At 40.2% G+C, this 115343-nt stretch carries 91 protein-coding genes and 1 pseudogene (1 of these 92 only partly in view); 16 read left to right on the top strand and 76 right to left on the bottom strand.

Annotated elements, in window-relative coordinates; genetic code table 11:
* Nucleotides 1–261: 261 nt before the first annotated feature.
* Nucleotides 262–1668: an alanine/glycine:cation symporter family protein gene (locus BIV16_RS08415; protein ID WP_075681680.1), complete on the top strand. Its 1407-nt coding sequence runs from the start codon at nt 262–264 to the stop codon at nt 1666–1668.
* A 99-nt stretch (nt 1669–1767) separates the two neighbouring features.
* On the opposite strand, the gene radA is transcribed toward BIV16_RS08415, so the two are convergent.
* The 7 genes from radA to BIV16_RS08450 form a co-directional block, all read right to left on the bottom strand.
* Nucleotides 1768–3132 carry a DNA repair protein RadA gene (gene radA / locus BIV16_RS08420; protein WP_075681869.1) on the bottom strand — a complete coding sequence of 455 codons (1365 nt, stop codon included), beginning with the start codon at nt 3130–3132 and terminating at the stop codon, nt 1768–1770.
* Between the two features lie 120 nt (nt 3133–3252).
* On the bottom strand, nt 3253–3669 hold the full coding sequence (locus BIV16_RS08425) for an endosialidase (RefSeq protein ID WP_075681682.1): 417 nt from the start codon (nt 3667–3669) through the stop codon (nt 3253–3255).
* A gap of 106 nt (nt 3670–3775) precedes the next feature.
* Nucleotides 3776–6232, bottom strand: a complete 2457-nt coding sequence (locus tag BIV16_RS08430; RefSeq protein ID WP_075681684.1) for an ATP-dependent Clp protease ATP-binding subunit — start codon at nt 6230–6232, stop codon at nt 3776–3778.
* Between the two features lie 32 nt (nt 6233–6264).
* Nucleotides 6265–8097 (bottom strand): cadherin-like beta sandwich domain-containing protein, encoded by a 1833-nt coding sequence (locus BIV16_RS08435; protein ID WP_075681686.1) that lies wholly within the window; start codon nt 8095–8097, stop codon nt 6265–6267.
* Between the two features lie 576 nt (nt 8098–8673).
* Nucleotides 8674–8880, bottom strand: a complete 207-nt coding sequence (locus BIV16_RS08440; protein WP_075681688.1) for a hypothetical protein — start codon at nt 8878–8880, stop codon at nt 8674–8676.
* Nucleotides 8877–9227: a hypothetical protein gene (locus tag BIV16_RS08445; protein WP_075681690.1), complete on the bottom strand. Its 351-nt coding sequence runs from the start codon at nt 9225–9227 to the stop codon at nt 8877–8879. The genes BIV16_RS08440 and BIV16_RS08445 overlap by 4 nt, the downstream gene beginning before the upstream one ends.
* 277 nt (nt 9228–9504) lie before the next feature.
* The gene (locus BIV16_RS08450) at nt 9505–10401 is read right to left on the bottom strand and encodes a radical SAM protein (protein WP_075681692.1); all 897 of its coding nucleotides are present in this window, start codon (nt 10399–10401) and stop codon (nt 9505–9507) included.
* A 160-nt stretch (nt 10402–10561) separates the two neighbouring features.
* Here BIV16_RS08450 and BIV16_RS08455 point away from each other — a divergent pair, with 160 nt between their 5' ends.
* Nucleotides 10562–11803: a 6-phosphofructokinase gene (locus BIV16_RS08455; protein ID WP_075681694.1), complete on the top strand. Its 1242-nt coding sequence runs from the start codon at nt 10562–10564 to the stop codon at nt 11801–11803.
* Here the strand turns inward: BIV16_RS08455 and BIV16_RS08460 are convergent.
* From BIV16_RS08460 to BIV16_RS08470, 3 genes are read right to left on the bottom strand one after another with little or no spacing between them, the layout of a single operon-like run.
* Nucleotides 11778–12698, bottom strand: a complete 921-nt coding sequence (locus BIV16_RS08460) for an alpha/beta hydrolase (protein WP_075681696.1) — start codon at nt 12696–12698, stop codon at nt 11778–11780. The genes BIV16_RS08455 and BIV16_RS08460 overlap by 26 nt on opposite strands.
* 17 nt (nt 12699–12715) lie before the next feature.
* Nucleotides 12716–13381: a DUF6320 domain-containing protein gene (locus BIV16_RS08465; RefSeq protein WP_075681871.1), complete on the bottom strand. Its 666-nt coding sequence runs from the start codon at nt 13379–13381 to the stop codon at nt 12716–12718.
* The gene (locus BIV16_RS08470) at nt 13374–14732 is read right to left on the bottom strand and encodes a hypothetical protein (RefSeq protein WP_075681698.1); all 1359 of its coding nucleotides are present in this window, start codon (nt 14730–14732) and stop codon (nt 13374–13376) included. The genes BIV16_RS08465 and BIV16_RS08470 overlap by 8 nt, the downstream gene beginning before the upstream one ends.
* A 217-nt stretch (nt 14733–14949) precedes the next feature.
* On the opposite strand from BIV16_RS08470, the gene BIV16_RS08475 reads away from it, so the two are divergent.
* On the top strand, nt 14950–15660 hold the full coding sequence (locus BIV16_RS08475; RefSeq protein WP_075681700.1) for a FadR/GntR family transcriptional regulator: 711 nt from the start codon (nt 14950–14952) through the stop codon (nt 15658–15660).
* Here BIV16_RS08475 and BIV16_RS08480 read toward each other — a convergent pair.
* The 3 genes from BIV16_RS08480 to BIV16_RS08490 form a co-directional block, all read right to left on the bottom strand.
* A complete protein-coding gene (locus tag BIV16_RS08480; RefSeq protein ID WP_075681702.1) occupies nt 15653–17395 on the bottom strand; it encodes an ABC transporter ATP-binding protein in 1743 nt (580 codons plus the stop codon). The genes BIV16_RS08475 and BIV16_RS08480 overlap by 8 nt on opposite strands.
* Nucleotides 17396–19150, bottom strand: coding sequence for an ABC transporter ATP-binding protein (locus tag BIV16_RS08485; protein ID WP_075681704.1), 1755 nt, complete (start codon nt 19148–19150; stop codon nt 17396–17398).
* Between the two features lie 156 nt (nt 19151–19306).
* Nucleotides 19307–21265 (bottom strand): ATP-binding cassette domain-containing protein, encoded by a 1959-nt coding sequence (locus BIV16_RS08490; protein WP_075681706.1) that lies wholly within the window; start codon nt 21263–21265, stop codon nt 19307–19309.
* Nucleotides 21266–21454: 189 nt separating this feature from the next.
* Between BIV16_RS08490 and BIV16_RS08495 the strand changes: the two genes are divergently transcribed.
* Nucleotides 21455–21613: a hypothetical protein gene (locus BIV16_RS08495; RefSeq protein WP_159435955.1), complete on the top strand. Its 159-nt coding sequence runs from the start codon at nt 21455–21457 to the stop codon at nt 21611–21613.
* Nucleotides 21614–21616: 3 nt separating this feature from the next.
* Here the strand turns inward: BIV16_RS08495 and BIV16_RS08500 are convergent, their stop codons facing one another.
* The 3 genes from BIV16_RS08500 to BIV16_RS08510 form a co-directional block, all read right to left on the bottom strand.
* The gene (locus BIV16_RS08500) at nt 21617–21742 is read right to left on the bottom strand and encodes a hypothetical protein (protein WP_278335611.1); all 126 of its coding nucleotides are present in this window, start codon (nt 21740–21742) and stop codon (nt 21617–21619) included.
* Nucleotides 21743–22118: 376 nt separating this feature from the next.
* Complete coding sequence (lnu(C), locus tag BIV16_RS08505; protein ID WP_075681710.1) at nt 22119–22613, bottom strand: lincosamide nucleotidyltransferase Lnu(C); 495 nt, start codon at nt 22611–22613, stop codon at nt 22119–22121.
* 193 nt (nt 22614–22806) lie between these two features.
* Nucleotides 22807–23781: a hypothetical protein gene (locus tag BIV16_RS08510; protein WP_075681712.1), complete on the bottom strand. Its 975-nt coding sequence runs from the start codon at nt 23779–23781 to the stop codon at nt 22807–22809.
* Nucleotides 23782–24167: 386 nt separating this feature from the next.
* Here BIV16_RS08510 and BIV16_RS08515 point away from each other — a divergent pair, with 386 nt between their 5' ends.
* From BIV16_RS08515 to tnpC, 3 genes are all read left to right on the top strand, one after another.
* The gene (locus tag BIV16_RS08515) at nt 24168–24557 is read left to right on the top strand and encodes a hypothetical protein (protein ID WP_075680043.1); all 390 of its coding nucleotides are present in this window, start codon (nt 24168–24170) and stop codon (nt 24555–24557) included.
* Entirely contained in the window at nt 24547–24909 is a 363-nt protein-coding gene (tnpB, locus tag BIV16_RS08520; protein WP_075680044.1) for an IS66 family insertion sequence element accessory protein TnpB, read from the top strand. The genes BIV16_RS08515 and tnpB overlap by 11 nt, the downstream gene beginning before the upstream one ends.
* A gap of 279 nt (nt 24910–25188) precedes the next feature.
* The gene (gene tnpC / locus BIV16_RS08525; protein WP_075680494.1) at nt 25189–26790 is read left to right on the top strand and encodes an IS66 family transposase; all 1602 of its coding nucleotides are present in this window, start codon (nt 25189–25191) and stop codon (nt 26788–26790) included.
* Between the two features lie 224 nt (nt 26791–27014).
* On the opposite strand, the gene BIV16_RS08530 is transcribed toward tnpC, so the two are convergent.
* The 28 genes from BIV16_RS08530 to BIV16_RS08665 all read right to left on the bottom strand — a co-directional run bounded on the left by BIV16_RS08530 (nt 27015) and on the right by BIV16_RS08665 (nt 57756).
* Nucleotides 27015–28253 carry a hypothetical protein gene (locus BIV16_RS08530; protein ID WP_075681714.1) on the bottom strand — a complete coding sequence of 413 codons (1239 nt, stop codon included), beginning with the start codon at nt 28251–28253 and terminating at the stop codon, nt 27015–27017.
* Between the two features lie 324 nt (nt 28254–28577).
* Nucleotides 28578–29801, bottom strand: coding sequence for a tyrosine-type recombinase/integrase (locus BIV16_RS08535; protein WP_075681716.1), 1224 nt, complete (start codon nt 29799–29801; stop codon nt 28578–28580).
* Nucleotides 29802–29945: 144 nt separating this feature from the next.
* Entirely contained in the window at nt 29946–31070 is a 1125-nt protein-coding gene (locus BIV16_RS08540) for a helix-turn-helix domain-containing protein (RefSeq protein ID WP_143524776.1), read from the bottom strand.
* Nucleotides 31071–31139: 69 nt separating this feature from the next.
* Entirely contained in the window at nt 31140–31511 is a 372-nt protein-coding gene (locus BIV16_RS08545; protein WP_075681720.1) for a helix-turn-helix transcriptional regulator, read from the bottom strand.
* A gap of 72 nt (nt 31512–31583) precedes the next feature.
* Nucleotides 31584–32351, bottom strand: coding sequence for a tryptophan synthase subunit alpha (trpA, locus tag BIV16_RS08550; protein WP_075681722.1), 768 nt, complete (start codon nt 32349–32351; stop codon nt 31584–31586).
* Nucleotides 32344–33534 carry a tryptophan synthase subunit beta gene (gene trpB, locus BIV16_RS08555; protein WP_075681724.1) on the bottom strand — a complete coding sequence of 397 codons (1191 nt, stop codon included), beginning with the start codon at nt 33532–33534 and terminating at the stop codon, nt 32344–32346. The genes trpA and trpB overlap by 8 nt, the downstream gene beginning before the upstream one ends.
* Nucleotides 33531–34145: a phosphoribosylanthranilate isomerase gene (locus tag BIV16_RS08560; RefSeq protein WP_075681726.1), complete on the bottom strand. Its 615-nt coding sequence runs from the start codon at nt 34143–34145 to the stop codon at nt 33531–33533. Before BIV16_RS08560 ends, trpB begins: the two co-directional genes overlap by 4 nt.
* A 40-nt stretch (nt 34146–34185) precedes the next feature.
* Complete coding sequence (gene trpC / locus BIV16_RS08565) at nt 34186–34962, bottom strand: indole-3-glycerol phosphate synthase TrpC (protein ID WP_075681728.1); 777 nt, start codon at nt 34960–34962, stop codon at nt 34186–34188.
* Nucleotides 34959–35990 (bottom strand): anthranilate phosphoribosyltransferase, encoded by a 1032-nt coding sequence (trpD, locus tag BIV16_RS08570; RefSeq protein ID WP_075681730.1) that lies wholly within the window; start codon nt 35988–35990, stop codon nt 34959–34961. Before trpD ends, trpC begins: the two co-directional genes overlap by 4 nt.
* Nucleotides 35983–36564 carry an anthranilate synthase component II gene (locus tag BIV16_RS08575; RefSeq protein ID WP_075681732.1) on the bottom strand — a complete coding sequence of 194 codons (582 nt, stop codon included), beginning with the start codon at nt 36562–36564 and terminating at the stop codon, nt 35983–35985. The genes trpD and BIV16_RS08575 overlap by 8 nt, the downstream gene beginning before the upstream one ends.
* Nucleotides 36561–38027 (bottom strand): anthranilate synthase component I, encoded by a 1467-nt coding sequence (trpE, locus tag BIV16_RS08580; RefSeq protein ID WP_075681734.1) that lies wholly within the window; start codon nt 38025–38027, stop codon nt 36561–36563. The genes BIV16_RS08575 and trpE overlap by 4 nt, the downstream gene beginning before the upstream one ends.
* A gap of 425 nt (nt 38028–38452) precedes the next feature.
* Nucleotides 38453–39310, bottom strand: coding sequence for an EamA family transporter (locus BIV16_RS08585; protein WP_075681736.1), 858 nt, complete (start codon nt 39308–39310; stop codon nt 38453–38455).
* Between the two features lie 111 nt (nt 39311–39421).
* Nucleotides 39422–40966 (bottom strand): ATP-binding cassette domain-containing protein, encoded by a 1545-nt coding sequence (locus tag BIV16_RS08590; protein ID WP_075681738.1) that lies wholly within the window; start codon nt 40964–40966, stop codon nt 39422–39424.
* Nucleotides 40967–41472: 506 nt separating this feature from the next.
* The gene (locus BIV16_RS08595; protein ID WP_242940409.1) at nt 41473–43191 is read right to left on the bottom strand and encodes a DUF3732 domain-containing protein; all 1719 of its coding nucleotides are present in this window, start codon (nt 43189–43191) and stop codon (nt 41473–41475) included.
* 205 nt (nt 43192–43396) lie between these two features.
* Nucleotides 43397–43885: a three component ABC system middle component gene (locus tag BIV16_RS08600; RefSeq protein WP_075681740.1), complete on the bottom strand. Its 489-nt coding sequence runs from the start codon at nt 43883–43885 to the stop codon at nt 43397–43399.
* The gene (locus tag BIV16_RS08605; RefSeq protein WP_242940410.1) at nt 43872–44567 is read right to left on the bottom strand and encodes an ABC-three component system protein; all 696 of its coding nucleotides are present in this window, start codon (nt 44565–44567) and stop codon (nt 43872–43874) included. Before BIV16_RS08605 ends, BIV16_RS08600 begins: the two co-directional genes overlap by 14 nt.
* A gap of 322 nt (nt 44568–44889) precedes the next feature.
* Nucleotides 44890–45024 (bottom strand): hypothetical protein, encoded by a 135-nt coding sequence (locus BIV16_RS08610; protein ID WP_278335612.1) that lies wholly within the window; start codon nt 45022–45024, stop codon nt 44890–44892.
* 193 nt (nt 45025–45217) lie between these two features.
* The gene (locus BIV16_RS08615) at nt 45218–46174 is read right to left on the bottom strand and encodes a PD-(D/E)XK nuclease family transposase (RefSeq protein WP_075681742.1); all 957 of its coding nucleotides are present in this window, start codon (nt 46172–46174) and stop codon (nt 45218–45220) included.
* A 91-nt stretch (nt 46175–46265) separates the two neighbouring features.
* Complete coding sequence (locus BIV16_RS08620) at nt 46266–47951, bottom strand: recombinase family protein (protein ID WP_075681744.1); 1686 nt, start codon at nt 47949–47951, stop codon at nt 46266–46268.
* Nucleotides 47952–47961: 10 nt separating this feature from the next.
* Entirely contained in the window at nt 47962–50922 is a 2961-nt protein-coding gene (locus tag BIV16_RS08625; protein ID WP_075681746.1) for a TOTE conflict system archaeo-eukaryotic primase domain-containing protein, read from the bottom strand.
* Between the two features lie 39 nt (nt 50923–50961).
* Entirely contained in the window at nt 50962–51276 is a 315-nt protein-coding gene (locus tag BIV16_RS08630) for a multidrug transporter (RefSeq protein WP_075681748.1), read from the bottom strand.
* A gap of 173 nt (nt 51277–51449) precedes the next feature.
* Nucleotides 51450–51917, bottom strand: coding sequence for a type III toxin-antitoxin system CptIN family toxin (gene cptIN / locus BIV16_RS08635; protein ID WP_075681750.1), 468 nt, complete (start codon nt 51915–51917; stop codon nt 51450–51452).
* Nucleotides 51918–52281: 364 nt separating this feature from the next.
* Nucleotides 52282–52476: a hypothetical protein gene (locus BIV16_RS08640; RefSeq protein ID WP_075681752.1), complete on the bottom strand. Its 195-nt coding sequence runs from the start codon at nt 52474–52476 to the stop codon at nt 52282–52284.
* A 1027-nt stretch (nt 52477–53503) separates the two neighbouring features.
* Nucleotides 53504–54841 (bottom strand): citrate/2-methylcitrate synthase, encoded by a 1338-nt coding sequence (locus BIV16_RS08645; RefSeq protein WP_143524778.1) that lies wholly within the window; start codon nt 54839–54841, stop codon nt 53504–53506.
* Entirely contained in the window at nt 54819–55325 is a 507-nt protein-coding gene (locus BIV16_RS08650; RefSeq protein WP_075681754.1) for a MarR family winged helix-turn-helix transcriptional regulator, read from the bottom strand. The genes BIV16_RS08645 and BIV16_RS08650 overlap by 23 nt, the downstream gene beginning before the upstream one ends.
* A gap of 73 nt (nt 55326–55398) precedes the next feature.
* Nucleotides 55399–57012 carry a chaperonin GroEL gene (groL, locus tag BIV16_RS08655; protein WP_075681756.1) on the bottom strand — a complete coding sequence of 538 codons (1614 nt, stop codon included), beginning with the start codon at nt 57010–57012 and terminating at the stop codon, nt 55399–55401.
* A gap of 46 nt (nt 57013–57058) precedes the next feature.
* Nucleotides 57059–57343: a co-chaperone GroES gene (groES, locus tag BIV16_RS08660; protein ID WP_075681758.1), complete on the bottom strand. Its 285-nt coding sequence runs from the start codon at nt 57341–57343 to the stop codon at nt 57059–57061.
* A 212-nt stretch (nt 57344–57555) separates the two neighbouring features.
* On the bottom strand, nt 57556–57756 hold the full coding sequence (locus BIV16_RS08665) for a hypothetical protein (RefSeq protein ID WP_075681760.1): 201 nt from the start codon (nt 57754–57756) through the stop codon (nt 57556–57558).
* Between BIV16_RS08665 and BIV16_RS08670 the strand changes: the two are divergent.
* Both BIV16_RS08670 and BIV16_RS08680 read left to right on the top strand, forming a co-directional pair.
* A pseudogene (locus BIV16_RS08670) lies at nt 57745–59122 on the top strand (transposase). The gene BIV16_RS08665 and the pseudogene BIV16_RS08670 sit on opposite strands and share 12 nt — an antisense overlap.
* A 252-nt stretch (nt 59123–59374) precedes the next feature.
* Nucleotides 59375–60499 carry an IS91 family transposase gene (locus BIV16_RS08680; protein ID WP_075679811.1) on the top strand — a complete coding sequence of 375 codons (1125 nt, stop codon included), beginning with the start codon at nt 59375–59377 and terminating at the stop codon, nt 60497–60499.
* Between the two features lie 215 nt (nt 60500–60714).
* On the opposite strand, the gene BIV16_RS08685 is transcribed toward BIV16_RS08680, so the two are convergent.
* The 6 genes from BIV16_RS08685 to pcrA all read right to left on the bottom strand — a co-directional run bounded on the left by BIV16_RS08685 (nt 60715) and on the right by pcrA (nt 67347).
* On the bottom strand, nt 60715–61149 hold the full coding sequence (locus tag BIV16_RS08685; protein ID WP_075681764.1) for a MarR family winged helix-turn-helix transcriptional regulator: 435 nt from the start codon (nt 61147–61149) through the stop codon (nt 60715–60717).
* A gap of 276 nt (nt 61150–61425) precedes the next feature.
* A complete protein-coding gene (locus BIV16_RS08690; RefSeq protein WP_330546269.1) occupies nt 61426–62205 on the bottom strand; it encodes a recombinase zinc beta ribbon domain-containing protein in 780 nt (259 codons plus the stop codon).
* The gene (locus BIV16_RS08695) at nt 62206–62742 is read right to left on the bottom strand and encodes a recombinase family protein (protein WP_330546270.1); all 537 of its coding nucleotides are present in this window, start codon (nt 62740–62742) and stop codon (nt 62206–62208) included. It lies immediately after the preceding gene.
* A 116-nt stretch (nt 62743–62858) separates the two neighbouring features.
* Nucleotides 62859–64580, bottom strand: coding sequence for a 23S rRNA (uracil(1939)-C(5))-methyltransferase RlmD (rlmD, locus tag BIV16_RS08700; RefSeq protein WP_075681766.1), 1722 nt, complete (start codon nt 64578–64580; stop codon nt 62859–62861).
* Between the two features lie 119 nt (nt 64581–64699).
* Entirely contained in the window at nt 64700–64987 is a 288-nt protein-coding gene (locus BIV16_RS08705) for a hypothetical protein (protein WP_075681769.1), read from the bottom strand.
* A 125-nt stretch (nt 64988–65112) separates the two neighbouring features.
* The gene (pcrA, locus tag BIV16_RS08710) at nt 65113–67347 is read right to left on the bottom strand and encodes a DNA helicase PcrA (RefSeq protein ID WP_075681771.1); all 2235 of its coding nucleotides are present in this window, start codon (nt 67345–67347) and stop codon (nt 65113–65115) included.
* Between the two features lie 169 nt (nt 67348–67516).
* On the opposite strand from pcrA, the gene BIV16_RS08715 reads away from it, so the two are divergent.
* Entirely contained in the window at nt 67517–68155 is a 639-nt protein-coding gene (locus BIV16_RS08715) for a DUF1836 domain-containing protein (protein ID WP_075681773.1), read from the top strand.
* 62 nt (nt 68156–68217) lie between these two features.
* Here BIV16_RS08715 and BIV16_RS08720 read toward each other — a convergent pair whose 3' ends face one another.
* A complete protein-coding gene (locus BIV16_RS08720; protein WP_075681775.1) occupies nt 68218–68508 on the bottom strand; it encodes a YerC/YecD family TrpR-related protein in 291 nt (96 codons plus the stop codon).
* A gap of 177 nt (nt 68509–68685) precedes the next feature.
* On the opposite strand from BIV16_RS08720, the gene BIV16_RS08725 reads away from it, so the two are divergent.
* The gene (locus BIV16_RS08725; protein WP_075681777.1) at nt 68686–69534 is read left to right on the top strand and encodes a CPBP family intramembrane glutamic endopeptidase; all 849 of its coding nucleotides are present in this window, start codon (nt 68686–68688) and stop codon (nt 69532–69534) included.
* Nucleotides 69535–69852: 318 nt separating this feature from the next.
* Here the strand turns inward: BIV16_RS08725 and BIV16_RS08730 are convergent, their stop codons facing one another.
* The 4 genes from BIV16_RS08730 to galT form a co-directional block, all read right to left on the bottom strand.
* Nucleotides 69853–70317, bottom strand: a complete 465-nt coding sequence (locus BIV16_RS08730) for a COG2426 family protein (protein ID WP_075681779.1) — start codon at nt 70315–70317, stop codon at nt 69853–69855.
* Nucleotides 70318–70388: 71 nt separating this feature from the next.
* Nucleotides 70389–71450 carry a histidinol-phosphate transaminase gene (hisC, locus tag BIV16_RS08735; RefSeq protein ID WP_075681781.1) on the bottom strand — a complete coding sequence of 354 codons (1062 nt, stop codon included), beginning with the start codon at nt 71448–71450 and terminating at the stop codon, nt 70389–70391.
* 85 nt (nt 71451–71535) lie between these two features.
* Complete coding sequence (locus BIV16_RS08740) at nt 71536–72723, bottom strand: pyridoxal phosphate-dependent aminotransferase (RefSeq protein ID WP_075681783.1); 1188 nt, start codon at nt 72721–72723, stop codon at nt 71536–71538.
* Between the two features lie 230 nt (nt 72724–72953).
* Nucleotides 72954–74483: a UDP-glucose--hexose-1-phosphate uridylyltransferase gene (gene galT, locus BIV16_RS08745; protein WP_075681875.1), complete on the bottom strand. Its 1530-nt coding sequence runs from the start codon at nt 74481–74483 to the stop codon at nt 72954–72956.
* Nucleotides 74484–74774: 291 nt separating this feature from the next.
* On the opposite strand from galT, the gene BIV16_RS08750 reads away from it, so the two are divergent.
* Nucleotides 74775–75578: a hypothetical protein gene (locus BIV16_RS08750; protein ID WP_075681785.1), complete on the top strand. Its 804-nt coding sequence runs from the start codon at nt 74775–74777 to the stop codon at nt 75576–75578.
* A gap of 799 nt (nt 75579–76377) precedes the next feature.
* On the opposite strand, the gene pulA is transcribed toward BIV16_RS08750, so the two are convergent.
* The 7 genes from pulA to BIV16_RS08785 all read right to left on the bottom strand — a co-directional run bounded on the left by pulA (nt 76378) and on the right by BIV16_RS08785 (nt 88151).
* Nucleotides 76378–79077, bottom strand: a complete 2700-nt coding sequence (gene pulA, locus BIV16_RS08755; RefSeq protein WP_075681787.1) for a type I pullulanase — start codon at nt 79075–79077, stop codon at nt 76378–76380.
* A gap of 246 nt (nt 79078–79323) precedes the next feature.
* The gene (locus tag BIV16_RS08760) at nt 79324–82380 is read right to left on the bottom strand and encodes a glycoside hydrolase family 2 TIM barrel-domain containing protein (RefSeq protein WP_075681789.1); all 3057 of its coding nucleotides are present in this window, start codon (nt 82378–82380) and stop codon (nt 79324–79326) included.
* Nucleotides 82381–82515: 135 nt separating this feature from the next.
* A complete protein-coding gene (locus tag BIV16_RS08765; RefSeq protein ID WP_242940411.1) occupies nt 82516–83349 on the bottom strand; it encodes a carbohydrate ABC transporter permease in 834 nt (277 codons plus the stop codon).
* Nucleotides 83342–84235, bottom strand: coding sequence for a carbohydrate ABC transporter permease (locus BIV16_RS08770; RefSeq protein ID WP_075681791.1), 894 nt, complete (start codon nt 84233–84235; stop codon nt 83342–83344). Before BIV16_RS08770 ends, BIV16_RS08765 begins: the two co-directional genes overlap by 8 nt.
* Before the next feature lie 79 nt (nt 84236–84314).
* Nucleotides 84315–85664 carry an ABC transporter substrate-binding protein gene (locus tag BIV16_RS08775; protein WP_075681793.1) on the bottom strand — a complete coding sequence of 450 codons (1350 nt, stop codon included), beginning with the start codon at nt 85662–85664 and terminating at the stop codon, nt 84315–84317.
* Nucleotides 85665–85905: 241 nt separating this feature from the next.
* Nucleotides 85906–86844: an AraC family transcriptional regulator gene (locus BIV16_RS08780; protein ID WP_075681795.1), complete on the bottom strand. Its 939-nt coding sequence runs from the start codon at nt 86842–86844 to the stop codon at nt 85906–85908.
* A 302-nt stretch (nt 86845–87146) separates the two neighbouring features.
* Complete coding sequence (locus tag BIV16_RS08785) at nt 87147–88151, bottom strand: LacI family DNA-binding transcriptional regulator (RefSeq protein WP_075681797.1); 1005 nt, start codon at nt 88149–88151, stop codon at nt 87147–87149.
* 327 nt (nt 88152–88478) lie between these two features.
* Here BIV16_RS08785 and BIV16_RS08790 point away from each other — a divergent pair, with 327 nt between their 5' ends.
* Nucleotides 88479–90521, top strand: a complete 2043-nt coding sequence (locus BIV16_RS08790; protein ID WP_075681799.1) for a beta-galactosidase — start codon at nt 88479–88481, stop codon at nt 90519–90521.
* Nucleotides 90522–90632: 111 nt separating this feature from the next.
* Here the strand turns inward: BIV16_RS08790 and BIV16_RS08795 are convergent, their stop codons facing one another.
* A complete protein-coding gene (locus tag BIV16_RS08795) occupies nt 90633–92561 on the bottom strand; it encodes a L,D-transpeptidase family protein (protein WP_075681801.1) in 1929 nt (642 codons plus the stop codon).
* A gap of 339 nt (nt 92562–92900) precedes the next feature.
* Here BIV16_RS08795 and BIV16_RS08800 point away from each other — a divergent pair, with 339 nt between their 5' ends.
* Complete coding sequence (locus tag BIV16_RS08800; RefSeq protein ID WP_075681803.1) at nt 92901–93587, top strand: phosphatase PAP2 family protein; 687 nt, start codon at nt 92901–92903, stop codon at nt 93585–93587.
* Nucleotides 93588–93682: 95 nt separating this feature from the next.
* Here BIV16_RS08800 and BIV16_RS08805 read toward each other — a convergent pair whose 3' ends face one another.
* The 3 genes from BIV16_RS08805 to BIV16_RS08815 are packed head-to-tail and all read right to left on the bottom strand — an operon-like array spanning nt 93683 to nt 97214.
* Nucleotides 93683–95599 (bottom strand): NAD(+) synthase, encoded by a 1917-nt coding sequence (locus BIV16_RS08805; RefSeq protein ID WP_075681805.1) that lies wholly within the window; start codon nt 95597–95599, stop codon nt 93683–93685.
* Complete coding sequence (gene hslO / locus BIV16_RS08810) at nt 95596–96465, bottom strand: Hsp33 family molecular chaperone HslO (protein WP_075681807.1); 870 nt, start codon at nt 96463–96465, stop codon at nt 95596–95598. The genes BIV16_RS08805 and hslO overlap by 4 nt, the downstream gene beginning before the upstream one ends.
* Nucleotides 96465–97214: a class I SAM-dependent DNA methyltransferase gene (locus BIV16_RS08815; protein ID WP_075681809.1), complete on the bottom strand. Its 750-nt coding sequence runs from the start codon at nt 97212–97214 to the stop codon at nt 96465–96467. The genes hslO and BIV16_RS08815 overlap by 1 nt, the downstream gene beginning before the upstream one ends.
* A gap of 217 nt (nt 97215–97431) precedes the next feature.
* On the opposite strand from BIV16_RS08815, the gene BIV16_RS08820 reads away from it, so the two are divergent.
* Nucleotides 97432–98475: a DUF6709 family protein gene (locus tag BIV16_RS08820; RefSeq protein WP_075681811.1), complete on the top strand. Its 1044-nt coding sequence runs from the start codon at nt 97432–97434 to the stop codon at nt 98473–98475.
* Nucleotides 98476–98526: 51 nt separating this feature from the next.
* On the opposite strand, the gene BIV16_RS08825 is transcribed toward BIV16_RS08820, so the two are convergent.
* From BIV16_RS08825 to BIV16_RS08860, 8 genes are all read right to left on the bottom strand, one after another.
* Complete coding sequence (locus BIV16_RS08825) at nt 98527–102648, bottom strand: beta-1,3-glucanase family protein (RefSeq protein WP_075681813.1); 4122 nt, start codon at nt 102646–102648, stop codon at nt 98527–98529.
* Between the two features lie 180 nt (nt 102649–102828).
* The gene (locus BIV16_RS08830) at nt 102829–104019 is read right to left on the bottom strand and encodes a DUF1002 domain-containing protein (RefSeq protein WP_075681879.1); all 1191 of its coding nucleotides are present in this window, start codon (nt 104017–104019) and stop codon (nt 102829–102831) included.
* 76 nt (nt 104020–104095) lie between these two features.
* Complete coding sequence (locus BIV16_RS08835) at nt 104096–105040, bottom strand: alpha/beta fold hydrolase (protein ID WP_075681815.1); 945 nt, start codon at nt 105038–105040, stop codon at nt 104096–104098.
* A 12-nt stretch (nt 105041–105052) separates the two neighbouring features.
* Nucleotides 105053–106027 (bottom strand): methyl-accepting chemotaxis protein, encoded by a 975-nt coding sequence (locus BIV16_RS08840; protein ID WP_075681817.1) that lies wholly within the window; start codon nt 106025–106027, stop codon nt 105053–105055.
* A 13-nt stretch (nt 106028–106040) separates the two neighbouring features.
* The gene (recJ, locus tag BIV16_RS08845) at nt 106041–107798 is read right to left on the bottom strand and encodes a single-stranded-DNA-specific exonuclease RecJ (RefSeq protein WP_075681819.1); all 1758 of its coding nucleotides are present in this window, start codon (nt 107796–107798) and stop codon (nt 106041–106043) included.
* Nucleotides 107799–107803: 5 nt separating this feature from the next.
* Nucleotides 107804–108553, bottom strand: a complete 750-nt coding sequence (gene truA, locus BIV16_RS08850) for a tRNA pseudouridine(38-40) synthase TruA (RefSeq protein ID WP_075681821.1) — start codon at nt 108551–108553, stop codon at nt 107804–107806.
* A 180-nt stretch (nt 108554–108733) separates the two neighbouring features.
* Nucleotides 108734–109996, bottom strand: a complete 1263-nt coding sequence (locus BIV16_RS08855; RefSeq protein WP_075681823.1) for a peptidoglycan-binding protein — start codon at nt 109994–109996, stop codon at nt 108734–108736.
* Between the two features lie 95 nt (nt 109997–110091).
* Nucleotides 110092–112206, bottom strand: a complete 2115-nt coding sequence (locus BIV16_RS08860; protein ID WP_075681825.1) for a PAS domain-containing hybrid sensor histidine kinase/response regulator — start codon at nt 112204–112206, stop codon at nt 110092–110094.
* Between the two features lie 197 nt (nt 112207–112403).
* Between BIV16_RS08860 and BIV16_RS08870 the strand changes: the two genes are divergently transcribed.
* Nucleotides 112404–113528, top strand: coding sequence for an IS91 family transposase (locus BIV16_RS08870; RefSeq protein ID WP_075679811.1), 1125 nt, complete (start codon nt 112404–112406; stop codon nt 113526–113528).
* A 233-nt stretch (nt 113529–113761) separates the two neighbouring features.
* Here BIV16_RS08870 and BIV16_RS08875 read toward each other — a convergent pair whose 3' ends face one another.
* Together BIV16_RS08875 and glmS are read right to left on the bottom strand one after the other, a co-directional pair.
* A complete protein-coding gene (locus tag BIV16_RS08875) occupies nt 113762–114142 on the bottom strand; it encodes a BlaI/MecI/CopY family transcriptional regulator (RefSeq protein ID WP_075681827.1) in 381 nt (126 codons plus the stop codon).
* A gap of 189 nt (nt 114143–114331) precedes the next feature.
* Nucleotides 114332–115343, bottom strand: partial view of a glutamine--fructose-6-phosphate transaminase (isomerizing) gene (gene glmS, locus BIV16_RS08880; RefSeq protein WP_075681829.1) — the 3' portion only. 806 nt of this gene lie beyond the right edge of the window; only the last 1012 of its 1818 coding nucleotides appear in the window; its start codon lies off the right edge, out of view — the gene reads right to left on this strand; it ends in the stop codon at nt 114332–114334.

Below are 115343 nucleotides of genomic sequence, written 5' to 3' on the forward strand. Positions count from 1 at the left end.
TTTGACACATTTTTCTTTTTTCGTCCCTTTTCTTTGATTACACCTTATTTTCATTGACTTTTAGGGAAAAGATTGTTATCGTATTTAGCAAGTTATATAAGTTGCATGAGTAATAATTCACGTCTTATAAGTTGTACTTATATTTATAATAAGTGCAATGACAGGATTATGTTCTTATATTATATTATAGAGTTCTTTTTTACAATATAAAACAATTGAATTATTGGATGCAACGCACTATTGAATATGAGGAGATTATAAATGGAAACTATCGCAAACATTCTTATACAGCTCGATAATATCGTCTGGGGCGTTCCTCTTATGATATTAATTTTAGCTGGAGGAATTTTACTTACCTTCCGTTTGGGTGTTTTACAGGTTCGTAAACTTCCACTTGCTTTGAAATGGATGATAAAAAATGAGGAACATGGTGTCGGCGAAGTAAGTTCTTTTGCTGCACTTTGCACCGCTCTTTCCGCAACCATTGGAACCGGCAACATCGTCGGGGTTGCAACTGCTGTCTGTACCGGAGGACCAGGCGCACTTTTCTGGATGGTTGTTGCCGCATTCTTTGGAATGGCAACAAAATATGCAGAAGGTCTTCTTGCAATCAAATATCGTGTTGTCACTGAGGATGGGCATTCCCTGGGTGGTCCCTTCTATTATATCGAACAGGGTATGGGTGCAAAATGGAAATGGCTCGCAAAGCTTTTCGCATTCTTTGGTGTCCTTGTCGGCCTTCTTGGAATTGGAACAATTACACAGGTAAACGGTATTGTAAACGCGCTTCGTAATTATTTTGATCCGGAAAATGCAAAACTTATCACACTTCCTGGCATCGGTCAGTATTCCATCATTGTCGTGATTGGTGCAATTGTTGTCACTTTCTTTGTTGCCCTTGTTTTGATTGGCGGCATCAAGCGTATTTCCGGGGTCGCACAGATTGTTGTACCTTTTATGGCAGTCCTTTATATTTGCATTTGTATGATTTTACTTCTTTGTAATCTTTCCTCGATTCCTGCAGCTATTGGAACTATTATAAATGGAGCTTTTCATCCACGTGCTGTTACAGGCGGTGTGGTCGGCAGTGTTTTCGTCGCAATGCAAAAAGGAGTGGCTCGCGGTATCTTTTCCAATGAAGCCGGTCTTGGCTCTGCGCCAATTGCCGCTGCAGCTGCACAGACAAAAGAACCTGTCCGCCAGGGACTTGTCTCCATGACCGGAACCTTTATCGATACTATTTTAATCTGCAGCATGACCGGACTCTCTATTGTCATCACCGGTGCATGGCAGGTCGAGGGATTAGAAGGCGTTGAAGTTACCACTTACGCTTTTCAAAATGGGCTTCCTCTCCCTGCTAAAGCAGTTTCTTTTATCATCATGCTTTGTCTGACCTTCTTTGCATTTACCACCATCCTTGGATGGGATTACTATTCCGAGCGCTGCCTGGAATATCTGGTGGGCGGTCAGAAAAAATCGATTCTTATCTACCGTTGGCTTTATATTCTGGTTGTGTTAATCGGACCATTTTTGACCGTATCTGCTGTCTGGACGATAGCAGATATTGTAAACGGGCTTATGGCATTTCCAAACATGATTGCAATCTTTTCTTTAAGTGGAATTGTGGTAAAGGAAACAAAAGATTTCTTTAAACGGCATTTGAAATAAACCTGCCTTTTCCCATAAAAATACCGACCTCCAATCGTTAGATTTTTAGGTCTAACTTTTTGGGGTCGGTATATTTTTTAACTTTTGCAGGTCATTTCCTTATTTGATAAAATCAATTGCCTCTTTTACATTCCTTACTCCGACGAGACGGATTCCATCTATCTTTTTTAATGTGTCCATACATGCCTGTGGCAAAATACAGGTATCAAATCCTAGTTTTCTTGCTTCTAACACTCTTTGTTCTGCCATGTTTACAGCTCTTACTTCGCCACTTAAACCAACCTCTCCAAAGCAAATCGTGTGTTCGTCAATTGGAATCTCTTTATAGCTTGATATCAGCGCCAGCACAATTCCCAAATCAATCGCCGGTTCATTCATCTTGATTCCGCCTGCAATGTTAATGTATGCGTCACACTCTCCCATTCTGATTCCGAGTCTTTTTTCCAAAACGGCCATCAAAAGATTCACTCTGTTATAATCGGTTCCCGCTGCAGTTCTTCGCGGCATTCCAAAGTTGCTGCGGCATACCAGCGCCTGGATTTCCAAAAGAATCGGCCTCGTTCCCTCCATCGAACAGGCTACCACAGAACCGGACGCTCCCTGCGGTCTTCCGTTTAGCATAAACTCCGACGGATTCTCGACCTCACTAAGGCCATCCTCCCGCATCTCAAAAACACCAATTTCATTGGTGGAGCCAAAACGATTTTTCACCCCTCGCAAAATACGGTAGGCAGCGTGTCTGTCTCCTTCAAAATAAAGCACTGTGTCGACCATATGTTCGAGTACTCTCGGTCCCGCAACAACACCTTCTTTTGTTACATGTCCAACAATAAAAATCGAAATATTCATGCCCTTTGCAATCTGCATGAGCGTTCCTGTGGATTCTCTTACCTGTGAAACGCTTCCCGGAGAAGAAGAAACCGCTTCCCGGTACATCGTCTGAATCGAATCAATCACTACCACCTGTGGTTTTTCTCTTTGAATCACTTCCTCAATGAGGTCTAAATTCGTCTCGCAAAGCAAGGACAGGCTATCCCGAAATGTGCCAATTCGCTCTGCTCTGATTTTAATCTGCTGAAGAGATTCCTCCCCTGAAATATATAAAACCTTTATCTGTTGCTCTGAGAGATGCTTGCACACCTGCAAGAGCAGGGTTGACTTTCCAATTCCAGGATCACCGCCCACTAACACCATGGAACCCGGAACAATTCCACCGCCAAGGACACGGTCAAGTTCCTTTATCTGTGTTGACATTCTGTCCTCTTTTGTCATTTCAATCTTAGAAAGCGGCAGCACCTGCAAATCACTTTTTCTTACCGCCCCTGCTTTGTGAGCTGATTTTTTTTCAACCATCTCCTCCACAAAGGTGTTCCATTCCTTGCAGCCCGGACACTGCCCCATCCATTTTGCAGATTCATAACCACATGACTGACAAAAAAATACTGTTGTTTTCCCTTTTGCCATCTGTCCTCCCTTTCTTTTCACCCGTAAAATATGATTCCCTGTATCGTATCTGTTTTGTGTAAAGCAAGAACCCGTACCATCTGAATGGCCGGGTTCCATCACACTCATATCCGATTTGGATTAATTCTTCTTTACCACTGCAACTTTTACCTGATCCTGATTTTCAAGTTCAACACTCAAGCTAAGCTTACCACCAAGGTTAGTTTTCATGCATCCTGCATTCACTCCATCAATGGTAATCTCATATTCTGTTTCTGCTTCTAATTCAAGTGTAATCTGTGCATCTTCTGTACCTTCTACCCCAAATGTAATCCCTGTATCCGTTACATTTAAATTACTTACGGCCGTTCCTGGTACTGACTCATAAACAAACATACCGTTACGTTCTAATTTGGTGATTTCCTGAAAGGTCTTTACTTTATAAATATCGCCTTCATGTTCAAAATTATCAAGTTTTGCCTTTGTCTGTAAAGAATAGTCCCCAAAACTAATGGTACCGTCTGCTTCTGAACGAATTAATTCACTAATAACAGCCATTTTTTCCTCCTGTGACAGTCCTTTGACTGTCGTAAAAATTTTGTAAATTAATTATATAATAATCTTTCTTTTTTTTCTAGTGGTTCCAAAAGATTTCCGTATTTTTTTACTTTTTCTCTGTCTCAAATACGATTTTCTTATTCTTGGTTGTCACAATCACCTTATCCCCTTTTCGAACCGTTCCATCGAGAATTTCTTCCGCTAACTTGTCTTCGATTTCATCCTGGATTTTGCGGCGTAATGGTCTTGCTCCATACTTTGGTTCATAGGCTTTCTCTACAATGTATTCCTTGACGCTGTCACGAATCACAAGCTGGATGTCAAGCTGACTCTCGCAGCGTTTGATTAAAGATGTCGTCATAATCGTGACAATCTTTTTCATATCACCCTTATTCAGCGAGCGGAACACAATGGTTTCATCAATACGATTTAAAAATTCCGGGCGGAAAATATGTTTTACCTCTTCCATCACGCCCTCTTTCATTCTGTCGTAATTGAACTTTTCATCATCTACCGATGCAAACCCTAACTTCTTTGGTTCTACAATAGACTGTGCCCCTGCGTTTGATGTCATAATAATAATGGTGTTCTTAAAATCAACTTTTCGCCCCTGGGAATCCGTGATATGTCCGTCATCTAATACCTGTAATAAGACGTTGAACACATCTGGATGCGCTTTTTCAATCTCATCAAACAAGATGACAGCGTAAGGATTTCTTCTGACTTTTTCACTGAGCTGTCCGCCTTCCTCATGGCCTACATATCCTGGAGGGGAGCCAATCATCTTTGACACACTGTGTTTTTCCATATATTCAGACATGTCAACCCTTATCATAGCCTGCTCATTTCCAAAAACTGCTTCCGCAAGTGCCTTGGAAATCTCCGTTTTTCCAACACCGGTAGGTCCAAGGAACAGGAAAGAACCTATCGGTCTGTTTGGATCTTTCAATCCTACCCTGCCTCGTCTGACAGCCTTTGCAACTGCAGTCACCGCATCTTCCTGACCAATTACCCTTTTGTGAAGCGTTGTCTCTAATTTTCTTAAACGCTGTGCCTCTCCCTCTGTTAATTTTTTAACAGGGATTTTTGTCCAACCGGAAACAACATCTGCAATTTCATTTTCTCCGACTGTTGGAACTTTTCTTTGCAGACTCTTCTGGTAACGTTTCTTTAATTTTTCAATATTTTGTTCGATGGACTCTTTTTCTGCCTTCGCTGCTTTGGCAGCCTCTAAATCCATATTGGAAAGGCTTGCTTCCAATTCCTCTTCCAGCTCTTTGACACGCATCTGAAGGTCAATGACTTCCTGCGTATTGCTGTAACTTCCAAGTCTAACCTTCGCAGCTGCCTCATCCATCAAGTCAATTGCCTTATCTGGCAGAAAACGGTCATTAATATAGCGCGCTGAAAGCTGTACTGCCGCTTTTACCGCTTTATCTGTAATCTTCACCTTATGATGTGTTTCGTATTTGCCACGCAAGCCCATAAGAATCTCGATTGCGCCCTCTTCTGTCGGTTCTTCTACCGTCACCGGCTGGAATCTACGCTCTAAGGCTGCATCCTTTTCAATGTATTTACGGTACTCTTCGATTGTAGTCGCACCGATAATCTGAATCTCACCACGTGCCAGGGCTGGCTTTAAAATATTAGATGCATCAATGGCACCTTCTGCACCACCCGCACCAATAATCGTGTGGACCTCGTCAATAAAAAGAAGTACATTTCCGGCCTTTGTCACTTCCTGAATAATCTTTTTAATTCGCTCTTCAAACTCTCCACGATATTTAGAGCCTGCCACAATTCCAGATAAATCTAACGCAACCAGGCGCTTATCTGCAACGGTCTGTGGCACCATGCCAGAGATAATTCTCTGGGCAATTCCTTCAATGATTGCTGTTTTTCCCACTCCAGGTTCCCCAATCAAACATGGATTGTTCTTACTTCTTCTGCTGATAATCTGGATGACTCTTGCAATCTCTTCTTCTCTTCCGACAACCGGATCTAATCCACCTTCTTTTGCAATCTGTGTCAAATCTCTGGAATACTGGTCTAATGTCGGTGTTCCTTCTGCTCTTTTTTTCTTTCCGTTTCTTCCGTTCTGGAATTCATCACGGAATTTGTTTGGGTCTTCCCCCATCGCAATAAGGGTATCCACATATAATTTTTGAATATTGACCCCTAACGTATTCAAAAGCCTTGATGCCGCACACTCGTTCTCTTTTAACATGGAAAGCAGGATATGCTCTGTTCCAACCTGCTCACTGGCAAATCGTTCTGCCTCTTTTTGTGCACATTCTAAAACTCTTCTGCTTCTCGGTGAATAGCCTTCTCTTTCAAGTAATGCGATATCTGAATTTGGTGCAATCAGCTCTTCAATAAGTTCTAAAACTTTTTCCAGATCTACACCATTCTCAGACAGAACCAAAGCAGCTACACCTGTTCCTTCTTTTAATAAGCCTATTAACAGATGTTCTGTTCCTATATAATTATGCTTTAAGGACCTGGACATTCTGTTTGCAATGTCCAACGCCTTTTTTGCTTTCACGGTATATGATTTCTGCATCCTGATGCCTCCTATACTTTGAAGTATTCCCTTTATAAATCGTTTAAGTCGATGACTTCAATCTCATCTTTTTCTTCTTTTGGCTCCGAAGGCTTCGTATTTTTCTTTGCCCCCTTCTTTACCACCGGTTCTTCTTCGAAATCATCTTGGAAATCGTCATCGAAATCATCCTCTTCTTCAAACATTTCCTCTTCCAGTTTCCGGTTCTTTCTCTTTTCTCTCCAGGATAATTTTCTTTCTTTCAGCTGTACGTCTTCTGGATTTTCATCCTCGGCAACCTCTTCCTCTATTGTTGTCTTAAATCCGTCGAGTTCGTCCTCACCTTCCTCGAAGTCTTCCTCATCATCCTCCTCAAAACGGTTGCGGCCGCCTCTTCCACGAAGCAAAAGATTCACAATTACAATCACACAAATTACACAGAGTACAATCAATGCACCAATGATTTTTCTAAAATGTGATTTTTCTTTGGAAAGCTGGTCCGAAAGTTTGTTGTACTCACTTTGCAGACGCTCTAAATCGTCACTTTGTGTGTCATCTTCCTCTAAAGTACCGTTTAATCTCTGGACGGTCTGTTCCACACTGTCATACTGGTACCATCCCTCTGCACCATCACTGTTCATGGCATAGAACACATAAAACTCCGGTATTGCACTCTCATCTTCCGCCAATTGCTGGTAAGCAGTAACGGTTCCAACTTCGTCGATTGTAAAATCAGCCTCTGTATAATTTGATGGAATTGTCACATCTAACGGTGCCTGCAATGCAATCAGGTAACGGTCTCCATAAACGATTTTAACAAATGGATAAAAAATGCCTCTGTTCTGGTCATGCACATAAAATGCTCCCTGACCCTCTCCGCTTTCCGGAACAAGGTAAAGCATCACAAGATTTCCTTTGTCAAAACTGATTCCTTTATAATCCACACCCTGATAAGACACTGTCGCAGCAGAAAAGTCTTCCGGGATTTCATCTTCAGTAAAATCTTCTGATATGATATATGCAACATCATTGATTACAATTCCACTTGTGGCAGCGGTTTCCTCCTCTGTCTCACTTTCTGACTCTTCCGTCTGTTCCTGACCACCTGCACTCTTTGTCACAACAATCGTGTAAGTTGCTGTCACACCATTTTCTGCTTTAACTACAACTTTAATTGTATTCTGACCCTCTACAATGTTTTCATTTCCAGTTATAGATTGTATCGTTGCTTTCTCATTACTTGGCTGGGCATCCACTGTAATACTTGTGACATCAGCATCAACACTTGCTGTATATTTGGTCGTATTATACTTAAATGCCGGTGACAAACTTCCCGAAGAAAGGCTTAATGATTTTAAGGAATTGTCGCTGGAAAGATTCGCAGCATTGGTATTATCTGTACCTCCTGTATTTTCGTTATTTCCAGAAGTACTTGTGGATCCAGCATTGTTTACAGCAACTGTTGCACCTGCACTCGTGTTCATGCTTATCTTTTCTGCTGTATTTGTCTTACTTGAATCTGTGACATTCGCACTAACCGTTCCATTTCCTGCACCTATGGTCTTAAATGTAATGTTCTCTGAAAATGAACCACTGTCAGTATCCATTGCCAAATTCAGCGTTCCACTTCCTCCGCTGCAATTTTTAGAACTTACGTACTGTAAAACACTCGCATCATAATTAATGGCAAGTTGATATTTCGCAGCTGTTTCTCCACTAACATTTACGGTTACCGTAACACTCTCATCCATGTTTGCATTTGATGGTGCACTCACAGATAATGATGCAGACTCCGCCTTTACCTGTATCGGATGATGAATTGCAGTGAAAAGGAAAAACCATAGAAAGAAAATCAAACAAACACTACTTTTCTTTGCTTTTTTCATTTTATCCATCCTTTCATATTCCCTTACTGTTTCCATTAAAGATAATTGAGATTATACCTTTATCTGTAACGGAAAACCTTTTTCAGTTTATTTCATAAATTTCCTCCAAGAAAGTACCATTTTCTACATACTTACTCAGTCTCATTATATGAAATTCCCTCTACACCGTCAACCTAAATATAGTGATTTTTTACCAGTAACTACTATATTTAGTCCATCCGGCAGCTTCTTTTCCGATAAAGATTCGGGTGTCAAAAGGTTGCTCACAAATTAGTTATTGGCAAATTGCATAAAGACAAGACTCTTTTAGTGACTTTGAGGCAACATTAGAAAATCTTAGTATGCCTTTCTGTCCCAAGTGATGTTCTGCCACGGACGGCAGAACAAGGCTTCACGAGCCATGGATGGCTCGTTGAATGCCGGTCACGTTACTTTGAAATAATCTTTGTCAGGCATACTTAGATTGTTCTTATGTTCGCTCATCGGAACAAAATTGGCTTGTCATTGTGTAATTTGCCAGTAAGAAAACTGTAAGCAACCTTTTGACACCCAAATCCGATAAAAAAATCAAAGCCTCTATTTCTTTCCTTCCCCTAAATTAAAAATAAGTAATGTTCCCCAGAAGATTCCACTCAGACTGCAGTAGGAGGCTGCAAGCACGGTATGGCTGCAGGTTTCAATGCGCATTCCTGTAAAAACAAGTACAACAGCCACTACACCAAGTGCTGCAACAAGTGCAATCAGTCCACACAATCCTACCAATTCTTTATCAATCGATTTCATTCCCAATTCCTCCATTCTTTTGCATTTTTCCATGGAAAGCATGCTTTATCATCCAAATACACGTCCGCAAATATTTTTCTTGCGTCCGTTCCATACTGCTCTATAATTTCTGGCAGATTCTGATTGATAGCATCAAATGTCAGTCCAAACCCTTCACACCAGTTCACTGCCTCATCTAACTGCTCTCCACACCGGCACGTCCAAAGAATCACCTGCTTTCCCTGTTCCCGAAGTCCTTTTAAAATCTGAATCAGATACAAATTAGGTGTTCCTATCTTTGGATAGCAGTCGGTACAAAGTGTTCCATCAAAATCCACCGCCACAATCTGATATTCTTTTTCCATCATATTCTCATCCTCTTTCTAAAACCTGTCCTATCTTACAAAACCAGTTCCAGCTTCCAAACGATTCGTTTCCTCTTTATCTAGTCTGGCTTATCCGGCTTTTTGATGGTTCTATCATAATTCACATTGTGTCCTATAAATCGTACACTTCTTTTTGCGCCATCAACGTTTGCGCCATCAAAAAAGAAGCAGACAATCTCTACTACGAGGCGCCACCCCATTCTTAGAGAATGCTTGCTTCTTTTCCTGTTCTTTCTATATTGAATTCCTGTTTGCCAGATTACACTCCTTCGCAGTTAAAATCCGGTATAAAACTTTCCTCTGCGGTCTCACCCTCCTGAATAAAACCATTTTCCACTCCAAGGTCAATTGCAAAATCAACCACCTCATCGTATTCGTCTCCCGTCAATTTTCGATTGAGTTCCGGGTACTTTTCCACATTTTTTAAGGGTGTGAACTGGTTCATGATACTAAGATAGATGGTATCCCCATATGTTTCATAAAGATAACGGATGATGTCCTTGGAATCCTCCATGCAGCCTGGCAAAATCAGGTGCCTTACAATCACACCGCGCTGCATCAGCTCCTGCCCCTCTTTTTCGTAAAAGGATGCCGCTCCCGTCTGCCTTACCATCTCAGCTACAACTTTTTTTGCCACCTCTCCATAATCAGGTGCATGCGAATATTTTTTGCTTAGGGAACTGCTCATATACTTAAAATCCGGAAGATAGATATCCACAATTCCTTCTAATTCCCGAATCGAATCCACATTTTCGTAGCTGCTTGTGTTATATACAATGGGAAGATTTAACCCTTGGTTTCTCGCGCGCTCAATCGCCGGCACAATCTGCGGCACAAAATGGCCTGGTGTGACCAGATTGATGTTATTGGCTCCTTTTTCCTGAAGTTCTAAAAAAATCTCGCTAAGACGCTCATTGGAAATCTCTTTTCCAACGCTTCCATTCGCAATCTCCTGATTCTGGCAGAATACACAGTGCAGGGCACAGCCACTGAAAAACACCGCCCCTGACCCTTTTTCTCCTGAGATGCACGGCTCCTCCCAAAAATGGAGGGCAGCCCTCGCCACCTTGAGCGTACTGGTCTGACCACAAATCCCTTTTTCACCTAATTTCCTATTTACAAAACAATTTCTAGGACATAATGTACATTTTTCCATACGATTACTCTTTTCTTTCTATTCAAAATGAACCTTGATTCCCATTTCTTTTTTCGCTATGATAATGGATAGTATGTCCGCTGGCAAATTTGACCCGGACGCATTCATTATACATGAAAATATTGTATTTTGAAATAGAATTGAAAGGTTGGTTATTTTCATGAGTAAGAAAAATTGTATGGTAGCACAGTCCGGAGGTCCCACAGTTGCAATTAACTCCAGTCTCGCTGGTGTGATTACAGGTGTAGTTGAATCACAGGAATATGACACCATCTATGGTTCCGTCAACGGAATCCTTGGAATTTTAAACGAGCGCTATCTGAATCTGACAGAGGAGATTGCCAAAAAAGACGGTGCCATCGACACCTTGATTACAACTCCTGCCATGTTTTTAGGTTCCTGCCGTTATAAGCTTCCAAATTATCTCGATGACGATTCTTCTTATGTTTATATTTTCAATCAGTTTGAAAAATTAAACATCGGCGCATTCTTTTACATCGGTGGAAACGATTCCATGGATACCGTATTAAAGCTTTCCGAGTATGCAAAAAGAATCGGGAGTGACGTTAAGATTCTTGGTATCCCAAAAACGATCGACAACGACCTTTGTGAGACCGACCACACCCCAGGTTTTGGTTCCGCAGCAAAATATGTCGCATCTTCTATTCTTGAGATTGCACACGATACGTTCATCTATGCCGTAAAGAGTGTTACGATTATTGAGGTTATGGGACGTGACGCCGGATGGCTGACCGCCGCATCCGCCCTTGCAAGAAATGAGTACAATGTGGCTCCACATTTGATTTATCTGCCGGAAGCTCCTTTTGATAAGGATGATTTCCTTTTGGATGTAAAAAAGATGCTTTTTACCTGCAACAATGTCATTGTCGCCGTCTCTGAGGGAATCCGTGACCGCGAAGGCAATTACATCAGTGCCTCCGAACAGTCCGTTGATACTTTCGGTCACAGCCAGTTAAGCGGTGCCGGCAAGACACTGGAATTTCTGGTAAAAGAAAAATTAGGCGTAAAAGTGCGCTCTGTCGAATTAAACGTGTTACAGCGCTGCGCTTCCCATCTTGCATCAAAAACCGACCTTGAGGAAGCATTTGCTCTTGGGAAAAAAGCCGTAGCCCTTGCAGAACAAAATATAACCGCATCCATGGTAACCATGAATCGTACTTCAAACAATCCATATACCATTGAATACGGTTATGCAGAAATTAAAAATATTGCAAACGAAGCGAAATCTGTTCCAAGAGAATGGATTAACGATGCCGGAAATGATATTGAACAACCTTTGGTGGATTACTTAACCCCGTTAATCCAAGGCGAATCCCAGGTTCAATATAAAAACGGACTTCCGGCATATCTGAACGTTAGTCATTTAGCAGAACTTCAATAAATTTTCCGATTTCAACCCATGCTTTTTTAGATTCCGGGAGAAGCAGCATCGCCATCTGAAAAATATGAAACATTCCTTCATAAATACTAAGGCGTACCCTTACTCCCTGCTCTCTTGCTTTTGCGGCAACACTCACCGAGTCACTCAAAAGCATTTCGTAAGAGCCAACCTGAATGAGCATGGGCGGAAATCCTCTGAAATCTCCATAAAGTGGTGAGATATAACTATCCATCGGATCGTGGTCTCCCACATAATCTTTGTTATAAATCAAACTATCTCTTGTATTTCCAAATAACGGATCTTTTTCAAAATTTGTCTCATAAGATTCTCCGCTTGCCAGCAAGTCTGTCCAAGGCGACATGGCAACGATTCCACAAGGAAGCGGCATCTTATGGTCATTTAGATAGTGGCAGAGCGCCATTACAAGCCCTCCGCCTGCCGAGTCCCCTGCCAGAATAATCTGATAACCAAAATATCCCTGTTCCAGCAGCCACTGGTAAGCAGCCACTGCATCCTCTAGTGCCGCCGGATATGGGTGTTCCGGTGCCACACGGTAATCGATGGTAAGTACACTCATTCCCTTGCTGACTTCGTTATACAATCCCGCAAACGTACGGTATGCATTTCGCATCGCGCCGATGTATCCGCCTCCGTGAAGCTGTAAAATAATTTTTTCCTGATTCGGATTTTCCTTCGATTCCAGCAGTTCCATCGTAAAATTCGGAAGTTCTATCTTGGTCATCGTAAAGCAATCCGGACATTTCCACGGTGGCTCTACCAGATTTTTTCTAATCTCACCATTTTTGAATTTTCTGCCAATCAGATTATCATTTGTAACGTGTGCAATCAAATCGCGCACTACTTTTCCCCTGATACTTGTCTCATGGTCTCTCATTCCATTTATACCTTTCTCTATCGAACATGAAATCTTCTTCGCAGTTCTGTTCTCGCTCTCCTGTCACCAATAATCACGGTTCCAAGGAATAAAAAGACAGAAAATGCCAGTGCAATCTGACTTAAAAGTGGAGCTGTCACAAGCCCGACTGCTGCAAAAATAACCGGAACAACACTGCATACCATCATAAAAATCTGTAGCATCATGTAACTTTGCCAATTTCTCCTGTTGATTAACATTAACAGCAAAATTCCGACATCCACTGCAATGATTCCAGATGGCAGCACATAATTTAAGGACCAGCCATGATATCCAACTACAAAATCAATTGCAACCATCATCAAAATCATAATCATCATCAATACGACAATCTTGATACGGTATCCGGTTCTTCCTAAAATTGCAAACCGAATCAGAAGATATCCGTATAGGAAGATCATTCCTGTAATCACACTCCACCACATTTTGGGTGCTGTGACATAATTGATATAAAGCAGAAGCGCTTCTGTCAAAATTGCAAGGAACAGATAAATTCTTCCAAACAACATCATTTTTCTTGCCTTTAACCTGACGTTTGGATACATATTTTCCACTTCCACGGTCTGTTCTAATACACAATTACAAAGCGGACAACGTTCTGTCTCATCTATTACTTCTATGTTACATTTGTTACATCTACTCATAATGAACACCATTGCTTTCTATCTCTATTTGAATTCCATCACTTGCAATCTGTCTGAAAAATCCTCTTTGTACCGAAGGGTCCACAAGGTCATAGCTGAAACTGAACACCAATGTGTCCTTGTACGAACAGATGGTACCTTTTAAATGCTGCCCTTTTGACATTGCAAGAAACGAGTGAAACATCTCGATATAAGGCTCATACTCCTTTGCGACCTTGATATTTCCGATGTTTGTTACCGTTGCCGTATTCGCAAGTGCAGAGGATGTATACACATACCGCATCGCCAGATTTTTCAAAAACAACGGAACCACACGCGCTAATATCTGTTTTTCGTTCGATACATTATAGGAAAACAGTTTTTCCAGGTTCTCCTTATTAATCTGTGACCTTAAACTCTCTTTTACAATTCCAACCACCTCTTCAAAGGTATAAAATTCTTTGGTTGGATGAAATTCTGCCGATACCATAACAAAAAAGTTCTTTGTCGTGACGGAATTAAAATAGGGACGCAGGTTGACAGGAACCGCCACGCGAATCGGCTTCTTCGACGGCATGGCATGAAGACATTCTGTATACACGCTCCAGATATAACAGGACACGAGATACTCATTGATGCTGACGCCATAGCGGTGGCTGACTTCTTTTAATGCAGCAACCGACATGTATCCGTGCATCACACCAAACTCTCCGGTAGACAGCTTTTCCCCTTTTATCAGATAGGCTTTCTTTCTCTGATATCCATTCGCAGAACCTTTTTTGTAATTCTTTAAAAAACTGTCCTCCCGGTTTAAAGAGGTATCTGTGTGCAGGGAATCCCCATATTTTTCCGATAATTCCGGATGTACCAGACGCAGATACTGATAGGTCAGCTCCTTCAAAAAGTTGATACCGCCCATTCCGTCTGTCAATACATGAAACACCTCAAGATTGATTCGGTATTTATAGTAAGTTACGCGAAACATATAACTGTGATTTCGATTCTGTACAATAAAACGACATGGGTAGTTGCTTTCCTCACGCACTCTTGGTGCCGCTTTCCCATTCTCTTCAAAATAATACCAGAATACGCCTCTGCAAAGCCTTAGATTAAATCCGTCAAACTTCGGAAGCACAATATCCAATGCTTTCTGCAAAAATTCTGGCTGTACCAATTCATTCAATGTTACGCTGATTCGATAAACATTGCTCATGCTTTCCCCTGCAATCACGGGGAACAAATGTGCTGTATTATCAAGCCGGTCCCATCTGATATCCCTGGTTCTGACTTTTTCTTTCTTTCTGGAATTTTTATTTTCATCCGCACCATTTTCTATGGTTGCGTTTTCCTCAGAATCCATCTTTTTTTTCATATTAATTAAATCTCCATTCTTGCGTTTTTCTTTACGCATTCATAGCTGGACTATTACAATATTATACTAAAATTACGATAAAATTTCAATTCTACAACACGTTTTAAAAAGTATTCCATTTTCCAAAAGAGTTCTTGATTTTTTCCATTTTTTCTCATAAAATAAAATCGAACTATCTGGTCTGTCCAGTAGTCCACTTGTAGAAAGGATGATACCTATGGAATTTCGAAAATTAGAAGCACCTTCTTTAAAAGAATTGTTTATCAGTGAACTTGAAAATATGATTATTTCCGGGAAATTACAGATTGGAGAACGTCTCCCAAGTGAGCGCGAACTTGCAAACTCGATGCAGGTCTCCCGTGCTGTCGTAAATTCTGGAATCGCAGAGATGGAAAAGAAAGGATTTTTAATCGTAAAACCGCGAATTGGAACCTTTGTCGAAGATTACCGCAGAAACGGAACGTTAGAAACTTTAGTGTCTGTCATTAATTATAACGGTGGAATGATGCAGCAAAGAGACATCCGCTCCTTACTTGAAGTGCGCATTATCTTCATGACACTTGCCTCAAAGCTTGCCATCGCACATGCCTCCGACGAGGAAATCAAAGGATTAAAACCATATCTGGAACGTCTTGGACAGTCTACTACCGCAGAGGACGCTGCCTGTGCCGTTTTCCAGTTCAGCCATGAATTGGCTTTTATCAGTGGAAATACCTTACTTCCGCTGTTCTTTATCTCATTCCGTGAACTGGTTACAAGCCTTTGGGTCCGCTACTGCCATAACCATGGAATCCCACAGCTTTATCAGAATACAGCCACCATTTATGAATATCTCATCAAACGTGATGCCGATGGAGTCGTAGAATTTATCACAGTCTCCACCGAAGATACCATCGATGGAGACCGTACCATCTACAAAGCTAATTAGCGAACTGGCTTTGATACAATTTTGCATAAAATCCATTCTGGGCAAGCAGTTCTTCATGCTTGCCTTTTTCTATGATGTGACCATCCTTCATCACAAGAATCACATCTGCCTCCTGAATGGTAGAAAGACGATGTGCCACAATAAAGCTGGTGCGTCCCTTCATCATCTTAGCAAATGCCTTTTGAATCTTCATCTCCGTTCTTGTGTCAATTGAGGACGTTGCCTCATCTAAAATCAGCATCGGTGGCAGACAAAGCATAACCCTTGTGATACAAAGGAGCTGTTTTTGTCCTTGCGACAGATTGCCTCCGTCCTCACCAATCACGGTATCGTAGCCATCCGGCAAACGCTTGATAAAGCTGTGCGCATGGGATGCCTTTGCTGCCTCAAGTATCTCCTCCTCGGTTGCATCCGGTTTTCCCATTACGATATTTTCACGAATCGTTCCTGCTTTTAGCCAGGTCTCCTGCAATACCATTCCGTAATTTTTACGAAGACTTTTTCTTGTCATTTCCATAATCGGAACACCCGAAACACGAATCTGACCATCGTTTACATCATAGAAACGCATTAATAAATTAATCAGGGTTGTCTTTCCGCATCCGGTCGGCCCAACAATCGCAACACGCTGTCCTGGTTTTACGGATAAGTTAAAATCTTCAATTAATTTTTGTTCCGGCACATAGGAAAAAGAAACATGCTCTAACTCGACGCTGCCATCTGCATTTTCCAGTTCAATGGCATCCGGTGCATCCGGAACTTCCGGCTCTTCCTCAATCAGTTCAAAAATTCTTGCTGCGCAGGCAATCGCATTCTGCAATTCTGTCACAACACCGGAAATCTCATTGAACGGTTTTGTATACTGATTTGCGTAACTTAAAAGGCTCGCTAGCTGTCCAACGGAAATACCGCCTGCAATCGCAAGGAACGCTCCTACCACTCCTACCACTGCGTACACAATACTGTTGACAAACCGTGTCGCCGGATTCGTAATACTGGAGAAGAAAATCGCACGCAAGGAGCACGCTCCTAGCCTGTCGTTGATTTCATCAAATTGATCCATTGCCTCTTTTTCATGGCTAAATGCCTGTACCACCTTCTGGTTTCCCACCATTTCTTCGATAAAGGCAGTCTGTTCTCCCCTTGTCTTTGACTGAAGCTGGAACATGGAATAGGTCCTTTTTGCAATAAAACTTGCTACAAACAAAGACACTGGCGTAATTACAACGACCGCAAGTGTGATTTTAATATTGATGGTAATCATAAAAACAAGTGTGATAACAATCGTTAACACGCCGGAAAAAAGCTGGGTAAATCCCATCAGAAGTCCGTCCGCAAACTGATCAACATCCGCAATCACACGGCTGACAATCTCTCCGTAAGAATGTGCATCTAAAAATTTTAACGGCAGATGTTCTAATCGCTCAAATGCATCCTTTCGGATATCCCTTACGATGTGATAGGTCATGTGGTTATTGCAGACATTCATAAGCCACTGGGCTGCTGCTGTTAAAAAAATAACAATCGCCATTTTCTTTAAAATAACTGCTATTCCAACAAAATCAACAAGTCCTTTTGCAAGAATAAAATCCACAGCCTGACCTGTTAAAATCGGAATGTAAAGCGTCAGCACTACGGTTGCAGCCGCCAGCAAAACAGACGCCCCCAGATACATCCAGTAATTTCTGATGTATGTTAAAACTTTTCGTATGGTTTTTCCTCTATAATCCTTCATCTATCGTCCCTCCTGTGCTGCACTCTTTTTCGGAAACTGGGACTCATAAATTTCCCGATAAATCTCACAGGTTTTCAATAATTCCTCATGAGTTCCCATTCCAACCAGATTTCCATCATCCATGACCAGGATTTTATCTGCATGCATGAGCGATGCAGCCCTCTGGGACACCAAAAAGACTGTGGTATTTTTCATTTCACGAATTGCCTCACGGAGTTTCGCATCGGTTGCATAATCAAGGGCAGAAGCGCTGTCATCTAAAATTAAAATCTCCGGCTTTTTCACAATCGCTCTTGCAATCGTAAGTCTTTGTCTTTGACCACCGGAAAGATTTTTTCCACCCTGCTCAATCTCATAATCAAGCCTGCCTTCCTTCGCATCTACAAATTCTTTTGCCTGGGAGATACGAAGTGCTTCCTCTAACTCTTCCTCGGTTGCATCCTTCTTTCCCCACATCAGATTCTCACGGATGGTTCCTTTAAAAAGAACCGCTTTTTGCTGCACAATCCCAACCATATCGCGGAGTACCTCAACCGGATAATCTTTTACATTCATTCCATTGATGCGGACCTCACCTCTTGTGACATCATAAAATCTTGGAATCAGATGCACCACGGAAGATTTTCCGGAACCGGTTCCTCCGATAATTCCGATTGTTTCCCCACGTCTGACCGTAAAGTTCAAATCTGACAGCGCTTCCTCACCTGCTTTTTCATATGAAAGTCCGACTCCGTCAAAAGAAAGAATTTCGTCGCTCTTTCTTCCCTCTTCCAGCGCACTCTGCCACTGCTTGGATGGTTTGCTCACAATCGACGGGCTAAGTTCCAGGATACCCTGGATACGATTTCCACATGCAATCGCTTTTGTCACTGTAATAATAAGATTAGCTAATTTTATAAGTTCTACTAATATCTGTGACATATAGTTCACAAGGGCTACTACTTCACCCTGTGTGATAATTCCCTGGTCAACCTGCACCGCTCCCGTGTAAATCAGGACGATGGTTGCGCCGTTGATGATGATGTAGGTCACCGGATTCATCAGTGCCGATATTTTTCCGACATAGAGCTGCATTCTTGTCAAAAATTCGTTGCTCTCATGAAAATGTTCCATCTCGTCCGCTTCTTTTCGGAAGGCACGAATTACCCTTGTACCGGTCAAATTCTCTCTTGTGATTCCCAAAACGTTATCTAACGCAGACTGCACCTTGCGGTATAATGGAATACTGATAATCATAATGCCAAACACCACAATCGAAAGTAACGGTATCGCCACCACAAAGACAAGCGCTGCCTTTACGTTGATGGTGAAAGCCATAATCATCGCACCAAAGACGATAAACGGTGAACGCAGAAACAAGCGCAAAACGAGGTTTACACCGGATTGCACCTGATTGATATCACTGGTCATTCTTGTAATCAGTGTTGATGTTCCGACAACATCCATCTCCGTAAAAGAGAGCGTCTCAATATGGGAAAATAAAACATGTCTTATTTTGGTTGAAAAACCAACCGCCGCTTTTGCCGCATAATACTGTGCCGTTATGGAACAGGTAAGACCGATTAAGGCAAGTGCAATCAGCACAAAACACATCTTTACCACATAATTGCCATCCTGCATTCCAATTCCATGGTCAATAATCGCCGCCATTACAAGTGGGACAATCAATTCGAATGACGCCTCTAACAGTTTAAAAAGAGGTCCTAATACACTTTCTTTTTTATAATCTTTCAGATAAATTAATAACTTTCTCACGTCAGGTTCCCCGATTCTTTTCTTTTTTTATCCTTTACATATTGCCACATTTTATGTCATTTTTCAATAAAGTTAGCCGTTTTTTCGGTTCCTTATAAAAGAAAAACAGAACGGTTCTCAAAGAAGCTTCCGTTCTGTTTTCTGTCAAAACTTAGATTAATTTTTAACACCCATCGTCTTTTTCGTATATTCCGTGTAAATTCTGTGATAGAGTCCTTCTTTTGCCATCAGTTCTTTATGTCTTCCATGTTCCGAAATCGTACCATTCTCAAGCACATAGATATCCTCTGCAAACTGTGAAATAATATTCATCTTATGTGAAATAATAATCCCTTTCATCCCAGTCGTGTACGCTTGTAATACATTCAGACATTTTCCTTCGGAAATGGCATCTAAGCCGGTAAACGGCTCATCCAAAATAAAATAATTTCCATATTCTGGAAGAAGGAAACGGGCAATTGCGATTTTGTTCTTTTCTCCTCCTGAAATCTTACAGCCTCTCTGTCCAAACTTTCTTCCCTCTAAATCTAATAATTCTAAATCCGATAACAGCCTATTATATTTTTCTTCCAAATAATAATGTCTTGCCATTTCTATCTTAGCAGTCCATTCCACAAACCATGTCTTATCTTCTGGTAATTCTTGTACAATACACTCCAGAACAGAGCTATCCTGCACTTGTGCATAATTCAGCAAAAAGAGTTCCCTTAGCAGCTCCCTTTCTGGTTTTTCCAACCGTATTTTCTCCTTTCGGTTCCATGCTTTAAGCGTATCATAGAGTTTTTGCACACAGTCCTTACATTCACTTTCTTTTTTTACATATGCCTCAGCAGAAATTCCTGCTTTTCCAAGTGTAATGTTAAACTCCAGATTTCCGTTAAACATTTCCGGTTCCTGCGGAGCATAGCGTATTGCCGTCTGAATCAGATATCTGCTGATATCTGAAGTCTGTTTTTCACCATAACAGCACACACCATCTGTCGGAAGCAGCTCACCCAGTACCATTTTTATAATCGTAGATTTTCCCTCTCCAGAAAGACCAACAACCCCAATTTTCGCACCAACCTCCATCGAGAGTCCGCTTAATGCCTTTTTCCCCGAAGCATTTTCGTATGAAAAAGAGCAATTTTTTAATGCAAGTGCTTCTCCATCTGGAATTTTAAGCCGTAATTCCGGGCACAGACTGTCTTTTATTTTGTTATAAAACATCGTAAATTGGTGTTTGTTGGAATTATACTGTTTCAAAAGCGTGATTGGAACAAAGATGGTTGAAAAATAAGAAAGCATCGCAATAAAAGACGCTATCTCCATTTTTCCTGCATTCATCTGACAGACAGAGACTATAAAAAATATGGACAGTGCCAGAATCCGGATTCCTCCCAATGCAGACACCGATGCCGAATTAATCGTATTTGCCTGTTTCATGAATCCGTCTCTTTCATCAAAAATCTGATAAATCTCTTTCATGTATCGGTTTATATCTGCAAATCCCATAACACTTAGGCGATTTTCAATGCACTCAAGCACACGCGGGTTTGCCTCATAAATCTTTTCCCGCGCCGCCTGAAACTTTTTGATAAACGCTTTATCACTGACAAAATGTAACACTATCATCACGAGATAGGACACCATAACAATTCCGACAAATGCCTTCGACCACTGTGCTGTAATAACCAAAATTACAATTGTAGAGATGCATTGGAAAAAGATATTTACAATATTCGTTTCGAGCAGATTCGAAATATGTTCCGAATCTCCAAACACGCTTACCATATAAGCTCCAGGTCCCTTGGATTCAATAATGGGATTTTTGTTTTTCAATGCAGATTCAATCAGTTCCTCCTGAAGTGCTCTCTGAAGCGTCCGCTCCAAATGGCTCAATAAAACAGACTCAGCAATGACTGCCAGTACCCCCGCCACCCCACATAAAAAATAAATACAGATGTAGGAAATCTTCAGTTGCGAATTGGTCATTCGTTCAATCATCTCTTTCTGCGAAATCGGGATGAGAACCATAGAGCAGTTATTCACGAAAGATGTGAAAAAATTCAACAAAAAACACATTTTTGCTTTACGGTTAAATCTTTTCCATGCAAATCTATAAAATTTTATCATCTTGCTGTCCCTTCTATTGATGCATCATAAGATGAATCAGTAACAAGAATAGCATCTTACAGCTACTCTTCACAGCTACATTATATCTGTATTTCAATTATTTTAAAGGGACGTTTTAGGTCTATATTTCCGACCTAAAAAGTCCCTTTACATTTATAATACTAAACAAATCTAAGGAGGTTTTTCATTATGAAATATTACAAAAAATTGGTTACATCTTTAATAATAATTCTATTTGTTTCCTATATGCCAACCGTAGCATCAATGCACAATAGCAGTCAATCCTCAACTGCAAGTTTTTCCACCATAATGCCTTATAATAATGTATTTGAAGATGACAAAGAATAATACTTATACCAAATATTTTTTTATAACAGATGCGTTGCGCTTAATATAAAACATTTCGCTGATACAGAGCGCATATTCAAAATACTTACGATACTGCTGCTTCATAAATTTATTTTTCTTTTTTGCCATCTCATCATATATCCACCCTATCTCAAACAAGAAATCATACAATTTACTTGCATCACCTGAATTAAAACAATATTCAATTCCTTTCGCAGCAATTTTCAATGCTTCATCGTAGGAGGTATCAACAATACAAATTTTCCTTTATTTTACTGTGTTTTCAGATTTTGTATTTTAGGTTTTTATACTAATTTATACGAATTTTTTACATTCAAAACGCTCCGTATATTGCTTTATAAAATTTTATAAATTATAATTTATTTAATCCCATATGGGAGAAGTAATCGCTATGCAATACTGCATGCTAAAGTATAGATACAAAAAACATCTAGCATATACTAGATGTTTTTTGTTGCCTAGAATCACAAACTGGGATTTGCAGTTATCTATACTCATTCGGAATTTCGATATGAAATGTCTCACACAATAGCTTCACATCATGCACATCATTCTCATCAAATTCGTATCCCAGATGGAACATTACTTGACTATATGGTTCAATACATGAAACCTCTATCTCCTCAATTTTTCCTTTGCCCGAAAAAGTTTCTATCGGAAAACAATCCCCCTCATAAAGAATTTCACCTTCGCCCGTATATTCAAAACAATGCAAATCAACAATTCTGTTTTTCGCATCTTCCCATACAGTATGGTTCAATGTTGTATATTCCATCTTAATCTCATAAAAGTCATTAGCTTTCATCATCTCTATAAAGTTCTGATAATCTTTCTTTTCTACAAAAATATCAATATCGTTATGGACTCTTGACGGATATCCAAGCAACGCATCTACACCCCATCCACCATCAAGAAAGACTTTAATCTCCGCATCTATCGAGAGTTGAAGAATCTGCTTTACATCTGTTATATTAACCATCTTATCATCTCCGCAAATTCAAGTTTATCTTTCTGATTATACTATAATCCTATCCACATGAAAAGCAGAAATAATCAAGGGGAATTGATAAGAAGTGCATTATCAATCCCCCCACTTAATTATATTCCATTCCTGCATATCAAGGGTTGCCCTACGGCGTATCGTGGCAAAATGCCACTTGCCCCTTGACATGCTACTGCTTCAGATAATGCGTTACTGTAACCTCTAATCTTTCATGCCCCAACGCACAAGTACAAATGTAAGCCTCATCTCTATCGAATGTCTGCTTGTTCTCACCCCTTGTCGTATATGTACCGCTTTGTATCTCGTAAGTTCTGCTTTCTCCCGTTTCCTTATCCTTTATAATTTTGTACTCATGCCTTGTCGGATATTTTGCTAATATCTTGTCTTTAAAATCTTTGTCCTGCTCTACAGCCTTGTATAATTCTCTCGCATAATCTCCTCTATACCCATGAATATCTGCCGAATGCGATATTTTGTGAAATAGCTTTGTGTTTCTATCTTTTCCTACAAGATACTTCTCTACATATTCTCGATATTTAGGGAGAATAGGTGCAATTCTATCTCTACCTCCTTTACTTTTTTCTATCTTGACCCACATCACATCATTTCTATCCGTATAGAATTTTGCAGGTGTTAACTTCTCCAAATCACATCTTCTACAGCCAGTTGCTTTCGCAAATGTCACAAGGTCTATATGTCTTTCTTCGCTAAAATGTTTGTCCTGCTCCTTTTCCCCTCGTGAGCGAACAATGTCTTTTGTATCTCGTTTTGGCATATCTATTTCAATCTTTTCTCCGTAGAGTTTTGATAATGCCGAACGCTCCATTTTTGCAGTCCACACACTCACTCTATCTACATCAAGTCTATATTGTATATACTCTTTTGCAAATTCCTTGCAATTGTTTATATCAGCCTTTCTGTTAATGTCTTTTTCTTCCTGCAACCACTTTCCAAACCTTTGGCATGCCTTTTGATATGTATCGAATGTATCATATGAATGTATTTTATCATCAGTCATTCCAAATCTATATTCAGTTCCCTTTTCTTCTCTTAATTGTTGTTTCGCTTCATGACGACTTTCTCCAAATCCTTGCTTGCCATAAAGTATATTATTTATCTGTCTTTCTATTGTGCTTCTTCCCATAATACTATTCCCCCTAAATTTTGTTAAACTGAATCGCTTACGCAATTACTTTCAACTCGTTTTTTGAAGTGTTGAGGCTCACTTTTGAACAAAATAAAGCAACCGACAAAATGCCGCTTGCTTTCAAAACTTTTCTTTTCCTTATTCAGTTCTAATTTTCCTTTTCTCCTTTTTTAATAATTGTTATATCTTACACTTAAAAATCTATACTTAAAATGTTTGTTTCAAACATATTGCCTTAACTTATACTTGTAAACGCACCATAGTGCGTATATAGATTGCGCTATGAAAATTTGAGAAAATAGACCCAACAATTAATATTCATCAAAAAAGTTTAGTCTAAAAAGTTTAGTCTAAACTTTTTTGACACAAGGAGGGCTTCTATTATGAAATCTCAAACATCTATAGCATCACGCAATTGTCGTATACAAGAATGGGCTCAAATGATTCAAGATTGTAACAATCGGCCTGTTGGAATGTCTGTCAGCGAATGGTGTCAGGAACATTCTATTACCACCGCAAACTATTATTACCGAATGACTCAGGTTCGCAAAGCCTGTTTGGATTCGCTTCCAAGCGAGGTTGTTGAACAAGCGATTGTTCCTGTTCCTACCAATCTAATGACAAATGGTAATTATTCTTTTGCAGAAACAAATCAAGAGTGCGATGAATCATTTATTGAACTTTCAGCGCATGGTGTGACTCTTCGTGTTACAGAAAACACATCATCTTCACTTTTATCAAAAGTTCTTGGGGTGCTTGCCCATGTTGAATGATGCCACTTGTTTTAAACAGATTTATATCGTTTGCGGCTACACGGATCTCCGTTTTGGCTTGGATTCATTAGCTTCTATCATCGAATCCAAAACAGGAAGTAGCCCGTACGTTCCTGATACGCTTTACCTTTTCTGTGGTCGCAAGACTGACAGAATCAAAGGATTGGTGTGGGAAAAGGACGGATTCTTGCTCTTGTATAAGCGCCTAGAGAAAGGGAACTTCGTGTGGCCAAGAAATGAATCCGAAGTACGAGCACTTACCAGTCAGCAATTTCGTTGGCTCATGGAAGGTCTAACAATTTTTCCAAAGAAAACGGTTCAAGAGATCCGACCGCCAGAACATATGGCATAATGATTGTGCAAAAGGTAGAAATTTCAGGGGCATCATTCCTGGGTTCTAATATGGTAATTACAATCATCTGTAAGTCCAGTATTCTGCATTATTAGCGTGTTATTGCGCTTTTAGGTAATTGTAATTTATATCCATTGTTTTGAAAACTCTGCATTTACAAGGTCTACAAATCCCTTGTGGGAGCTTACAGGCATAGGCAATTTGCCGAATTTTGAAACGAACAACATTCGCAATTTAAGTCCATATCCGCTATAATAGACCTTAGAAAAGAGGTACATTATGGCGATGGAATATACAGAAGAACAATTGAATAATTTTGACAAGGCTACCCTTATTCAACTGTTTTTGGCACAACAATCACAACTCAAAGATATTGATCGGAAACTGCAACTGTTGTTGGAACAGGTCGCTGTATTGAACAATAACCGTTTTGGGAAGTCATCTGAGAAACTTGATGTAGATAACCAGATCAGCTTCTTAGAGGTTGATGGCAATATCGTTTATTTTAATGAAGCAGAAGCTGTTGCAGCCCTTGAATGCTCAGAGGAAGAAGAAACATCGAAACCTCATAGTAAAAAGAAAAAGGGGAAACGCGCTGCTGACATCAAAGGTCTTCCAATCGTTCCGGTTGAACACAAGATGACGGAAGACGAGTTAATCGACGAATTCGGAGAAGATGGCTGGTATCAGCTTGAAGATGAAGTATACCATCGCTATCGTTTTACCCCAATGAAGATTGAAATCGAAGAACATCACGTTGGCGTGTATAAATCTAAAAAGGACAATCATTTCAAAAAGGCAGATCATCCTGCTTATTTACTAAGAAACAGTCTTGTTTCACCATCTTTGCTAGCAGGCATTTGGAATGCCAAATATGTTAATGCAGCACCTCTTTATCGTCAGGAACAGGAATTCCAAAGAATGGGTCTTAACATCGATCGCGCGGATATGGCTCATTGGACCATTCTATGTGCAGAGAGATATCTCTCAATCTTTTATGATTATCTGCACGAGAAAATGTATGACTATCATGTCTTACAAGCAGATGAGACTCCGGTTCTTGTTTCAAAAGAAAACAGAACTACCGGAAATAAGCATTACATGTGGGTATACCGTACAGGAAAGATGTATCTGAATAAGCAGATCATCTTGTACGAGTACCAACCATCTCGTAATGCCAGTCATCCACGAGCTTTTCTTAAAGATTTTCAAGGAATTTGTCTGACGGATGGCTATCAGGTCTACCATACGATTGAAAAAGAACGCGAAGACCTGAAAATCGCTGGGTGCTGGGCACATGCAAGACGTCGCTTCGATGAGGCTGTTAAGGCTCTACCAAAGGCAAACCAGAAAATGTCTCTTGCATATCTGGCATTGAAGCAAATCCAAGCAATCTATCGCGAGGAGAACAAGCTTGGGGACATGAATCCGGATGAACGCCTGAAACATCGTCAGTTGACTGTAAAGCCACTGGTGGATGCTTATTTTGCATGGGCAAAACAGAATCTCATGTCTGTTCCGCCGAAGAGTAAGACAGCAAATGGATTTACTTACTCCTTGAATCAGGAAAAGTATTTGAGAACATTCCTTGAAGATGGAGAAGTGCCAATCGATAACAATTCGGCAGAACAGGCAATTCGGCCATTCTGTGTAGGCAAGAAAAACTGGGTTATGATTGATACCATCGCAGGGGCAGAAGCAAGTGCAATCATTTACAGCATTGCAGAAACTGCAAAGGCTAACGATCTAAAACCTTATAATTACTTTGAATATCTTCTGACAGAGATTCCAAAGCACATGGATGACCATGATGCAAGTTTTTGTGAAGATCTGCTTCCTTGGTCAGACAAGCTACCAAAGGAATGCAGAAAGCAACTTTAAAACCAACGCCGCTCTTTGGAGCGGCTAATCAAGTATTAGTACCGACTATGGTGCGTTTACTTATACTTAAATATTGCCATAGATTTTTTGCATTTACAATGGGTGTTGCTCGTTTACTCCCACAAAAAATAAATTTTTTATAGGGAGTAACCACCAACTTATCCTAGCCAAATAACAATAGAGTGCCTCCGGCACTCTATTGTTATTACTTTACTCTATGATTCTTATGCACTTGGTGGAAGATATTCAGGGAAGTCAAATATATCCATTTGTCCCTCTAATTGTTCTTGCTTTTGTTTATTACTATTTGAAGTCACTTCATGCATTTTAGGCACAAGACAATTTTGTTTTTCATCTAACTCCCAATCGGTTATATATGTAGATTTTGGGTCTACTGCTTTTATCAGTTCCAATTTTTTCTTTATATCATAATTTGAGCAGTCAAATATATAGTCAACGATAGCATATTCTTTTATATTATCCCTATCTTCATATACAACAACCTTATGTATTCTACGGACAAATGCCACGAATGTTTCCCATTCATTTTCTTGCACATGTTTATATTGTTCCCACAAATCAACATTTGTCATAAAATACGCTTTAGTAAAACATGCTTGCTTGTTATTATAACGTGCATCAAGGTTACAAGGATATCCGTCCAATAGTTGTAGCATTGTTGATATTTTTATATCACTTCGAAATTCTTCAAAAGCAATTACATCTTGCATATTGTAATCGTCGAAAGGGTGCTCGTATGAATTCACACGATAAACATTTGCATATCCATACTTTTCCATAACTCCTCTAGTTTTTCCAGCACCAGACGCACCCCAGATATATGTAACATCCAAGTCACGCCAAGTATCTTTGAATTTATCTCTCATTATATCTTGACGTATTCTATCTATACTTCCTGCATATTTCATAAGAGTTGGTTTTGCTTCGTATATTTGTGCATTTGTATATCCCATCAATATCAACTTTTGCAATAACTCTAAATCTGTTCTTGCACCTTGTCTTTCTATCGGGCATTCTCCGATTTCAAATTGTTTACCATCTATTCGTTCTTTGACTTTTTCGTCTAATTCCCATTTTCCTTGTTTGAATAAATAGTTTTTGTTTTGCAGACAACTTCCCTTACATGCATCATAGTGCACATTCGGAAAAACTGTTTTAAACTTGCTTTTCTTAATTCCATCTTTGGCATATAAAAAAATATGAATATGTTCCATATGATTTTCTTCTAGACCAATTTCATACGAAAAGCAAGCATAGTCGAGCGTTGGAAAGTTATCTTTTATATACTCTCTTAATAAATTTTCGTCTTTCCAAAATTTAGCATACTCTTCTTTCTCTTGTGGATTGTTTATTACCAATTGCCATTTTCTACTTCCCGAAGGTTGTGATTTTTTTGCCCTACATTCGTTTGGCAGTTCGTGAGCGAAATTTGAATTTTTCATAAAAATTCCTCCTTGACTAATTTATTAGGTTTTTACACCTTTCAAAAAGGACTTTTTCGCTCACAGTATCCCTTTTGCATATAGAAGAAAAAACCTTGTTTCATCTTCTCATATTTATTATACACACGAAATTTCAAATCTACAACAAATGTGCCCTCTTTCAGAAAAAATTTTTTTCGGCACATCAAACACAGCGAGCACAAAAACAAATGTGCCGAAAAAAAGCCTTTTAATTTGAGCCTTTAGACTATGTGACACAAAAGTCCGCTAGGGAATCCTGCGATTTCTACCTCCGGTACAAATCGCTCCTAGCGGACTTTTGCCTTATAAGTTCTGCATAGCAACAAGAACTTGCAATATATCTTGTTCAAATAAATGACTATATGTTTTTATTATCGTTTCCTGCGTATCTCCACTAACCTTTTCAATGACTGGGAGTGGAACTCCCTTGGAAATCAAATTACTAATATATGTATGTCTAAATCCATGGGGGCTAATATGGTCTATTTCTATCTTCTTGCATGTTTTAGTTATAATATCAAGATATGCTCCATAATTACATGTAAACACTCTATCAGTTGTTTTTCCACCTCTAGCCAAATGTTTGGCTTTATATTTCTCAAACAAATACTCTGTATCGGGTGGAATAGGAATTTTCCTATTCTTCTTATTTTTGGGGTCTTTTATTATTTTCATGTCTGAAACATAACTTTTATTAACCTTTATTTGCATACCACGAACATGTTCCTCATTTGTTGTATCTCGTGGAACCAATCGCAAAGGAGCATTTTCTTCTGCTTCCTTACTCTTATAATAACTGAATTCAATAAAATCATCATAAGTCAGTGCTAATGCTTCTCCAACTCTCATTCCTGTATAGTAAAGCAGATTAAAGAAAAAACGAAACTCTACATATCTATCAATCCCTAAACGGACAAATTTCGTATTATGTAAGTAATTATCAATTTTCTTATATTCTTCATGCGTCAAAATTCTATAATCATCACTATTTTTTGTTTCAGTTTTTACATTTTCACTTCTATGTAATGGATTTTCTTTTATCAAACTCTTTTTGTATGCTAAATTTATCAATTTACGAAAGCATGAATTCAGACTATGTATAGTTTCTTCCGCATATCCTTTTTCCTTTATTTTGGCAAATGTTTCATAATAGACATCATCAGTAATATTTTTCAACTTTGTATCTTTTGGAATAACCTGTATAAGCATATTAAACTGTTGTTCTGTATTACGAACAGTTACCTTACTCTTATTTGTTGCAATAGCCTGTTTATTCCATAAAGCAAAAATACCCTCAAGCGTTATATCTTTATCTTCAGCCTTTAACCCCTCTGCCTGCAAAATAGCCAATTGTTTTTTTGCTTCTGCTATTGTTCCAATGTTATATATCCATTTTGCCCTATAATCGTTTTTTTGCTTTGTAGGGTTATAAACTTTGTAATTATACTTCACATCATATTTATTTGTGCTTTCATTTAAATATATATTTTTATGTTTTGTTTTTGTACGTTTTACTTTTTTAGCCATAAAAAAACCCCCCGTTTTCGTATATTGATTGATTTATACTGAATTCGCTTTAAATATACTACGAATAATATACGAATTCAACCATAAATATACGAATTTCGAAGGGTTTAACCTTTGAAAAACCTTGATTTTACTAGGTTTTATTTATCTAATGATTTCATCGTAGTGAAAAATATCTGTAAGTAAGTTTTTTTTCAATATCATCAGTAATACCGCTTCTTGCTTTCTATCTTCCATCTCAACAGCACTTTGTTCAAGTTGCTTCCACAATGCATTGACTATCTCCAATCCTTTCTCTGGCTTTCCCATCTTTCTGTTCAAAATAGCCAAATAATATACCAACATCATTTCCATTCTCGAAAAAAAATGTTTCTCAGCATCCATATAATTACCTTGAATCGTTAGTGAAATTGCCCTCCCTAATCTTTCACCATACTGTTCTACCGTAATTTTTTTATCCAAAAACAATGCAATATCCGTCATTCCCTCAATAAGTTGGTGATTTTGTACATATCTAGCTTTATTTCCTAGCATTTTTTTCAACTGTTCTAGCAATTGTAATTCATCGCCTTTCGACGCTCTTTTACTCAACATCTTTATCTTATCTACCAGTGTTATATCTATGTAGTTTTCTGTAATAATATCTGCATTATATATTCCAAGTGGTATATTCAATTCCTGGAAAAGTAAATCAAGTGTTCCTCCCTTCGCATCCCGCAATCCATTTTCCAATACCCGATATGTTTTCTCACTACAACAATTTCTGGCAACATCTTTTACTGTTTTATTCTTCTCTAATCGGTATTTTTTCAGTACCTCGTTCAAAAGAAATACTTCATACGTTGGCTTTATTTGCCAAAAAGAATCTTTATCTATCCGATATTCCTTCTTTATTGCTTGAAGTATAGATAACATAGCTTCAAAATTTTCTGGTGGCTGCTGATTGATTTTCTGATACTCTGATATAATTCCCTCTAATAACCTATCCATTCCCTCTATTTTAAAATTTCTTCTTTTTAGTTCAATTGCTTTTTTATATAGTAAAATCTTTTCGTTGATGTCTAATGTATGCATATATTTTCCATAAACGTAAACAGCTCTTCCATATATTTCCACCATTTTCTCGCCCTCGAATCGCATTTCTATATAACGAAGCAAAAATTGGATGAGTTCATATTCTTCCGTCCATTTCTCTGGAAAAAGAATACATTTTTTCTCCATAAAAAGAAGCATATAATTAATTTCCACCATGCTAAGACAATTTTTCATTGTCAATCCATTCGGGTAATTTAATACTGTATAGGAAATCGCCCGATGCATCTGTTTTAAATCGTTTTTTTAATACCCCTGCCAAAATGTACAAAATTGCAAGTGTAATTTTGCATCCATATATTTTCCCGAACTTCCTGAATAAACTACGCTATCTATCCTCTCCCCTCGAACTACCTGTGCAACGATATTACGTCCCCATAATTGATATTCGTATTCTGGTTTAGACATCATAATAATAAAATACTTTAATGACTTTCCTACTCGTTCAAAAAGCATTTGTATCATATAACTTCCCGGATAACTTTCATCATTTTCAAAGCGTGACAATTCTTTCGCAGACAATAACCCCATACTGACATCTTCCTGTGAAAAACCAGTCATCTCTCGAATGTCTTTATAAATCTTCCCTATCTTTAGTTTTTCATCTTGTTGCTGCATTTTACCTCTCCGTACCATCATTAATACAGTTTGTTATAACACAAAAATACGGCTTTTTCAATCATCCTCCCGCTACATTGCATCTTTCATGGATTTTACATATTCTCCTACATAGGTCGGAGCGTCTTTTCCATACTTTGCTATTATTTTAACAATCGCAGAACCCACGATGGCGCCGTCGGAAAGCTCTGCCATCTTCTTTGCCTGTTCCGGTGTGGAGATTCCAAACCCGATTGCGACCGGAATATCCGTATTTTCTTTGATTACCGTAACAATGGATGCTAAATCTGTCTTAATCTCACTTCTTGTTCCGGTAACGCCAAGGCTTGAGACCAGATATAAAAATCCCTCTGCCTCTTTTGCAATCATTGCGATTCTTTGGTCGGAAGTCGGTGCAATCATCGAGACGAAATCAATGTCGTACTTTTTGCAGATTGGCTGGAATTCCATCTTCTCTTCGTATGGAATATCCGGCAAAATCAGTCCGTCCATACCAATCTCTTTACAGGTTGAAAGGAAGCGTTCTGCCCCGTAAGAAAAGACTACATTTGCGTACGTCATAAACACCATTGGAACCGTTACCGTTTTGCGAAGTTCTTTCACAAATGCAAAAATTTTATCGGTTGTCACGCCACCTTTTAACGCCCGGACATTTGCCTCCTGAATGACAGGTCCCTCTGCTGTCGGGTCGGAAAATGGAATGCCTAGCTCAATCAAATCTGCTCCGTTTTCCACTGCTGCCTTTACTGCTGCCGCCGTTGTCTCTAAATCCGGGTCTCCACAGGTGAAAAATGCAATAAACGCCTTTCCATTTTCAAATGCTTTTTTAATATTACTCATGGATATCCTCCCCTCTGTAACGTGCAATCGCTGCACAGTCCTTATCTCCTCTGCCGGAAATGGTAATCACAATCACGTTATCTTTTTCCATCGTTGGCGCTAATTTCATTGCATAAGCAACTGCGTGAGCCGACTCGATGGCTGGAATAATCCCCTCCATCCTGGATAAGTACTCAAACGCATTTACCGCTTCATCATCAGTAACCGGCACATACTCGGCTCTTCCGATATCATGAAGATGTGCGTGTTCCGGTCCGATTCCCGGATAATCAAGTCCCGCTGAAATCGAATAAACCGGTGCAATCTGACCATACGCATCCTGACAGAAATATGATTTCATTCCATGGAAAATACCAAGCTTTCCGGTTGAAATCGTGGCCGCCGTCTCAAAGGTTCCGATTCCTCTTCCGGCTGCCTCACAGCCAATCAGTCTGACACCTTTATCCTCAATAAAATGATAAAAGGAGCCCATCGCATTTGAACCGCCGCCGACACACGCAATCACCGCATCCGGTAATCTACCTTCTTTTTCTAAAATCTGTTCCTTGGTCTCCTTTGAAATCACCGCCTGGAAGTCACGCACAATGGTTGGAAAAGGATGTGGTCCCATGACCGAACCAAGGCAATAATGTGTGTCATCAATCCGTGATGTCCACTCTCTCATTGCCTCTGAAACAGCATCTTTTAATGTGGCTGTACCAGATTTTACCGGAATTACCTCGGCGCCTAACAAACGCATCCGGTACACATTTAACGCCTGACGAATCGTATCCTCCTCCCCCATGAATACGACACATTCCATTCCAAGCAACGCTGCAGCCGTCGCAGTCGCAACTCCGTGCTGGCCTGCCCCGGTCTCTGCAATCAGCCTTGTTTTTCCCATCTTTTTGGCGAGGAGCGCCTGACCTAATACATTGTTGATTTTATGGGAACCTGTATGGTTTAAGTCCTCACGTTTCAAATATATCTTGGCACCGCCTAAATCCTCGGTCATTTTCTTTGCGTAATACAGTCTGGATGGTCTGCCTGCGTATTCATTTAAAAGTTCAGTCAGTTCCCGGTTGAATTCCGGGTCATTTTTATAAAAATTGTATGCCTCTTCTAATTCATTCACTGCATTCATCAGCGTTTCCGGGATATACTGCCCACCGTGAATGCCAAAACGTCCATTTGGATTTGTCATTTTCTCTCTTCCTTTCTGACTGCAGCTGCAAAAGCTGCCATTTTTTCTTTGCTTTTGACGCCATCTTCTTCAATGCCGGAACTGACATCGACGGCGTAAGGATGCAGCAATTCGATTGCTTCCCTTACATTATCCGGCGATAACCCACCGGCAAGGAAATAAGGTTTACATAATTTTTCAATCTTGTTCCAATTGAATGTGGTACCCGTTCCGGCACCGGAATCTAATAACAGGTAATCCACGCTGCATGATGGGAGTTTTGTTTCCGCATATGCGCTCTCCTCTGTAACCTGGACTGCCTTGATAATTGGCTTATCCGTCATTGTTTTTAATCTACGGATATATTCCTCATCCTCACTGCCATGAAGCTGGGCGATATCAATCGTTCCATTTTCTAAAAGTCCGGCAATCACTTCCGGTTCTTCCCCTACAAACACACCGACCGCTAAAATTTCCGGTGATAACAGATTCTTTAATTCCATTGCTTTTTGCGGTGTCACATATCGCTTACTTTTTTTTGCAAATACAAACCCGATATATTCTGGCTTGATTTCATTGACTGCCTCAATATCGCAAGGTCTCGTAAGCCCGCAAAATTTCATTTTTGTCATGCGAATCGCCCTGCCTTTCCGTAGTCTGCAAACTTTTACATTAGCCTTTTAGCTCTTTTAGTTTTGCTTTCTTATCCGGTGCGCGCATCAACGTCTCACCTACAAGGACTGCATCCGCTCCCATCTTGCGAAGTTTTGCTACATCAGCGGCACTTTTGACACCGCTTTCCGATACGAACAAAACATCTGACGGTATCTTTTCCCGGAGCCGGATGCTGTTCTTAGTATCCACAGAAAAATCTTTGAGATTCCGGTTGTTGACCCCGATGATACGTGCACCCGCATTTAATGCCCTCGTAACTTCCGCCTCATCATGTGCTTCCACCAATGCCGAAAGTCCAAGTTCATCACAGATTCTAAGATACTGCTTCATCTGATTTTCACAGAGAATCGAACAAATCAGTAAAACCGCAGATGCACCAAGCACCTTTGCCTCATAAATCATATATTCATCGACCGTAAAATCTTTTCGAAGACACGGAATGGAAACGTTTCCGGCAATTTCTTTTAAATAACTGTCATGACCAAGAAACCATTTTGGTTCCGTTAAAACTGAGATACAATCTGCCCCTGCCGCCTCATATTCTTTTGCAATCGCAAGATATGGAAAATCAGGTGCAATCAGGCCTTTGGAGGGAGACGCTTTCTTGCACTCACAGATAAAGGAAAGTTCCGGTTTCTTTAGCGCCTGTTCAAATGCAAACGTTCCGGCAGGAAGTGCGTATGCCTGCTTTTTGATTTCTTCAAGGGAAACCCGCTTTTTCGCATCGGCTACCCTTTTTTTTGCATAATCAGCAAGCTCATCTAAAATTGTCATTCCTCTACCTCCGGTCTGTTGCTGACTTCAATCAGTCCTTCTAATGTCTTTGCAGCCTTTCCGGAATCAATCAGTTCTGCTGCAAGAGCGACGCCTTCTTTGAAACTGTCCGCTTTGCCGCCAAGATAAAGTGCGGCACCTGCATTCATCAAAACTGCATTTCTCTTGTGACCTTTTTTACCATTTAAAATATCACGTGTAATCTTTGCGTTTTCTTCCGGTGTGCCTCCTTTTAAGTCCTCTTTTGTACAACGTTCAAAGCCAAATTCTTCCGGTGTAATCACATAGGATTTGAACCATCCGTCGCGGATTTCGCAAACAGTTGTCGGTGCGCTCATGGAGATTTCATCCAGTTTATCCTGACCATAAACCACCATTCCACGCTTGACGCCAAGGCTGATTAACACCTGTGCCAGTGGTACAACCAGATACTCATCATAGACACCTAGCAGCTGCATGGATGGCATTCCAGGATTCGTAAGTGGTCCTAAAATATTAAACACGGTTCGAAAACCTAGTTCTTTTCGGATAGCGCCCACATACTTCATGGAAGTATGATATTTCTGGGCGAAAAAGAAGCACATGCCCACTTCCTCTAAAAGCTCTTTGCAGCGGTTTGGGCTTTGCTGGATGTTGACACCAAGCGCCTCAAGACAATCTGCGGTTCCACACTTGGAAGATGCTGCGCGATTCCCGTGTTTTGCAACTTTCATGCCGCCGGCTGCTGCTACAAGTGCTGAAGTGGTGGAAATATTAAAACTCTGTGCATTGTCGCCACCGGTTCCTACAATCTCAAAAATATCCATACCGGTATCCACTTTTGTCGCATGATCCCGCATTGCTGCCGCACATCCTGCAATCTCATCCGTCGTCTCAGCTTTTGCACTTTTGGTAGAAAGTGCTGCAAGAAATGCTGCATTCTGGGTTGCAGACGTCTCGCCACTCATAATTTCATTCATCACGGTATAAGCTTCATCATAAGTAAGATCCTCTTTGTTTACGATTTTTACAATTGCCTCTTTAATCATGTTTTTCTATCTCCTTTATAAAATTCTTCAAGATTTGTTTTCCGTCTGGTGTCAGGATTGACTCTGGATGAAACTGCACGCCGAAAATCGGATATTCTTTGTGCTGTACTGCCATCACTTCGCCGTCCATCGTCTCTGCCGTTATCTTTAATTCCTCTGGAATCGTTTTCGCATCCGCCGCAAGAGAATGATAACGCGCTACCGGGAACTCCTTTTGGCACCCTTTAAAAATCGGGCATTCCTTATCAAATTTCACATTAGATTGTTTGCCATGCATCAATTGTTTTGCGTAGGTAACTTCTGCCCCAAACGCTGCGCAGATTGCCTGGTGCCCTAAGCATACCCCAAGAATCGGAATCTCTTTTCCAAGTGTTTTTGCAACCTCCATTGTCACACCGGCATCTTCCGGTCTTCCAGGACCCGGCGATAAAATAATCCGGTCCGGCTTTAATGCCTTTATTTTTTCCACCGTCATCTCGTCATTGCGAATCACTTTGATATCAGGTTCGATTTCGCCAATGAGCTGATATAAGTTGTAGGAAAAGCTGTCATAATTATCAATCAGTAAAATCATAATTCCTCCTCCTGCGCTAGCTGTAATGCCCTCAACGAAGATTTTGCCTTGTTGATACATTCCTGGTACTCTTTCTGCGGTACGGAATCTGCCACGATTCCTGCCCCACTTCTTACAAATACCTTTCCGTTTTTCTTGTATACAATCCGGATTGCGATACAGGTATCCATGTTCCCGGTAAAATCAATATAGCCGATTGCACCACCGTAAATGCCCCGCTTATTTCCTTCTAACTCTCCAATCAGCTGGCACGCCCGAATTTTTGGTGCCCCGGAAAGTGTTCCCGCCGGCAAGACTGCCTCAACCGCATCTAGGGCATCATGCTTTTCATCAATCTCGCCCCGGACAGTAGACCCCATATGCATCACATGGGAAAATCGCTCAATTGTGTGCAGTTTTTCCACCTGTACCGTTCCAAACTTACTGATTTTTCCAAGGTCATTTCTTCCTAAATCCACCAACATATTGTGCTCGGCTAATTCTTTTTCATCTACCAGCAGCTCGGCTTCTAACCTTTTATCCTCTTCCTCATCCTTACCTCTTGGTCTTGTTCCTGCAAGCGGGAATGTATGTAACACGCCATTTTCCAATTTTACCAAGGTCTCCGGCGATGCTCCTGCCACCTCTACATCTGTCCCGGAAAAGTAAAACATATAAGGGGACGGATTGATGGTTCGAAGCACGCGGTAGGTATGAAAAAGGCTTCCTTCAAAAGGTGCACTCAAACGATTGGAAAGCACAATCTGGAAAATGTCACCTTCGTGGATATAATGCTTTGCTTTTTCCACCATGTCACAAAACTGATTCTCCTTAAAAAGCGGGGTAACTTCACCTAATAGTTTTCCGCCCGGCTCCTCCTTTTTTTCTCCCTTATGAAGCAGATTCACAAGCTGTTTTAACTCCATCACCGCCTTGTTATATCCTGCCTCCCCTTCCGCAAGAGACATATTTACGATTAATACAATTTTCTGGCGCAGATGATCGAACGCAATCACTTTATCAAAAAGCATCAAATCCACATCCTTAAATGCTTCTGTATCCTCCACGTTACATTTTACGGATGGCTCCTTGTAGCCAAGGTAGTCATAGGAAAAATATCCAACCAGTCCTCCGGTAAATGTTGGAAGATTTGCAAGGCGCGGACTCTTGTAATCTGCAAGAATCTGTCTTAAATATTCGGATGGATTGTCTGTTTTTACTTTTAGATTTCCAATTTTCATTTCTCCATTCATGCAGGTAATCTCTAGCTTCGGATCATATCCAAGAAAGGTGTAGCGTCCCCATGTTTCCTTTTCCTGTGCAGATTCTAATAAATAGCAGTGCGTTGAGACATTTTTTAAAATCTTCATCGTCTCAATCGGTGTTGTAAAATCGGATAAAATCTCACAGCTTACCGGCAATACACGATATTTTCCGGTTGCAGCAATTTCTTTTGCTTCTTGAAGCGTTGGCTCGATTTTCATGTTCCTGTTCCTCCAAATTGTTGTCAGTTATGCCTGCCAAACGCACAAAAAAACGCCCCTGACAGACTGCTACTATCTGTCAAGGACGAATAAGATTCTAATATTATCCGCGGTGCCACCTTGCATTCACGATTCGACTCGTGCTCTTAGCAGGATACCTTCATATCCCCGGCATATGACGTCTGCCTGCAACGTCGCAGAATACTCTGTGTAAACACATTTGACTGCGCCCTCCGTGGTCCATTTGACAACTTGTTTCTTGTCTGATTCTCAGCATCTCAGACTCTCTGTATAGGCATCATTGCCGTTATCTCCACATCAACGGTTTAGCGTATTAAATTAATAAAAGTTTACCATTCTAAATTTTTATTGTCAAGCGTTTTTTGAAACTTTTTTCGATTAGGTGCCAAAAGGCGGCTTTCTCATTAGACTAATAAAAGCAACGTTCCTGCTACAATGAGCACCAGTCCGCCTCCTGATTTCAGCGTTAACTTCTCATGGAATACCACATAAGAAAAAGCGATGGTAATCAAAATACTCAGCTTATCGATTGGAACCACAATACTTGCTGGTCCCGTCTGAAGCGCCCGGTAATAGCAAAGCCACGATGCTCCTGTTGCAATTCCTGATAAAATCAAGAATAACCAGCTCTTTTTTTCAATCTGTTTGATTGTGTTTTGTTTTCCTGTCACAAACACAACAACCCATGCCATAATAAGTACAACAATGGTTCGAATCGCTGTTCCAAGATTGGAATTTACGTCCTGGATTCCAATTTTACCAAGGATGGATGTAAGGCTCGCAAACACTGCAGAACCCACTGCGTAAATTAACCACTTATTTCCGTTTGCCTTTTTGTCCGTTTCTTTTTTCTGAATCATCAGATAAGTTCCAACACCGATTGCCAGCATTGCAGCAAATTTTAAGGGTGTTATCTCTTCTTTCAGGAAAATAAAAGCAATCAGCATTGTAAGAATCGTGCTTGATTTGTCAATCGGCGTTACCTTATTCACATCACCAATCTGCAATGCCCGAAAATAACAAAGCCACGATGCTCCCGTCGCAAGTCCCGATAAAACAAGGAAAATCAAAACTTTTCCAGACAAACTATTTATTCCATCCTGTGCTCCTACGACAAACACCATCACCCATGAAAAAATCAGGACAACAATCGTCCTTAATGCTGTCGCAACATTTGAATCTGTGTTTTTGATTCCACACTTTGCCAGTATAGATGTAAGACCTGCAAAAAATGCGGAACCAAACGCAAACGCTATCCACATACCAATTCCTTCTTTCCAATTATCTTATCAGGTTATTATACACCTTATATTCCTGCAACACCATACATCTTTCATTTTCGATGGCAGCCTTATTTTCACTGGTGAACAAAATTACTTTTCCTGCAACTTAAGTCCAGCCTCACTTAAAACATATACCTTATCGCACACCTCTTCCATGTACCGCCTGTCGTGGGAAATACTGATAATCGCTCCCGGAAATTCCCGAAGCATTTTTCGGATTACAGGTCCTGACAACGGAGAAAAATTTCTTGTTGGCTCATCTAAAACCAATACATTTGCGCCACTTAAACTCATCTTTAACAGCAAGACTTTCGCTTTTTGTCCTCCCGATAATTCACGAATCGAATGTTCCATCTCATCAGTAGTATATTTCAAAGAACCTAAATATGTTCTTACTTTTGTTTGCTCCTTCTTGTCACCGGATGGTGCAAGATATTCCACCGGAGTCAGGTCAAGATTTAACTGTTCTTCGTAATTTTGCGGCATATATTCAGCATGAACATCTGTTCGATTCAGTAGTTCCTCTGCTATTTTCTTTAGTAAGGTTGTCTTGCCTGCCCCATTTGCACCGACGATACAGATTTTTTCGGAACCTCTTATTTTCAAATCAATCTTTTCGGAAAGCGTCCGCTCTCCATCCGGAGTCTGCAATTTTGAAAGATAATACTCAATCACTGTTTTTCCTGCCGGAATGCTTGCACTTTTGTCTCCAAGCTTAAAGAAAATTGCTTCCTCTTGCTCTGGCATTTCTGTCATGTTCTCATCTGCTTTTTCAAATCGCCTGCCCATGGATTTGACCGTATGCATTTTATCTTTTAAATTTTTTGCCACCGCCGGTGCCTGTCTGGAACAGCTTCCGAGCGCACTTTGCACACTCTGATACACTTTTTGGTATTTTTCGTCGCGCAGTTCCTTTTCCCTGCGATCGCTCATTGCCTTCTGTTCCTGGCGTTCCATCCGATGAAGTCTGTTTTTTACATAATCAGGGTAAGCGCATTTTTCAACCGTATATCTGGATTTTGTCTTTCTTTTGATTTGTTCTAAATGAATCACCATGTTGGCAGTGTGTTCAATCAATGTCTCATCATGGGAAATAAAAAGTACGATGTGCTTCCATTCCTGTATCAGTTTCTCCAACAATTCAAGCGTCGTGAGATCAATATCATTCGATGGCTCATCCAAAAACAGCACTGTTGCATCCTGCATGAAAAGCCGCATCAGCTGCACCTTTATCTTTTCCCCTCCCGAAAGATTTCGCATCTTTTTGCTCTCATAGAAAATATCACCCGGCATTTTAAATTTTCCCGCTAACATCGCCAAATCTTTCGGCGTCTGGTTCCAAAACTGTTCTTCCTCCGAAAAAAATTCATACACCGTCTTGCTTTTTTCTTCCTCTGGCAGCTCCTGTGGCAGATAACCAAGCCTCTCTTTTCCAAGAATCCGCTCTCCGCTTGCCTCTATATAATCCTCAACCAATTCCGGGTTGTAAATCCACTTCATCAGCGTCGACTTTCCGTTTCCCTCCTCGCCAATGATGACCGCCTTATCGCCGTCGTTTAAAACCAGGCTAAAATCTTCTAAAATTACCCGAAGGTCCTTTTTGTGTGTCAAATTTAATCCTTTTATCTGTAACATCCAAACCACCATGCCTTTCTGCCTGCGTGGCGTTTTACGTTATAAGTTGGAAGTCAAAGGAACAATTTCCAATTTATAACGTAAAACGAGCCTATTTCGCATACGCAAAATAGACTCGCAAAAAAGACCTTCTATTTATCTGACATGATAAAGAAAAAGGAAACGTTAACTGCGATAATCCAACTTAAGCGTACACAAAACCAGGCCTGTCACACAGGTCTTACTCAAACGTGTTCAACTTAAATCAAATTATCGATTACTCATTTCCTCACCTTACACATTTTGTGTTCTTTCTGTTATTTTTGTCTGTGAAGACATTTTTATGATAGCATAAGGGGGATGGGTTGACAAGATTTTTCTGGTCGTCTGTACATAGGGGGACACATAGCGTTATGGGACATGTACGACATCTGGGTTCCACTCCTGTGGCATTCCATATTTCCTGATTATTTCTAAAATTTCTTCATACTATCCATAGCCCACCCTTTCAATCCAGTACATTGTCACTATATAAGTGCTTTGCCATTTCTCCAGTTGCACCGAACATATTTATTAAACTCTCTTTTGCATTCCAAATTGTCACCATCAACATGATCAACAATAATAATTTGAGGTAATACTCCTGTATCTTTTTCAATTAAGTTAATCTCATCAAAAATTGTCTTATACATTTTATTAACAGCCTTTAAATCGGCTTGCGTTATTGCATCACTTTTATAATCACCTTGCGGAAAATATACCTGACTGGGTTGGTCAAAAAACATTGTTAGTAGCATAGGCGAATTATCTTGTCCCGCAAAATAATGGAGGAAACTCAAAAATAATGCAATATGACAAGACACCCAGTTTGCGCCACTTCCCATCTCGTATAAATGAATATTTTCATTATCCATATTGTGCTGATAAATATCAAAACTGCCATCAGTTAAACCAAAATTTAAATTAATTGGTCTGTACTCTTCTTCAAAGTCGAGTGTTAAAGAAAGACTATTCATATTGTTTGATAAAAAAGTTTCTGCTTTTGACATTTTCTTATCAATGTCAAATCCCTTGATTTTTTCCTCAAGTCTAGCTATTTTCTCTTTAAGTTCCACAATGTCTTCATCAACTGTCTCAAATATACCAAAGTCACTCATTTCTACGTATAAAGCAATTTTTGCTTTAGCGTAATTCACTTTTTCTCTCTTTGAAACAAGTGCTTGGGATGAGAGAAATTTTTGTTCAATTGTTTTTATCTGTTTCCACACTTCTTTTATTTTTTCCTCTATTTTTGAATGCTCATCTTTAAGTTTCCTGACATCTTCGGAAAAATCAGCTGTGTATTTTTCAGTAATTCTTAATTCGTTATCTAACCATTCTGTAGCCTCAATAAGTTTCGAATCATTCTCAACAATCTCTTGACATTCATGACCGCAAAGAGGACACGTATATTTGTCTGTTTCAATTTCAGCTATGCTCGTCTGTTGTTTCAAATCCTTCAACATATAAGCAAAAGAACCACCTGTATCAGAAGCATTATCTATATTCTTAATTTTTAATAGTATCTCTCGTTCTTTATTTCTGAGGCTTTCTAATTCAGTGTTTAATTCACTATAACGCTCAGTTATTTTATTTTCTCCAAAAAGTTGGGTATTATCAAACTCTGGTAAATTAGAGGCTATTTTCAACATTTTCTGTACTGAAATTTTTTCGTCAAAATCTTGTTCAAGTAATGCAAAATAATCTGCTAATAAAGGAGATAGATTTTCTTTAATATATGCAGTACTTTTTTCATTGGCCTTCTGCTTTTTGTATTTTTGTTTTAGCTGTTCTTTTAATGTATTTAATTGAATCAAATCACTATAGTACTCTTGGCTTATCATGCCTGCAAAGACGGGAAACTGGTCTATCACATCCTTCCTTTTATAAAAATCTGAGAACCGATAGAATAACGCGAACTTACTTGCCATTAAATTTTGATGTTGAAACAAGTAAGAAACCATGTTTCTTAATGAAGCCTTTTTCCCTTTTTGTTCAGCATCCGTAGCCATATTTGTCACAAACAAACCTAATGCACATTCAATCTCTCTTTTTACATCTTTATATGATAAAAGAGGCTTTTCCGCAAAATAACTTAGTTCCAATTTTTTTACATTAAAATCCTTTGCTTCTTTAGAAAAAAACATTTTTCCACCATCGTTCCAATTATAGCGAGCAATAACATAGGCATTATCACCTATCACCATTACAAGAGTATATAGATATGAAAAATCTGTTATTTTACCTTTTGGTATTGTACAACGAGTACTACACAAACAATAATCAATTATCTCAACTAATGCACTTTTTCCTGTCTTAGATTCGCCAGTGATTATATTTACTCCTTGCTTAAGTGGAACACCCTTTTTTCACCATTTTCATTAAATATAATTATGCTTTTTATATAACTTTTCATTTTGTATCAACTCCTAAAAAGAAAGATAGATGATCTTCAGTGGTTTTGGAAAATACAACTCCAAGGTAAAATGCACATTTAATCCATTCTTTGATTGTCCCCTGAAAATCTTTGTAATTAATATTCTTAATAAGCACAATCTTATGATTGCTAATAGTTATTTTTTGTTCAGAAGATAATATAATAATTGCTTCCTTACAATATGGTTTAAGTGAATTATATCTTTCTACATAGCCTGATAATCGTGTTCTTCCAGAAATCTTGTTTTCATTAATAGTTTGAGGAGATTGGAATAATGTATCTATTCGACTTCTTTTATTTGCATTCACTAATTTTTCTCGCGATTCAGCATAAAGCAAAATAGGAATTGCCATAAACGGTAATTTTATCTCACAAGGATTTTCATAACCAGAAAGAAAACTCTGCATTAGTAATGAATAAAAATGAGGATTCAGTGAAAGCCTTTTTATATTATTTATGCTCATTCTTTTCTTCACCTACCTTCCATTTAAAATTCGTTTCATCAACTATATTATGTATAACTCCTCGCTGAAAATATCCTTGATTACGAATAATAGAACCAAAATCATCCGCATCCCAACTCATTACTCCATTATATAGCTTCTTTGAAATTTTTATCTGTTCTTCCTCAGTTGCTCCCTCCGCATCTAAATCGCTATTCTCTTTGCTATATTTCATTTTTTCGGATAATTTATCTATATATAACTCTAGACTTCTTAAATACATAAGGTTGTCCTTAAAATATTTAGCAACGGTTAAATCTGCCTTCCAATAATCGGTAATTGCACTTGGTATCATTTTGTCATACTTAATCTCACGAATAGACTCAACAAATTTTTTCTGGTTAAACGTAATAATCTTGCTTTCTGGAATTACCGTTTTTGCATATTCATCTGGAAGAGGAGCAAATCCTTTTGCTCCATATGCAATTGACTGTACCTGTTGAATTTCATCAAATACAGGCTTAGTTACTTCCCATTTATGAGGAGGTTCTTTCACTTTTATTAATATTTCACCAAGCAATGCACCAATATATCCGTCTCTATTTTCCGATGGAATATGACCTATATATTTAGAAAATTCCTCAGATATACCATCTATTGAAGTTTTAGCATCCTCAATCGTAAATTTGCCTAATATGTCCAAAAGCCGACCTTCATCATAAAAAGCATTGAAAATTCTGTTATACTGTTTTCTAAACGTTTTCTCATTTTCTTTTCGGACTGTTCCTATATCTTTTATACACCTTAATTTTACCTTACTGTCCTTATTGTTCCAACCATAGAATGGGGAGTCGTCTTGAATTGTAGCTGTGTGGTATTGAGAATATAATTTGAAAATTTTTTTACACGTTCATAGTCTTCATACCAATTTGCAAGTGTTTTCCATAAATCTATATCTCTGTCTGAAATAGTTTTATTGCCAAAGTGATGTTTTACCTCTCGTTGAAAGCGACCACCACCATCATTTATAACACATCACCATTTGTCTCAATTTGTAACATATCGCCCTCATTCAACTCAAAACAATCTTTTAATGCTACCAAATATTGATAAATATCACCAGACTTATTCAATGTTGCATCATTAATTGCTTTTGTCATGGTCAGCACCTCCCTCCAAATTTAAACATTTTCCTACATTTCTTTCATATATTGTATCACAAAATTTTTTATTTTGGAAAATACTTCCCTTTCAAATGGTTAGAATAAAAACCTCCAAATCCATCATAGACTTGGAGGTTTTCTTCTAACCATTTTATTATGCAAACAACTTTTCTCTGTTAACCTAAAAGAACTATGCAAGTGCAGGTTCTTTCCCTGCAATAATCGCTTTCACTTCTTCTACGTTTTTATCTGTAGCCATAGCAATCTGCTCTACAGTAAAACCATTGTTATGCATATTAAGAATAATTTTTTCTTCTTTTCTTGCTTCTCCAATCGCAATACCATCTTCTTTTATTCCCTGACTCAAGTTACACATAACACTCACATCCTTCCTGAAGTTCTCCTCAATAGGAATATCGTATTCATTTCCAATTATATTTAGTTTTTCATCTATTGTAAGTTCCTTGGATAACAATGCTCCCAGCAGACGGTGCAGTTCATATGTCTCATCATGTTCCGGCAGATTCTTTGCCAGTCCAAGCATTATAATATTCAACAAATCAAGATTTCCTTTCCATTCATAAGAACCGATCAAATCTTCTTTTGTGAGATGCACATGGCTCATGCTGTTCTCGTCCATGTTCATACATACCCAAATTGAATATACACGCTTAATGTCATCGTAGCTGGAGTTCTCAAAATCACGTTCTTTTTGTGATGAGATTAGTCTGCTCACATAAAAGATTGCCCGGTTTAAGATTTCGTATCCCTTCGGCTCATCTTTTTGAGTTTCCACATTTATGATAATCTGTGACAATCCGTCTTTCATACGCACATAAAAAACGATATCAAATCTTACCACACCTTCATTGATTTCTTCATTTTCTGTGTTGAAACCGACCAGTCTCTCACCATTTTTTTCACTGACTGCATTTGTAAGTCCAGGCTCCACCGGTACCGTACTGATATGTGGTGTTCCCTCGATGCAGTCGACCACATCTTTGGGATTCATGCCCTTAAACTCATCAACTGTTTTTACCAGTATATGTGCCAGTATGCTTTTCTGTCCTAACAGACGCTTTGCACTCGTGTCATACTGTGCATCCTTATCTGTTGCTTTCACTGCATTTTTCAATTCTGTATTCACTGGCCTTCCCCCTTTTTGTAACAGATATAGTCATCCTCAAAAAGACATCTGACCACACCTATATTATAACTTACCCCATTCTTTTATACAATCAATTATCAAGCTTTCTCGATAAAAGACATACCGTCTCAACGGTACTTTCGTTGTCCCAATCAAGTTCATATAGTTCCTGATCATTGAAAAATACAGGAAAGCGGAACTTGAGACTTCTTAAAATCCTGCCATCCTCTTGTTCTGCCTCATAGATATTAACTTCCTCAAGGAAGCTCTTCATAAATGTCTTTTTCTCCCTATCCGTAAATCTGTCGTACAGCTTATCAAAAAATAATAAGAACTGATACACATTATCACCGGATATTTTATCCTGCCTAATATTATATAGTCTGGTCTCCACTTCTTCAATCAGAGTTTCGATTTCTTCTATTTCATCATAAAACTTGTCCAGTCTGACTTGCATATCTTCATACTTCTTATCGTAATGCTTGTCCGATACGGATAAATTATCCATCTGACTTGCCAATTTGTTCTTAGCTCCGGTTACCTGCTTTAATCGCTCCTGCAAACCTGTATGCTCTCTGTCCAGCTCCTGCGTATCAATGCTTTGTCCGATGTGCTTCTGAATCTCTGTTTTAAACTTGGGATTGTTTACCAGCTTACGAATCACTTCTTCTACAGCTGCGTTGATTTTATCTTCGCTCCACTGCTTACGGTAAGTACATTTATGACCATTCACATAAGTTCTGTGTTTGCAGGCATAATAAAAATAATCCCTGTAATAACCACCATCTGGATGCTTCTTTCGATTCACATTTCCATACATACCGCTACCGCATATCGGACATTTAATAATACCGGATAAAATATGCTCGTGATCCAGACTGTGCGTTTTCACATTTCCCACACCGGTTTCCTGTCTCTTTTTATGTGCCTGATTCCACAACTCTTCTGACACTATGGCCTCATGAATACCATCATTTAACATATAATTGTTCTGCTTTACCACATGATACTCATTCCTTGTTCCGGGAATCTTCTCATTCTTTCTTCTGCCAAAAGCAAGTTTGCCGCAGTACACAGGGTTATCCAGTACACCTTTAACAAAGGATGTGGAAAAGCCTTCAATGGTATTGTTCTGGCGAAGCTTTTTCTTGTATCCGCTGTTGTTAAGGAATGTGGCAATAGCGGCAATACCCATGGTTGTGTTGGCATACTTATCGTAAATAATTCGTATTACCTCAGCTTCATCCTCTGCAATATGCAACTCACCATTAATAAGCTGATATCCATAAGGAGCAAATCCACCATTCCACTTACCTTCTCGTGCCTTCTGTCTGCGACCTTCCATGGTCTGCACCAATATATTTTCACGCTCTATTTCAGCCACTGCGGATAACACGGAAATCATCAGCTTACCCGCGTCTTTAGAACTGTCGATACCATCTTCCACACAGATAAGATTAACACCAAAATCCTGCATTCGCTGAAGAGATGATAAAACATCCGCTGCATTTCGTCCAAATCGGGATAGCTTGAATACGAGTACGAAATCAATGTTGTCTTTACCTGTTTCAATATCCTGAAGCATCTGTTGAAATTGTGGGCGACCCTCCACGCTTTTACCGGATTTACCTTCGTCAGAGTATTCCCCAGCGATAATCATATCTTGGTAATCAGCGTATTTTTGCAATTTGTCTTTTTGCGCATCTAAACTGTAGCCATCTACCTGCATGGAAGTGGATACACGGGTGTAGATGTAGCATTTTAGTTGTTTTTTCATGAGTACCTCCTTATGAATCCGATGTAACTCCAAGTGCAATTTCCAAAAGTTCTGCAGCCACTTGATGATTTTTGATACGCATTAAATTATCCCAGACATCCACCTTACCAAGCAGATTCATGCCACCATGCCATACCAGTTCTTCATCAATAACGGCGAATCGCTCCTCTACTTCCGCTTTTGTTACTACATTAATTCCTACCTGCTGCATCTCTCTAATTAATTCATAACATACATCCGCACTGCCATATACAACTCCCTCCGGATCTGTAGTAATGACTGTTACATTTACACCTTTTTCCTGACGATCTTTAACCAGTGATAACAGTCTGTCAATCTTATTCTGTCGTATGTCCGGACTGGAAATTACAATTGATTTCTCTGCTTCCACAATATCCTGCTCGAATTTTTCCGTGTAATTACCGGAATCATATATCGCATTAATTATCTGCTTAGTCTGTTCATCTCCCGTCCATATAGAAAATCCGGTTCTCTTGTATGTCTTCAATCTTTTACCATACATTTTATTAAAGAATCTCATATGAGCATCAATATAATCATATACATAAACAGCTTCTTTACCTTCATAGTCACGATTTAATCTTCCTACATACTGTTCCAGACGCCCCTCAAAAGATACCGGTGATGCAAGCATCAACACATCAAGTCTCGGAAAATCAAAGCCTTCTCCTATTTTCTGACCGGTTGCAACCAAAATGAGAGATTCATTTTTAGGAACCTGCTTCAATCTAACTCGTATATCCGCATTTTCTTTATCCGTATTATCTCCATACAGAAGGAATACATGAGCAGCTTCTTCTTTCAGAGTGTCATATAAAAGCTTTGCATGTTCCTTAAATCTCGTCAAAATGACCGGAGTCTGCTTCATCGCAATACATGCTATCACATCATTTACAATCATCTCATTACGCACTTTACTGGCACTAATCAGACTGTATGCTTTATTGATATCATCCTTGCTGTCAGCAGTATCCACAACTCTTGTATACCTCGGAACAAAATAATGTCCTATTCCCTGCTCCTGTGCTCTTTCCAAGGCTGTAAATCTGTGCCGGAGTGGTCCAAGCAGCATATAAATAATCTTATCCAAGCTGTCTCCGCGTTTTGGTGTGGCAGAAACTCCATAAACATATTTCGCATTAATTTTCTGCAATAACTCCATGGATGTATTAGATGCCGCATGGTGACATTCGTCCATAATTACCATTCCGTATGAATTAATTAAATCATTGAATTTACCTTTACTATACATGGAACCCACCATTGCAACATCTATAATACCTGTTAATGTATTTTTACTGCCATGCAGAATCCCAATAACACTATCCCTCTTTTTCTTCCTGCCCGTTTTCGTCTCATATTCCGGTGGCTCTTCTTTGATATCCAAGAATTTATTCAGCTCATCCACCCACTGGTTAAGCAAATCCTTACTTTGTAACAAAATAAGCGTGTTTACCTTACGTTCCGCAATCAGGTAACTGCACACAACCGTTTTACCAAATGCCGTTGCCGCACTTAATACACCATCTGAATAAGTTAATAACTTCTCTGCCGCCAACTCCTGCTGTGTTCGTAAACCACCTTTAAAAGAAACTCTGATTGGTCGCCCTTTCTCCCTTTGATCAGATATATCAACAGCAATTCCGGACTTTTTGCATTCTTCAATAATTTGTTCCTTCAGTCCTCTTGGAATCTGTATGTATCCATCTACATCCTTTCCCAAATATACAGCGCTAAAATTATAGTAATTAGAATATCCCAATCTCTTATTTTTATAAAATTCCGGATTATCAAAAGCAGCCAGACTACGGATTTGGTTTTGTATTCTCGGCATAAGATTTAGCGTGTCAATATAAACACCATTACTAAGCACCATATGTAGTTTGCCAACAACATCCGCCTTAACAAACTCACACTTCTTTTTCCATGGCTTTGGCCTATTATTCATATCAGTACCAGCTAGCATCCCTCGACTTTCTGCCAGTTCTGCCTGCCATTTTGCCATATATTTTTCAATATCCTCTATACCAAGTTTTTCTGTTTTATTTAATAAAATATCCCACTGATTTGGATATGCATTCCAGTTTTCATCCACAAAAGCACTGTTACCATCTTTAAGTGCCTGCCCCTGCAAAGGCAATGCAATCAGATTACCAATACTGCTTGCCACATCCTGAGACGGATACATTCTGTCATAATAATGAAAGGATTTTAAGTTAATTGATGCAGAACCTTTATCTAATAACAGAAATCCAAAATTTCTGGCTACAGAAGCCGGTATTGCTTTCTTAAAGAAAATCCATACATGAGCACCTTTACCGGAGCGAGAACGCTCTATCAACGGCTTAATACCATTTATCTCACACATTTTTCTAAGGGCATCTACTTCCTTATGCCACTCAGTATCTGTATTGGCAAAATCTGTCGCCTCTGCACCTTTTTCATGGTTATCAAAATCAAACACAATAAATCTGCATGTCCCATTTGGCAAAAGTGGATATACACCTATTACATCTGAGCCATCTTCTTTATAGCCCAATAAATGAGCAATTATTTTCTTAACATCCAGTTTTGTCCATTTTGTATTTTCACACTCATCACAAAACATCTTTTCGCCTCGTTGTTTCGGACAAAGCCTATAACTCCAACGATTCTCACATTGCGGAAAATAGCCACCGTTCTTACCTCGCTTGGCAAAAACATCCTCGCGTCCCCAAAACATAGAAAAGAAATGTGTTGCCATATCCTCTGTTATAAATGGTGGATTGACGATACGCTCTCCCTGGTCAGGGTCGTACTCTTCCACATTATCTATAGTCTCTTCAAATGGATTGACTTCATTATATGGAATGTTTTCTTTTTTCAATTTTTCTTTTAGCATTCTGTTCTCATATTCTAGAAGTCTAACAAGTTTCCTCAAAGACTCTGCATCATATGCTTCTATATTCATAAATATCACCCACAATTCATATATGTGTATGCGCACCTTTTACCTATGCAAAAGAAAATCAACACTTTCTCTTAATTCATCACTAAAAACCTCCAAATCAGCAGCCGTTATCACACCGCTATTAATCAGTGCCACAATATCGAAAATCATATTTCCTTTGCTTAATTCAAGCATTACTCCAGGATGTTTCTTATCCTTCTTTATTCGCTCTTCCAGTTCCCAGAACTTATCTGAAGCATTTCCAGTTCCATTCAACATATCAATATATTCTTTCACTAAGCGTTCCATATAATTTTCCTGCCATTCAGCAATGCGTGCTCTGAATAATTTCCAATCGCTTTTTGAAATTTCCATGTAAACCACCTCCAATCAATGCTACTGTTTTCACAAGCTTTCCTATTGTCCCAACAAAATTATATCGCTGTTCCAACTGTAATTCAACCAAAAAATAGACAGCCATCACTCTAACTGTCTACCCGCTAATGAGATATTTGGATTTGGGCATTACCCTTGCCTCTCTACGGCCATTATTTCTCTGTTAAATTCTCAATTATTTTCATAACATCCGGCTGAGTAGGTGTAAATTTAACACCTCTCTTTAACATACCCATCACTTTTCTTGCCTTTTGTTCAATTTCCTTTACAGTGTGCTCACTGGTTAACATCAAATGATTTCCTGCAATAGTATATTTCCGTTCAATATATTCATCTGTAATCGGAAACATATCCTGAATCAAAAAAGCACTTTCTCTATCATCATCCAACTTCACAATATGTATAATATCACAAGGTTTCCCTGCTTTTTTCTTATTTTCAACAATTTTTTTGTACTTATCTATTCTGCTTGATAACGGAATCATCCAATACAAGCCGGAAACTGAATCCTCAAAGCAATAATAATGAGGTCTATTACCCTCTTTATTCCCTTTGAGATATGGCTCATCCATGTCCTCAAAAAATGAATCTTTTATAATATAAAATCCTGTTTTCTTCATGTATATCCACCCTTTGTAAAAAAATCCTCCACCATTGCTGGTGGAGGACAATACCTTCAACCCAACCATTTATATACCGCATATTGGTCAGCGGTAAACTTTCAACCCGACCATTTATATACCACCTATCGGTCAGTGGTAAACTTTCTCTATAAAAAGCTTAGCAAATCTTCCTTCAATAGTCAATAGGTTCTACACATCTTTCACCAACTTATCAAAGAAATATATTTGCTATTATAATATGCCCAACTTTCCAAAAATTCAATCGTTTTTATTTTTTTCTTTTTGCTTTTTCTTATTGAACGCTCATCCATATGTATACATCCTACTTAATCAATTGAATCTCGCAGGATGCCGGTAATCCTTATGCTGCTTTCTGAAAACTCTTCTGAAAATTCTTCACATAAGCTACATACCGCAGTCTTTTTCCGTCTGCATCATAACACCAAGTCTCTGGAGCATAGTGAAGCTCTTCAAGTATATCTTGCATAACTAATAGCCCATATTTCTCCATCATCTCAGCCAGAAATGTGCAGCAGCGTTCAAATTCCTTGTTCAAACTGCTCCTCCTTCCATAGATGTGCTTCTGCATCGTTTCTTACATATAAAATTATAATTACTTCATATACCAATGATACAACCACAACTCAGAAAAAGCAATAATTCAAGCTCTTATAAAAATTTATTTTCTTATCATCAAGTTCGTCATTTGCCACAATAATTTTCCCATGTCCATGGCAAGATACGCATTAGAGACATCTCTGCCCCTAATGCATCTTGTTAGGGGAGAAAATCCCCTAAAACCCCTGAAAATTACCATTGCTATAATTTTTTCATATCCATTTTGCCTCTGGCTATTAAAAAGTAATAGCCATTTCACGGCTGGATATGAAAAAGTCATAGCCACACTTTTGTGATATTTTCTATGGCTATGAAAATTTAATAGCCTTTTTTGCCTTGGCTATTGAAAAGTGATAGCCACTTGGCAACTGGATATAAAAAAGTCATAGCCAGTATTTCTGATGTTTTTATGGATATATGTAATGATAGCCTTTTGAATAATGGCTAGCCATATTTAATATCCACTTCGCAATTGGATATTAAAAAGTAATACCACACGCTATTTTTTCCAATAAGTATTCCCTTGCAACATATATCATTTAAATGTCAACATGATTACAAACATACATACGAATTTGAATTCATAATTTACATTATGAGAAGTTCCTGGATGGAACTATAAAATGTATTAAGGATGAGATACCTTTAAAATGTCGTAAGTGTGGTAATGAACATGAATTCAAGATATTGCCTGTCAAGGATGGCGGTAGGATGGCGATAACCTAAAACATTTGGGGCTAAACCCATAAGAAAAATGATTGACCCGAATAAACGTTTCTCCCACTGGATGTCCATATTAGTTCGTTGGGACAATAAAAATGATACAATCTTAACGATGAACCCTTTAGACAGCAAAAAGGGTGTTCAAATGAACACCCCTATGAAGTCTGCTGCTCTTTAATTTATGTATATGCTGACGCATTATTTTATTATTACACCATCTGAAATCTTGATTAGAAAGCTCTCTAACTGAGTCTTTTTTCTTCCATAACACTCATATATGCTGGTCTGATGATTTTATCCGTGCAAATCATCTCTTCTATTCTGTGTGCACTCCAACCGACGATTCTGGCTACTGCAAACATGGCTGTATAAAGTTCTACCGGTATACCCAGCATATCGTAGACAAATCCACTGTAAAAATCTACATTGGGACTGACACCTTTATAGATATGTCTTTTGTCTGCTATGATCTTTGGAGCAAGCATCTCTATATTTTCATACAATTCAAGATCTTTTTGCCTTTTCTTTTCCTCTGCCAGTTGTTTTACATAATCTTTAAATACTCTCTCCCTCGGATCAGAAATAGAATACACTGCATGTCCCATTCCATAGATTAAGCCCTTATGGTCAAATGCATCTTTATCAACAATCCTTCTTAAGTATGCTTCTATCTCATCCTGATCTGAATAATCCTTTATATGCGCCCTAATATCATCCATCATTTCCATTACCTTAATGTTGGCGCCTCCGTGTTTTGGTCCTTTTAGCGAACACATTGCTGCTGCCATCGTTGAATAAGTGTCAGACCCAGATGACGTAACGACTCTTGTGGTAAATGTAGAATTATTACCGCCTCCATGTTCCATATGCAAAATGAGTGCCGTATCTAAAACCTTTGCCTCTGTAAGGGTATATTTCCGGTCTGGTCGCAGAAGCATCAATAGATTTTCCGCGGTGGAAAGCTGTTTATCGGGATGATGAATATACATACTCTCATTTTTTTCATAATGATTGTAAGCATTATATCCATATACTGCCAACAATGGGAACTCACTGATGAGCTGGATGCACTGACGCAGCGAATTGCTGACACTTGGTTCTTTTACCTTTTTATCATAAGATGCCAGGGTAAGAATACTTCGGGTCATGGAATTCATGACATCCTCCGAAGGTGCTTTCATAATGACATCCCTTGTAAAATTGGTTGGCAATGTCCTACACTCTCCAATAATTCTATCGAAGCCTTCCTTCTCTCTTTCATCAGGCAGTTTTCCCATCAAAAGAAGATATGCTATTTTTTCAAATCCAAACTCATTTTGTCCTAAACAATGAATCAAATCTTCCACTCGATAGCCCCGGTACCACAATTCCCCATCGCAGGGAATCTTCTGATTATCAACAATTTTTGAAGACACTATTTTTGATATGTTGGTAAGTCCTGTAAGGACACCTTTCCCATTTTCATCTCTAAGCCCTTTGTTTACGCCATATTCTTCAAATAACCGCGGAGCAATGTTATCATTTTTCAGACAAACTGCTTCCAATTCTTCAAAATAATCATTCATCTGCTCCGTTGTCATCTCTATTCACCTCCAGATTCTCCACCTCACTGCTCATAATAGTTTCCAACTGCTTCATAAGCTGTAGTAACTGAATCAAATTATCCTTTCCAAACTTTTCGAACACCTTCCCGTAATACTTCTTAAGTGTTTCTTCCTGCGCCCTTAACAGGCTTCGTCCGCTTTCAGTAATTGTAACATAGGTGCCCTCACTGCCGTTACCGTCATGAGACCATAATACATATCCTACGTCTCGTAGCTTTTCTACCATTTTAGAAATCTGTCGCATCGTCATCTGAAGCTTGTCCGCTAAATCCTTCAGATAGACTCGTCCTGAATAAATGTCGGATGTCTCCTCCATTGCAATATATTGTAATGCAATGTATTCCGGGATACTCATTTTCATAAAGACATCTTTTCTATGCTCCCGGTTAAACAAGTGCCTTTGGTATATCAATTCGTTGGACAGCTTTATAATATCTGTATTTCCTATAGTTTCTGCCATATTACTCCTCCTTTATTTAAAATAAGGGAAGCAATAGACTGTCACTTCCCTTCGTAAAAGAGAATGGATTATTTTAATAGCCCATTTCCGGTTGTGCCGGCATTGCAGGTGCTGTTTCCTTAATATTTGCCACAGCAGCTTCCGTTGTTAATAAGGTTGATGACACACTAATCGCATTGGAAAGTGCACTTCTTGTAACCTTGACAGGATCAATAATTCCTGCATCGACCATATTGACGTACTGTTCAGAAATTGCATCAAAGCCTATGCCCTCATCTGACTCCTTTACCTTATTGATGATGACAGCACCCTCTAGGCCTGCATTTTCAGCAATGGCACGAAGCGGAGCCTCCAATGCCTTGGCTACAATCTCTGCTCCTGTTCTCTCATCACCCTCCATGCTTGATATCATGTCATATACTGCCTTTTGTGCGTGAACATAAGCAGATCCGCCGCCACTGATGATGCCCTCTGACACAGCAGCCCTAGTGGCATTTAATGCATCCTCTATACGATACTTAGCTTCCTTCATCTCTGTTTCAGTTGCGGCTCCAATCTTAATAACTGCAACACCACCGCCGAGCTTAGCCACCCGGTCTACCAGCTTATCCCTGTCGTACTCAGAAGCATCTGCAGCCTGTCTCTTAATCATTGCGATTCTTTCTTCAATGTCCTGTTTCTTGCCCTCGCCATCCACGATGGTTGTATGTTCCTTTGTTACTTTAACTGATTTCGTCTGTCCAAGCATATCAACTGTGATATCCTTTAATTGCATGCCAAGGTCATCGAGTACTGCCTGTCCACCTGTCAGAATTGCAATATCCTTTAATATCTCCTTACGACCATCACCATACCCCGGTGCCTTTACAGCTACGACCTTGAGTGTGCCTCTCAACCTGTTTACGATTAGTGTTGTAAGTGCTTCACCCTCTACGTCATCTGCAATAATCAGCATTTCTCTTCCCTGCTGCATTACCTGCTCCAATATAGGAAGAATATCCTTTATATTAGATATCTTTTTGTCCGTAATCAAAATGTATGGATGATTCATATTAGCTATCATCTTTTCTTTATCATCACACATGTAAGCAGATAAATAACCGTTGTCAAACTGCATTCCCTCTACAACCTCTATCTCTGTCTGCATCGTCTTTGATTCTTCTATTGTGATGACGCCATTCTCTCCAACCTTTTCCATTGCATCGGCAATCATTGTTCCGACTTCATCATTACCTGCAGATATTGCAGCAACCTTTGCAATGTGATCTTTTCCGGTTACAGGCTTGCTCATTTTAACCAGTGCTTCAATAGTTGTATCTGCTGCTTTCTTCATTCCTTTTCGCAAAATAATTGGATTTGCACCTGCTGCTATATTTTTCATACCCTCGCCTACTAGAGCCTGTGCCAAAACAGTTGCCGTTGTCGTGCCATCTCCTGCAATGTCATTCGTTTTGGTTGCGACCTCTTTCACAAGTTGTGCACCCATATTCTCATAAGGATCTTCCAGTTCAATCTCCTTTGCAATCGTAACACCATCGTTCGTAATCAAAGGAGTTCCGTAAGATTTATCCAATACAACGTTACGTCCCTTAGGTCCGATTGTCACCTTTACTGTATCTGCCAGCTTATCAACGCCTGCTTCCATCTTTTTTCTTGCATCGATATCAAACAAAATTTCCTTTGCCATGTTAATTCCTTCTTTCTACATATAAAATAACTGTATTTTTATTTTACTACTCCACAATTGCAATAATGTCGGACTGATTTACGATGATATATTCCTCATCCTCCAACTTAACATCTGTACCGGAATACTGAGAATAAATCACACGGTCGCCTTCTTTTACCTGCATTTCTGTTTTCTTTCCATTCTTTTCACTTCCAGGTCCTACTGCAATGACAACAGCTGTCTGTGGCTTTTCTTTTGCACTATCCGGTAATATAATTCCGGACTGGGTTTTTTCTTCTGCTTCCTGCTGTTTTAAAACAACACGCTCTCCTAATGGTTTTAACTGCATAATCATTACCTCTTTTCTTTATTGTTAGCACTCTCTTGTATTGAGTGCTACTTATTTTGTAAAAAATATATGCTTCATATGAAGCATATATAAACAGTTTGTTTCCAAACTGTTTGTTTAAAAAGGATTATAGCACATAAAAGACATATGTCAACCCATTTTTTCAAAAGAAATAAAAAAGTGTCTTCGACACTCTCAACTCCCCTAGCCCCTCATTCATGAGGGGTAGGGGTTTTCTTATCTCCTTCTTTATTGTAAAATTCTATAGGCGCTTGCGAAACGCCAAAAGCCGCATAAATACGGCTTTTTTTGTTGTTAAAATAAAATATCTCCTCAAGGTTTATGCTAAAATAGAGTTGTGAGAAACTATCAACCAATCCACCTAAAGGAGATATACCTACATGATAACACATAAACAGCTCTCTTTGGCAGAAGTTTTTGAAGATTGCCAAAATAAATTCGACAACGACAAATACCAGTTCCTTTCTCTTCTTGATGAAGCCATTAACCTTGATGAAATTGTTCCTGTTTCTTTTGTTACTCATTTTCATGCTTCAACCGGAAGACCTCGTAAGCACCAGCTTTATCCAATGCTTAAAGCTTTTCTGATTCAGCGTATATTCTCAATCCCGACTGATATGCTCCTAATCGTTTTCTTGAAATACTCTCAGGAATTACGTGATTTCTGTGGCTTTGATGTTGTTCCTGATGCCTCAAAATTTACCCGTTTTAAACAGGATTTCCTGATGGACTTACAATCTATGTTCGTTCACATGGTTGATATGACCGAACCGATATGCCAAAAACTTGATCCTCATCTGGCGGCTATGACCATCTTCGATACCTCTGGCATTGAAGCCTGGGTGACTGAAAATAATCCAAAATACGCAAACCGTATTATCAAGCAGTTAAAGGCTTTCAAGAAATCCCATAACCTTGATGATTCCTATGATCCTTATAAGGCTGCTTATGGTTCCATGCCTACGCATGCTGCTTCCAATCAGGCAATCCAGCAGATGTACATTAATGGACATTTCTGTTACGCCTATAAGTTTGGCATTGTAACCAACGGACTTGGTATTGTCCGTGATATCACTTTCTATAACAAAGAGTTCCTAAAGGCTCATCCGGATATCGTTGTGGAAAAGAAATCTGACTCTCCTGATGAGGATAAATCTCTTGCCGATTCAAAAGCCCTGCTTCCTGTCCTGGTTGATTTCTTTCAGAAGCATCCGCTTATCGCCCCTAAGACTTTTCTTGGTGATGCTGCTTTTGACACGATTGAAATCTACAAATCTCTTTTCGGTGAAATTGGATTTGAAAAAGCATTTATTCCTCTCCGCGTTAAACTTTCTATGGAAGATAACGGTTATACCATCAACGAAAATGGTGTTCCCTGTTGTCCTCATGATCCTTCGCTTCCTATGAAAAGAGAAGGTAGTAAATCACACTTAAAAAGCAAAATTCCCACGATGAAATTTGTCTGCCCGAAAATGAAATGGGAATACAATAAAGCAGATAAAACAAAACGCCGTGTATGCCATTGTGATAATCCCTGCACAACATCTTCCTGTGGAAGAATGATTTACGTTTATCCCGAAAAGAATCTTCGTGCCTATCCCGGAGTGGAACGGGGGTCAGACGAATGGGAAGAAACATATAAAATCCGTGTAAACGTTGAAAAATCTATTAACCACTTTAAAGACAGCTTTTGCGTAGCTAATCGTAAAACCCAGAACGAAAAAACGCTTCATGCCGATTTACTTTTGGCTGGCATAGCTCAACTTGTTACAGTAATCGTTGCTGATAAAATTCATCAACATCAATACATCCGAAGTCTTAAGCCTTTGATTGCTTAAAATTGAGATTTTATAAATTTTTCTGCTTCATACTAACTATGAAGCCTTTTTGTCATGCCCTAAATGAATGACTGCCACCTTCCATTCCAAGAATCCTGCATTGCAGGATTCTATCCTTGTTTTCAATCAAGATTGCGAACTTGTTTCGCAATTACCTATGTAAAATTCTATTATGAATATATTACAATCCATCTTTACCGATTATTATGAACACATCATTTACCAACTCCATCCTCGTCCTGCTGTCATTGAAAATGTCAACAAGATGATTCATTGTGGTGACTCTTCTCACGGTGGTGCCATGTATGGCTGTCCTCACTGCGGAAATCTTAAATTTGTTCCCTTTCGCTGTAAAAGCCGTTTTTGCCCTTCCTGTGGAAACAAATACAACCAGCTTCGTTCTTTTCAGATGTCCTGCAAGCTCGTTTCCTGTGTTCACCGCCATTGTGTTTTCACCATCCCAGAGGAACTCCGCATTTATTTTCTCAAAGACAGGTCTCTCTTAAATTGCTTATTTCATTCTGTCCGTGACGTTGTCCTTCGTATGTTTTCCAAAATGAATAAAACTGAAAACTTTACTCCCGGATTTATCTGTGTTCTTCACACCTTTGGGCGTGACTTAAAATGGAATCCCCATATCCATGCCCTCATCTCTGAAGGCGGTGCTGGCAACATCACTCCCTGGCGTCCTGTCAAACACTTTGATTACAACTTTCTTCGTAATGCCTTCCGCAAAGTGCTGCTTGAACAGCTCTCCTTCCGTATTGGTCCCACCTTTCGTAAAGTTAAAAATGAAATGTACACAAAACACTCCAATGGTTTTTATGTTCGTGCAAAGCCAAATCTCTGCACTCCTGATATTACCATTAAATACATCAGCCGATACCTCGGCAGGCCTGTTATCGCCACATCACGTATTGATTATTATGACGGCGAAAATGTAACCTTTCATTACACCAGACACGAAGACAACAAAACAGTTACTGAAACCATCCCTGCTTTGAACTTCATCCAAAAACTAATTGTACACATCCCCGAAAAACATTTCAAAATGCTTCGCTACTATGGGATATATGCCAAACATCATAAACAGGAAAAGAATCTCCGTAAATGTATTTCTGCTGAAAAACAACATTTCCTGCGTTCTATCCAGGACTGGCGGCACTCCATTCTTCTCTCTTTCGGATACGACCCTCTCTGCTGTTCCGAATGTGGCACTTCTATGTTGGTTTTAGAAGTTTACCACAAAAAAACTGCACTATTTGAACAATATCGAAAGGTTATGGGATATGGATAACTCCATGCTCATAGTAATTCTTTCTCCATAGTCAGATAGTGCAGCTGTCCTAAACCAAAACAAAAAACTTCATAAACAACGTCATGGCGAATCCACCATTCGCTCTTTTGTCATGTCATTTTTTATTTCAAGTTCATTATACACTATTTCTGACTGTTTGAGAAATTTCCTATAAAGTAAAAAAATTGCACACCGACTACTCGGTGTAACAATTCCTAGTCATTCTCCAACAATCTGTCTATATTATGACTAATCTGCTCAGACACCCGGTTAAATACCGCCAAAGAACTTTCATCAATTCCTTCCACCACCTTGGCGGTTAACTCTGCCCAGAGAATCTCCATTTCCTGACAGAGATGTTCCGACGCATCGGTCAGCTCATATTTCACATATCTACGATCTTTATCATCTCTTTTGCATACAATGTATCCTTGTTTAACAAGATTCTCTAAAGTAGTAGACATATGACCTTTATTCATCTGCGTGTACCGACATATATCCGTCAATGTTGTTATCTCATCATAATGAGATAGCAAATAAACAACTTCCAGTTCCAATCTGTTTAGGTTTGTCTTATTTTTTACATCAACCATAGCTTTTTCAAGAAGACGATTAAACTTTCCACCTCTCAAATTTTTTTCAATATTCATCAAAATTTCACTCCTATTTTGTTTTTATTCTTTTAACAAAATATCAAATTAATCCATCAAAAATTTTTTCATGGGACATCTTGTCGTTTATCATATCATATCGCCTACATTTTTTCCACATAAACCACCCCAGTATTTCACTGCCCGAGTGCCACAGATCCCATTTCTATACTCTTACTTCAAATCCGTTCTTGAATATGAATCTTATATCGTCCTTGGCTTTTACAATCACTTCCTGTACCAAGCTGCTCCAAATCCCGGCATCGAACTCGCAGGTTAAGCCGTCCTGCTTCTCCAAAGTTCGAATGAACCCTTTGAACAATTCTTGCTTTGCCTTCTTTCTATCTGCTCTGCGATGTCATCATACTTAGCTTTTGCCTTTTCATATCTTGCCGTAAGTTCGGCATAGCGTTTTTCATACTCGTCCTGGTCTAATGCCACACGGCTGTTCTCTGCAATGGCAATCTGCATCTGCTCCGAGATGATGTTAAGTTCTGCGATGCTATCCTGCAAATCCCTGTCCAGTGAATCCGTCTCACAGACCATTTCCATCATAACTTTGGTGTTTGCAAGAATCTCTTCCCTTTCAGAAAATAACTCGTTGGCCGCCTTGATGAACAATTTCTTTAACTCATCCTCGTTGATGTGTGGTGTTTTGCACTTGCAACCATCGGCATATTTGTTATTGCATCTGTAGATGACCTTTCTGTACTTATCATTGGAATGCCAAACCTTGGCACCGTACCAAGAACCACATTCTCCACACCTTATTATGGAAGAAAACAATCCCACACCACTATATTTCTGCATACCCTTTCGCCTTAAAATTTCTGCCTGAACTTGGTCGAACTGGTCGGCTGTCACAATGCCTTCATGGTGTCCTTCCACATAATACTGTGGCACCTCGCCATTGTTAACTACCAGCTTATGAGTTAAGAAGTCCTTTGTAAATGTCTTCTGCAGAAGGGCATCCCCTTTGTACTTTTCATTCTGAAGGATACTCATCACTGAACTTGGATGCCATTTATCTTTCCCGGCAGGGGTCTTCACTCCCATTTAGGTAAGTTCACAGGCAATCTTATATGTGGAATACCCCTCAAGATATCGCTTGTAAATATATCTGACGGTTACTGCCTGTTCTTCGTTGATGATAAATTCGCCATCTGTTCCTCTGTCATACCCCAGAAAGTGTTTAAATCCTATGCTCGCCCTTCCGTCTGCAAACATTTTTCTTTTTCCCCATGTGGTATTCTCTGAAATGGATCTGGATTCCTCCTGTGCAAGGGAACTCATTATCGTAATAAGAAGCTCCCCTTTTGCATCGAGCTTCCAGATATTCTCTTTCTCGAAATAAATCTCCACTCCTTTTTCCTTCAGTTCCTTGACTGTTGTTAGGGAATCAACGGTATTTCTTGCAAATCGGCTGACCGACTTTGTGATGATAAGGTCTATCTTTCCGGCAAGGGCATCCTCAATCATCTGGTTAAAGCCTTCTCTTCTTTTGGTGTTTGTAGCTGTAATACCCTCATCAGAATACATCCCGACAAAACTCCAATCATCACGGGAAGTAATGTAATTAGTATAATAATCCATCTGAGCATCATAGCTGGTGCCTGTTCTTCATGCTCCGTTGAAACTCGGGCATAGCCCGCAACTCTACGCTTGGTCTTCTCTACTATTGGTTTACATTTTCATTCTTGAAACACTTGTTATAGCATCCCAAAATGCTCCAGCGCATCCCTAATAGCTTTTTCCTTCTCCACCAGACATTGAGGCTGTCTGCTATCTTCCGATTTAGGAAGATTATAATTCTCCCCAACCTCTATTCCACATTTCCTTTTTACCTGCGAAATATACAGATTAGAAACCTTCAGCCCATGTTCTTTCAGCACATACTCCTGAATTTCCTTATAAGTCGCCTTACTCTCTGCCGAAGTCACATCCAGCTCATCCAACTCAAGTTCCACCTCAACATAATCATCCGGCTTTTGTTGGGACAAAAGAACTACAGTCTCCACATGCACCGTATTCGGAAACATATCCACACAACGGACCTTCTCCACACGATACCCTCTCGCCTGGAGCACCTCTAAGTCTCTCGCAAGACTTGTCGGCTTGCAGGAGATGTAGACCATCTGTGGTACATCGTAGCGGATGATTTTTTCGAGTGCCTTGGGATTAATTCCATCACGAGGTGGGTCAAGTACAATGTAGTCCGGTTTTTCTTCGATGGAATCGATGACTTTTAGGACATCACCGGCGATGAACTCACAGTTATGTAAACCATTTAATGCTGCATTCTCTTTTGCAGCCTCCACTGCCTCTTCGATGATTTCAACACCGATTACCTTCTTTGCAACCGGGGAGAGCATCTGTGCAATGGTTCCGGTTCCAGAATATAAATCGAATACTACTTTTCCATTGGAAGCAACATCTTCCTCTGTCTCGCTTGGAAGTGCGTCGCCAATAAATTCTCTTGCAGTCTGATATAACACTTCTGCACCAAGAGAATTGGTCTGGAAAAAGGAAAATGGTGTAATTTTAAAACGAAGTCCTAATAACTCCTCGTAGAAATAATCCTGTCCAAATAAAATATCGGTTCCTTCGTTTGTGACCGTATCTGCGACATTATCATTCCTGGTATGAAGAATCCCTGTCATTTTTCCTTTGTAAGAAGCGGTCTGCAATGCCTGGTTCCAGCCCTCTAACAATTCTTCCTCTGTTCCAGAGAACGCTGGATTCTCCTTTCCTGCCGCAAAATCAATCTGCGTCGTTGTTACAAGATCTACTAAGATTTCGCCGGTCTTAACTGCCTTTCGAACCAGAAGGTGACGGAGATATCCGGTATGACGAAGTTTATGATAGTAAGTAATCTCCTTTTCTTTAAAATAAGACAGTGTGGTAGAAAGAACTGTTCGAAAATCTTCGTCAACAATTTGACAATCCGGGACACTCACGATGTCGTAAAAGCTTCCACGTTTGTGCATTCCAAGGGAAAGCGGGCCATCTTTTACCTCATCTCCAAACGAAAACTCCATCTTATTACGATATTCTTTTTGCATCGGACTTGGTTTAATTCCAAGGAAATCATAAGCTTCTTCCGCTGAAATTACCTGATCCATCAGCTTTTTGACCTGTTCTGCTTTCATTTTTAACTGCTCTTCATATGGCAGACTTTGGTAGGTACATCCACCACATTCTCCTGCATGGATACATCCCGGCACATCGGATTCTAAATCAGACTTTTCTAATACTTCTAAAAGTCTTCCCTCGCATTTTCCCTTGCGAATCTTGTTGATGGAAAAAGAAACCTTCTGTCCTGGAATTCCATTTTTAACTACAACTGTTTTTCCTTCCTCTGTTGTCACAATGCCTTTGTTTGGAAAGTCAACGCGCTCAATGATACCTTCTAAAACCTGTCCTTTTTTCATGTTTATTCTTACCCTTCTATCATTTAAAAAGGGGCTGCCACAAAGCAGTCCCCATTCTTATTTCATTGCTATAAGTGAATCCTCTCACAGATTACACAACCTGGAAATGTCAGATACGATTATTCTTCTGTATCCTCTTTCTCTTCTGCTGATTCTTCCTTCTCGTCGTCATCTTCATCCTCAAAGAAATCGTCATCAAAGTCATCCTCGAAATCATCTTCGAAGTCCTCTAAATAATCCGGGGTGAAGAAACGATAAATTCCATAAATTGCAGCTACAACAGCAGCAACAATACCAATAATCGCAAATAACCAAACGACCTTGGAAGTCTTCTTCTCTTCAACCTGCTTCTTATTCAGTAAATCATTCACCTTCGCCATGTTCAGTAATTCTTCCATCTTGTTCATGTTACCACTCCTTTTCCTAATTTTATTCTCATTCGAAATCCATCGAAAAGTCTTACAATTCATATTATTTATTATAGCATATCTTTCCCCGTTCGCCTATAAAAAATTAACATTTTTAAAAGATTTTATAATTTTTTTAATTTTGCAAAAGAGGCAAACATTTTCTTCGTTCCCGCTGTCTCAAACTGGACGGTTACCTCGTAATCTCTTCCGCCTTCGACAATCGCCGTTACAACGCCTTCCCCGAACTTGATATGGCGGACCGTATCTCCTACTTTGTAATCTAACGTTGTCTTTGCGGTATTGGCTGAAGCAAATGCTTTTGCCTGCATAGCCTGACCGGAAGATGGTTTCTTAAGGATAGATTTTCCCGGTGCTTTTCTTTTGAATGCGTCCGTGCCGCTTTGTTCGATTTTGCTCATACTTGGCATTTCACCTTCTAGCAATTCTGCCGGAATCTCTTTTACAAAACGGGACACTTTATTGTACTGTGTCTCCCCGCGAACCATACGCTGTCTTGCACAGGTGATGGTAAGCTCCTGCATCGCTCTTGTGATACCCACATAGGCAAGACGGCGTTCTTCTTCTAATTCTTCCCTGGAATTGTCTGATGTGATGGACATGTAACTTGGGAACAGTCCGTCTTCCATTCCTGCTAAAAATACTTTCGGGAACTCCAATCCTTTTGCACTATGTAATGTCATCAATACGACATAATCGCTGTCATCCTCCAGTCCATCAATGTCAGCGACCAGCGCCACTTCCTCTAAGAATCCGCTTAATGTCGGCGTATCTTCTCCCTCTTCATATGCCACAACCTTACTGATCAACTCATCGATATTCTCGATTCTTGCCTGCGCTTCTTCGGTTCCTTCTAATTCCAACTCTCTCACATAACCGGTTTCCTCGATGACTTCTTCGACAAGCTCGGACACGCTAAGAATCGATGCCTTGGTGCGCATCATCTGGATAAAATTCACAAACGGCTTAATCTTGACTGCACTTCTTCCTAATGTGGAGATGTCATCCGCCATCTGCAGGGCGCGGTAAAAACTAATTCCCTCTACTGCTGCATAATCCGACACTTTATTCAGCGTGGTTGCTCCGATTCCTCTCTTTGGCACATTGATAATTCGTTTCACCGCAAGGTCATCTCTTGCATTATCAATCGTTTTTAAGTATGCAAGGATATCCTTTACTTCTTTTCTGGCATAGAAGTTTACGCCACCGACAATTTTGTATGGAATATTCGATACGACAAAACGTTCCTCAAACAAACGGGACTGTGCATTGGTACGATACAAAATCGCAATGTCTCCGTAATGATAAGTCCCATTTTTCACATCGCGAAGAATCGATCTTGTGATGTAATCCGCCTCATCATATCCGGTATTGAACTGCTCAAACGTAATCTTTTCGCCCTCGTCATTTGCCGTCCAGAGCTTTTTGGATTTTCTTCCGACATTGTTTGCAATCACGCCATTTGCAGCATTCAAAATGTTCTGTGTCGAACGGTAATTCTGCTCTAACTTAATGGTAACGGCATCCGGGAAATATTTTTCAAAATTCAAAATATTAAAAATATTTGCTCCACGGAACTTATAGATAGACTGGTCATCGTCACCTACCACACAAAGGTTGCGGTACTTCCCGGACAACTGGCGAATCAGTTCAAACTGTGCGGTATTCGTATCCTGATACTCATCCACCATCAGATAATGGAAACGCTCCTGATAATACTCCCGGACTTCTGCATCATTCTGAAGCAGCTCCACCGTCTTAATAATCAAATCATCAAAATCCAATGCATTATTCTTCTTCAACTGCTGCTGGTATTCCCGGTACACCTGCGCCTGCTTTTGTTTAGTGTAATCTCCTGCTGCCCGGAGTGCAAAATCTTCTGGTCCGACCAGTTCATCTTTTGCATGGGAAATTGCTGCAAGAAGACTTTTTTCTTTGTAAATCTTAGTATCAATATTCAAACGCTTGCAAATGTCCTTCATCAGCGTCTTCTGGTCATCTGCATCGTAAATTGTGAAATTGGTATCAAATCCCAGACGGTCAATATGTCTTCTTAATATGCGCACACAGGTGGAATGGAAGGTTGCCACCCAGATGCTCTCCGAGCCATAGCCAATCAGTTTGTCAATACGCTCTCTCATCTCGCCTGCAGCCTTATTCGTGAACGTAATCGCCATAATGTGATAGGGATTCACGCCTTTTTCCTCAATCAGATATGCTGTTCTGTGTGTCAACACTCTGGTCTTACCAGAGCCGGCACCTGCCAGCAAAAGGACAGGTCCTTCTGTTGTAAACACACCTTTCTGCTGTTGTTCATTTAATGTATCGTAAATACTCATCCTTATTCTCCCAAATAGAATATATGTTCTGTTTTTTCTTTTTGCATTATATCATAGAACCAGACATTTACCAACAGTAATCTTTGTAAAATATTGAAAAATTACGCACATTCTCTCTTGTCATCTAGTTTTCAATACTATATAATGTAATATAGAGGTGACAATAAATATGACAATTGATACAAAACGCTTTTTAAGCAGTATCTTAGAAAGCTTAGATGCAATAGATTATGTAAAACCAGAGGACATTCCAAATATTCCGCTTTATATGGATCAGGTTACAACCTTCATGGATTCCCAGCTTGCATCTTCCAAACGACACGAAGATGACAAAATCTTAACCAAGACCATGATTAACAATTATGCGAAAAACAACCTGCTTCCACCGCCGGAGAAGAAAAAATACACCAAAGAACATGTCCTGACTTTGATTTTTATTTACTATCTGAAAAATATTTTAAGCATCAGTGACATCCAGTCTATCTTAAATCCAATCACGGACAAGTATTTTGGAAATGAAGAAAAACTTAGCTTAAAGGATATCTATACCGAGGTATTTGGCTTAGAGCACCACGAGACGCAGAATCTGATGAAGGATCTTGCCAAGAAATTTAACACCGCTCACGAGACATTTACGGATGTCCCGGAAGAGGACAAGGAACTGTTGCAGACTTTTAGCTTTATCTGTATGTTAAGCTATGACGTCTACATTAAAAAAATGCTGATTGAAAAGACAATCGATGAATTTGAAAAGAAACATCAGCCTGCGAAGGAAACAACTGAAAAACCGCATAAAGGGAAAAAATAACTACAAGCAGTACGCAAAAAAAGAAGCAGTAAAACTCTGCTTCTTTTTTGTTCCCCATAAAATTATTCGTTTGGCATTCTGGAAAAGACCATGTCATAACCGTCATTGCCATAGTTCAAAGAACGATTCACACGGCTGATTGTTGCGGTAGACGCTCCTGTCTTTTCTGCAATATCCAGATATGTCTTCTGGTCACGAAGCATTTTAGCAACCTCAAATCTCTGTGACAATGAAAGTAATTCATTTACAGTGCAGACATCTTCGAAAAATGTGTAGCATTCTTCTCTATTCTCCAGACAAAGTATCGCATCAAAAAGATGATCCACTGCTTCTGTTCTAAGTTTCTTGCTCATTTCTCATTCTCCTTCTTTCGCTCTATACGACTCCGTACTAATATTTTACCATATTAAAGTTTTAAAGTAAATAGTATTCTTGCAATCAATCTCACGAATTGCTATAATAACATAAGTTTCACAAGGAATCTAGTCCTTTTTTTATTTTCAGAAAATTTTCGTAGGAGAACCTTTATTATGTCAAAAAAAATTGGGTACTTTTTTTATTCTTTTTTACCGTTTTTGCTTGTTTTTGCCATTGAATACGCCGCAACCTTTTTCTTATTGGGCATCCTTTGTGTCGTAGAACTTATTGCTACTTCTGGGAATTCGGCCATTGATGTCGGCTCTATTTTTGCAGATGTGATGAACCAGCAGACAAATGTACGTTTTTCTACCTATACGATGGTTCTTTACTCTTTGATTTCTATCTGCACCTTTGGCATTTGGTATGTTGTAAAGTTTCATGGCAGACTTTGCCCGGACTTTAAACAGAATTTTCATCCAAAAACAGTTCTTGGCATCGTCCTTTTAACACCGGGTGCGCAATGTATCTGCACCTACCTTGTCGCCATCCTGGCAACCTTATTTCCAAGCTGGATGGACACGTATGAAAAATTATTAGAAAATGCCGGCATGGATGACAAATTAACCTTTGGTCTTTTCCTGTACTCGGTTCTCCTCGCACCCGTCTGTGAAGAAATGCTCTGCAGAGGCGTGATTTTAAAAAGTATCAGACGCTGTCTTCCATTCTGGGCTGCAAACCTGTTCCAGGCACTCTTATTCGGTGTGCTCCACATGAATATGATTCAGGGCGTTTATGCCTTCTGCCTCGGAATTATCCTCGGACTGGTTTATGAAAAAACAGGATCGATTTTCTACTCCATCCTGCTCCATATGATGTTCAATTTATGGGGAACCGTGATTGGAACGTTACTCGACTTCTCAGGTTCCATCCCACTGTACCTTTTCTCCTCCACCATTTATATGGCTCTGTTTGTAATTGGGGCAGTGTTAGTTTTTGGACAGAAAAAGACAAGAGTTTAACGCCGGCTGATTTTAAATTTATATAAAAAGAGTTGCCTTTGGCAGATAAAAGTACTGCAGGCAGCAATTCTTTTTCTTTGGGAAAGTGTTAGATATTCTTAGAATTTCTTTCATCGTCTAGCAATTTTCAGACATGATGTCTGAAAAAGGCTTAACGGAGCCATGGATGGCGACTTTAAGCCGGTTGCGTGGCTTTATCAAAACCGTAATAGAAATTCTTAGAATATCTTACACTTGTACAACAGAAAAAAGAATGCTGCCTGCAGTGCTTTTATGTGGAAAAGGCAACTCTCTTTATATAAATTAAAAAAATCGGGGTTAAAAAATGTTAACCCCGACAAAGCTAAGTGTCATCATAATGACACCCGCAAGAAGAATTCCAAGTAACACTGCTGCTACCGTCGATTTAAAATCCATGTCTAAGATACTTGCTGCCAAGGTTCCGGTCCATGCACCTGTTCCAGGTACCGGAATTCCTACAAAAAGAAGTAATGCTAAAAACAAACCTCTTCCCGCCTTTGCCTGAAGTTTCTTTCCACCTTTTTCGCCTTTTTCCAGACAAAAAGTAAAGAATTTTCCGATAACCGGCTTATCCGCACCCCAGATTAACACTTTTCTGGCAAACAGATAAATAATCGGAATCGGTACCATATTTCCAATGATGCAAATGATAAAAGACGGAACAATCGGCAACCCAAAAATCTGCGAATATGGAATTGCTCCTCTTAATTCAATCAATGGCACCATGGAAATGAAAAAAATCATAATGTAATGCTTTAACATAAAATCTCCATTCCTGTGTGAAAACAACTGCTATGTGCACCATTTTGGCAGGAAAAATTTTCACACGAATTCTACTTTTTCTTCAAATACTTACGCAAAAAGGACAGAAATACATCCATCTGCTCATCCGTACCAATACTGATACGAAGATAGTTATCAATTCTCTCTTTTGCAAAATAACGTACAAAAATATGTTCTTTCTTTAACGCCTCGAAAAGCTCTTTTGCCGTAACTGACTCATGTGTTGCAAAAATGAAGTTGCTCATGGAATCTGCAAACGAAAATCCGAGTTCTTTTAATTCTTTCTTCACACGTTCTCTTGTTTGAACTACTTTTGTAGTTGTTTCTTCAAAATACGCTCTGTCACGAATCGCAGCAGTTCCGAGTGCCAGGGTGAGCTGATTCATTGTGTAGGAGTTGAAGGAATACTTCACATCACTTAAATAGCGAATCAGCTTTTCATTTCCCATTGCATAACCAATGCGGATTCCTGCCATGGAGCGGGATTTTGAAAATGTCTGTACCACAAGCAGGTTATCATATTTTTGAATCAAAGGCAATGCTGACTTTCCTCCAAAGTCAATATATGCTTCATCCACCACCACTATCACATCTTTATTTTTCTGCAAAATCTGCTCAATTTTGTCTGTTTCAAGCAGTACGCCGGTTGGCGCATTCGGGTTTGGGAAAATGATACCGCCATTTTCTTTTTCATAATCGGTAACATCAATCGTAAAGTCACTCTTTAACGGCTGGACTTCATACGGAATGCGAAGCATATCTGCCCATACATCATAAAAAGAGTAGGTGATGTCCGGGAAAAGAATTGGCTTTTTGCTATTAAAAAATGTCAGGAAAATCATGGCAAGTACATCATCTGAACCAACGCCGACAAACACCTCTTCCTTTTTTACCCCGTAAAACTGCGCAATTGCCTCTACAAGCTCCCCGCAGGATGGGTCTGGATACAGTCTAAGCCGATCCGTTTCAAAGGCACGATACACCTCTTTAACGCCTGGTGCCGGTGGATATGGGTTTTCATTTGTATTTAACTTAATGATGTCTTTCTCTTTTGGCTGCTCCCCTGGTGTGTATGGAACAACCTTGCGCACATAACTTTCCCAGTTACTCATTTTTCTACCAAACCTTTCTATCACCTTTTATATTGTAATTGTTGCTTTCAACTACAAATGTATTTTTATACGATATTTTTGAAACTTAAATCAAGTGATATTCTTTTGCTAATTTTTCAAATGCTGCCATGGAATTTTGAACCGTCTCATGGGAAACGCAGTAAGCAAGTCTGACATAACCAGGACATGCAAACGCACTTCCTTTTACCATCATGATATTGTATTTCTTTCCGGCATTGACAAATTCTTCCTCGTCACATGGAGCTTTTACCCACATGTAAAAGGCGCCCTCTGGTTTGATACAGGTAAATCCTAATTTTTGTAATCCCTCATATAAGGCGATACGGTTTTCATCGTAAAATGCAAGGTTTGTCTTCTCGTCTAGGCATCTTGCAACGGCCTTTTGCATCAGACCCGGTGCATTGACAAATCCAAGGGTACGGTTTGACACTTCAATTCCGTCTAAAACTGTCTTGGCATCTGTCACTTCGTCTGGAACTACAACGTAACCGATACGCTCTCCCGGAAGGGATAAAGACTTGCTAAAGGAGTATCCGACAATCGTATTGTGATAATATTTGGTTAAGAAATCTTCCTTATTGCCATCGTAGACAAGTTCTCGGTATGGTTCGTCGGAAATCAGATAGATTTCTTTTCCAAGTTCTTTTTCTTTTGCTGTCAAAATCTCACCCATTTTTCGCATGGTATCTTCGTGATAAATGACACCGGTCGGATTGTTTGGGGTATTGACAATCACGGCTTTTGTTTTTTTGTTAATTTTCGCTGCAAACTCTTCCAAGTTTGGCTGGAATGTCTGAAAGTCCGGCGCAACCTCTACCACTTTTGCATCAAAATTTGCCGCGTAACTTCTATATTCACCAAAATATGGAGCAAAGACAATCACTTCATCTTCCGGGTCTAAAATCGTCTTAAAGATGATATTTAGGCCGCCTGCAGCTCCTACTGTCATGACAATATTATGAAAATCAAAGTTTGTTCCAAAACGTTTGTTTAAATTCTTTGCAATTGCCTCTCTTACTTCCGGGAAACCGGAGTTTGACATGTAACCGTGTAAAGTCACCGGATCTTCCTCTTTTAAAAGGTCACAGATTGCCTGATTGAACGCTTCCGGTGCCGGTGTTGCCGGATTCCCCAAAGAGTAATCATACACATTCTCTGCCCCGATTTTATCTGCTAATTCTTTTCCTTCTACAAACATGGCACGGATAACAGAACTTCCTTTTAATGCCTGCTGAATTTTCTTTGATATCATAGTTATTTCCTCTTTTCCATCTGTCGATGTTGTTTTTCACATCGAATGTATCTTTATTCACTTTACAATAAGGCGCGCAGATTGTAAAGATTTTTATAAAGGAATCGGGTGTAAAAAGGTTCCTTCTCGAAATCCAAAACCTCTTTACACCCGATTTTTCCAAATCCTATGTGCTGTTAACTTCGTTATCTGTCTGGCTTTTCAGCCACACATTACCGATTATTTTCTTATTAGATGCTTTCCACAAAACGCATGAATGCTTTTCTTCCTGCTTCATCACATTTGTAAACACCGGCATCCTTTAATACTTCATTGAACACCAGACCGATTTCTTTTTGAATGATTTCATGTACATTTTCTGCTGTCACATTCTCATATTTTGGTAAAAATTCATCTACCCAGTCTGCATGTTTTTCTAAGACTTCATCTTTGCGGATATCGCTTCCGGCAAGGATTGCCTGCTCTAATGCTGCCATTTCACCCTTTAAACGTGCCGGTAAAACAGCGAGTCCCATAACCTCAATCAGACCGATGTTTTCTTTTTTAATATGATGCAGTTTTGCATGTGGATGATAAACACCAAGTGGATGTTCCTCTGTGGTGATGTTGTTACGAAGTACCAAATCTAACTCGAAATCTTCTCCACGTCTTCTTGCGATTGGTGTGATGGTGTTATGTGGTTCACCGTCTGTTTCTGCATAAATATACGCTTCTTCATCGGTATAACCTCTCCATGCAAGTAAGATTTTATCTGCAAGTTCAATCAGACGTTCTTTTTCTTTTGCACGAATACGAATGACAGACATTGGCCATTTTACGATTCCTGCTTTTACATCGGAAAATCCTTCAAAGCTGATTTCTTTTTCAATTGGCGCTTTTGCCATTGCAAATTCATAGTGACCGCCCTGGAAATGGTCGTGACTTAAGATAGAACCTCCTACGATAGGAAGGTCTGCATTAGAACCTACAAAATAATGTGGGAACTGTGTCACAAAGTCTAATAATTTTCCAAAGGTAGCACGCTCAATTTTCATCGGTGTATGCTTTGCATTGAACACGATACAGTGCTCGTTGTAGTATACATAAGGAGAATACTGAAAAAACCAGTCGCTGTTGTTGATGGTTACCGGAATAATTCTATGATTCTGTCTTGCCGGATGGTTGACACGTCCTGCATAACCTTCGTTTTCTTTACATAATAAGCATTTTGGATATCCACTCTGTTTTGCATGTTTTGCTGCAGCAATTGCCTTTGGATCTTTTTCCGGCTTGGAAAGGTTGATGGTGATATCGAGTGTTCCAAATTCTGTCTCTGCTGTCCACTTCTGGTCTTTTTTGATTCTGTCTCTACGGATGTAGTTTGAATCACAGCTTAATTTGTAAAAATAATCTGTTGCAGCCTGTGGAGATTCGTTTTCATATAAACTTTTGAATTTTCCTCTTACTTCGCTTGGTCTCGGCATTAAAAGACTCATAATCTTGGTGTCAAACAAGTCACGGTAAACGATGCTGTTCTCCTTCATGATGCCATGCTCATACGCATAATCCATCATCTCTGCCAAAATACCTTCTAACGCTGCCTGGGCACTCTCCTGCGTCATTGGCTCTCTTTTTGCATACGCCTCTACCACTTCGTCTTCTAATTCATCTAATTCAAAAAGCTCTAACAGACGGTTTCTGGTAAAAAGTTCATCCTCTTTTTCGATTAAGCCTGTTACAAGTCCATATTCTGTTAATTCTAAAATTTTTTCCTGTATCATTTTCGCTCTCTCACCTTTCTGATTCTTTTTTCTAAAATCCTGATATGCAACATGTTTTTCCTTTTTTCTGTCCATGTTTTTCTGCTTAATTTTATTATAACAAACGATTTTTTCTTTGCAATCCTTTTGCCGGACAGTGCAACATAGTTTTTACATTTTGCAACAAAATTACATATTTTACATTTCTAATATTTTCCCGGATGTCAATATTTTTTTACAAATCGCCGATAACATAGACAGGAATATTGTTTTCTGATTTTCATAGTCACAAAAAGCATGGAGGAATCAAGGATGAACCTAACCATAAACAATTATGTGAGCAGCACACAGACCGGACTTTCTGGTGGAACCCTTAATACAGGAAATACCAGCACAAAAGAAACCGGTTCCTTTCGCACAGGGAAGTCGAAAGCCAAGAAAATGTTACACTACAATGCAAAGTCACTCTCTGCACAGATTTTGCGTGCCACAAAATCACGGACAGCTTCTACTGCTCTCGTCAAGGCCAAAAATACGGTGAGCAGTCTGAAACGCTGCCTTGGAACCGGGGAATACGATGACTCTGAAGTGGAGGTTGCACTTGCACACGCAAAGAAAATGGTAAAATGCGCACAGACGAAGGTAGCCAATTTAAAACAAGAAGAGGCATTACAACGAAAATACAGCCGTGAAAAAGCTTCAAAGGAACAACAGCAAAAATCCGAAGTCAAACGGCGCGTTCACCAGAAAGAACAGAATCTAAAAGAAAAGATTGCAGCTGAAGAACTGCAACAGATTCAAAAAGAGAAAAAGCAAAAACAGGAGATTTCAGGAAAACGCCAGATGCATCGGAAGGTGGAACGCAATGAATTAAGTGAAGCAGATATGAAATATTTACAAGACACGATGGAATACCGCCACGAAAGTCACGTGGATTGCTCTAGTGTCTCTGTTGATTTATCCAGTGTTGGAATGTCTATGAGTGAGCTTCAACAAATCGAGGCTCAGATTTCCGCAGAGGTCGAAACAGATGCTGCCACAGATGCCGGCGCTGGTACAGATATCGCCTCTGGCGCAACCGGAGCTGGTGTTGGCGGGGGCTCTGTGTCTGAATAAGTGTCGGTGAAAGTGTTTAAGAGATGGTTGGACTGAATTTGGGTTGATGGAAGTATTTGTAGAGTTGGTTGGGCTGGTTTTGTGTCGGAGAAAGTGTTTTTATTTTCAAAGCTGGTTGGGGCTGGATTTATGCCCCTCTGTTTCTAACCTGGACAATTAGATTGTTTCGATGGCTTTAGGTGTTTTTAAGGATTTTGTAAATTTTCTACTCCATTGGCTTGGTGGCCTTAGGTGTTTTTTTTGATTTTGTGAATTTTCTACTCCATTGGCTTGGTGGCCTTAGGTGTTTTCTGGGGTTTTCTTCATTTTCTACTCCATTGACTCGATAGCATTAGGTGTTTTTCTGGAGTTTGTGAATTTTCTACTCCATTCAAAAGAATAATTGGAGTAGATTTTTCAAAAATAGCTAAAAAACACCTAATGCTGCTGCACCAGTGGAGTGAAAATTCCGGGAAATCTTCAAAAACACCTAAAGTTAATTTCACTAGATATATGCAAAAAAAGAACCCCAACCACAGAAATAAAAAATGGGAATTCCTTTATTTCAAAAGCCCGGGCGGGTGCGTCAGACCCCAATTTTCTGACACGCCTCGCCCGGGCTTCTTTATCTGAATATATCGTTTTTACTATGCATCTACAAATGTAGTTGCAGATATCTCGTATAAGCAATCCCTTCCCAACTTAATAACCGGATTCCTTATAACATTCCCCATAATAACCAATACCTTCTCTTACAAGTTTGATTGCTTTATTTCTCCAATAAATTCAATCGACTTATTTTTATAACAAGTTCTATCCATTATTTCTTCTTGCGTTTCTTTGCAATCACAATGCCTGCTACTGCTCCACCTGCTACTGCAGCACCTACGCCTGCTAAAACTTTTCCAAAACCTTTCTTTCCTGTGGAAGAAACTTTTACAGTCCCATCACCGGATTTGATTAAAACAAGTGCAGAAATTGGATCTACGGTTGCTTCACCGGAAACCTCCCCAAGGCTCTCGGTTCCTGCTTTTTCACCGTTGATGTAAACAGACCATGTTCCATCTGGAAGCGTTACTTTTGTCTCCTCCTGGTTTGGATTGAAAATCACATACATATTGTCTGCTGTTTCTCCATTCACACCACCTGTAGTAGCAAACGCGGTAACATTTGCATCAAGCCCCTCTACCGGAGTAACATGAGCCGCAACATCTTTTGCATCTGTTAAACGAAGCACCGGATGATCTTTACGGAACGCAATCAGTCCCTTGTAGTACTGATATACATTCTGGTATTCCTCTTCCTCAAGGGTTGCCCATTTTAAGCTGTTTACAGAATCGGAAGATGCATAACTGTTCTCCTCGAATCCACCAGAAGCATTTTTCTTCGTTCTTAAGAATTCTTCCCCTGCCTGCATCAAAGGTGTTCCCTCGGCTGTCAGATAAATTGCTGCTGCAAGGTTGTTCATCTTCACTCTGTCTTCTCTGCTGGTTCCTGTTGTTGATCTTGTGATTCGATCAATCAAAGTCATATTATCATGGCAGGAAATGTAGTTGATGGTCTGTGTCGGTGATTTGCACCAATCAGATGCTCCCATGAAACACTTCTCTACTTCTTCCTCATCCCCTGTCTCACCAGATACATATCCGATGGTAGAAGTATCAAACACATGTCCTTTTAAAAGATCACGGATGGTATCGCTAAAGTATGCAAAATCCGGTGTCTCTTCGGAATTCTTCTGTGTTGCAAGTGTACAGTCCTTTGTTGTCGTGGTGTCAAGCTCCCAGCCTTCGCCATAGAAAATGACATTTGGATGATCTTTGTGAACTTCTTCTACAATCTCATTAATCGTATCTGTATCCAAAAGACCAACTAAGTCAAAACGGAATCCATCAATATGATACTCGTCTGCCCAGTAGCATACAGAATCCACGATGTACTTACGAACCATGGAGCGCTCAGATGCAGTATCATTTCCACAACCGGAACCATTAGAATAAGTACCATTCTCATCCACACGTGAAAAATAATCTGGAACAATCAGGTTGAAATTAAAAGTTCCTGCATTGTATACATGATTGTAAACAACGTCCATGATAACACTAAGGTCATTATCATGAAGAGATTTTACCATCTGCTTCATCTCTTTTACTCTTACTTCACCATGATATGGGTCCGTAGAATAAGAACCTTCTGGTACATTGTAATTCTCCGGATCATAACCCCAGTTGAACTGTGGTTTGTCTAACGCAGTCTCGTCTACGGATGCGTAATCGTAAACCGGAAGCAAATGAATATGTGTAATTCCCAAATCTTTGATATGGTCAATTCCGGTAGGAGTTCCGTTTGGTGTCGTGGTACCGGTCTCTGTCAAACCTAAGAACTTACCAGCATTCTTGATTCCAGAGTTCTCATCCATTGCAAGGTCCCTGATATGTAATTCATAAATGACATCATCGGTAATATTGTTACCTGCATGTGGGTCTGTATCCTCATCCCATCCTTCTGGATTGGTGGAAGATAAGTCAATGACCATGGCGCGTTTTCCATTTACACCTGTAGTTCTTGCATATGGATCACAAGCTTCATTCTCTGCTCCGTTTACCGTTACAAGATAGGTATAGTAAACGCCGTTTAAATCTCCCTCTTTGCTGGCTACCCAGGTTCCATTTACATCCTGTTCCATGGTAATCTGTTCTACCAGGTCATCCGTATCCGGTGTACCTGATTCGTATAGGTTTACTTTTACTGCATCTGCAGTTGGCGCCCATACACGAAATGTTGTTTTTTCCTTTGTCCATGTTGCACCAAGGTCATCACCGGTATAGGTGTATTTTTCCTCAAATGCATCTGTTGAATAAATGTTTGGCATAATAATTTTGTACTCATTTCCTTCAAATGTTATAGTATAGCTTTTGGCATCCTCTAACGGTTCTGCCAGTTTGACCTGGTAAGTATTGTCTTTTTCTGCTTCAACCGAATCGATTGCAACAGTTCCTTCCAGACCTTTTACGGAAAATGCGGAGTCTGTATCGCCCTCTATCTCACCAGTCATTGTGACTTCCACACTTCCCTCTCCGTCGTAACGGGCTTTCTTTACCTTCGTTCCGACAACAGCGTCTTCCCCGTACTCTTTTGTGTAACCCTCAACCCCGGATTCCACATAAATATCTACGGCACCAGACACCATCTCCGAGATGTCAATAAACTGATCTTCATCCACATCTTTCGCCCAGTCCTTCGTTCGAATGATAAATCCTACCGATGTTGTTCCCGGTGTAAGCTCCTTGGTCGCAACCATCTCTCCATCTTCCTCTTCGAAGTCATAGGCACCTCCGTCTTTCCCTTCTTCCCACAGCCAGGCATCCCAGCCATCATAATCTCCATCTTCACGGTGATAATGTAGTCGTAAAGTGAGTGCCTCGTCTGCCTTCACTGTCACTGCCTCCATAAAAGTCGGCAGTATGCTTGTCAATAATAGACATAGCGCCATTAATAGTGCTTTTGCCCTACTTTTCATAAGTAAACCCCATCCCTTCTGTTACATTATGTGCAAATTGTAACACATAAAATATTTTTGGTAAAGGGTTTTTGGCTATATTTTTTCATTTTACGAAAATTTCCGAAATTTTTATCAAATTATGAGAAGTATATTACACATACTACCACATGTTGTCACGTAATTCTTCCAGCAAATGAATTTTCCAAACCACAAAAGGGGCTCACCCAGCACCGGATGAACCCCTTTTCACTCTTTCCTGTCTTATTAAATTCCCTTAAACGTAAAGGTAAACTCTAATTTTTTCGTTACGTCAATGTGATATTCCGGGTGAACCAAAGCTCCCCAGCTATCGTCACCGCCAACACCCATCTGCGCTTTTGCAACACGGATTACGGTGTAGTGAACCTGAGGCAGCTCATAGTCATGCATTGCATTTTCCATCTCATGCGGTGTGTACGGAAGTGCGGAAAAGCACATTGCATCTCCGGTAAAAAGTAATCCTCTTCCCTTTCGGTCCGTCACTTTTGCCCAGCGGACCTCCTCTTTATTTCCACATTCCTGCGGCACGAGATATTTTGCCATATTATCTTCCACACGGTTTGCATAGATTCCTAATTTTGCGCCGTGCTTGCGGTCTGCATAAGTCTCTGATTCACCAAGTCCATACCATTCTACCTGGTTATAATCTGCATTTAATTTTAGCATCATACCAAACTCTGGCATGTCTCCTAACTCCTTGACCGGATCATAACGAAGTGTTGTCGCAATCGTTCCATCACCATATACTGTGTAGGCAACTTCACATTCACTAGAAGGTGTGGTTGGCAGATAATACGTAAACGTTACTGTCACCTTGTCTTCTTCCTCTTTCACACCAATTGGAACTTCTTTAAAAGAATCTACACTCTTGTGTGTTGCATACAAACTTGCAATCTTCCACTGTGCATAACGTGCCGGTGCGCTGCTTCCCATATCGTTATCAATTGGTGCTCTCCAGAAGTTTGGCATTGGAATCTTTTCTATCATTTCTTTTCCTGCATAACGGTAAGATACTAATCCACCATTTAACTTTGAGAAAAGGACATCAAAATTCTCGCCTTTTACACCAATATTTAATTTTCCATGGATGACGGTAAACGGTTTCTTCTCGCCCTCCAATACCGGAAGTTTCTCAAATACTTTCTGACCAAATGCCACTTCATGACCAGCTTTTGCCCAGCGTGTATCCTCTTTTGTCACAAAAGAAACGGTCACACTGTACTCTGCGTCCTTTTTAACCTCAAATGGCATCTCAAATGTCTTTGTCTCAAGCGGATTTACAGAAACCGCCAATTCTTTTCTTTGAATCTCATGACCTTCACGCTCCAAGATTGCGATGCAGCGATAGGTGTCGGTATTTAAGAAAAGATTCTTATTTACAACTGTAATTGTATCCTCCGTAATCTCTACGGAAATGTTCTGGTAGTTGTATTTTACTTCCTGCATTTTTGGTGATTCTTTCCGCTCACCACCATAACAGATTCCGTTTCCGCTGAAATTATAATCCGTTGGGCGCTCGCCGAAATCACCACCGTATGCCTGAAATTCTTTTCCATAACGGTCTTTTTTGTAAATAGACTGATCAATGTAATCCCAGATAAATCCACCCTGATAACGTGGCTCTGTATCTGTCAAATCTGTGTATTTGTGCATGGCACCACAGGAATTTCCCATTGCGTGTGTATATTCACAGCAGATAAACGGTTTTTCTTTGTTCTCTGCCAGATACTTTTTGATGCGCTCCACAGACGGATACATCTGGCTTTCCATGTCACTGGTTTCATCATAACGACGGTCGTTGAATACACCTTCGTAGTGAACCAGACGGTTTGCATCTAATTTATGGAACTCTTTTGACATTTCCAAAAGAACTTTTCCACCAAATGATTCATTTCCGCAGGACCAGATTAAAATGGATGGATGGTTTTTATCTCTCTGGTAGCAGGAGTTGACGCGGTCAAGCATCATTCCAAGCCATTCCATGTTATCTCCCGGAACTACGGTCGTATTATCCGCTTCTCCACGAAGTACCGGGTCCCAGGAACCGTGGGATTCCAGGTTATTTTCCGCAATCAGATACAATCCATACTCATCACACAACTGATAGATTGCAGAATCATCTGGATAATGACAGGTACGAATGGCATTGATGTTATTACGTTTCATAGTCTCAATATCCAAAATCAGTTCTTTTCTTGAAACAGCACGTCCTGTCACAGAGCTGAATTCATGGCGGTTGACACCCTTAAAGACAATACGTTTTCCATTGATTAACATAATGCCGTCTTTCATTTCAAAGCGGCGGAATCCAACATGCATGGATGTCACTTCCTGCAAAATCCCTGCCTCGTCGGACACTTCAATTTTTAACTCATATAAATAAGGAATCTCAGCACTCCAAAGCTTTGGACTTGCAATTGCAAAAGAAAAGCTATTCTCAAGGTCAAGTTCCCTTTCCTCCTCCATGACCTGGTTTTCTCCATCCAGTAATGTAAACTTTGCCTTTCCTTTTGCGGTACTGATTAACCCGACTTTCAAATTAGCGGCATCTAACGACTCTGTTACTTCCGGCTCTACCTTGACATCATACAAGTGCACCTTTGGAACCGTGTAGAGGTAAACGCTTCTAAAAATTCCGGAGAAACGGAAGAAATCCTGATCTTCGCACCAGCTGCTAGACGTCCATTTAAAGACCATTGCAGCAAGTTTATTTTCGCCTTCTACAAGGTATGGTGTCAGTTCAAACTCCGACGGTGTAAACGTATCTTCACTGTATCCAACATAATGACCATTTAAGAAAAGTGCAATTCCGCTCTCCACACCCTGGAACGATACAAATACTTTCTGATTAGAAAAGTTTTCCGGCAATGTGAAATATTTCACATAACAAGCGGTTGGATTAAATTCGGTTGGAATCTCATCCGTCCAGATTTCCTCTCTTCCATCCCATGGATACTGCACATTCGCATACTGCGGGACATCGTATCCTTCCATCTGGATATGTGCCGGAACACGGATGTCATCCCAGCTCTTACAAATGTATTCTGTGGACTCAAAACCAGGAATGACCTGGTCTAAATTTTTTGCATAATGGAATTTCCATACTCCATCCAGCGAAATGCGAAAGCTGCTTCCTGCAGCACCTCCTGCAAAAGCTTTGTCTTCTTTTGCACGCTCTGCTTCCTCCCAAGAGGCATAAGCAATGTGATCGGAATGTGCCTTTAATCTGTTGTCAGAGAAAAAAGTTGGATCCTTAATTTTAGATGTATCAAATTTTTGCATACGCTACCTCCGTTTATAACTATCCGGTGTCCCTCCCATAAGTGGGAAAGGCACCGGATCCTATTGTTCTTCCACGCTTTTTAAGCTATTTTTTCGAAGCTATGATTTACATTATGTAAACCAATTGTAGAGATTTTATTTTACTGCACCGGTGATACCTTCTGCGAACTGTTTCTGTAATACGAAGAAGATAATCATCGTTGGGATGGAACAGAATAAAACGCCCATCATAAGTACACCATAATCAACTGTGTATCCTGCTGCAAGGTTGGCAATCAACATTGGCATTGTCTGCGCTCTGTTATCGTTCATAACTACCTTTGGCCATAAGTATGCATTCCAGGAGTTCATGAATGTGATAACGCCGGCTGCTGCATATGTTGATTTCTGAATTGGCAGATACATTTGAAAGAAAATCTTAAACTCACTCAGTCCATCGATTCTGGCTGCCTCAATGACATCAACTGGGAAGTTTCTCGAATTCTGTCTGAACATCATGATTAAGAACGGTGTTGAAATCGTTGGTAAAATGAATGCCCATACAGTATTTAACAATTTCATGGATGACATCATCTTGAACAATGGAATCATTGTCGCAACCTGTGGTACCATCATTGCAAGCAATAAGATGGAAAATACACGGTCTTTTTGTTTGTCATGATACAACTCAAATCCATATCCTGCGAGAGAACAGATTAATAATGCTACCAATGTCTGAACGGTAGAATATAAAAACGAGTTACCCAGCCCTTTTGCAAGGTCCTGCTGCTGAATCAGCTTCTGGAAGTTCTGCACTGCCTGTGTTCCAAACACAATCTTTCCTCTTGCCACATCTACCGTATCGTTTGTAGCTGCTGTAATCATCCAGTACAATGGGAATACGGAAATAAAGGACACAATGATAAGGAAAATATAAGAAGGAATTAATCTTTTCTGGATTGAAGATCCACCACGTTTTTTCTTAGTCACGTTTGTCACCTACTTTCATATTAATCATTGCAAGAATTGCAACTAAAATGAATACAAAGAAGGACATTGCGGATGAATATCCAAAGTTTGCAACACCATTACCAAAGGAGTTATTGTAAATGTAATGGGACATTGTAATGGTTGCATTCGCCGGTCCACCTTTTGTTAAGTTTACAGATTCGTCGAACAACTGTAAGGTACCGTTGATTGACATGATAACGGTCATAACGATTGTCGGTCTTAATAATGGTACTGTAATTTTCCAGAATGTTTTCCATCCGCTTGCACCATCTATCTTGGCTGCTTCGTAAACGGAATATTCAATATTCTGAAGTCCTGCAAGGAAGAATACCATGTTGTATCCGGTCCATCTCCAAATCAAGGCAATAATGATAATTGCTTTTGCTGTGGATGCAGTTCCTAAAAAGTTAAAGTTTGTTTCAAGGATACCAAGTTTTACAAGGATGGTATTCATCAATCCGTTTGTAGCAAACAACGATTTAAAAATCAAAGAATAGGATACTAAGGATGTCGCACATGGTAAGAATACACAGGTACGGAAAAATCCTTTGAATTTCAAATCCTTGTTATTTAAAATCTGTGCCAGAAGAATTGCTAATACAAGCATGATTGGCACCTCTATAATGAGATACAGGAACGTATTCTTGACAGATGTCATAAATAAGTTATCCTGGAACATTCGTGTATAATTGTATGTGAGTGGATTTGTCCAAGTCATATTTGCGCTTGAACCTGTTTTGAGTGATGTAATAAAAGCCTGAATAATCGGGTAAAAACTCATGATTACGATTAATAATGTGGCTGGTGTCAAAAAGGCCCATCCGGCCGCATGTTGCTTTGCTGTTACTGTTCTCTTCTTCTTCATCGTTGAACCAGTCCTCCTTTTTGTAGCAAACGGGGAGTCAGTCTTGCCGGCTCCCCGTCGCTTAGTTTCTTAATTAATCTTACTGCTGCATTTCAAAATCTAACTGATCCTGTGCATCCTGTAATGCTGTCTTTTCATCTGTACCGTCTTTAATCTGAATGATTGCTGCTGCAACTTTTTCACGGCATGTGTAGTGATAATCGCTCTGTTCTACAACTTTTACATGAGAGCCCATTTCTACAATCTTAGCGTAGATAGCCTGGTTATTGAAGTATTCAACACCTTCGTTGTATACGTCAGACTGACCAGCGGAGATACATGTTGTGATAACACCACCATTTTTAAGAGCTGCGTCATATGTTTCTGTACTTCCACCAAATGTGTAAGCTAAGAATTTCTTTGCTAAATCCTGGTTCTTGCAGTTGCTTGTAATGTAAAGGGAAGATCCACCGTTGGAAGCGTATCCTTCTTCACCACCTAATGTAGGCATAGAAGTAATTTCCCATTTACCACTGTTCTCAGAAACCTGTTCGATGGTAGGAATAATCCAGTTACCATTCATAACACCTGCAACCATATCACCAACGATTGTCTGATCTGTATAATCGGACCAGTCATTTGCTAAGTATAATACATTGTTCTCAATCATTCTCTCGATAACATCGATAATCTGAACCATAGTTTCGTTATCTACGATGTTTGCTTTGCCATCTTTGAACTGGGAAACACCTTCTGCCTGAAGCATCATGTAAGGTAAATCGTTTCCGTCTCCATCCATGGAAAGTAAGTATTTTCCTGTCTTATCAAAGACATCTTTACCGATTTCAATGAATCTGTCCCAGGTAATTCCTGTTACATCATCAAGTGTATATCCACACTCCTCTAAGATATCTGTTCTGTATGCGAAGATAACAGTTCCGTTATCTACCGGTAAACCATAATGTGTTCCATCGATTGTAGAGTAAGAAAGTTTTTCTTCTCCGAAGTCGGACCAGTCAACATCTGCATCATCCACAGAAACAAAAGCGTCTGGATAGTTTGTTACATACTGTTTGAAGTAGTGATCCTGGAATAAGATGATATCTGTCAGGTTGCTGTAATCTCCGGCAGAACCTGCTAATGTAAGTGCATCTTCAATATCAGATGACTGGGATACTTCATTGATTTTCAATTCGAAATCCGGGTCAACATTCTTCTTGTAATCTGCTGCTGCAGCTTCAAGAGCTGGAATGTTGAAGTTCTTGTCCCATGCGGATACGGTTAAGGTGTGTTCACCATCGCCACTTCCTGTTACTTCGGCAGTCTGTGTGCTATCCCCCGATGCACTGTTGCCTGCAGAGCTGCTGGAATCCGAACTGGAACCACATCCTGCAACCATTGATACTGCCATTGCTGAAATCAGCATGAGTGAAATTACTTTTCTCTTCATATTTGTTTCCTCCCAAACAATGATTAGTTTTCACAATCAATCTTTTGAGATGTGACTTTTGTACTTGTGTAGTTTGTACATTTTATTATCTCTCTCGATTGATTATATGTTTATTATAACGAATAGTATGTGTCTTGTGTTGTTATATTCCATTAAAAAAAGCGCATATTCAACCATTTTATATTGTTTTGGTCTTTTATGCGCTTATTTTTCCGTCAATCTGACGGATTTTGTTAAATTTTTACCAACCTTTTAGGGCAGATATCTTAAAATTGAGTAATTTTCGTTCATAGTTCTCCGGTTTAATCTTCCACTGGTATGGCGAGGTATCCAGGAACTTCTTAAAGTTACGGTTAAACGTGGATGTTGTGGAAAATCCGACCTTCTGTGCCACAACATCCATGGAATCATTTGATTTTTTCATAAGGTCACACGCATTCTGAATCCGAATCAGGTTGATGTAATCCATCGGTGACATGTTCATATATGCCTCAAAAACGCGTCGAAAATGCGTCTCACTCATGTGGCAGGCGTCTGCAAGGTCTGCAATCTTGATATTTTGTGCATATTCATTCTTCACAAAGTCAAGTGCCTCTGCAATCTGGCTAACACCGTTTTTCTTTCGAACCTCTTTTACTTTTGAATCAGCTTCATTTCTTCTTAAAATCTCTGTGACAAGAGCGATTGCAAGCCCCTTTACCTTTTCCGCATAGTGGGGTTTCTTAGACCGTACCTCTTCCATAATCATTTTTACGAGCAATGCAAGATTCCGATTTTCCCACTCATATAGGAAGGAAGCCTTTTTGTTGATTCGCTCTAAAAGTTCATGTCTGTATAGCGGATCTTCCGGATACATCTCTTCTAAAATCTGCATCGGATCAAAGAAAAGGTATTCCCAGAAACTTTGTTCTGCGCCCTGGTTGCTGATTGTAATATGTGGAAAATTGGAAGGAATGATACTTACCATCGCCGGTTCATATTCTCTGACATCCTCATCTAAAACAAGCTGTCCCCGTCCATTCCTGCAATATCCAATTTCCATCAGGTTATGAAAATGAAGATTGGTCTCATCGTGTCCATAATCACGAATCCAGCTGTCTCCTAATAATGCTAATACATATTCATTCTGTGGTACCTCATAAAAACGAAGTTCCATCGTTTCTTTTTTCTTTTTCCCCATCTTAATCGATCCTTTTTTGTCTCATTTAACCGGTTCATTTTGCAGTGTTGCGCAATCGGTTGTTCCGTATATTTAGTATAGGCATCCCATGTTTTTGTGTCAATATGCACAATTTATAATTTATTTTTTCGTTTTTTAGCAAATATGCCAAACAGAATGTTGTTTATTCCATTTGGCATATCTTTATCACTGCATTTGCGCAATCGGTTGTTCAGTTGATTTTACCTGATTTTTTAAAATCTGTGTCTGTGTTCTTTTTCATTTGTTGCGCTTACTTCTCTCTTTGAGCAAAATTGCACGTTTTACTTGGTCGATTCCTTTAAAACCACCTCATATGGAAGCAATGTTCTTTGTTTTACTTCCAATCCGTCAATCAAATCCAAAAGCGTACGGCAGGTTACCATCCCAAGCTCCTTTGCATCGAATTTCAGTGAGGTAATGGATGGCACATTGTTCTCTAAAACCGTACTGTTATAGAAGGAAGCAACCTTCACGTCCCTTGGTACCTCCTTGTGCTCCATCCGAAGTTTCTTTAACACACGGCTGCAGATTGCATCATCCATGCAAAGAATGCAATCCACCTTTTTTTCTAAAATTTCTTCTACCATCTTATCCACAAGCACACTATTCTCCAGATTCAAATAAAGAAGATTTTCATCCGGTGTCAATCCCATCTTCTGGTAGGCTTCGCGAAATCCCCTTAAACGGCTCTGTGTTACGACATGCCTCTCATCGCCGCCAATCAGTGCAACCTTTTTCAACTGCTTCATCAAAATATAAGACGTCAGTTCACGACAGGCACTTTTATGATTGTGGTCAATCTGCACAACCCCCGGATAGTTGCTGCTGCCGATGGTGACAAACGGAATCTCTTTCGTAGACAAATACTCAATCTGTGCATCCTCTACAAAAGTTCTCATCAAAATGACACCGTCTACCTTGTGGTTGGAAATGATACGCTCCAGCGACGAAATATCATTGTTTTTACAAATCGAAAGTAAGATATCATATTCCATGATGCCGGCAATTTCCTGGATTCCAAAAAGACATTCCTGGAAAAAGGTTAAGTCCACAACATCGTATTCTCCCGGCATCACAACACAGATGTTATATGTCTTGGACTGTGCTAAGCCTTTTGCAATAACATTTGGCTTATAATCATATTTTTCAATATATGCAAGGACTCTCTCTCTTGTCTCTTTTCCGATTCTTCCTTTTCCCGAAATTGCACGGGAAACCGTTGTTTTTGAAACACCCAGTGCATCTGCAACGTCTGCAATGGTAATGTTCTTGTTTTCCTTTTCCATACTCTTTCCCCTTTCGTATGTTCCTTTTGCGCACCAAATTTATCATGTTGCGCATTTTATCTCTATTATTTCTCAAATCTCCTTAAAAATCAATGCCTTCTCTTGTTTTTCTTTGTTTTTGTCACATTTTACCAATATAAATTTTTCCAGGACTGCGCTATAATTTGTTCAGACTCGCACACAAAAACACTTTTATGTGCTTTCTTTTTTCGTAATATCCTGGTTTTTATGTGCAATCGTTTGCGCATATCTTTGTGCAAGTCGTATAAAACAGAATTCCCGCTGGAATGTAGCGGGCATTGCAATAACCTATTGGGAGGAAATAAAATGAATGTAGAGCATTTGCTATTTGGTGCTGCTTACTACGCAGAATACCTGCCATACGAACGTGTGGAACAGGACATGGAAATGATGGAACGCGCCGGCATGAACGTCATCCGAATCGCGGAATCCACCTGGAGCACCTGGGAACCAAAAGAAGGAGAATTTGATTTTTCCAAGTTAAAACAGATGATAGAAACTGCGGCAAAGCATCACTTAAATGTGATTGTCGGAACGCCAACCTACGCGATTCCGACCTGGCTGGTAAAAAAAGATGCTACCATGCTTGCTGTAACCAAAAACGGACAGGAGCTTTACGGGCACCGCCAGAACATGGACATCACCAACCCGACCTATCTAAAATATGCGAAGCGCATGATTGAAAAGCTGCTGGACTTTGTCGTTCCTTATCCGAATGTGATTGGATTCCAGCTAGACAACGAAACCAAGCACTATGGAACTGCCGGGGAACGGGTGCAAAAGATGTTTGTGGAGTCTTTAAAAACGCAGTTCCCGGACATCGATGAATTCAACCGGGAATTCGGTCTTGACTACTGGAGCAACCGCATCAACCGCTGGGAAGACTTTCCCGATGTCCGCGGTACCATCAACCAGAGCCTCTGGACTGAATTTGAAAAGTTCAGACGCGGTCTTGTCACAAACTTTTTCCAGTGGCAGGCAGATATTGTCAATGCAAAAAAACGTCCTGACCAGTTCATCACACATAATTTTGACTTTGAATGGCATGATTTCTCCTATGGCTTACAACCTGAGGTCAACCAGTATGACTCTGTAAAATGCATGACAGTCGCCGGTGCTGATATCTACCATCCATCCCAGGAACATTTGACCGGTGCTGAGATTACGGTCTGTGGAAATATTGCAAGAAGCTTAAAAAAAGACAATTATCTCATTTTAGAGACACAGGCACAGGGAAATACCGAATGGCTTGCCTATCCGGGGCAGCTGCGCCAGCAGGCTTACAGCCATATCGCAAACGGCGCAAACAGCGTGATGTACTGGCATTGGCACTCTCTTCACAACGCAATCGAAAGCTACTGGAAGGGTGTTCTCTCCCATGACTTTTCCGAAAATGCAACTTACCGGGATGTCACCCAAATTGGACACGAATTCCAAAAAATTGGGGACAAAATCAAGAATTTAAAGAAGACCAATTCCATTGCCGTCTTAGTTGACAATGAATCCTTGACCGGGCTTAGTGCTTTTCCGCTGCAAACAACTGGCTCATACAGTTATAACACGGTTTTACGCTGGCTTTGTGACTGTCTGTATCGAAACAACATTGAGTTTGATATGGTTTCTTCCAAAGAAGCTTCTTATTCTAACTACAATTGTCTTATCGTTCCTGCTCTTTACAGCGCAACCGATACCCTTTTGCATACCTTAGATGATTACGTTGCGCAGGGAGGACACCTTGTCACAACCTTTAAGAGCGGCTTTTCGGATGAGCATTTGAAAATCCGTCACGACATGCAGCCTCATATTTTAAACAAATGTCTGGGAATTCACTATGACCAGTTCACTTACCCGGAGCACGTCGGACTCTCTTTCGTCTCCGAAGAAGATGCCGCCGATGCATCTTCTTTTGCCGGCGAAAAAAATACTTCTGACATGGATTCTTGCGTAAAAGAATGGATGGAGCTTGTAACCTGTGACACAGCGGCTCCGGTTGCAACTTATCGCCATCCTGCCTGGAAAGAGTATGCTGCCATCACGAAAAACGAATACGGCAAGGGTTCTTCCCTCTACCTTGGATGCTATTTTGACGCGGATCTGTTAGAAAAAGTATTGATTCCGTATGTAAAAGATGCCATCGTAACGCAATATGCTTTTCCAGTTATCTTAAAACGCGGAAAAAATGACGCTGGAAATGAAGTGCTCTTTTACTTTAACTATTCCTGGGAAAATCAGGAAATTACCTATGAATTTGAAAATGCGACGGATCTTTTCACGGAAAGTCGAATCTCCACCGGAGACAGGTTCACGTTAAAAGCCTGGGATGTTAAAATATTAGAGGTAGGACGTTAATGTAGATGCCATGGATGCAAAAAATTTTGCATGTGCTATGAAAAAGGTTACTAGATATCCGCATAGAAAAAGATGCAGGACTCAAAAAGTCCTGCATCTTTTTTATTCTCATTAGCTGTTTGCTGAATTTATAAGATTGTTGTACTGTGCCTCTGCATCTGTTAAAGTACTTAAATTTGTAACATATCCCTGCGCACTTGATGACAACGAATTGTATGCACTTCTTGCCGCATCAATTCTCGCTTTGCATGCATCATCCGCAGTTACTGTTCCAATCGCACTGATGGCATTGATGGCTGTCTGTGCCTCACTCTGTGCTTTTGCCGCATCTGCTGCTGCCTGCTGAGCTGCTGCTGCATCTGCTGCCGCCTGGTTTGCTGCTGCCTGCTGTGCCGCCTGCTGCTGGGAATAGGAAGTCTCTGCCGCTGTTAAAACATCATAGTTTTTCACGTATCCTTTTCCCTGGTCGGTCAGTGCATCATACTGCTGTCTAGCTGCCGAGATTGCGTTTCCACTGTCAAGTGTTACCGTTCCTATCGCATCGATTGTTTTGGTTACCTCGTAAGCTGCATCCATTGCAAGCCCTTTCTCACTCTCTGTACCCGGCAATTCGTATACCAATACCGGATATCCTGCTGCCACATTTTCAAAGATTGTCTTTGCTGCACTTGCAGGTAAGTTGATACATCCATGGGAACCGCTTCGTTTGTAAATGGTACCACCAAAATCACTTCTCCAGGTTGCATCGTGCATACCAACATTTCCGGCAAACGGCATCCAATAGCTAACCGGTGTTGCATAGCTGGAACCATTTGCATTTCTTCCCTTAAGTGTTGCATTACGCTCTGTGTAAGTAATTCCATAAGCGCCGGTCGGGGAAGCATTTCCACCTGCCAGGCTTCCGGATACAAAATCTGTGTCTATAATAAGCTGTCCGTTTTTGTAAAGGAATAAATGCTGGGCAGTCAGGTTGATTTCCACATAGGAATCACCGTAATCGTTTGCTCCGTGGCTGTTTGCCTTCTGTTTGTAAACCGGCTCACGCTCCACTGCCTTCTTGCCCTTTAAGTCCTCTAAAATCTGGGCTGCTTCACCATCGTTATCAATTTTCCATCCGTATGTACTCTTTGAAATTGTAACAGTCTGACCATAAGAGGTTGCAAGTGTTTCTGCGGAATAGCAGGTATTATACTTGCTTGCAAGGTCTGACACATAAGCTGCGACTGCATCCTCATCCACAGACACTTTCATGTCGTTGCTGATGGATAACCATTTGCTGATGGTAGAGCCATCTAATACCTCACTCTTGTCACCGACATCATAAGTAATCGTAACACCAGCGTAATCGTTTAAGGTTTCTACTAACTTTTTAAAGTCTTTATCGTTCTCATCCAGACTTGGTTTCTCGTAACAATCTGCCTCATCTAAATCCAGTTCTGACGCAAGGTTTACAATTGCATCCTCCACTGCATTCATCAGTTTTTCTTTTTCAATCACAGTACCCTGTTTTGCAGGAACAACCGCAAATCCGTCTTTTGCATTGTAATCGTCAACATAAGCATTTTCCGGTTCTGTCTGGTTCTCTTTCTGCATACAGGAAAGTTTTTCAACTACATCTGTCAATGCATCTTCATCATAGGTTAACATTGTCTCCAACGTGTAAACCGGTTTCTGGAACATCTTTGCAACCCATGCAAAACCATTCTGTTTTTTCAGAAGCTTCTCTACCTCGCCGCCGAAATCCGGTGCAAGGGAAACTGCCTCACCTTCAATGGTTTCTGTCTTGTCGTCTCTTTCCTTTAACGTAAGCGTATAACCGTCCACCTCATTGGAAATCATCTTTTCTACTTTGGCTGCATTCTTTCCGCCTGCTTTTACCCCATTGATGGTTGTGCCAAAACAAAAATGACTCTGAAAATAAATTGCAAATCCAAGGTAAATGACAAGCAGAGCCGCAACAACCGCTGCTGCAATCAAAAACCAACGTTTTTTGTAGAACGGTGCCTTTAACGCATCGCTCTCCTGATTCATTTTTTCCATATTCATCCTCTCTTATCCTTCATTTGTATCATGCTACTCTTATTTTTCGCATTCATAAAAAAGGTAATTTACCTTAACGCTAAAAAACATCTTTTATTATAAAGTTCCTTTTTGCAATGTCAACTTTTTCCTCGAATCTTAATATTTCTGTAAGATTTTCGTTTTATTTTTGTTGTAGTTTTGCACAAAAAGCGTTTTGCCGTTGCATCTATTTATTAAGAAATGAATAATCTTTCTTAAAAAAGATTAAAGATAATTGTTCTTTAAAAATCACTGTGCTATAATTCGAAAAGATGAGAACAGTAAGTTTTTCTTTACAAAAAAGGAAAGGTGACCAAGATGAAAACATTAACACGTAAAAAGGTAAATGAATTCATTGCAAAATACAAACACGGACTTTTATTGTTGTATTTTCTAATCTATCTTCCATGGTTTGGATATCTGGAAGAGAATGTAACAACACATTTTCATGTTATTCATGTGGCACTTGATGATAAAATTCCATTTTGTGAATATTTTATCATTCCATATATGCTCTGGTTTGCCTATGTAGCCTGGGGAGTTGCCTATTTCTTCTTTAAAAATAAAAGCGAATATTACAAGCTGTGCGCATTCCTTTTCACCGGAATGACCATCTTCCTTGTAATTTCTACCGTATACCCGAACGGACATTACCTTCGTCCAACCACTTTTGAACGTGACAACATCTTTGTTCAGGCAGTACAGTGGCTCTACTCCACCGATACCCCTACGAACCTGTTTCCAAGTATTCACGTTTATAATTCCCTTGGAATTAACATGGCAGTCTGGCATAGTGAGAATTTCAAGAAAAATAAACCGGTTCGATATGGTTCCGCAATTCTTTGTATCAGCATCATCTTATCAACCATGTTTTTAAAACAGCACTCCGTTTTTGATGTTGTAACCGGCATTGTTCTTGCAGCCTTTATGTTCTCTTTGGTTTATGCAAGAAGCTGGGCAAATGAACCGGAACATGAATTAGAACGTAATTTACACCAGTATTAATTGAAAAAAAAGGAGTTATCGCAAAAGCATTCGCAGTGTGATAACTCCTTTTTCTATATCCAATTTTTATACAGAACTTTTCGAAAAACCTTTTCTTACGCTTCTAACTGTTCTATCTCTTCCATCCAAAGACTTGCACAGGCATCCGAAGGCATTCTCAAATCACCTCTTGGCGATACCGCAACCGTTCCGACTTTTGGTCCATCCGGGAGGCAGGAACGTTTAAACTGCTGCATGAAAAATCTTCTGCAAAATGTTTTGAGCCATTTTAAAATTACATCATTGCCATAAGTTCCGGCAAACGCAATTTTTGCAAGGCGGTAAATTTTCGCCGGGGAATAGCCAAAACGAAGCAGATAATATAAGTAGAAATCATGCAGTTCGTAAGGTCCTACGATATCCTCTGTCTTCTGGGAAATCTTGCCGTCCGTCGGTGGTAACAGCTCCGGTGATACCGGTGTATCCAGGACATCTAACAATACTTCCTCTAATTTTTTCTCGTTGCAGGTGTCTGCATAAAACTGTACCAGATGACGAACCAGCGTCTTTGGCACGGAACAGTTTACCGCATACATGGACATGTGATCTCCGTTGTAGGTTGCCCATCCAAGTGCAAGCTCCGACATGTCACCGGTTCCGATTACCATTCCATTTTCTTTATTTGCAATATCCATCAAAATCTGGGTACGTTCTCTCGCCTGTCCATTCTCATAGGTCACATCATGAACCGACGGGTCCTGACCAATATCACGGAAATGAATATTGACGGCATCTTTAATATCTACCTCAATAAAATCACATCCAAGGCATTTGATTAAGTTCACCGCATTGTCATAGGTACGGTCCGTCGTTCCAAAACCAGGCATCGTCACTGCCTTGATGTTCTTATGATCCATTCCAAGCAAATCAAACGCTCTTACTGTAACAAGAAGTGCCAGTGTCGAATCCAGTCCGCCGGAGATTCCAACTACAGCTGTCTTACAATGCGTATGCTCCAGTCTCTTTTTTAATCCCATCGACTGAATCATTAAAATTTCATCGCAGCGCTTCTGTCTGTCCGCCTGGCTGCTTGGTACAAACGGTGCCGGGTCAACATATCTTGTAAGTTTCGTCTCTTCTATCTCTAACGAAAATCCTACCTTACAATAGGAATCATCCCTTGTCTCATACGTTGACATTCTGCGGCGCTCCGCATTTAATTTTAAAATATCAAATTCCGAATAAATCGTCTCATTGACAAAACGTGCTGCTTTCTTTAGGATTCTTCCATCCTCTGCAATGATGTTGTGACCGGAATATACGACATCCTGCGTCGATTCTCCATCACCGGCACTCGCATAAACGTAACCACATAAAAGTCTCGCAGACTGCCCTGCAATCAGCTCCTCGCGGTATAAATCTTTTCCGGTCGTCTCATCAGATGCAGAAAGGTTCACAATCACATTTGCTCCATTTAAGGCATGACGGATACTTGGCGGCTCCGGTGTCCACACGTCCTCACAGATTTCGGCTGCCACGCGAAGTTCCGGCATCTGTCTGCAGTAGAACATAAGGTTGGTTCCCATTGGAACGGACAAGTTTTCCCTTAACGGTACCTCTACGACCTGTTCCATTCCCCTTGTAAAATGTCTTGCCTCGTAGAACTCGTTGTAATTTGGAAGGTAGGTCTTTGGCACAAATCCAAGTATTTTTCCATGGTTAAGTGCCGCTGCCACGTTATAAAGCTTCCCATTGTATTCCAGTGGCATACCCACAAAAATCAGTGCGTCCACAAACGATGTCATATCCGTCAATTCGAACAGTTGTTCTTTTACAGAACGAAGCAGTAACTCCTGTAAAAACAGGTCATTACAGGTATAACCACTTAGACAAAGTTCTGGCAAAACAATGATTTTTGCTCCGTTTTCTTCCGCTTCTTTGATATGGTAAAAAAGGAGTCTTGCGTTCTCTTTTACATCTGCGACACCGATTTTAGGCGTAACTGCCGCAACTTTTACAAATCCCTGTCTCACTTTTGAATCTCCTTTAATTCATCAATTCCAAATTTGTATGCTGTGTTGCAGAACTGGCATTTTACCTCGATTTCTTCTCCATCGTTGATGATGTCCTGCAAATCTTTCTTGCTGATACTTGCAAGGGCTTTTGAGACACGCTCTTTGGAACAGTCACATTTGAACTCTGCCGGCATTTTTTCGGTAATGGTTACTCCGAACTCACCTAAAATCTCTTCTAAGATTCCCTCTGGTGTCAGTCCATTCTCTAACATCTGGGTAACAGAATCGATGGTTTTAATCTTTTCTTCTAACTTTTCAATCACTTCCTCGCTGGTAAAAGGCATCAGCTGGATAATAAAACCACCTGCCTGCTCCACCGTATTGTCTTTGTTCATCAATACGCCAAGACCAACGGCTGATGGAATCTGCTCGGAAGTTGCAAAATAATAGGTCAAATCCTCTGCAATCTCTCCGGTCTGTAATACGGTCTGTCCTACGTATGGCTCTTTTAATCCCATATCCTTGATAACGCTAAGCACGCCCATGTCAAGCGCACCGCCAACGTTTAATTTGCCCTGCGCATTCGGCGGCAGGTCAACGTCCGGGGTTACGGCATAACCTTTGACATGACCTGCTGCATCTGCTGTCACCGTAAGTCCTTTTGCAGGACCGCTGCACTGAATCTGAATGGTTAAAAGGTCTTTTTCCCCCTTCATCATCGTTCCCATCATCGCACCTGCAGAAAGAAGTCTTCCAAGCGCTGCTGTCATAATCGGACTTGTATTGTGATGCTGTCTCGCTGTCTCCACTAAATCTTTTGATGTGATTGCAAATGCACGGATTGCATCATCCGCTGCTGTTGCTCTAACAATATAATCTGCCATTATTTTCCATTCTCCTTTGCTATTACATAAATTCGTTCACTGTCTTCTTTTACAGCATCTCTCGTAAAGGCGTCGTACGCAGTCACAAACTCCATACCGGCCTTTTCTAATAATTCTTTCACTTTTTCCAGCGTATATGCCTTCTGGAAATGTGTTTCTTCATATTTACGGTAAAGATTGTCTTTTTCCTTAATAAAAAGAGTCAGATCGTATTCATTTATCTGTTCCTCTTCCTCATAATAATTATCCCAGATAAAACTTCCCTCTTCACGGTTCTCACTGATGGTTGTCTCACCTAACAGCTCTTTGTACTTGTATACCGTATTCAGATCGAAAATAAAAAGTCCCTTCGGGTCTAGATAGTTGTTCACCAGCCGGAACACCTGAAGCAAATCTTCTTCCTCCGTGATATAATTCATGGAATCACAGACACTGACAACTGCCCTTACGGTTCCATAAAGTTCAAATTCTCTCATATCCTGCAGCAGATATAAAATATTAGAACCTTCCTCCTGATGCTCTCTTGCAATCTCAAGCATTTCCTCGGAATAATCGATTCCTATCATATCATATCCGGCATCCTCTAAAAGTCTGGTAAGCTTTCCTGTCCCACAGCCCAAATCCAACACCAGACCATCTTCTATTTTGTATTCTTTCAGCAGGCTCTTGATGTATTCACACCATTCCTCGTACGGAACATTGTCCATGAACAAATCATACACCTGTGCAAAGCTTGTATATGCTTCCAATTGATTCTCCTTTGCGCCTGTTCTTTCTTATGTAATACTAACAACTTTCGTTCCGAAAAGCAAGCTTGCTAATAAAGTTCGCTTGAATATTTTTCGTACAACCTTTATACTAAATTTATGCGAAAAATTGTTTTTTGACCATTCGCTTATTACCTGCATGATTTTACAACGGTCGTAACTACATTCGTAAATATATATTTTTGATAAAGGTTTTTGCATGATAGAAAATTACGAACACTATATCACCAAAAATATTAAGGCTTTATACAAAAGGCGGCTTGTCTACCCGATTGTCTATGTCATTACACTTTTGATTCTGTGGATTTATTTTTCATTGTCAGATTTGCTTTTTCCTGTTACGGTTTCGGACTCTTCTGACTTATCCACCGCGTATGAAAAAAATATCCAATATGTCCACACCACTGTGAACGATTTGCAGTTTACGGGGTATACCCAGACAAAATATGGTCGTACCACAGGATATTATTACTATACCAAAAGCGAGGATGGCTGTCTGATTGTCCTGTTATCCCCTACCACCTGTGAGCAGGGACTTCCATCCATGGAATCCGTCACACTCACCGGAAAGCTTGCAAAAAAAGATACGGCTTTTGCCACTTTGTTGGAAAACCTGTCCTCGGACTTAGACTGGACAAACCAGGGCATCACCAGTAAAGTTTCTCCTTACTATCTAAGCCAGCCAGGCTATCACAAGGGAGCGAACATTTTCCTGTTTGGTGTTATCTTTTTAACAGGCGGCTACGCACTTTTATGTATTGTACTGTTTATCCTGTTCATTAACGTCCCGTTTTTATCGCCTCCTTGCCAGGATCTCGCCTTGTTTGGTCATCCTAAGGAATTGTTAGCTCAGGCAGAAGAAGAGCTTGCAACGCTGCCACAGCTTGCGACAGAGGATATGTTTATTACCGAGCATTACTTTATTGAAACATCGAAGTACGGAACTGCGATTGTGCCAATTGACCAGATTATCTGGATTTACAAGTATTCAACCTTGCATCAGTTCTTCTGGTATCACTTTAGCATTTCCTATACGCTTCATATCTCAGCAAACAAGCACCTATACATCCGCTGTCCAAAGAATATCAAATCTGACATCGATGGTATCATGGACTACCTTGCCGAGGCAAACCACAATATTTTAGTCGGATTTAATGAAAAGAACCGCTTGAAAGTTCAGGAGATTCAGGGAACGCCGATGCATTTTGAAAAGATTATTGCATTTTTGAAAAAGAGAATTTAAAAACAGGGTATCGCATGATGCGATACCCTGTTTTCTTACGTTCTATGTAACTTACCATTTTAAATCTACAATCAATCCTGTTGGATTTGTGTAATGTAACAATGTACTGTAATCAAATACATCATCGTAGCAGAATCCATATGCATATCCGTTGATACTATGGTCATGCCAGAATTTTGCGTAATAGTTGCTTGGCGCCTGCTGATAGAAATACTTTGCATCTGACCACTGTTCCGGGTGCAATGCCACACCACGGTTCAGTGCTGCACACAACTGTGCTTCCACTACTTTTTCCATGGAAGTTCCAGAATCTAAGGTTCCTTTTCCTTCTAAGACATCCTGTGTGGTAGGTTTGTGCACTACAATATCACTTGCTCCGCCATCCTTGCTAAAAATCATATCATCGCCTACAACGTGTCCACGAAACTCTCCAGCTTCACACTGAAATACCAAATCTTTTGTGCGATAGGTATTCCATACTTCCTCAATGTAGGTATCAAAATAATTTCCGTTTGCCTGGCCTTTATTAAAGCTTCCTTTACATGGTGCCACAATCCGGTACTGGTTGCTTAACCCCTTAAATTCCTCCGGCACTTCTGATGCAAACGCACTGTAAATTTCATCCCTTGTTCCGATATCACCGACTGTTTTGTCATAAACATCGGCATCACCCGGTACGCGGTCATAACCGCCTTCCCCGAACAAACGGGTCACGACCGGAAAACAGAAGTTATCTACACGGGTTGTGTTGCCCCAGTACTCACCATTTTTCAATGTAAACTCAATAAACTCAAAATAGACATCCTGGTTTGGATCTCCCGGATTGTTTAAATCAGGACCTGCGAATCCCATATTTCCATTTGCATCCTGATTAATGGTAACATAAACCGGAGAACCATAACTTAGATACATTCTTCCTGAGACAATGTTCGGCAGCGATACCCAGTTAGCTTCCTCTAACGTGTAAAAAATATCTGCACACATGCGGTCACCTTTTGCTATCGTATTTAACGCTGTGGTTGCCTCAATCAGGTTTCCATTTTTATCGACATAACAAAGCTTTCCTGTCTCTGGATGATATCCCACAATAAGCCAGTAAATCTCACTGTCGCTGAATTTTCCGTTTGTCTTATTATTAAGCTGTAAGGTCATGGCTCCGTCACCTGTCGGAACATTTGGAAGTTCCCCGGTCGAGCCGTTTCCCGTTGAACCGCTTCCCGTTGAGCCGCTTCCGGTTCCTTTCTTAACGGTTCCATATACGCCCATTTCAAAAAGGGAATAACCATAAGGCAGGGCTCTTTCTTTTCCCTGAATCTTCACATAACGTGCTTCTACATGATTGAGTGAAATTTCTTCCATGCCGCCAGCCCCGTTTTCCTGCTTTTTGACGGTCTTGTACTGTTTTCCATCTGTAGATACCTGGATTTCGTATTTCTTACCATAAGCTGCTTCCCAGTTCAGTCTCACTTCACTGATGTCGCAGACCTGCTCTAAATCGATAATTGCCCACGCATCATCCGCGAAATTAGAAGACCACCTGGTATCTGTATTAGAATCTACCAGATTTGCAGCCACACAGTCATTATTTTCTTCACCTGAAACCATTACCGGTTTTCCTGCTGCAAGATTGATGAGCGTATCCGGAGTTTCCGGTGTCGAAAGGTCTGGTGTCGAAGGATCTGGAGTGGAAGGCTCCGGGTTTGTCGTTCCGCCCTGATTTTCATCACTCTTTTCCGGTAACACAAAGGTTTCCCATGGACTGTCAAGTGCACCACTTCCCGGATTGTAAGTAAAGAAATATTCAATCTTATCACCCGTGGAAAGTCCATCTAATGAATATGTATAATTTCCCTTTCCATCTGACTTCATTGCAACATTTACCTGTCCACCATCATTTACTTTATAATGAAGGTCTGCAAAAGTTGCTCCGTTTACATAAAATTCTACCGTTCCATCTGTTCTTTTTAATCCACATACGCTGTCCCCTCTTTTGTTTATGATAGAGGAAGATGGTGTATCCGGCGTATCCGGTGTCTCTGGTTTATCCGGTGTTTCTGGTTTATCTGGCTCTTCCGGTGTCTCTTTTGTGTTATTGGTATAAGTACTGTTTGCATTTTCCGAGTCCTGATATACACGCACATAGTCTACCTTCATATTCGCTGGAATATCTCCCTCAAGTGGAGTCACACCATTGTCAAACCAGCCGCCTACTGCAAGGTTCATGACAATATAAAATTCCTGATCAAAAGGTGCTCCTGATGTCTCTCCTCCTGCACTGGTGAACCACTTGTCACTGCTGATTGCAGAATAACAGGTACCGTCCACATACCATTTAATCATATCCTGCTCCCAGACTACACTGTATACATGCCAGTCTGTCATATCGGTTCCATCCGGGAACGTATACACATTACTCAGGTTCGTGTTTGCCGGGGATACCCCTCCAAAATGAATGGTTCCATACACATTACCCGGATATCTTCCTTTTGCTTCCATAACATCTAATTCACCCGATGCTGCCCATGTTCCATAAGTATCATCATTCGGAAGCATCCAAAGAGCCGGCCATACGCCCTGACCTTTTGGAAGTTTTGCACGGAAATCGATTCTTCCGTACTTGAATGTAAATTTGTCTTTTGATGTTATTTTTCCAGAGGAATACTGTGCTGTACGATTTGGGTCAATCTCTGGAAATGTTTTTTGCTCCTCGTAAGCAGTAAGATTTAAAGAACCATCTTTGACTGCAACATTTTTCTCATCTTCTGTATAGTACTCTAACTCTGCATTTCCCCAGCCCCAGGTATTTGGATCATCGTTGATATAATATCCGGTAGCATAGTTCCATGCACTTGTATTTAATTTGCTGCCTTTGAATTCCTCGCCCCAGATATAGTTCCAGCCATCAATCTGTGCGTCCTCGGATGTTCCTAATTCCAAAGGCTGGAAGTTTTTCGGGTCCGGTCTTGGTGCATCTGGATTTCCTACAAAATTGTAATATACATAGTTATCTCCAATTGCTCCTCCATTTTGTCCATTGGTCGGATATCCGATTCGTAACTGCATATTCTCCTGGATTGGCTGGAACCATAGTCCGTAAATGCCATCTACCCAGTAACCCCACTGATTTTTATCATTGACATCGCTGTAACCATTTCCTTGGTAAATAAATCCGCTCTGATTAAAATCTGCCAGATTTACCCATGTGCCATTCTTGTATACTTCATACACAAAGTTTCCAAGTTCGGACTGTACCGGATAGGTTCCATCAATATAGGGAAGCGGCATTCCGATTGCACCAGACTTATCAGCCGTATAAGTGGACTGCTCTGCTGTTAACTTATTCTCTGTTCTGACAGGCTCACTATACTTGATTGTGTAATCTAAATAGACCTGTGGCGAAGACTTTGACTCTAACCTTACTTTTGTCGTCTCTTTTACGGTAAGCCAGTATCCGCCGTCTCCATCCCAGAACTGACCAAAGTTCTGATCGTAAATCCAGCCACTTTCTGCATTGTTGTCGATATCAATCCATGCATTCTGTTCGTTGGACCATACCGATACTTTCAAATCTTTTGCTACCTGTTCATACTTGATACTACTATTTCCATTAAAAACCGGATAGGTAAAACCTGCACTTCCGGTTACTCCCGCATCAATCTCTGGTCCTTGTGTCGGTGCCATCGATATGATGACTGTCTGGTCTAACTTATCAAATTCCAAGGTATACTCTAACGTAACTCCTGGATTTGCCTTCGATGCTAATTGTAAATATGTCGTCTCGGATACTTTAAACCAATATCCGCTGAACCCGCTGTCGTTCCAGTGTCCCCAGTTATTGTTGTAAACAAAACGGTCCACTGTATCAATATCTTTCCAGGTTCCATCCACTTTTACATTTAGCTGTAAATCTCCTGCAACATCCGAAAAGGATGCAGCTCCGCCATTAAATACTGGCATCACAAAACCATAACTGGCATTCTCAACCCCAGAGCCAGTTAAAACCGGGCCATCACTGCTAGAGTAATAACTCATGGATGTAATTGTCACTCCGCTCGCTGCCCTTACAATTGTTTCTGTTGGCATGATTAATTCAATCACCATGGCAAACAGCAATACTATTCCCAATGCTCTTTTCCATTTTTTTGAACTTTTTGCCCCCAATTTTTGTAACATAAATCTCCTCCTTTTATAAATTTTTTTAGACTGGGAACTCAGTCTTTTTTCATTATATAATTCTGCATTTTTGAAAGAAGTATTTATTTTTTACCATGGTGTTCTTTTTTTGTTTTTTGCAAAAAAATATCGCCAGCCATAATATGACTGACGATAACGTTTCTTTTTTCTATTGTTTTCTTAGGAGAATAAATTCTTAAAGAAATCTCCAATCTTTGTAAATACATTTGAGAAGAAATTACCAATGCTCTGGAACACACCGGAGACATCTGTATTTCCACCCTTAAAGGAATTGTACAAAGAGGATGCATAATCTGCAAGCTTGTTTAAATCCACGCCGGATGCAATCAGTTTTAAGACAAAGTCAACAATCTGCTGTCTGTCTTCATCGGATAAGGTTACACCATATTTTTCACATGCCTGGTCGATGGCATCGTTGATACTTGCCTCATCTTTGATATCATTTTGTGCAATCAGAGTCTTTACATAGGCGATGAACTCTTCTACCTGTTCGTTGGTAAGTCCATCGAGGGAATCCTCTAACTGACCTGTGATAACAAGCTCGTTTAATGCGGTATCGACTACATCATCCTGAATCGTCTCACCTGTCATTTCCGTATATGCTTTAAAAATTCCAACCAAGGCTGCGGTACCGGAAAGATTGCATGGACCTGCTACGATAATATCTGCATCTGTGATTCCTGCTGTTGTAAGCGCATTCTTATACATACCAACGGTACAGTAATTGATATTATTGGTAGAAACATTCAGTCCGTTTCCTTTGTCTCTTTGCACAATTACAACAGAAGAAAGTGATTTGGTTCCGATTGCGCTAGAGGAAATATACTGATCCAGATACTGGTGTTCTTCCTGGTTTGTCACAGTCACAACATCATACTGATCTAATGCTGCAGGGTCAATTCCCATCAAAGAAAGTACGGTATTCTTCTGCGCCTCTGTCAAATCTGCGCCAAGTGCAAGATAAGGTTTGTCATTTTTCTTAATCTCAACCTTGTCACCTTCGCCAGTCTCCGTAGAAGCGTTCTGTGCCTCTGTCTCGGTGGATTTTGAGGAGCTATCGTCTGTGGAAATATTTCCTTCTACCTTGGAACTATCGTCCGTAGAAACATTTCCCTCCACTTTGGAGTTGTCTGTTGTCTTCTGATTCTCATCTGTTGTTTCAGAAGAAGCTGCATCTGTTGTGGTATCATCTGCTGCATCACTTGATGTTGCAGCGTCTGTTGTTGTCTCACTTGTAGCTGCCTCCGTCGTATCAGATGTATCTGTATCTTTTGCAAACACACCGACTGTTGATGTCATTACAATTGTAGTTGTAAGTAAAAGACTTACCCATTTTTTTAAATTCTTCATTTCAATCTCCATTCCTGTGTGTGAAAAATGTGTCACACCAACTTCATTTTCAGGCAACCTGCCACAAAGATGTTCCTTAGGTGTCAATTCGAACCATCATCCACGCTAAGATATCTTCAAAAACCTGCTGTCTGTCCGGCTCATTCAAAATCTCATGACGGTCGTTCTCATAGAGCTTCCATGTAATATCACAAGAACCTGCTTCTTTAAACATGTTGTACACTCTTTTTACGCCTTCGCCCATATCACCAACCGGATCCTCTGCTCCTGACACTAAAAACAGTGGAAGTTTTGCCGAAACTTTCTTCACATTCTCCATCTGGTTATCAAACAAAACAGCTTCCATCAGTCCCTTGTATCCATTTACCGTAAAAAGGAACGTACATCTCGGGTCCCCGTAATACTTCTTTACATCCGCCTCATTTTTAGACAACCAGCTGTTGCTATAATCTTTTCCTGTTAAATCATATCTATGATATGGTTTGCTGTAAGAAAGCTGCTGCAGCAATTTACTTCTATGATGCCATCCACAGAATTTTGCAAGTATATTGCACACTTTAAGACCTAATTTGGTAGTGTTATCCGGAACACTTCCGGTTCCCATGATAATCGCACCTCTTAAGTTCTCATGATGAAATGCTAAATATTTTCGAAGCATGTAAGAGCCCATACTGTGTCCTAACATAAAATATGGAACACCTTCGTTCTCTTTTTGAATCCGCTCACGGAGCTGATGCATATCCGCAACCAAAGTATCGCTTGGATTCTCCTCGCAGAAAAATCCCCAGTCCGCTTCACTTTGAATCGACTTGCCGTGGCCTAAATGATCATGACCGACCACCATAAATCCTTTCTGTGTCAGGAACTGTGCAAACTCTTCATAGCGTTCTATGTACTCAATCATTCCGTGTGTAATCTGTAAAATTGCACGGTATTCCCCTGATTCTGGAATCCATTTCACTGCATGGATGTTGGTTTTTCCATCTTTTGATAAAAATGAAAACTCTTCCTTTGTTGCCATAATTATTCCTCCTTATGAATCCTTATCATTCCCCACTCCCTCTATTGTAACAGAATTCATGACCTCTTTGCAAATATTCTCTAATTCTTCGCAGCATTCTCTTTGATCCATGAACTCTTCTCCGATTCCTTCCATCTGAAGTAAAATCGATTCCTGTCTGTCAATCGTCTCCTTTTCTTTTTCTAAGAAAGAAGCTGTCGCATCGAGTGCATCCTGCAGGTAGGCAGTCTTTAGATGTCCGCCCTCTTGTTTGTAATGGTCTACTTCAACCATGCTCTCCTTTAATACACGTCCCATTGCAACATTGTTATCGCGCAGTAAGGTATTTAAGTGTTTCACCTGCTCCTCAAGCTCTTGATTCTTCTCCTGTGCAGCCTTTAATTGCGCTACAATTGTAGTTGCAGTCTCTTCGTACTGATTGGAAAAGGAACGGATTTCCTCGGCTGCATCTACAAACTTTCTTCCGCTCTCACCCATTCTGCCTGCCTCAATCGCTGCATTTAAGGACAGAACACTCATATTTTTGGCATACTCAAGCATTTTCTCTGTCGCCTGCTTTATCGTCTCCTGCTGATTTCGATTGGAAAGCACATAATCCGTTAAATATTTCGCCGGTGTTGTAAAGTGTTTGTTCTGCTCCACAATTTCCTGGATTTCATCGCGCTGTGCGCTCATTTTTTCCACAAAAAGTTCCTGCTCTTTGTTTGCCTTCTGCAAAATACCAAGCGCCTCATTTAAATCATCGGATAACTTTTTTGCCTCGGAACAATTCTGTTCGGATGTCTCCTTAACCACTTTTACATGGGAAACCACCTCTGTCAATTCCGTATCCATCTGTGCGCGTGATGCTGTCATTCTTGCAAAATGTTCTACCACGTCATCCTGCTTCTTTGCTACAAGCTCTACCGCCTGTTGTTTCTGCTGTAACTGCTGCTTTACCTCTTGCAGCTCTGCTGCTATTGCTTTGTCTTTTTTTGTGCCAAACATGAAAAACCTCCTGCTACTGATAATTTTTAATCACTGCCTGAACGGTCTTAACACCCTTATATTCATTCAGATTTGCCTGGTAAACCATTGACATCCGTATCGGATTCTCTCTTCCTTGCAGTGCCTTCTTCCAACTCTCTTCCCCATATTTTACCACATAATGGTGGATAAAGTCTTCTATATCCTCAAAATATACCGCAGAAATTCGTTCCCCAGATTCCGACATTAAATTCAGCCGTAATACTTTTTTGGTGGTTCCCAAAATCATTGCCTTTGTAATTGCTACATTCCGCTCTGCAAAAAGTGGTTTCGTATTCCCTTTTCCAAAAGGTTCTAACCGTTCTATCTCATGAACGAGATGCTCGGAAAGATAGGAAAACGGAAGCTGCATATCGATTCTAACTTTTTGCACCATATCCTCCTCCTTAAGAGGCGAAAGTTCGTTGATTCTTTTCCGGAAAGCATCCACATCCTCCTCTTTCATGGAAAGACCTGCCGCCATCGGGTGACCTCCGAATTTTGTAAAAAATTCCTGGCACTTGCACATCTCTTCGTACATCGAATATTCTTCGATGGAACGCCCGGAACCTTTGACGCCGTCAGCACTTCTTGTTAAAACAAACACGGGCTTGTGAAAACTTTCACGAATCCGCCCTGCTATGATTCCCGCCAAACTCTCATGCACATCCGGCAAAAACAGTACCAGCACGGTATCGCGCGCATTTTCTTTTTCCACCTGGCATTTTGCCTCTTCTACCCCTTGTTCTGTCATTTCTTTTCTCTGGGTATTCAGTTCTACCAGCTCTGCTGCTAACAATGCTGCCTTTGCAGCGTCCTCCTGCTTAAAAAGCTCTAACGAGCGCTTCGCCGTATCAATTCTTCCGCTTGCATTGACACATGGTCCAAGCACAAACCCGATGTGATATGCCGTAATATCCTCTGGATTTAATTTGTTTCGCAAAATCAAAGCCCGCATGCCCATATTCTGTGTGTGATGGATTCGCTTCAATCCTTCTTTTACCAGAATCCGGTTCTCATCCACCAAATCCATGACATCGCCTACGGTAGCAAAGCCAACATGCTCTAAAAAGCAGTCACATTCACTCACATCAAATCCCATCTTTTCATATAAAACCTGCATCGTCTTCCACGCCACTGCTGCCCCGCAAAGCTTATCGAACGGATAGTTACAGTCTGGCTGCTTTGGATTGACAATCGCATCCGCCTGACTTTTCTTATAGACTCTTCCCTGCTTTGTCTCCTCATACGGAATATCGTGGTGGTCCGTCACTAAAACAGTCATGCCAAGGGATTTTGCATACGCAATCTCACTGATTGCCGAGATACCGTTATCACAGGTTAAAATCGTATCAATTCCGTCCTCGTATGCCTCTTTTATGAGGTTCTCATTTAAACCATACCCATCCGTCAGACGCTCCGGCAACTTGGTTGAAACCTCCGCTCCACAGCGTTTTAGGGATTTCCACAAAATATAGGTTGACATAACACCATCCGTGTCGTAATCGCCGATAATCCTGATTTTTGCATGACTCTCTATTTTTTCTATTAAAATATCCGTAAGCTTTTCCACATCTTTGAAAAGATGCGGGTCATACAAATCTTTTCTGGAGCCGTTCAAATATTTTTCAATCTCTGCATCGCCCTTAATCTCGCGGTTTCGTATCAGACGTGCCAGAACAGGGCTAATCTGGAAACGCTCTCCGATTCCGTTAAAATCTGCGCCTTTCTTTAGCACAAACCATTTTTCCATCTATCTTAATCTCCATTCTCATATCGTACTTCTTTTAACAGCAAGCCCTGTGGTGGTGCAGTATAACCGGCAAATTCCCTGTTTTTTCCGTCCAGAATCTTTGGAATCTCTTCCACTTCACGCCGGTTACTTCCAATCTCAATCAAAGTTCCTGTCAGAATCCTTATCATATTTTGTAAAAATCCGTTTCCGGTATAAGATATGACAATATCGTCTTTTTCTTTTTCCACCTGAATCTGATAAATTGTGCGCACAGTCGACTTTTTCATCTTCTTATTTCCACAAAAAGATGCGAAATCATGCGTTCCCGTCAAAAGTGCTGCCGCCTTTTTCATGCGGTCTATATCCAGTTTTTCCTCATACTGGTAACTGAATCTTCGTCCAAACACGTCGGGGATTTTGCTGTTATGTATTCTGTATACATACGTTTTCTCTATCGCCTGATAGCGGCTATGGAAACGCTCGTCCACCTCCTCAATGGAAATGACTGCTATGTCCTCCGGCAGATACTGATTCAGGGTAGCAAAAATCTCATCCTTTGACCAATGTTCCTCTAACTTGAAGTTTGCGACCTGCCCTGCGGCATGCACGCCTGCGTCTGTTCTCCCGGAGCCAATCACCTCAACCACATGACCTGCCATGTTCGATAACACATGCTCTAATTTTCCCTGAATCGTGGCATCTGTCGACTTCTGCCCCTGCCAGCCTTTATAACGTGTTCCATCATACTGTATGATAATCTTGTAATTTTTCATCTTAATCGCATTGCCTTTCTACACAAATCAAAAAGTGCTGTTTCCACAACGTCACAGCACTTTTTGATTCTTCCTGTCTTCTATTTTACCACAATTTTTCCTAGAAACCAACACTTTAACCATCCTTGATTCCAAGCGGCTTTTTCCATAACCAAAATGTATAAAAACTGCGTTATGCAATCAAACCAGCTCGGCAATTCTAGAAACCGCAACGTAGATTTCCGATATTTTATACCAGGTACGGTAATCGACAATTCCTGTTACCGGGAGACCAAAAATCGACTGGAACTTTTCAACCGCCTGCTTGGTTGCCTGCCCGAAAATGCCATCCGGTGTAATCCTTGGAATTGCCGGATAAGACTGGGAAATCCGCAAAAGCTGTTCCTGCATCTGGCGCACCTTATCCCCGGTAGAGCCCACCATAAGGTCTACCCTTGGCCACGAGGACGGAATTCCTGATATTTCCTCCGCCACATTGATAAAAATACTGTTTCCATAATAGTAGCGCAGAATCTCAATCGCAGAATAATTCTGGTCACCTAAATATTTGCTGCCCCACTGGCTTAACCAGTTACTGCAGGTGACACGCTGCCCGTCACAGTACTGTGTTAAGATTGGCTGGCTTACATTCGGTCTGGACAGATAATTTTCGAACATCTCATCGACAATGTCTGAGATACGGTCGAAAATATTTCTTCCAAACGACCACTTCTGGTCGTATGCCGTCGAGGAGGTAATCGTAAAATTATAACCTTTGTTCCGGTACCACTCCGTGTATACACGATTCATGGTAAACGACATAATTGCTAAAATGTTGGCACGCAGTGTCGCATCCGGCCATGTCGCATAAATCTCACTGGATGCCACATTTTTGATGTAATCTTTATAGCGGACATAATAATCCATCGCAGTTGAATCACCTGGTGCACCGTCATGGACAATCACATACTCCGGCACAACAACCCTGCTTAAAACTATCTCCCCCGACTCTGCAATCGGCTTAATTTCAGATTCTGCAATCTTTGCCGGATAATCTCCAAACAGGGTATTTACCGGTATCACAATGGTATCAATCGGGTTTCCCGGTGCATTTTCCTCCTGCAGCCTTACCTTCTGCAATGCGGTCTCGTCAGAAAAGATTTCAATACCGCTAACAGTAATCGGGCGATATCCTTCAGCAGTGACACGCACCGTGTACTGTGAGAATGGTTGTGTTTCTGATGGCTCCATCGAGTATTCAAGTGGAGGCGCAGCAAGGTCCAGCAACTCTGTCTGTCCTGATTCATTCGTGTTCACTTCCTCTATATTTTGTTCTGGGTCTCCGGAGTAAGACAACTCCACTTTTGCATTCTTAATCGGGGTCTGATTCACAGATGTCACAACGTCAACCTGCAGTCTTCCCTTGTCTATATTCTCGTTTTGCATCCCTTTTAGATTCTGCATGTTACTCTCACCTAATCTCATTCGGTATAGTTTATGCAACATAAAAAAAAGTGATAACCTTTTCCCTAAAGTTACCACTTTTCCTTCTTATCTAACTACATTTTTAAATGCATCTGAATCGTCTCAAACAAAAGCGTCGGGTCAATTGGCTTTGTCAAAAAATCTGACATTCCCGCATCAAATGCCTTTCTCTTATCTTCTTCAAATGCGTTTGCAGTCAATGCAATAATCGGAAGATCTTTTACATCCGCCCGCTTCATTGCACGGATTTTTCTTGTCGCCTCTAGTCCATCCATAAGCGGCATCCTGACATCCATTAAGACAACATCGAATGCAAACGGCTCACTCTTTTCCATCATTTCCACCGCTTCTTTTCCATTGACGGCCTTTTTCACCTGGATTCCCTTGCTTTTTAAAAGACGCTCTAGAATCATCATATTTAAGGAATTATCCTCCACGACGAGCGCATGGCATTTCTGGTAAGATACGGTTTCATCGAGTCTTACCATCTTTCTCTTCTTTTGACAAATCTGCTCCTTAGTCGCAAACGGAAGGACAAGATGAATACGAACCGTCGTTCCCTTATCAAGCTCACTTTCAATCGAAATTATACCGTCCATCAGGTAGATGATATTTTTTACAATGGCAAGTCCCAATCCGGTTCCGTTATAGGCTCCACCTATATCATTTTCCCGCTCAAATGGAAGCATCATTTTCTTCTGGAATTCTTCACTCATTCCACATCCGGTATCCTGAATCACAAAATTGCACGCAATATAGTCTTCTGTCGCGCTTCCATATTCCTCTTTATAGACAACCGTTCCACCTTTTGGCGTATATTTTACCGCATTGGATAGAATATTGAAAAAGATTTGGTTAAACCGGATCTTATCGACATAAAACGGCGCGATATGCGCTCCTTTTTGCATGATAAACTCAAGTCCTTTTTGCTGACAGAGCGGTTTGAAAATACATTCAATATAATTCCAGTATTCCTCCTGCTCGTACACCTCAGGATGAAGTTCTAACTTTCCATTTTCAATACGGGACATATCCAAAATATCGTTGATAAGCCCCATTAAAAAATCGCTTGCTGTCTCGATTTTTTGCAAATCATCTAAGACATCGCCCTCGCTTGCCCCGGTGTAGTCCTCTCTTGCAATTCGTGTCATATTGACAATCGCATTCATCGGTGTACGAATGTCATGGCTCATATCCGACAAAAACTGTGTCTTTGCCTGGTTTGCATTCTGTGCCTTTTTCTGCTCCTCAATGTCAATGCAATTACACATGTATTTTCTTTTCACAGATGTCATCTCGGAAAGATAAATGCTTCCTAGCACCCAGACATTTGTGCCATCTTTTCTTTTGATGCAAACCTCACATTTTCCTTCGTCCCCGACCTTCTGCAAGGAATCAATCATCGTCCTGATTTTGTTCGCATCGACAAAAATATCCTCTAGCCGCCAAAATCTATTTGCTAACATCTCCTGTTCTGTGTAGCCAAACAGACGCAACCCATTGTTATTGATGCTGTTAAAATGATAATAAAAACCGTCCGTCTCACATTCAAACAGGCCGCACTGCACCGTATCGTAAATCTCTTTGTATTTGGCACTTAAAATGAGCATCTCTTTTCCATCTAAAATCTGCTGGATTCTGACATTCGAAAACAGATAGTGAAAAAAGATTCCAAGAACGGCAAAAATCGCTGCATTTGTGATGTCCTTGTAGGAATAATATGGCGACTTCACATGGTAGGAAAGCGCACCAAACGCAAACGCAACCAGCGTAATCACACTGGTCATAAAAATTGGATGACCACTCAAAATTATCGCAAGCAAAATCATGGCGATTGGAACGATGACACCTTTACTGTCCACGCTCAAAAACACACTGATGTAGATTGCAAACGCTTCAATAATCACAATCACAACACTAAACAGAATTTCTAGAATCCGGTCTAAATATTTTCCGTGTCCACTTGTTGCAAACACAAGCCCTACGCTGCTGACAAGCGCTAACATATACGCTGGAAATGCCGCCGGATTCGGATCCGATAGATATGCCGCAATTACCATAAAAATTGTAATCAGGCAAAACCCGTGGGCAAACTTCCGGTTGCTGATTGAGATATCCTTTTTCACTGATTTATAAACTTCCGGTGAATATCCATAATAACAGACATCCTCTATGATTTTCTTAATCATTCTAATCTCCATTCAAACATTTTCATACGATTCCTCTAATTCCTAAATATACCATTTCTTTCCATTTATGACTAGAGATATTGCAAAAATGTGTAAAATAACATAAAAAAGTGTCTTCGACACTCTCAACTCCCCTAGCCCCTCATTCATGAGGGGTAGGGGTTTTCTTATCTCCTTCTTTATTGTAAAATTCTATTATGAATATATTACAATCCATCTTTACCGATTATTATGAACACATCATTTACCAACTCCATCCTCGTCCTGCTGTCATTGAAAATGTCAACAAGATGATTCATTGTGGTGACTCTTCTCACGGTGGTGCCATGTATGGCTGTCCTCACTGCGGAAATCTTAAATTTGTTCCCTTTCGCTGTAAAAGCCGTTTTTGCCCTTCCTGTGGAAACAAATACAACCAGCTTCGTTCTTTTCAGATGTCCTGCAAGCTCGTTTCCTGTGTTCACCGCCATTGTGTTTTCACCATCCCAGAGGAACTCCGCATTTATTTTCTCAAAGACAGGTCTCTCTTAAATTGCTTATTTCATTCTGTCCGTGACGTTGTCCTTCGTATGTTTTCCAAAATGAATAAAACTGAAAACTTTACTCCCGGATTTATCTGTGTTCTTCACACCTTTGGGCGTGACTTAAAATGGAATCCCCATATCCATGCCCTCATCTCTGAAGGCGGTGCTGGCAACATCACTCCCTGGCGTCCTGTCAAACACTTTGATTACAACTTTCTTCGTAATGCCTTCCGCAAAGTGCTGCTTGAACAGCTCTCCTTCCGTATTGGTCCCACCTTTCGTAAAGTTAAAAATGAAATGTACACAAAACACTCCAATGGTTTTTATGTTCGTGCAAAGCCAAATCTCTGCACTCCTGATATTACCATTAAATACATCAGCCGATACCTCGGCAGGCCTGTTATCGCCACATCACGTATTGATTATTATGACGGCGAAAATGTAACCTTTCATTACACCAGACACGAAGACAACAAAACAGTTACTGAAACCATCCCTGCTTTGAACTTCATCCAAAAACTAATTGTACACATCCCCGAAAAACATTTCAAAATGCTTCGCTACTATGGGATATATGCCAAACATCATAAACAGGAAAAGAATCTCCGTAAATGTATTTCTGCTGAAAAACAACATTTCCTGCGTTCTATCCAGGACTGGCGGCACTCCATTCTTCTCTCTTTCGGATACGACCCTCTCTGCTGTTCCGAATGTGGCACTTCTATGTTGGTTTTAGAAGTTTACCACAAAAAAACTGCACTATTTGAACAATATCGAAAGGTTATGGGATATGGATAACTCCATGCTCATAGTAATTCTTTCTCCATAGTCAGATAGTGCAGCTGTCCTAAACCAAAACAAAAAACTTCATAAACAACGTCATGGCGAATCCACCATTCGCTCTTTTGTCATGTCATTTTTTATTTCAAGTTCATTATACACTATTTCTGACTGTTTGAGAAATTTCCTATAAAGTAAAAAAGAAGCGGTATTACCACCACTTCTTTTATGTGTTCCACTGTTTTCCATAATTATACGTTTTGAACAGAAACCTGCTCTTTTACTTCTCTTTTCTGCTGTTTGGTGAGCACATCACTCTCAAACAATCCTTTTACAAAAGTAGCTGCATCCCCATTGTTCCAGAATCCAAAGTAGTCTTTTAAAATCTGATCGCGGAACTGCTCTTTTGTCACCTTCGGATGATAGTAAAAATATCTTCCTTTCCGATGCATTTCAAGAAATTCTTTCTTGACAAGACGTACCAAAAAAGTAGACACGGTCTGCTGTTTCCAACCTTTTTTGTATGTTTCATTTACAATACTTGTAATCTGCGAAACCCCTAAATCTTCTGCACTATCCCAGATACATTTCATAACAACCTGTTCACATTCTGATAATGAATATTCTTCCATTTGTTATCCTCCTTCGACTGACTACTTTTGTAATTAGTATACCATTTCTAACTACAATTTTCAACCAATCGAGGGGTCAAAAGCACTATACAATTCGGCAATTTGTATACTGTTTTCGCACTTTTTCACACAATTTGACCTGGAAAGAACCAGGCACACTTTTCCATCTGTTTTTTGATTCATTGCCGCCTATTCTACGGTGACAACTTTTGCAAGATTTCTAGGCTTATCAACATCATATCCTTTGTCGGCGGAGACATAGTAGGCTAACAACTGTAAGGCAACCGATGCCGGAATTCCCATAAATGCATCGCGCACATTTGGAAGCGCAACCGTCTCATATTCCTTTGTAGTAGGGTCCTGCAAGGATTCTTTGATGAATAAGACCACATCTGCTCCTCTGGAACGAACCTCCTTGATATTGGAAAGCTCTTTTTGCTTTAATTTTTCCTGTGTAATCAGGGCAACCACCGGCGTATCCGTTGTGATAAGCGCAATCGGTCCGTGTTTTAACTCACCGGATGCATAAGCCTCCGAATGAATGTAGGACACCTCTTTTAACTTCAGGGAACCTTCGAGCAGCAATGCATAATCGAGTCCTCTTCCAATCATAAACAAATCTTTTGCAGTAATCACGTTTTTGGCAATCAGGTGAATCTGTTTTTTGTTTGCCAACACCTGTTCTACCGCCGCCGGGACCTGTTCAAAATCACGGATATAGGATTTTACCTCATCCTCACTCATTTTTCCTCTGATATAGGCAATTCGCGCTACCAGAAGATAAAAAACAGTAAGCTGGGTTGTATAAGCCTTCGTGCTTGCCACCGCAATCTCAGGACCTGCGTTGGTGTAAAGGACATAATCGCTCTCTCTTGAAATGGAGGAACCTTTTACGTTCAAAATAGACATGCAGGTTGCACCCTTTTTCTTTGCATATTTTAATGCCTCTAACGTATCAATCGTCTCGCCGGACTGTGATACTGCAACTACAAGTGTCTTTTCATCCACCACTGGATCCGCATACATAAACTCGGATGCAAGCTCCACATCAATGTGCATCTGCAGCATGGATTTCACCAGAGACTGCGCAATCAATCCTGCATGCATTGCCGTTCCACATGCCACCACACAGATTCGCTCACAGTTTTTCAGAACGGAATCTGGCAGTCCATCCTTGGAAAAATCCGGGAATCCATCTACA

The sequence above is a fragment of the Roseburia sp. 831b genome, from assembly GCF_001940165.2.
In the GTDB taxonomy this organism is placed as follows: domain Bacteria; phylum Bacillota; class Clostridia; order Lachnospirales; family Lachnospiraceae; genus Roseburia.

Coding starts and splice junctions, on each gene's coding strand:
- BIV16_RS08475 (WP_075681700.1), top strand. CDS start 14,950: ATGGAATTTCGAAAATTAGAAGCACCTTCTTTAAAAGAATTGTTTATC.
- hisC (WP_075681781.1), bottom strand. CDS start 71,450: ATGAGTAACTGGGAAAGTTATGTGCGCAAGGTTGTTCCATACACACCA.
- BIV16_RS08595 (WP_242940409.1), bottom strand. CDS start 43,191: ATGGTGATAGGTGATAATGCCTATGTTATTGCTCGCTATAATTGGAAC.
- BIV16_RS08590 (WP_075681738.1), bottom strand. CDS start 40,966: ATGTTACAGATAAAAGGATTAAATTTGACACACAAAAAGGACCTTCGG.
- BIV16_RS08435 (WP_075681686.1), bottom strand. CDS start 8,097: ATGAAAAAAGCAAAGAAAAGTAGTGTTTGTTTGATTTTCTTTCTATGG.
- BIV16_RS08530 (WP_075681714.1), bottom strand. CDS start 28,253: ATGAAAAATTCAAATTTCGCTCACGAACTGCCAAACGAATGTAGGGCA.
- BIV16_RS08680 (WP_075679811.1), top strand. CDS start 59,375: ATGAATATATTACAATCCATCTTTACCGATTATTATGAACACATCATT.
- trpE (WP_075681734.1), bottom strand. CDS start 38,027: ATGAAAATCGAGCCAACGCTTCAAGAAGCAAAAGAAATTGCTGCAACC.
- BIV16_RS08740 (WP_075681783.1), bottom strand. CDS start 72,723: ATGATATCAAAGAAAATTCAGCAGGCATTAAAAGGAAGTTCTGTTATC.
- BIV16_RS08830 (WP_075681879.1), bottom strand. CDS start 104,019: ATGAAGAATTTAAAAAAATGGGTAAGTCTTTTACTTACAACTACAATT.
- BIV16_RS08625 (WP_075681746.1), bottom strand. CDS start 50,922: ATGAATATAGAAGCATATGATGCAGAGTCTTTGAGGAAACTTGTTAGA.
- cptIN (WP_075681750.1), bottom strand. CDS start 51,917: ATGAAGAAAACAGGATTTTATATTATAAAAGATTCATTTTTTGAGGAC.
- hslO (WP_075681807.1), bottom strand. CDS start 96,465: ATGGCAGATTATATTGTTAGAGCAACAGCAGCGGATGATGCAATCCGT.
- BIV16_RS08730 (WP_075681779.1), bottom strand. CDS start 70,317: ATGTTAAAGCATTACATTATGATTTTTTTCATTTCCATGGTGCCATTG.
- BIV16_RS08500 (WP_278335611.1), bottom strand. CDS start 21,742: ATGGCAAAAAAGAAAAATAAATTTATGAAGCAGCAGTATCGTAAGTAT.
- BIV16_RS08770 (WP_075681791.1), bottom strand. CDS start 84,235: ATGAAGAAGAAGAGAACAGTAACAGCAAAGCAACATGCGGCCGGATGG.
- BIV16_RS08720 (WP_075681775.1), bottom strand. CDS start 68,508: ATGAGCAAGAAACTTAGAACAGAAGCAGTGGATCATCTTTTTGATGCG.
- BIV16_RS08760 (WP_075681789.1), bottom strand. CDS start 82,380: ATGCAAAAATTTGATACATCTAAAATTAAGGATCCAACTTTTTTCTCT.
- BIV16_RS08800 (WP_075681803.1), top strand. CDS start 92,901: ATGAAAACATTAACACGTAAAAAGGTAAATGAATTCATTGCAAAATAC.
- BIV16_RS08705 (WP_075681769.1), bottom strand. CDS start 64,987: ATGAACAAGATGGAAGAATTACTGAACATGGCGAAGGTGAATGATTTA.
- BIV16_RS08835 (WP_075681815.1), bottom strand. CDS start 105,040: ATGGCAACAAAGGAAGAGTTTTCATTTTTATCAAAAGATGGAAAAACC.
- BIV16_RS08650 (WP_075681754.1), bottom strand. CDS start 55,325: ATGGCAGAAACTATAGGAAATACAGATATTATAAAGCTGTCCAACGAA.
- BIV16_RS08560 (WP_075681726.1), bottom strand. CDS start 34,145: ATGACAAAAATGAAATTTTGCGGGCTTACGAGACCTTGCGATATTGAG.
- BIV16_RS08545 (WP_075681720.1), bottom strand. CDS start 31,511: ATGCAGCAACAAGATGAAAAACTAAAGATAGGGAAGATTTATAAAGAC.
- BIV16_RS08645 (WP_143524778.1), bottom strand. CDS start 54,841: ATGACAACGGAGCAGATGAATGATTATTTTGAAGAATTGGAAGCAGTT.
- trpC (WP_075681728.1), bottom strand. CDS start 34,962: ATGACAATTTTAGATGAGCTTGCTGATTATGCAAAAAAAAGGGTAGCC.
- BIV16_RS08875 (WP_075681827.1), bottom strand. CDS start 114,142: ATGGAAGAATATTCATTATCAGAATGTGAACAGGTTGTTATGAAATGT.
- BIV16_RS08585 (WP_075681736.1), bottom strand. CDS start 39,310: ATGTGGATAGCGTTTGCGTTTGGTTCCGCATTTTTTGCAGGTCTTACA.
- BIV16_RS08535 (WP_075681716.1), bottom strand. CDS start 29,801: ATGGCTAAAAAAGTAAAACGTACAAAAACAAAACATAAAAATATATAT.
- BIV16_RS08600 (WP_075681740.1), bottom strand. CDS start 43,885: ATGAGCATAAATAATATAAAAAGGCTTTCACTGAATCCTCATTTTTAT.
- BIV16_RS08450 (WP_075681692.1), bottom strand. CDS start 10,401: ATGGAAAAATGTACATTATGTCCTAGAAATTGTTTTGTAAATAGGAAA.
- BIV16_RS08630 (WP_075681748.1), bottom strand. CDS start 51,276: ATGGAAATTTCAAAAAGCGATTGGAAATTATTCAGAGCACGCATTGCT.
- BIV16_RS08685 (WP_075681764.1), bottom strand. CDS start 61,149: ATGAATATTGAAAAAAATTTGAGAGGTGGAAAGTTTAATCGTCTTCTT.
- BIV16_RS08690 (WP_330546269.1), bottom strand. CDS start 62,205: ATGGGAGTGAAGACCCCTGCCGGGAAAGATAAATGGCATCCAAGTTCA.
- BIV16_RS08510 (WP_075681712.1), bottom strand. CDS start 23,781: ATGGGAAGAAGCACAATAGAAAGACAGATAAATAATATACTTTATGGC.
- BIV16_RS08840 (WP_075681817.1), bottom strand. CDS start 106,027: ATGTTTGGCACAAAAAAAGACAAAGCAATAGCAGCAGAGCTGCAAGAG.
- BIV16_RS08460 (WP_075681696.1), bottom strand. CDS start 12,698: ATGAGAGACCATGAGACAAGTATCAGGGGAAAAGTAGTGCGCGATTTG.
- BIV16_RS08455 (WP_075681694.1), top strand. CDS start 10,562: ATGAGTAAGAAAAATTGTATGGTAGCACAGTCCGGAGGTCCCACAGTT.
- BIV16_RS08785 (WP_075681797.1), bottom strand. CDS start 88,151: ATGGAAAAGGAAAACAAGAACATTACCATTGCAGACGTTGCAGATGCA.
- BIV16_RS08465 (WP_075681871.1), bottom strand. CDS start 13,381: ATGAGTAGATGTAACAAATGTAACATAGAAGTAATAGATGAGACAGAA.
- galT (WP_075681875.1), bottom strand. CDS start 74,483: ATGATACAGGAAAAAATTTTAGAATTAACAGAATATGGACTTGTAACA.
- BIV16_RS08750 (WP_075681785.1), top strand. CDS start 74,775: ATGAACCTAACCATAAACAATTATGTGAGCAGCACACAGACCGGACTT.
- BIV16_RS08430 (WP_075681684.1), bottom strand. CDS start 6,232: ATGCAGAAATCATATACCGTGAAAGCAAAAAAGGCGTTGGACATTGCA.
- BIV16_RS08725 (WP_075681777.1), top strand. CDS start 68,686: ATGTCAAAAAAAATTGGGTACTTTTTTTATTCTTTTTTACCGTTTTTG.
- BIV16_RS08715 (WP_075681773.1), top strand. CDS start 67,517: ATGACAATTGATACAAAACGCTTTTTAAGCAGTATCTTAGAAAGCTTA.
- recJ (WP_075681819.1), bottom strand. CDS start 107,798: ATGGAAAAATGGTTTGTGCTAAAGAAAGGCGCAGATTTTAACGGAATC.
- BIV16_RS08855 (WP_075681823.1), bottom strand. CDS start 109,996: ATGCAGAATCTAAAAGGGATGCAAAACGAGAATATAGACAAGGGAAGA.
- trpB (WP_075681724.1), bottom strand. CDS start 33,534: ATGACAAATCCAAATGGACGTTTTGGCATTCACGGTGGGCAGTATATC.
- BIV16_RS08440 (WP_075681688.1), bottom strand. CDS start 8,880: ATGAAATCGATTGATAAAGAATTGGTAGGATTGTGTGGACTGATTGCA.
- trpA (WP_075681722.1), bottom strand. CDS start 32,351: ATGAGTAATATTAAAAAAGCATTTGAAAATGGAAAGGCGTTTATTGCA.
- BIV16_RS08540 (WP_143524776.1), bottom strand. CDS start 31,070: ATGAAAAATTGTCTTAGCATGGTGGAAATTAATTATATGCTTCTTTTT.
- BIV16_RS08780 (WP_075681795.1), bottom strand. CDS start 86,844: ATGGGGAAAAAGAAAAAAGAAACGATGGAACTTCGTTTTTATGAGGTA.
- BIV16_RS08515 (WP_075680043.1), top strand. CDS start 24,168: ATGAAATCTCAAACATCTATAGCATCACGCAATTGTCGTATACAAGAA.
- BIV16_RS08695 (WP_330546270.1), bottom strand. CDS start 62,742: ATGGATTATTATACTAATTACATTACTTCCCGTGATGATTGGAGTTTT.
- groL (WP_075681756.1), bottom strand. CDS start 57,012: ATGGCAAAGGAAATTTTGTTTGATATCGATGCAAGAAAAAAGATGGAA.
- BIV16_RS08665 (WP_075681760.1), bottom strand. CDS start 57,756: ATGTGTTATCATGTAGGTATATCTCCTTTAGGTGGATTGGTTGATAGT.
- BIV16_RS08425 (WP_075681682.1), bottom strand. CDS start 3,669: ATGGCTGTTATTAGTGAATTAATTCGTTCAGAAGCAGACGGTACCATT.
- pcrA (WP_075681771.1), bottom strand. CDS start 67,347: ATGAGTATTTACGATACATTAAATGAACAACAGCAGAAAGGTGTGTTT.
- BIV16_RS08825 (WP_075681813.1), bottom strand. CDS start 102,648: ATGTTACAAAAATTGGGGGCAAAAAGTTCAAAAAAATGGAAAAGAGCA.
- BIV16_RS08870 (WP_075679811.1), top strand. CDS start 112,404: ATGAATATATTACAATCCATCTTTACCGATTATTATGAACACATCATT.
- truA (WP_075681821.1), bottom strand. CDS start 108,553: ATGAAAAATTACAAGATTATCATACAGTATGATGGAACACGTTATAAA.
- BIV16_RS08445 (WP_075681690.1), bottom strand. CDS start 9,227: ATGATGGAAAAAGAATATCAGATTGTGGCGGTGGATTTTGATGGAACA.
- trpD (WP_075681730.1), bottom strand. CDS start 35,990: ATGATTAAAGAGGCAATTGTAAAAATCGTAAACAAAGAGGATCTTACT.
- BIV16_RS08820 (WP_075681811.1), top strand. CDS start 97,432: ATGATAGAAAATTACGAACACTATATCACCAAAAATATTAAGGCTTTA.
- tnpC (WP_075680494.1), top strand. CDS start 25,189: ATGGCGATGGAATATACAGAAGAACAATTGAATAATTTTGACAAGGCT.
- BIV16_RS08575 (WP_075681732.1), bottom strand. CDS start 36,564: ATGATTTTACTGATTGATAATTATGACAGCTTTTCCTACAACTTATAT.
- BIV16_RS08775 (WP_075681793.1), bottom strand. CDS start 85,664: ATGAAGAGAAAAGTAATTTCACTCATGCTGATTTCAGCAATGGCAGTA.
- radA (WP_075681869.1), bottom strand. CDS start 3,132: ATGGCAAAAGGGAAAACAACAGTATTTTTTTGTCAGTCATGTGGTTAT.
- pulA (WP_075681787.1), bottom strand. CDS start 79,077: ATGAAAAGTAGGGCAAAAGCACTATTAATGGCGCTATGTCTATTATTG.
- BIV16_RS08480 (WP_075681702.1), bottom strand. CDS start 17,395: ATGAAGGATTATAGAGGAAAAACCATACGAAAAGTTTTAACATACATC.
- tnpB (WP_075680044.1), top strand. CDS start 24,547: ATGTTGAATGATGCCACTTGTTTTAAACAGATTTATATCGTTTGCGGC.
- BIV16_RS08790 (WP_075681799.1), top strand. CDS start 88,479: ATGAATGTAGAGCATTTGCTATTTGGTGCTGCTTACTACGCAGAATAC.
- BIV16_RS08415 (WP_075681680.1), top strand. CDS start 262: ATGGAAACTATCGCAAACATTCTTATACAGCTCGATAATATCGTCTGG.
- BIV16_RS08470 (WP_075681698.1), bottom strand. CDS start 14,732: ATGAAAAAAAAGATGGATTCTGAGGAAAACGCAACCATAGAAAATGGT.
- BIV16_RS08795 (WP_075681801.1), bottom strand. CDS start 92,561: ATGGAAAAAATGAATCAGGAGAGCGATGCGTTAAAGGCACCGTTCTAC.
- BIV16_RS08860 (WP_075681825.1), bottom strand. CDS start 112,206: ATGATTAAGAAAATCATAGAGGATGTCTGTTATTATGGATATTCACCG.
- BIV16_RS08610 (WP_278335612.1), bottom strand. CDS start 45,024: ATGACAAAAGCAATTAATGATGCAACATTGAATAAGTCTGGTGATATT.
- rlmD (WP_075681766.1), bottom strand. CDS start 64,580: ATGAAAAAAGGACAGGTTTTAGAAGGTATCATTGAGCGCGTTGACTTT.
- BIV16_RS08495 (WP_159435955.1), top strand. CDS start 21,455: ATGAAATATTACAAAAAATTGGTTACATCTTTAATAATAATTCTATTT.
- BIV16_RS08620 (WP_075681744.1), bottom strand. CDS start 47,951: ATGAAAAAACAACTAAAATGCTACATCTACACCCGTGTATCCACTTCC.
- groES (WP_075681758.1), bottom strand. CDS start 57,343: ATGCAGTTAAAACCATTAGGAGAGCGTGTTGTTTTAAAACAGCAGGAA.
- BIV16_RS08490 (WP_075681706.1), bottom strand. CDS start 21,265: ATGATAAAATTTTATAGATTTGCATGGAAAAGATTTAACCGTAAAGCA.